This is a genomic window from Plantactinospora sp. DSM 117369 (genome assembly GCF_053764795.1).
The window spans coordinates 7834586-7949559 of record NZ_CM132446.1; the positions used below are offsets into that span (position 1 = coordinate 7834586).

Sequence of the window (114974 nt, forward strand, 5' to 3'; positions counted from 1 at the left end):
AGCGAATCAGCAAGTTCAGTGCGGATGAGCCTCATGGCGAGCCGGAGCGAAGCGGAGGGTCGGCATGAGCACGCGCACGGACGGACACGCCTCCGGCACCACCGGCAACGCGATCGACGTGAACGACCCGCAGGTCTCCCGCTTTGACATCGTCCGGGAGGGCGCCCGGCGCGACGACATCGAGATCGTCCACTACGAGGCGCAGTTCCCCGTCCCGGGCACCAAGGCCGAGCGCCGGATCACCCGGACGATCGCCGGGATGTTCCTGCTGGTCGGCCTCTTCGCCACGGCGTTCGTGGTGGCGTACATCTGGTGGCCCTGGCAGTACAAGCCCGGTACCGGTGCCGGCAAGCTCTACACCCCGGTCCTCGGCCTGACCCTGGGCCTGGCCCTGCTGCTGGTCGGTTTCGGCATCCTCGCCTGGGGCAAGAAGCTGATGCCGAAGGAGGTGTCGATCCAGGATCGGCACATCGAGCCGGCCAGCGACGAGGAGCGCAAGATCACCGGTAACACGCTGGTCTACATGGCCGACGAGCTGGGCGTACGCCGCCGCCCGCTGCTGGGCATCTCGCTGCTCGCCGGCCTGGCCCCGGTGGGCGCGGTCGCCGCGGCACCGTTGATCGGCGGCCTGATCGAGCAGCCGCACAAGAACAACCAGTACTTCACCACCGGCTGGAAGCCGCACGACGGCAAGCGGGTCCACCTGACCCACCAGGACGGCACGCCGGTACGCCCGGAGGACGTCAGCCCCGGCGGTCAGATCACCGTCTTCCCGGGCATCGAGGGCGGCGCCACCAACAAGCACGCCGACTCCCCGGTCCTGCTGATCCACCTCCGGGAGGGTGACGCGGCCGAGGCGAAGGCGGCGAACGACCGGGACGGCAAGCAGGACTTCATGTGGGGCAACTACATCGCCTACTCGAAGATCTGCACCCACGCCGGCTGCCCGGCCAGCCTCTACGAGCAGCAGACCAACCGGCTGCTCTGCCCCTGCCACCAGTCCCAGTTCCTGATCACCGACAACGCCCGCCCGATCTTCGGACCCGCGAGCCGGCGGCTTCCTCAGCTTCCCCTGGCCGTTGAGGAAGGCTTCTTCGTCGCGCAGTCCGACTTCACCGAGACGGTCGGGCCCGACTTCTGGGAGCGGCCATGAAGCGTCGTAGGTTCGATCTGGCGGCGGTGCCGGGCAAGGCGGCCCGGGAGGTCGACGACCGGCTCCAGGTGAACACCCCGCTGCGGGCCATGCTCAACAAGGTCTTCCCGGACCACTGGTCGTTCCTGCTGGGCGAGATCGCGCTCTTCTCGTTCATCGTGCTGCTGCTCACCGGCGTCTACCTGACGCTGTTCTTCGAGCCGTCGCTGCGCGAGGTGACCTACGACGGCAGCTACCGGCCGTATCAGGGCACCCACATGTCCGCCGCGTACGAGTCGTCGCTGACCATCTCGTTCGACGTACGCGGCGGCCTGATCATGCGGCAGATGCACCACTGGGCCGCGCTGCTGTTCATGGCGTCGATCATCGTGCACATGATGCGGATCTTCTTCACCGGAGCGTTCCGCAAGCCGCGCGAGCTGAACTGGATGATCGGCTACCTGCTCTTCTGGGTCGGCTTCCTGGCCGGCTTCACCGGCTACTCGCTGCCGGACGACGGGCTCTCCGGCACCGGCCTGCGGATCGCCTCCGCCATCATGCTGTCGATCCCGGTGATCGGTAGCTGGGTCACCACGGCGATCTTCGCCGGTGAGTTCCCGGGCGAGATCATCATCAGCCGGTTCTTCATCGCCCATGTGCTGCTGATCCCGGCCCTGCTGGTGGGCCTGATCACCGCGCACCTCGCACTGGTCTTCAAGCAGAAGCACACCCAGTGGCCCGGCCCCGGCCGGACCAACTCGAACGTGGTCGGCGAGCGGTTCTTCCCGCGCTACGCGCTCAAGCAGGGCGGCTTCTTCATGGTCGTCTTCGGGGTGATCGCGCTGCTCGGCGGGCTCGTCCAGATCAACCCGATCTGGCTCTTCGGCCCGTACGAGGCCGGCGTGGTCTCCGCGGCCAGCCAGCCCGACTGGTACGTGATGTTCCTGGACGGGTCGACCCGGCTGATGCCGCCATGGGAGATCAACATCCCGATCGGCGACGGGTACGTCATCCCACCACTGTTCTGGCCCACCGTGGTGCTGCCCGGCATCCTGACCGTGGTGCCGCTGCTCTATCCGTTCATCGAGGCACGGCTGAACAAGGACCGGGAGATCCACAACCTGCTCCAGCGCCCGCGTGACGTGCCCGGCCGGACCGCCCTCGGTGCGATGGCGGTGTCGTTCTGGCTGGTGCTGACGCTCTCCGGCGCCAACGACGTGATCGCGGAGAAGTTCTGGATCAGCCTGAACGCGATGACCTGGGCGGGCCGGATCGGGTTGATCGTCGTACCGCCGCTGGCGTACTACGTCACCTACCGGATCTGCCTCGGCCTCCAGCAGCACGACCGGGAGGTGCTGGCGCACGGCGTCGAGACCGGCATCATCCGCCGGCTCCCGAACGGGCAGTTCGTGGAGGTGCACCAGCCGCTCGGCCGGACCGACGAGGACGGACACGGCGAGCTGGAGTACGTCGGCTGGGTCGTACCGAAGAAGATGAACCGGCTGGGCGCGCTGGGCCCGGCGATCCGGGGCTTCTTCTACCCGATCGAGAAGCCGGCCGAGGCGCCGGTCTCGCCCGGACACCCGCCGGTCGAGCCGCGCCCCGAGCGGCAGGAGATCGGCAGCGGCAGCGGCGGCAGTAGCAGGCGCTGAGCGAAACGCACCAGGTGGCGCCCGCCGGAGTCCTCCGGCGGGCGCCACTGCGTTTCCGGGATGATCGCCACGCTCGTTGCCCGGACCCGAGGCGTCACGAGGGCCCGGTACGGTCCGGGACCTGCTCGGCGGCTGGCTGGGCCCGCCCATCCCCGCCGACGACGGCCAGCGGGCCGCGGTCACGGTCTTCACCGCCCACCACGGCCCTCGCGTTGACCGACCCGGCACTGGCCGCGCCCTCCATTACCGGCCGGCTAGCGGCCTGAAGCGGGCCGTCGCCCTACGGCCGCACCTCCGGCAGCCTGAGGCAGGCCGTCCCCCTACGGCCGCACCTCCGGCGGCCTGAAGCGGGCCGTCCCCCTACGGCCGCACCTCCGGCAGCCTGAAGCGGGCCGTCGCCGACCGGCTCGACCGGGCAGGCCCGGCACAGGCCGGGCCCGGCGAGCTGGCGCCGGGCCGGAACCCGGAGGCGCAGGCCGGCAACCTGCCGGAACCCGGAGGCGCACGCCGGCAAACCTGCTCGCCCTCGCCACCGGTCTCGCCGGCAGCGTCATGGCGGGCGTGCGCGGCGCGTCGGCCGCCCGGCCCCCCTCGGGTACCGCCTGGACCAGATCTTCGCCACACGGCCCGCTCAGCACGGCTGACGGGCACCAAACGACGGCGACCCGCAGCCCTGGAGGGGCCACGGGTCGCCGGAGAGGCCGACGGCGCCGGTCAGTGCTCCGCGGTGCGCCGGGTGCCGGAGTAGTACTCGAAGAGCAGCCCGCAGGCGCCGAAGATCACCGCGACCATGCCGGTGGCGATCAGCCACCACTGCCAGAACACCAGGCCCAGGCCGGCGATGGTGGCGGCGAGGGCCAGCCCGAACGGCCAGTAGCTGCCCGGGCTGAAGAAGCCGACCTCACCCGCGCCGTCCGAGATCTCGGCGTCCGGCCGGTCCTCGGGGCGCGGGTCGATCCGCCGCGACACGAACCAGAAGAAGCCGCCGCACATCGCGGTGAGCAGGAACGACAGCGCCAGCGCGACCGTGCCGATCCACTCCACCCGCCCGTCGACGCCGGACGTCCACAGCCCGTAGACGACCGCCGCGAGGGCGAGGAAGATCGAGACGATGCTGAACAGCTTCCACTCGGTCTTCATTTGGCGCTCCTCAGCTTCCCGCGCTCGCGTTACCGAAGTTGTTGACGTCCCGCCGGGTCTCGAACGGCCGGGTGGTCTGGGCGAGCGGCGCCTCACCGATGGCGACCAGGGCATCCTGGGTCGACTGGCCGGCCCGCTTCGCCTCGATGAACCGGTCGTACTCGTCCGGCGAGACCACCCGCAGCTCGAAGTTCATCATCGAGTGGTACGTGCCGCACAGCTCGGCGCAGCGGCCGACGTACGCCCCCTCGGTGTCGAGGCTGGTGACCTCGAAGACGTTGCGTACGTTGCCGGGGAAGACGTCCCGCTTGAACAGCAACTCCGGTACCCAGAACGAGTGGATGACGTCCCGGCTGGTCTCCTCGAACCGGATGCTCCGGCCGGTCGGCAGTACCAGGATCGGGATCACCTCGGTGGTGCCCAGGGTCGAGGCCACCGTGTTGGCGTCCTCGCCCGGCTTGTCCCGGTAGTTGAACTGCCAGTTCCACTTGAACGCGACCACCTCGACGGTCACGTCCGGGTTGCTGGTGACCTTGTTCACCCCGGTCTGCACGATCGCCGTGTAGTAGAAGAGCACGGCGACGACCAGGATCGGCGCGATGGTGTAGAGGAACTCCATCGGCATGTTGAACCGGGTCTGCACCGGCAGCGCCTCGCCCCGCTTGCGGTAGCGGATGACGCACCAGAAGATCAGGCCCCAGACGAAGATGCCGACGGCCAGGGCCGCGATCGTCGAGCCGATCCAGAGGTCGTACATGCGGTGGGACTCGGGGCTGATGCCGCCCTGCGGCCAGCCGAACCCGTCGAACGTCCGGCCGACGTCACAACCGGTCAGCAGGGCGAGCAGCGCGGCGCCACCGGCTCCGAGCCCGGCCAGCCGGCCCACCGACGGGCGCGGGCCGCGCCCTCGGGCGTCCCGGGGACTGTTCTGCCGTACGGCCGACGACCGTACCTCCGAACCCCTTGCGACCACCTGGTCCTGCCTCCCTAGCGCGCCGCGGCGTCGGCGTTTGTCGACACCGGCGGCAAAGGCGTCACCGACGGTCGCAGATTACTCGACCTGCGTAGGCTGGACGGCCTTGGGGTCCGCGTCCCCACTCTGCCGGGGGATCTTGCCCGATCCCCCGCCGCGCTACGGTTTCCTGGTGAGCGAGCCCCCGGCGTACTTCGACGCGGCCTCCGCGGCACCGCTACACCCGGTAGCCCGGCAGGCGATGCTCGCCGCGCTGGAGGACGGGTGGGCCGATCCGGCCCGGCTCTACGCGCCGGCCCGCCGGGCCCGCCAACTCCTCGACGCGGCGCGGGCGGCCACCGCCGAGGTGCTCGGGGTACGCCCCGACGAGCTCTCCTTCACCCCCAGCGGTACGGCGGCGGTGCACGCCGCGGTGCTCGGCGGGTTGGCCGGGCGCCGCCGGGCGGGCGGCACGCTGGTGCACTCGGCGATCGAGCACTCCGCGGTACTGCACGCGGCGGAACGGCACGTGGCCGCCGGCGGCACCGCCACCCCGGTACCGGTGGACCGGGCCGGGCGGCTCGATCTCGACGCCTGGTCGTCGGCGGTGGCCGGCCCCGGAGTGGCGCTGGCCACGTTGATCAGCGCCAGCCACGAGGTGGGTACGGTGCAGCCGGTGGCCGAGGCGGCGCGGGCCTGCGCGGCGGCCGGGGTACCGCTGCACGTCGACGCCGCCCAGTCGGTGGGCCGGCTGCCGGTGCCGGAGGGCTGGTCGATGCTCTCGGCCAGCGCGCACAAGTGGGGCGGCCCGCCCGGGGTGGGGCTGCTGGTGGTCCGCAAGGGCACCCGCTGGGAGTCGCCGTATCCGGCGGACGAGCGGGAAGCGGGTCGTACCCCGGGGGTGGGAAACCTGCCGGCGATCGTGGCGGCGGCGGCCGCGCTGCGGGCGGTGCACGCGGAGGCGGCGGCCGAGGCCGCCCGGCTCGGCCCGCTGGTGGACCGGATCCGCGCCACCGTGGCGGCGACGGTGCCCGACGTGGAGGTGGTCGGCGACCCGGTGCGCCGGCTGCCGCACCTGGTCACCTTCTCCTGCCTCTACCTGGACGGCGAGGCGCTGCTGCACGCCCTGGACCGGCGCGGCTTCGCGGTCTCGTCGGGATCGTCCTGCACCTCGTCCACGCTGCGCCCGTCGCACGTGCTGGAGGCGATGGGGGTGCTGTCGCACGGCAACGTGCGGATCTCGCTGCACCGCGAGAGCACCGAGGCGGAGGTCGACCGGTTCCTCGCCGAGCTGCCGGGGATCGTGGCCACCCTGCGCGCCGAGGCCGGCGTGGTCGGACTCTGAGCCCGCTCCGGCGGGCCGGTTGGCCCGGCTCGGCCCGCCGTCGGACAATCGCCGGAACGCCGACGCCGGCGGCGGCGGTCGCCGGGCCGTTCGGGCGAGGTCGCCGGGGAGGCCGAGGGGAACGGAAGGGACGTACTCAGGTGCCGGGAGGTCAGCGGTGAACGGGCCGGACGAGGTCGTCGACTGTCTCGGCCAGCGCTGCCCGCTGCCGGTCATCGCGGCGGCCCGGCGGCTGCCCCAGCTGCCGGTCGGCGGCGTGCTCCGGGTACTCGCCGACGACCCGGCCGCGGCGATCGACATTCCGGCCTGGTGCCGGATGCGCGGGCAGGAACTGGTCGACACCCCGACCGTCGACGGCTCCCCCGCCTACGACATCCGCCGCGCCCACTGACCGGAGGCCGGCGGCGCGGGTGACCGCCCCGCGCCGCCGCCCGGCCGGGGTGACCCGGCGACGTCTCAGCCCAGGTGCTGCCGGACCTCTTCAGCGGCCTGGTCGCCGTACGACTCGGCGAGGCGCTTGACGAAGAGGTCGCCCCGGACCTCGTACTCCTGGGTGCCGACGGTCTCCAGCACCAGCGTGGCGAGGAGGGAGCCGACCTGGGCGGACCGTTCCAGGCTCAGTCCCCAGGAGAGGCCGGCGAAGAATCCGGCCCGGAAGCCGTCGCCCACCCCGGTCGGGTCGGCGGCCTGCAACTCGCGGGCGATCGGCACGTGGATCCGGTCGATTTCCCGGCCGTCGATCTCCACGCCGTCCTTGCCCAGCGTGGTGACCCGGATCTTGACCCGGTCCAGCAACTGGTCGTCGGTCAGCCCGGCCTTGCTCTGTAGCAGCGACTTCTCGTAGTCGTTGGTCAGCAGGTAGTCGGCGCCGTCGATCAGGCCGAGCACGTCGGAGCCGTCCATCCGGGCGAGCTGCTGCGACGGGTCGGCGGCGAAGGCGTACCCCCGCTGGCGGCACTCCTCGGAGTGCCGCAGCATCGCGTCCGGGTCGTTGGCGCTGACCAGCACCAGGTCGAGCCCGCCGACCCGGTCGGCGACCGGGGCCAGCTCGATGTTGCGGGCCTCGCTCATCGCTCCGGCGTAGAAGGACGCGATCTGGCACATCTCGGTGTCGGTGGTGCAGACGAACCGCGCCGTGTGAGCCACCTCGCTGACGTGCACGGAGGAGCAGTCGACGCCGTGCCGCTCCAGCCAGGACCGGTAGTCGTCGAAGTCGGCGCCGACCGCGCCGAGCAACACCGGCCGCAGGCCGAGCTGCGCCATCCCGAAGGCGATGTTGGCGGCGACCCCGCCCCGCCGGAGCACCAGCTCGTCGACGAGGAAGGAGAGCGAGACCTTGTGCAACTGGTCGGCGATGAACTGATCGGCGAACCGGCCCGGGAAGTGCATCAGGTGGTCGGTGGCGATCGAGCCGGTGACGGCGATCTTCATGTCGGCCCTCGGAGTTGAGACGGTAATGCGGCCGGGTCAGCCTACCGGTCTGTCGTCCGCCACGTCCCCGATCGATCGGGTACCAGCAAACTGGGCGTCATCCGCAGCTCGCCGCCCGGCAACCTCGGGACGCCGGGACGCGGGCCGGACGCGAGGCCGTCTCGGACCTCACCCGCTGCCCCGGGTCCGCCGCCACGCCCGGGACGCCCCGGATGCCCCGGTACGCCGAACGGGCCGCTCCGGCGCGGCGGCATGACGGACTCTCCGGGTAACGTCACGCCGCCCGCGCGGGGCGACCCGCTCAGGCATTCAGTATCTAACGGCAAATCGGGTTGTACCGGCTAAACCGGGACAAAGCACCGATCAGTGGAACGAATCTCCGCAGGCGCACGAGTTCTGCGCGTTCGGGTTGTCGATGGTGAAGCCCTGGGCGTCGATCCGGTCGGCGAAGTCGATGGTGGCGCCGGTGAGGTACGGCGCGCTCATCCGGTCGACGACGACCTCGACCCCGCCGAAGTCGCTGACCACGTCACCGTCGAGCGAGCGCTCGTCGAAGAAGAGCTGATAGCGCAGGCCGGAGCAGCCACCCGGCTGCACCGCGACCCGCAGCCGCAGGTCGTCGCGGCCCTCCTGCTCGATCAGGGCCTTCACCTTCTGCGCCGCGACGTCGGTCAGGACGACGGTGCTCGGAGCGGTTGCCGCGGTCGACTCGGTCTGCGCTGGCGTTGTCACGATGAAAGTCTCCCCTGCGCCGGTGCGATGTTTATCCGTACTGGCCAACGCTAGCCGGCTGGCCGGTGATTCCCAATGCGGGTACAAAATCGATTCTAGGCGGATGCGACGCAGGTCACCCAGGCTCGGGTGGAACCCGCCCCGGTGTGCCGGATCGTCCCGGCCGCCCCGACGAATGTGACGAACGCCCCAATGCGGTCCCGCCGGGCCCGGTCTGCATTCACCGACCCGGCCCCGCCGGGGAGGACCAGCGACCGCCGGATCAGCGGCTCCACTGCCCGGCCAGGCGGGCCGCCAGCGCCCGCAGGCCCTCCGCCGGCCGGCTCATCGCCCGCTCGGCGCCACCGTGCGGCTCCCCGCCGAAGTGGTCGACCAGGCTGTGCGTCTCGGTCACCCCGGCCGCCGCCGACTCCCGCCGCCCGGCGCTGACCCGGCCAGCCAGCACCACGCAGGGCACCCCCCGGTCCCGGGCCGCCCCGGCCACCCCGGCGACCACCTTGCCGCCCAGCGACTGGTGGTCGAAGGAACCCTCCCCGGTGATCACCAGGTCGGCCTCGTCGTAGGCGGCGTCCAGCCCGGTCAGCCGGGTGACCAGGTTGATGCCGGACTCGCACCGGCCGCCCAGGGCGAGCAGCGCCGCACCGAGCCCGCCGGCCGCGCCGGCACCGGGCAGCCCGGCCAGCCCGGGTGGGCAGCCGGGCAGGTCACGCTCCAGCACCTCGGCGAACCGCCGCAGCGCGTCGTCGAGCAGGAGTACGTCCTCCCTGGTCGCACCCTTCTGCGGGCCGAAGACGTTCGACGCGCCGGTCAGCCCGGTCAGCGGGTTGTCGACGTCGGTCGCCGCGACCAGTTCCATCCCGCGCGTCTGGGGCCGTCCGGTCAGCCCGGCAACGGCGAGCAGCGCGGCTCCGCCGTACGGGAGGGCCATCCCTGCGGCATCCACCGGTACGGCGTTCAGCGCGGCCAGCAGCCCCGCGCCCGCGTCGTTCACTGCCGAGCCGCCCAGCCCGACGACGGCGCGCCGGGCCCCGGCCTCGGCGGCGGTGCCGAGCAGCGCGCCGAGGCCGTACGAGGTGGCCCGCCTCGGGTCACGCTCGTCGGGGGCGAGCAGGTGCAGCCCGCACGCCTGGGCGCTCTCCACGTACGCCGTACCGCCGTCGGCGGTGATCAGGATCTCGCCTTCGACCGGCCGGCCCAGCGGGTCGACGGTCGACACCGGCACCCGGCGACCGGGCAGGGCGGCGGCGAGCACTTCGACGAAGCCCGGCCCGCCGTCGGAGAGTGGCCGCAGCACCAGGTCGTCGCCGGGGGCCACTTCCCGCCACCCGTCCCGGACCGCCTCGGCCACCTCGGACGCGGAGAGGGTCCCGGCGAACTTGTCCGGACAGATCAGGATCCGCATGGATCACGAGTGTGGCAGGCCACATCGGTGCGGCTGGAAAGCGGCCCCCGCTGTGAAAACATGGGGTACGTGACTTCGACGTGGGTAGAGCCGTCCAGCACCGCAACCGCCCTGCTGCTGCTCGGCCGGGGCGCCGACCCGGCCAGCGAGCGCGGGGTGGACTGTCCCGGTGAGCTGCCGCCGCCGAGCGACCCGAACCTGGTCGCCCGGGCCAGGGCGGCGAAGGCGGCGCTCGGTGACCGGGTGTTCGTGCTCGGCCACCACTACCAGCGGGACGAGGTCATCCAGTTCGCCGACGTGACCGGCGACTCGTTCAAGCTCGCCCGCGAGGCGGCGGCCCGGCCGGACGCGGAGTACATCGTCTTCTGCGGCGTGCACTTCATGGCCGAGAGCGCGGACATCCTCACCACCGACGCCCAGCGGGTGGTGCTGCCCGACCTGGCCGCCGGCTGCTCGATGGCGGACATGGCGGCGCTGCCGCAGGTCGAGGCCGCCTGGGAGGCGCTGGACGAGCTGGGTGTCGCCGGCTCGACGGTGCCGGTGACCTACATGAACTCGTCCGCCGACATCAAGGGCTTCGTCGGGCGCAACGGCGGGGTGGTCTGCACCTCGTCCAACGCGGAGCGGGCGCTGCGCTGGGCGTTCGAGCGCGGCCAGCGGGTGCTCTTCCTCCCCGACCAGCACCTGGGCCGGAACACGGCGGTGCTGAAGATGGGCCTGGACGCCGACGACTGCGTGCTCTACGACCCGCACAAGCCGGGCGGCGGGCTGACCGCCAAGCAACTCCGGGAAGCCAAGATGATCCTGTGGCGGGGGCACTGCTCGGTGCACGGCCGGTTCACCCGCAGCAGCGTGGACGAGGTCCGGATGCGGGTGCCCGGGGTGAACGTGCTGGTCCACCCCGAGTGCCGGTACGACGTGGTGACCGCGGCCGATTACGTCGGCTCGACGGAGTACATCATCAACACCATCGAGGCGGCGCCGGCCGGTTCGGCCTGGGCGGTCGGCACCGAGCTGAACCTGGTCCGCCGGCTGGCCAACGCCCACCCGGACAAGCAGGTCATGTTCCTGGACCGGACCGTCTGCTACTGCTCCACGATGAACCGGATCGACCTGCCGCACCTGGTCTGGTCGCTGGAGGAGCTGGTCGCCGGCCGGGTGCCGAACCAGATCACCGTGGACCGGGACACGGCACACCACGCCCGGGTGGCGCTGGACCAGATGCTGGCCCTGCCGTAGCGGACGCAGGCGACTACCGAGGGTAATTGTCAGGGTACGGATTCCTGCCGCTGTCCCCGTTTCGTGCCATCCGTCGCGCTGTGACCGCTCCTTTTCCGTAACCGAGCGCTATGCTGCCCGGGGCCGTGACAGAGTCCGGGCCGGAGGGCGTGACCGCGCCGTGCCGGCCGGGCCACGGGGCGACGGCTGTGTGGACCGGATGGTTCACCCTCGCGGACAGCATCGACGTAGAGCAGCATCGACCCGCTGGAGGTTGCGTTGACCGACGACGTCCTGGTCGTACACGGAGGTACGCCCCTTTCCGGGCAGATCCGAGTGCGCGGCGCGAAGAATCTCGTCTCCAAGGCGATGGTCGCCGCCCTGCTCGGCGACGAGCCGAGCCGGCTCTTCGACGTGCCGCGGATCCGCGACGTCGAGGTGGTCCGTGGCCTGCTCGAACTGCACGGCGTGAAGGTCACCGACGGCGTCGACGACGGCGAACTGGTCTTCGACCCGGCCAACGTCGAGAGCGCCAGCACGGACGAGATCAACGTGCACGCCGGGTCAAGCCGGATCCCGATCCTGTTCTGCGGTCCGCTGCTGCACCGGCTCGGCCACGCGTTCATCCCCGACCTGGGCGGCTGCCACATCGGCCCCCGGCCGATCGACTTCCACATCCAGGCGCTGCGGCAGTTCGGCGCGGTGGTGGACAAGACACCCGAGGGCATGCACCTGACCGCCCCGTCCGGCCTGCACGGCACCAAGTTCGAGCTGCCGTACCCGAGCGTGGGCGCCACCGAGCAGGTGCTGCTGACCGCGGTACTCGCCGAGGGCGTCACCGAGCTGCGCAACGCGGCCGTCGAGCCGGAGATCATCGACCTGATCTGCGTACTCCAGAAGATGGGCGCGATCATCAAGGTGCACACCGACCGGGTGATCGAGGTGCAGGGCGTGGCCCGGCTGGGCGGATACACCCACCGGCCGATCCCGGACCGGATCGAGGCGGCGAGTTGGGCCGCCGCCGCGCTGGCCACCGGCGGCCGGGTTGAGGTGCTCGGCGCCGAGCAGGCCGACATGATGACCTTCCTCAACGTGTTCCGCTCGGTCGGCGGGGCGTACGAGGTCACCGACACCCGGCCGCCCCGGGCCGGTCAGCCGGGCCAGGAGGGCGGGATCCGGTTCTGGCACCCCGGCGGCGAGCTGCGGGCGGTGGCGCTGGAGACCGACGTGCACCCGGGGTTCATGACCGACTGGCAGCAGCCGCTGGTGGTGGCACTCACCCAGGCCCGGGGCCTGTCGATCGTGCACGAGACCGTGTACGAGCAGCGGCTCGGCTACACCGAGGCGCTGAACAAGATGGGCGCCACCATCCAGGTCTACCGGGACTGCCTCGGCGGTACGCCCTGCCGGTTCGGCCGCCGCAACTTCAAGCACTCCGCGGTGATCGCCGGGCCGTCGAAGCTGCACGCCGCCGACCTGGTGATCCCCGACCTGCGGGCCGGGTTCAGCCACCTGATCGCCGCGCTGGCGGCCGAGGGCACCTCGCGGGTCTACGGGGTGGATCTGATCAACCGGGGCTACGAGGACTTCGAGGCCAAACTCGCCGACCTCGGCGCGCACGTCGAGCGCCCGTAACCGGCGTACGGGGCCCCGACGCGGGCACCCGTGGCCAGCGGACCGGATGCCGGGTGAGACGCTGCTCACCCGGCTCCCGGTCGGTAGCGGGCGGCGGTAGACGTACCGCGAGGTGCGGGGCGGGTCGCGGGTTGGCTACCCTTGCCCCGTGCCGTCGCTGTTTCGCCGCAAGCCCACCGACCTCGTCGAGGACGCCACCGCTCAGGTGACCCCCGACGAGGAGTCCGCGCCCGCCCGTCCCCGGGGCTACACCCCGAGCAAGAAGGAGTTGGGCAAGGAGACTCCGAAGCGCCCGAGCGCCGGTCGGCGGGTGGCCGGCGACGCGAAGCCGCTCACCAAGCAGGAGGCCCGGGAGCGGCGCCGGCAGTTGCGGGCCGAGTCGGCGGCCGAGTTCCGCCGGGAGGGCGGTCCCCGGGACCGGGCTCCCGAGCGCGGGCTGGCCCGCGACGTGGTGGACTCCCGGCGTACGGTCGGGACCTGGTTCTTCGGCGGCGCCCTGGTGGTGCTGATCGGTTCGGCCAACACCATGCCTCCGGAGGTGCGGTTCGCCTCCAACCTGCTCTGGGGCCTGCTGGCCATCGCCCTGGTGATCGACTCGGTGTTGATCTCACGGAAGATCAAGAAGCTGGTCCGGCAGCGGTTCCCCAAGACCGACCAGCGGATGGGCTCGCTCTACGTTTACGCGATCATGCGCTCCATCACGTTCCGCCGGATGCGTGCCCCGGTCCCCCGGGTCAACCTCGGCGACGCGATCTGAGCCATCGGGTCCGCCCCGCCACGGGACGCCGAGCAGGCCGACTCACGGGATGCCGAGCAGGCGGAGCAGGGCCGCCGTACCGGCCGCCGCGACCACCACCGCGACGAACGGGGCACGGCGCCAGGCCAGCACGGCGCCGACGAGTACTCCGGCCGGGCGGGCGAAGCCGGCGAACGCGCCGGCCTCGGTCAGCGCCGCCGTCACCGCCAGCGCCGCGAGCAGGGTCGCGGCCGCGACCGGCAGCAGCCGGCTCACCCCGTCGGGCAGGGCCAGCCGGTCCCGCAGCACCACTCCGGAGAGCCGGAAGGCGTACGTGCCGACGGCCAGGGCCAGGATCACCGCGATCAGCATCCGCGCTCCCCGTGTCGACGGTCCGGCGACCCGTGCTCGGCGGGACCGGGCCGACGGTCCGGTGGCGGCGGCCCGTGCTCGGCGGGACCGGTCAGCACGGCCGCTCGGCGAGGTCGCCGGGGCAGCAGCAGTACGGCCAGGCCGGCCAGGGCCAGCAGCACCGGCAGGCCGGCGGGCAGCACGGGGGTGACCAGCAGCGCGATCGCCGCGCCGGCCAGGGCTACCCGACGGGTCTGCGGGTCGCGCAGCGCGGGCAGCAGCAGGGCGAGCAGCCCGGCCGGAAACGCGGCGTCCAGCCCCAGCCGGAGCGGGTCGCCGACCCGGCTGGCCAGTAGCACCCCGAGCAGGGTGCCGGCGTTCCAGGCCAGGAAGAGCAGGGTCCCGGCCAGCCAGAACGCCCGGCGCCGGCCGGCCCGGTCGGGTTGGGCCAGCGCGAACGCGGTGACCTCGTCGGTCATCAGGTGGCTGCCGACCAGCCGGTGCCGCCAGCGCCGCCCGAGGACGTCCCCGAGGGCCAGCCCGAACGGCAGGTGCCGGGCGTTGAGCAGCAGTCCGGCGAAGACGGCCGCGACCGGGCTGCCGGCCGCGATCAGCCCGACCGCGATGAACTGGGCACCGCCGGCGTACAGCAGCGTGGACATCGCGACGATCGCCGGGGCCGGGAGGCCGGCCGCGAGTGCCACGGCGCCGAAGGAGGCGCCGATCGCCACCATCGCGACGGCGATCGCGCCGATGTCGCGGAGCAGGGCCCGGGTCGGCACCGGTCCGGGTGTCGACGTTCGGTCTGCCGTACGCATAGTTCAGAATAATGAACACCCCACGACACGTTCGTCAAGCCGAACGGATGGACCGATGAACCGAACGCAACCCCGTCCCGACAGCTCCCCGGTGCCCGCCATCGCCGCCGCGCTACGCCGGGAACGGGAACGCGCCGGCATCTCGCTGGCGGAACTGGCCCGCCGGGCCGGGATCGCCAAGTCGACCCTGTCCCAACTCGAGGCCGGCAACGGAAACCCCAGCGTCGAGACGGTCTGGGCGCTCGGGGTCGCCCTCGGCGTACCGTTCAGCCGGCTCGTCGAGCAGCCCCCGCCAGCGGTACGGGTGATCCGGGCCGGGCACGGCCCCGGGCTGCGCTCGCAGCAGGCCGAGTTCACCGGCACCCTGCTGGCCGCCGGCGCACCGCAGGTACGCCGGGACATCTACCTGATCGAACTCGAACCGGGCCAGGTACGCGACGCCGAGCCGCACATCCCGGGCAGCGTGGAGCATCTGGTGGTGGCCGCCGGCCGGCTGCGTACCGGCCCGGCGGCCGAGCCGGTCGAACTCGGCCCGGGCGACTACGTCACGTTTCCGGGCGACGTCCCGCACCGCTACGAGGCGCTCGCCCCCGGCACCTTCGCCGTGCTCGTGATGGAGCACCCCTGAACCACGTCGGGCCGGTCGGTCAGTGCCCGCCGGTGTCGACCGGGGCGGGCGCCCGGTAGAGCCGGGCGACGACGTCCTCGATGTCCGGCTCCACGATGGCGATGTCCCGCAGCGCGGCGACCCGGGCCAGCCCGGCCACCACGTCGGAGGCGGTGGCCGACTCGCAGGCGAAGACCAGCCGCCGCCCGTCGGCCTCGGTACGCAGCAGCGGCGCACCGGGCAACACCGGCGGCTCGGCCAGCGGCTCGTCGAGGTCGGCGACCACCTGCCGGCGCGAGCCGTACCGCGAGTGCAGCGCCTCGATCGACCCGTCGTGCACCACCCGGCCATGGTCGATCACCACCAGCCGCCGGCAGAGCCGCTCGATGTCGGCCAGGTCGTGGGTGGTCAGCACCAGGGTGGTGTCGCCGGCCGCGCCGAGTTCGGCCAGGAAGGCCCGGACCGCCTGCCGGCTCACCACGTCGAGCCCGATCGTCGGCTCGTCCAGGAAGAGCACCTCCGGGCCGTGCAGCAGCGCGGCGGTCAACTCGCCCCGCATCCGCTGCCCGAGCGAGAGCTGCCGCACCGGTACGTCCAGGAACCCGTCCAGGTCGAGTTCCGCCCGGCAGCGCCGCAGCCGCGCGGCGTGCGCGGCCGCCGGGACCCGGTAGACGTGCCGGAGCAGGTCGAAGGAGTCCCGCAGCGGCAGGTCCCACCAGAGCTGCGAGCGCTGCCCGAAGACCACCCCGATGCGCAGCGCCAGCCGGGTGCGCTGGGCCACCGGCAGCAGGCCGCAGACGCGTACCTGGCCGGACGAGGGGCTCAGCACCCCGGTCAGCATCTTGAGCGTGGTCGACTTGCCGGCGCCGTTCGGCCCGATGTAGCCGACCATCTCGCCGCGCCGGACCGTAAGGTCGATCCCGTCGACCGCGCCCACCACCCGCTTCGCCCGGCGGAACCGGCCGGCCCGGACCCGTACCACGAACTCCTTGCGCAGTTCGCGGGCCTCGATGACCGGAGTGTCCGGCGGGGTCGCGGTCACGAGCCGGTGCTCCGGTAGTGGCGTACCCCGAGCCGCCAGGCCGCGGCGGCGAGCGCGGCGGCCGGCAGCGCGACACCCGGCGCGGCCCACCCCACCCAGGCCGGCAGGCCGAGCGGGTCGGCCCGGCCGAGCAGCGCCAGTGCCGGGTAGTAGGCCACGAAACCGAACCCCATGCCGTACGCGAAGACCGCTCGAAACCAACCACTGTAGACGGTCATCGGGTACGTGGTGAAGTCGCGGCCGCCGTAGGTGAACGCCGAGCCCACCTCGCCGGAGTCGATCCACCAGAACGACAGCGACGCGGTGGCCACGAAGATCGCGCCGAAGAACACCACCCCGGCCAGCGGGGCCAGCACGGCCAGCGCCACCCGCCCCGGTGTCCACGCCAGGTCGGCGGCGGCCAGCGCGACCACCAGTACGCCCGCCCCGAAGACGGCCCGGGACGCCTTGCGCAGCGGCAGGTCCATCAGCAGCAGTTGGGGCAGCGCGCCGAGCGGGCGGACCAGCACCGCGTCCAGCAGCCCGGTCCGGACGTACTGGCGCAGCGCCTCCACGTTGCCGACCGCGAGATCGGCGGTGGCGAAGGCGGCCGACGAGAGGCCCACCATCACCATCGCCTCGGTCCGGTCGAAGCCGCCCAGTTGCCGGGTGACCCGGAACAGCACCAGCACGGTGAGCACGTCGAGCGCGGTGGCGCCGACGTTGCTGACCAGGTCGACCACGAACGAGGTGCGGTACGACGCCTGCGACCGGGCCTGCCCGCGCAGCAGCGCCAGATAGGCCGGCGCCCGGCGCAGCCGGTACGTCCACTCAGCCACCCTGCACCACCAGCCGGTGCTCGGCCCGGCGCTGGACCGTACGGCAGATCAGCAGAACCAGAGCGGCCCAGAGCACTTGTACGGCCACCATCCCGGCCTGGATCGCCGCACCGTCCCGCTCGACGAGTACGTCCAGCGGGGTCTGCAACAGGCTCGGGAACGGGGTGGCCAGCCAGAGCGGCACGGCGATCCAGTCCGGCAGGAACCGCAGCGGGAAGTAGAGCCCAGCCAGGACGCCGGAGCCGAGGGTCCAGAGGATCATCGCGCCCCGGGCGTCGTGCAGCCAGTACGCGGTCGCGTTCACCAGGAACCGGCAGCCGAAGCAGATCACCACCGCCAGCCCGACGGAGCACAGGAAGAGCGGCACCGTTTGCCACCGGGTCGGCAATGCCAGGTCGAAGAAGAGCAGCCCGGTGACGACCGGCGGGAGGAAGCGGGTCAGCAGGGCGTACCCGGCCCGGCCGAGGTCGGTGGCGAGGTAGCTGACCACCGGGTGCACCGGGCGGAGCAGGTCGCTGGCGACCTCGCCGGTGCGGATCCGGTCGGCCAGTTCGGTCCATCGCCAGAGCAGCACCACGGCGAGCAGGCCCTGTCCGGCCCAGACGAAGGTGGCCAACTGGGCCTGGCTGTAGCCGCCCGCGACGCCACCGGCGCCGGTGGCGACGGCAAGCAGGACGTAGCAACGCAGGAAGCCGAAGACGGTGTTGGTGAAGGCGCCGGCAAGAGTAGCTTGCCGGTATGTAGAGTACCGACGAAACCCTGATCCGGTTATCGCAGCAAATGTCCGGAACCATGGGATGATGTTTCGGCTGATGGGTGGTGCCACAGTGGCGGTGACCGAGCCCACGCCGTTACCCTCCTTCCGCGACCACGCTGCACCGAGCCGGGTGACTTTACCCGGAACGCCCGGCTGCCCAGCGAGATTTTTCGACGAGGTGACACCCCGTGAGTGAGCGACGCGAGCCGGCTTCCCCGGCCGCGTCGCGCGCGGTTCGGCGTACCGCTCCCGGCATCGGGTCCCGAGGCGGTCGAGACGGCGGCGTACGGCTCGGAGCGCCGCTATGAGCGGCCGATACTCCGGCCGCTGGGGAGAGGCCGCCGAACCGTCCTGGGTGGTCGAACCGACGGCGGAGTGGGAGCCGCAGTTTCCCGGCCAGCGCTATCCCGGAGACATCGGCCACCAGCGGCGACGCCGGCCAGCCGGCCGGGCACCGGTGCCGACCGGCCGGGCCAAGGTACCGCCGCCGGGTAGCCGCCCCGGCGAGCCGGAGCCGTTCGGCCGTCCCGAGCCGGTCTCCAACGGCCGCCCCGACGCGCCGCCGAACGGCCGCCCAGAGGCGCTGCCGGGCAGCCGTCGCGAGGCGCTGCCGAGCGGGCGTACCGGGCAACCGGCCGGCGCCCATCCGTCGGCCCGGGCGGACGGGCCGCCACGCGAGACGCGTACCGGACGGCTCGACCGCTGGGACAGCCGATCCCCCGGCTGGAACCCGCCGCCCGGCTCCGGGGACGACGGCCCGGATTCCTGGGACCAACCGTCGAACGGACGCGGCCGGCCTCCGGTCGAGCACCGCACCGGCGGTTCGGTGCCGGTCGGCCGGGGTGACCGGCGGCCGCCCGGTGCCGGCGAGTCCGGGCCGCGCGGAGGTCGCGGCGAGAGCGGGTTTGCCGGTGGCCGGGCCGCGTCGCAGCACGATCCGCACCGCTCCGGCGACGACCGGCCGGGGCGCTCCGCCGGTGCACCGGAGCGGCGCGGACGGTGGCTCACCGGGCCGGCGTCCGAGGAGACCCAGCCGCTGCCGGACCGGCGCCCGACGCCCTCCGACGGCCGGCCCGGACCTCGGGACGGCCGGGGCCGGGTCGGGCCGGGTGGACGTCCGGTGATGCCGGCGGCGTTCGACGGCTCCCCCGGCCCTGAGCGGGGCGTTCCAGGACAGGATCGAACCGACGGTTGGGCGGCCCGATCCGGCGGCCAGCCGCATCCGGGGAGCCGCGAGGTACCCCCGGGCCGCACCCCGCCCCGGGCCCGGCCTGACCGCCCCGGCTCCGAGCCTCCGGTCCGGCGCCCCGCCGCAGGACCGTCCGGTGCACCCAGTTGGCCAGCCCAGCGCGGCCCGGGCCAGGAGCCGCGCGAGGGGCGGCGCTTCCCCGATCTGGGTTCCGGCCGTCCGCCGGTACGCGACCCGCGCGGCACCGATCCGGCCGCCCGGCCGGGCCCCGTGCCCCGGGGCGACCGGGTCGGGCCGACTCCGCCCGGCGTCGACCGGCCCGCCGCCGAGCTGGCACCGGGATACGGGCGACCGGACCGGACGCCGGCCTCGGGTGCCGAGCGGGTCCCACCGCGCACCGGCCGGCCGGACGACGCGCCGGTCCGCCCGGACCGGGTCGCCGAGTACCCCGTCGTCGCCGCCGGACCGGCGAGCCCGACCGACCGGGTCGGCCCGACCGCACCACCCAGGACCGGAGAGCCACCCAGGACCGGAGAACCACCCAGGACCGGAGAGCCGCCCAGGACCGGAGAACCGGCCCGGGCCGCCGAACAGCCTCGTCCGGTCGAGCCCGCCCGGCGGATCGAGCCGGCTCACCCGGTCGAGCCGGTACGCCGGGTCGAGCAGTCCCGGCCGATCGAGCCCCGCCCGGTCGACGCCGGCCGCCCGGTGGAACCACCCCGTCCCGTCGAACCACCGCGCCCCGTCGAGTCGACCCGGCCGGTGACGCCAACGCGCCCGGTCGAGGCGGCCCGGCACGTCGAGCCACCCCGTCCCGTCGAGGCGTCCCGCCCGGTCGAACCACCCCGCCCGGTCGAGCCGCAGCGCCCCGTCGAGCCACCCCGTCCGGTGGAGCCGGCCCGGGCCACCGAGGCACCCCGCCCGGTCGAGCCGCCCCGACCCGTGGAGCCAGCCCGGCCGGCCGAGCCGACCCGGGCCGCCGAGGCGGCCGGTACGGTCGAACCGACTCGGAGCGCCGAACCGGCCCGGCAGGTCGAGGCGGGGCCGTGGCTCACGCCGCCTCCGGCCGAGCCGGCGACTCCGGCGGAGCCGCCGCGCGATCGGGCGGCGGGCTGGCTGACTCCGGCCACACCCTCGGATCCGGCTTCCCGGCCGCCCCGGCCACCGTCCGCCGACGAGACCGGCCAGCGCCCGCCGGTCACGCCACCCCCGGCCACGGGCCTGCGGCTGGAGTTCCTGCCCGCGCCGACGCCCGCCGGCACCCCGTCCCCGACCACGCCCGTCGAGTCGACGCCGCCCGCCAGCCCGCCCCCGGGGCCAGCGGTCGGGACGGACGCCGACGGGCCGGTCGAACCAGCCGCCGCCACCCCGGTGGCGGGTACTGTCATCGAACCCGCCTCGCCCGTCCCCTCGTCCGGTCCTCCGATCGAACCGGCCGACGCCGGGCCCGTGCCGGAGTCCGGACGGGCCACCGATCCGAGTGAGACTTCCGTACCCTCCATGCCAAAAACCGGACCTGTCGCGGACCACACCACAGTCGGACCGCTCACCGATGCCGCCCCGGCGGCCCCCTCCCCCACCGAGCCGGGCACCGACGTGGCCTTGGCCGCCGACGACGGTGCCGGCACAGCGGACCAGCCGCGTGACGGCGACCCGGAGCTGACGGTCGACGCCGGGGCACCGGCGGACGATTCGGCACCCGACGGCGCACCGGCCCCGGACACCCCGGCGGAGACCGCACCGCCGGTCCCGACGGTCGCCGCCGGCCCGCCGGATCTGGCACCCAGCTCCGGACCGCCGGCTGCGGCACCCACCTCCGGACCCCCACTGGCCACCTCGCCGCCGGGCTCGCCGGTCGTCGAGGCCAGCCCCGACACCGTGCTGCCGACCGGGCCGGCCGCCGGGGCGGCGACCGCCCTGAGCGCGCCCACCATGCTCACCCCGATCATCCGACCGGGCGGAAAACGAGGGCCGGCCGAGCCGGAACCCACCGACGTCACGCCGGAGCCCGCGGCCACCGACCCGGAACAGGTGCTGGCGTCGTACGAGTGGCGGTTCCACCACGAGACCCTGCGGGAACTGGTCGAGGATCCGGAGTCGCTGCGGGCGATCCGGGACCGGTTGACGGAGAAGCTCGAACCGGCGAAGGACAACGGCACCCGGGCCCGGCTGCTGAGCCTGCGGGCGGTGGTCTCCCGCATCCTCGGCGACCTCGGCAAGGCGCTCTCCGACGGCAAGCTGGCGCTGGCCCACGCCGAGGCAACCGGCCAGTTGCGACGGATCGCTATCGCCCAGGCCCGGCTGGCGCACGTCCTCCAGTGGCGGGGGGACTTCGCCGAGGCGGACCGGCTCTTCGAGGAGGCGAACTCCTCCGAGCTGCCGGACCGGCTGCGGGCCACCATGCACGAGCACGCCGGACGGTCCTGCTACGACCAGGGCCGCTACATGGAAGCCTGCAACCACTTCGAGAAGGCGCTGGAGCTGCGCAAGGTCGAGGACCCGGACCTGATCGCCCGGACCGAACTCGCGCTCGACGCCGTCTTCAACAAGGTCGCGCAGAACGGCTGGGGCCCGTACCCGCGGGACCGGGACGAGATCCTCCAGGTGCACCGGCCACCGGTGCCGAAGTTCAGCGAGAAGGTGCAGCGCTGGGGGTACGCCGACCCCGACGGCCAGCTCGCGATCGCGCCGAGCTACGCCGACGTGCAGCCGTTCCGGGACGGGGTGGCCTGGGTACGCCGGCCCGAGACCCGCACCTGGGAGCTGATCGACGAAACCGGCGAACTGCTGATCGAGGCGTCGACCGGATATCTCGGCGTCGGATCCTTCTCCGACGGGCTGGCCTGGGTGTCCCGGGACGGCACCGGCGGCTGGATCGCGATCGACAAGTCCAACAAGGTGGTCATCCCGGCCGGCTTCGAGGACGTACGCCCGTTCCGGCGCGGTGTCGCCGCCGTCCGGCGGGGCGGCTGGGGCGCGGTCGACCGGAACGGCAAGGTGGTGCTGCCGACCCGCTACACCGGCTTCACCACCGCGCTCACCGACGGCCGGTACGTCGACGGGTTCACCGACGAGGGGCTGGCGATCGTCGACGCGGGCGGGCGCAAGGGTGTGGTGGACCGGTCCGGGCAGGTACTGGTCGCACCGGCCCACCCGGCGCTGGTGATCCACCCGGTCGCGTTCCTGATCGGCAACGGCACCGGGCAGTGGGGTGCGCTGGACCGCCGGGGCGAGCCGCTGATCGACGCGGTGCACCCCAGCCGGAACGACGTGATGGAGGAGATCGACCGGCTGCTCGCCGACACCAAGCCCGTGCTGTGATCTGTGCACCTCGCCCGGTCGCCCAACCTGATCCACTCCGGGTACGAGGACTAGGGTCAGAGGTATGGAATTCCGACACCTTGGCCGCTCGGGCCTGCTGATCAGCGAGATCTCGTACGGAAACTGGATCACCCACGGCTCCCAGATCGAGGAGGAGGCCGCACTCTCCTGCGTACGCGCGGCTCTGGACGTCGGCATCACCACCTTCGACACCGCTGACGTGTACGCCGGCACCAAGGCGGAGGCGGTGCTGGGCCGGGCCCTGAAGGGCGAGCGCCGGGAGGGTCTGGAGATCCTCACCAAGGTCTACTGGCCGACCGGCCCGGGCCGGAACGACCGGGGCCTGTCCCGCAAGCACATCATGGAGTCGATCAACGGCTCGCTGCGCCGCCTCCAGACCGACTACGTCGACCTCTACCAGGCGCACCGGTACGACTACTCCACGCCGCTGGAGGAGACGATGGAGGCGTTCGCCGACGTCGTGCACTCCGGCAAGGCGCACTACATCGGCGTCTCGGAGTGGAAGGCGTCCGAGATCCGGGCCGCGCACGAGCTGGCCCGGGAGCTGAAGATCCAGCTCGTCTCGAACCAGCCGCAGTACTCGATGCTGTGGCGGGTCATCGAGGGCGAGGTCGTGCCGACCAGCCAGGAGCTCGGCGTCAGCCAGATCGTCTTCTCGCCGATCGCCCAGGGTGTGCTGACCGGCAAGTACCTGCCCGGCCAGGAGCCGCCGGCCGGTTCCCGGGCCACCGACACCTCCGGCGGGGCGGGCTTCATCGCCCGGTTCATGTCCGACGAGGTGCTGACCCGGGTGCAGCGGCTCAAGCCGCTCGCCGAGCAGGCCGGCCTCAGCATGGCCCAGCTCGCGGTCGCCTGGGTGCTGCAGAACCCGAACGTCTCCTCGGCGATCATCGGCGCCTCCCGCCCCGAGCAGGTACAGGACAACGTCAAGGCGGCCGGGGTGAAGCTCGACGCCGAGCTGCTCAAGGCGATCGACGAGATCGTCGAGCCGATCACCGAGCGGGACCCGGCCAAGACGCAGAGCCCGGCCCAGCGGCCGTGACCGTGCGGCGGTCCTGACCCCGGCAGGTGTGCCGAAGGCCCCGCCCGACACGCGCCGACCTGGCGTGCGCCGGGCGGGGCCTTCCGGGTCCGGTCCGGGTCAGCCCTGCCAGAAGCGGATCAGGCGCAGGCCCTCGGCGTAGAGGTAGTCGGGCAGGCCGATCAGGTCGCCGACCGCGAAGACCCCGCCGAAGAACCAGCCGCCGACCCGCGGGTTCCAGAGCAGGGCGAAGAGCAGGATGAAGCCGTACGGGGCCATCAGGTCGTAGCCGCGCCGCCACTGCGGGTTCAACCACGGCTGGAGGACGTTGCCGCCGTCCAGACCCGGCACCGGCAGCAGGTTGAGGATGCTCGCGGTGAGCTGGAGGAAGGCGAGCAGCGCGACCCCGGACCAGAACTCCGGCGCGGCGTTGACGTCCACCCCGATCGCGAACGGTACGACCAGCAGCAGCGCGAACAGCACGTTGGTGGCCGGACCGGCCAGGCTGACCAGCGAGTGCCGGAGCCGGCCGGGGATCTCGTGCCGGTCCACCCAGACGGCCCCGCCCGGCAGGCCGATGCCGCCGAGCAGCACCACCACCACGGGCAGGATGATCGACAGCAGCGGGTGGCTGTATTTCAGCGGGTTCAGGGTCAGGTAGCCGCGGTGCGCCACTCCCCGGTCACCGGCCCGGTACGCCACCACGGCGTGCGCGTACTCGTGCAGGCAGAGCGAGACCAGCCAGCCCGAGACGACGAAGAGGAAGACGTCGAGCCGGACGTTGCCGAACCCGTTCCACGCCATCGCGCCGCTGGTCACGAAGAGCGCGACCAGGGCCAGGAAGATCGGGCTGGGCCGGAACGCCTCCGGGGGCACGCCGAGGACCAGCCGGTCCCGGCCGCGTTGGTCGAAGTTCATCCCGGTCACTCGGCCGCGGGCAGCAGGCTCATCCGGTACTCCACCCGGTCGTCCTCGACCAGCAGCACCGAGGCGACACCTGCGGCGGCGAGCTCACGCCAGGTCTGGCCGATCCAGGACTCGGCGTCGGCCTGGCTGCTGAACGCCTCGGCCGGTCCGTTCACCGGATCGCCGTCCGCGCCCTCGTACCGCCAGCTCCACGGCATGTCGCGTCTCCCCTCGCCGATCTTCCGCGCCGACAAACCCCCGCCAGCCTAGTCGGCCGGCCGGTGTCAGCCAGCCAGAGCGGTCCGGAGCGGTTCCGCACCGGCGTACCTCACCGCGAGCTGTCCAGCCAAGCGCTCTAAGGTACGGGCATGTCCGTAGACGGGTGGAGCAGGCTCCTGGTGCTGGGCGGGATCCGCTCCGGCAAGTCCGAGTTCGCCGAGTCGCTGCTTAGGGACGTACCGGTCGTCCGTTATGTCGCGACCGCCGTGACCGACCCGGACGACCCGGACTGGACGGCCCGGATCGACGCCCACCGGATCCGCCGGCCGGCGGGCTGGACGACGGAGGAGGCCAACGCCGACCCGTCCCGGCTGGCCGCACTGATCGCCGGCGCCGGTCCGAACGACACGCTGCTCGTCGACGACCTCGGCGGCTGGGTGACCGTGCTGCTCGACCCGGCGCACCAGCCCGCCGACGACGTCGCCACCATCGGCGAGCTCGGTGCCGCGATCCGGGACTGCCCGGCCCGGCTGGTGCTGGTCAGCCCCGAGGTGGGGCTGTCGACGGTGCCGGTCACCCCGCTCGGCCGGGCCTTCGCCGACGCGCTCGGCACCACCAACCAGGCGGTCGCGGACGCCTGCGACGCGGTGGTGCTGGTGATCGCCGGACAACCGGCCTGGCTGAAGGCCGGCGCGGTCCAGTCGCCGGCGGTCCCAGCCGGCGCCGGCCAGCCTGGCGTACCGGCACAGGTCGACCGGGCCGGCGCCGACCGGGCCGCCCCGGCCACCTCGGCCTGGACCGAGGTGCTGGGCGCGGTGCCGCAGGTACTCCGGCCGACCGTGATCCCGGCACCGGCGGCCGAACCCGCGCCGTCGACGGCGACCGGGACCGGGACGGGCTGGACGGCGCCGACCATGGCACTGCCGATGGTCGCCACCGGTCTGGTCATCCAGCCCGGGATGGACCTGCCGATGCCGGACGAGTACGCCGGCCCCGCCGCCGTCGACCGGCTCGGCACGCTCGACCTCCCCGGCAGCGGCCTCGGCCAGCTGGATCGGGTGGTCTCGTTCGCCGCCGCCACCCAGGGGACGGCGACCCCGGAGCCCTGGCGCTCGGTCCGGGTACTGCTGCTGCACGGCGACCACTCCGGTGGCGCCGCCGCCGGTGCGGTACCCGGCGAGTCCACCCGCCGCGCCGAGCAGGCCCGGCAGGGCACCGGGCCGATCGCCCGGCTTGCCGCCGAGGCCGGCGCCACCCTCCAGGTGGTCGAGGCACCGCTGTCCCGGCCGATCGAGGAGGGCCCGGCGCTGACCGCCGACGAGGTCGAGGCGGCCCTGCGCTACGGCTGGCGGCTCGCCGAGGAGGCGGTGGACGCGGGGGTGGACCTGCTGGTCCTCGCCGCCTGCGGTGCCGGTACCGAGGCCGCCGCGGCAGCCGTACTGGCCGCCACCGCCGGCGCCGAACCCGCGGCGGTACTCGGCCGGGTGGTGACGCTCGGCGGGCGGGTGGACGACGAGGCGTGGATGCAGCGCTGCGCGGCGGTCCGGGACGCGATGCACCGCACCCGGCGCAGCCCCCGGGACGCCAAGGACGTACTCGCCGAACTCGGTGGCGGCGACCTGGCGATCGCCACCGGCGTCCTGCTCGGCGCGACGGCCCGGCGTACCCCGGTGCTGCTGGACGGGCCGGTCGGGGTGGCGGCGGGCCTGGTCAGCCGGGACCTCGCCGGCCAGGCCCGGCACTGGTGCCTGCTGCCGGACCACGGCGACCACCCGGCGGTGAAGCTCGGCGCCGATGTGCTCGACCTGAGCCCGTTGCTGGACCTGCGACTCGGCCTCGGCGAGGGTGGCGCCGCGCTGGCCGCGCTGCCGCTGCTACGCGCCGCGCTGACCCTCGCCGGCGCCCTGCCGGTGCATCCGAGCCTGGCGAGCGGCGAGCCGGCCGATCCGGCAGGCACCGACCGGTCCGATCCGGCGCGCGACGGCTCGCTCCCGCCGGTGCCGGACCCGGCCGAACCCTGGACCCCGGAACCGGCGGCCGACCGCCCCGGACCGGGCGACGACTCGCTCCCGCCGACGCCCGACCCGGCCGAACCGTGGGCCCCGGGCCCGCCGGCCGACCGTCCCGGGCGGGCCGACGACAACCCGGACGACGACCAGGAGTTCATCGAGCCGCCGCCGGCCGGCCCCGGTCCGACCGCGGTGCCGGAGGACACCACCGGGCAGCCGGCGACGGACGCGCCACCGCCGGAACAGGAATCGACCGACGCACCGCTGCCGGGGCAGCCGGCCACCGGAACCGGGGCGGCCGACGACCGGGACGGTGGGCGCCGGGACGGCGCCACCGTGCCACCGGGTGTCTGAGGGCCGGTTCGCGGCCGGCGGCCGGCTGGCGCTGACCACCTTCACCGTCGCGCCGCTGCGGGCCGGTCGGGTCGACCGCGCCACCGCCGGTACGGCGATGACCCTGGCCCCGCCGGTCGGCGCGCTGCTCGGGGTACTCCTCGCCGGGGTGCTCGGCGGGCTGGGCGCGCTCGCCCCGCCGCTGGTCGCCGGTGTGGTGACCGTGGCGGTGGCGGCGCTGCTGACCCGAGGGCTGCACCTGGACGGGCTGGCCGACACCGTGGACGCGCTCGGCTCGTACCGCTCCGGGGAAGCCGCACTGCGGATCATGCGGCAGCCGGACGTCGGCCCGTTCGGGGTGACCGCGCTGCTGCTCGTACTCCTGCTCCAGGCCGCCTCGTTCGCGGCGCTGGCGGCCCGGCCGTGGACCGCGCTGCTCGCGGCGCTGGCCGCCGGTGCCGCGACCGGCCGGCTGGCGGTGAGCTGGGCCTGCCGGCGTGGTGTCCCGGCGGCCCGCCCGGACGGGCTCGGCGCGCTGGTCGCCGGCACCGTCGGCCCGGCCGCGCTGGTCGGGCTCTCGGCCGGGGTGGCGCTGCTCGCCGTGCCGGCGGTGCCGGACCGCCCCTGGCAGGGCCCGCTCGCGGTCGCCGGGGCGCTGGCCGGCACGCTGCTGCTGGTCCGGCACGTGGTACGCCGGCTCGGCGGCATCACCGGCGACGTGCTCGGCGCGGGCGTCGAACTCGGCAGCACGCTGTTCTACCTCGGTGTCGTGCTGACCGGCTGACCGGGCAGGCGTTCGCGGGTAGCGTTCGCGAAAAGGACACCAGCACGAGTACCAGGCCAACAGGCGGTCGAGCGGGGGACGTAATGCTCATCACGGACGATTTCCTGCCCGTGCCGGTCCCGGAGTCGTTGACCGCCACCTACCTGGTGCCCACCACCGGCCAGGTCGACCCGGCCCCGGCCGAGGCGGTGGCGGCGCTCGGCGGCCGGCTCTCCGGGCCGGTGCACGACCTCGCCCGGCAGATGCTGGACAGCCCGCTCATGACGGTCGACACCCGGCCGATCGCCGAGTTCCCGCACCTGCCGCCGGACCTGCTCACCGCGTTCGGGGCCACCGACACCCAGCTCGCCCGGCTGGACGCCGCCACCGACCTGGTGGTGGTGCAGGCCAGCTACCGGCCCGGCTGGCCACCCGCGCACGAGTGGGCCGCCCGTACGGTTGCCTGCGCCATCGCCGACTCCCTCGGCACCGACGTGGTCGACGTCTTCGCGTTGCAGTTCCTCGACCCAGCCACCGCACTGCGCTCGCTGCCGGACGCCGAGGGCCGGGTGCGCCTGATCGACTGGGTCCTGGTGCCGTACTCGTCGGACGACGGCGGGCTCTGGTTCACCACCAAGGGACTACGCCGGTTCGGCCTCCTGGAGTTGCAGGCGCAGGGGGTGCCGACGCACCTGACCCGGGCCTGGGGGGCGGTGATGACCGGGGTGGCCCGGCGACTGCTCCGGGCCTGGACCGACGGGCTCACCGACAGCGAGGTGCCGGCCTTCGTCCAGTTGCCGGTGGTCACCTCGGTCACCGGGCACGACATCGCGGTGGCGTACGGCAACCCGCAGCAGCACGACACCACCGGCCCGGCGGCGCTGCGGCTGGAACTCGACCCGGCCACCGACCCGGACGCCGACTCGTTCCTGACCCTGCTGCCCCCGTCCGGCCATCCCGGCCCGGCCGGGCGGTACTTCGCGGCGGTCTGCGCCGCCCTGTTCGGTGCCGCCGCCCAGTCCGACGTCCGGTACGCCCGGCCGGACGACGCGATGGCCCGGGCGATCGCCACCGCCCGGGACGGGCTGCCCGGCATCCGGGAGCGGTTCCTCGCCGGCACCCTGCCGGACGGGGTGCAGTTGCTGGTCAAGTACGCCCTGCCGAATGACGAGGGGCCGGAGTTCGTCTGGGCCGGGGTCACCTCGTGGGCGACCCCGGAACGGATCGTCGGGGCCAGCGCCAGCGACGCCACGGCCGATCCGGCGGTCCGGGTCGGCCAGCCCGTCGTGGTGGACGCCGTCGACGTGGTCGACTGGGCCCTGCTGGACGGCAGCGGGGTGATCGAGGGCGGCTGGACCCAGGCCGTGCTGGACGCCGGCGACCGGTCCCAACGCTGACCCCCGGTCACCCGTCCCCCGCCCCTTTCTCCGGACCGGGGAATCCCGGCGGGGTCTGCACCCCGCTGAGACTCCCCGATCGTCGACAGGCCGGGGGGCTACTTCACGGAGGGTTGGACGAAGGGAGGGCGGACGACCCGCATCGCCGCGCGGCGGCCCCGGACGTCGACCTCGACCTCGTCGTCCTGGCCCAGCCCGGCGGCGCTGTCCAGCAGGGCGAGGGCGATGCCCGCCTTCCGGGTCGGCGAGAAGGTGCCGCTGGTGACCGTGCCGACGGCCGTACCGCCGGCGGAGAGCACCGTCATGCCCGGCCGGGGGATACCCCGGTCCAGCGCCAGCAGTCCCCACAGGGTGCGGCGCGGCCCGGCCGCCTTCTCGGCGAGCAGCGCGTCCCGCCCCCAGAACGCCGGCTTGTCCCAGCCGACCGCCCAGCCCGCCCGGGCCTGCACCGGAGTGATCTCCGGGGAGAGGTCCTGGCCGTGCAGCGGGTAGCCCATCTCGGTCCGCAGGGTGTCCCGGGCGCCGAGCCCGCAGGCGCGGATCCCGTACGGCTCGCCGGCCGCCAGCAGTGCGTCCCAGACCGTGGTCGCCGCCCCGGCCGGCACCACCAGCTCGTACCCGTGCTCGCCGGTGTAACCGGTCCGGCAGACCACCAGCGACACCAGGTCGCCGTCCGGGGTGGCCGCCCCGGCGGTGGAGAAGCCGAGTTCGGCGGTGGAGAAGCTCATGTAGCCGTGTCCGGTCGGCAGTCCGAGGGTGCCGAGCAGCTCGGCCGAGCGCGGCCCCTGCACCGCCAGCACGGCGTACGCCTCGTGCTCGTTGGTCACGGTGATCCCGGCCGGGGCGGCGGCGCGGAGCCGGCGTACCACCTCGGCGGTGTTGGCGGCGTTCGGGATCAGGAAGACGTGCTCGGGACCGTGCAGATAGGCGATGATGTCGTCCACCACGCCGCCGGTCGCCTCGTCGCAGCAGAGCGTGTACTGCGCCCGTCCCGGCCCGATCCGGCCCAGGTCGTTGCTGAGGCAGGCGTTGACGAAGTCGGCCGCCCCCGGGCCGGTGATCCGGGCCTTGCCCAGGTGGGAGACGTCGAACACACCCACCCCGGTACGCACCGCGGTGTGCTCCCGGAGGACTCCGCCGCCGGCGTACTCCAGCGGCATGGACCAGCCGCCGAAGGCGGCGAACTTGGCGCCGAGCGCGGCGTGCCGCTCGTGCAGCGGCGACTGGCGGAGTGCGTCGGCGGGAGGTTCCGGGGTCTCGCCGGTCACCTGCGTCGGGTCGGTCATGGGTCGCAACCTACCTGCGATCCGGCTGATGGTTAGCATCGGCGGGACCCGTCCGGCGGACCGTCGGCGGGACAGCCCATTCATCCGGCGGGTAGGTTGCGCCGGAGACCACAACGCCCGGCCGCAACCAGGCGGCCGGCCACGCCCGTCCGGAGCCGCGCAGTGACATCGCCCAGCACCAGCCTCAGCCTGGTCGACACCGACCCCGCCGAACTCGCCGTCGACGCCATCGTCATCGGGTTGCACAGCCAGACGGTGGACGAACCGGGTCCCGCCGCGGGCTTCGCCGGGACCCTGCTCCTCGCGACCGGAGCGGAGAGCATCGCCGCGGCGTTCGACGGCCGGCTGACGGAGACCCTGGCGCTGCTGGGCGCCACCGGCAGCCCGGGTGAGGTGATCAAACTGGCCACCCTGGGCACCGTCACGGCGCCGCTGGTCGCCGCCGTCGGGCTGGGCCCCGAGCCGACCGGGGCGGCCCCGGCACCGGAGATCCTGCGCCGGGCGGCCGCTTCGGCGGTCCGGGCGCTGGCCGGCGCCGAGCGGGTCGCGCTGACCTTTCCGGTACCCGACGACGAGGACGGCCCGGCCGCGCTGCGCGCCACCGCCGAGGGTGCGCTGCTCGGCGCGTACCGGTTCGCCGGCTACAAGACCCGGCCGCAGCCGACCCGCCGCCCGCCGGTGGCCGCGATCGCGGTGCACGTGCCGGACGCCGGTGACGACCGGGCCCGGGCGGAGATCACCCGGGCCGGTGTGGTGGCCCGGGCGGTGACCCGGACCCGGGACTGGGTGAACACGGCGCCGAACGAGCTGCGCCCGCCGTCCTTCGCCGACTCGGTGGCCGCGGCCGCCCGGGAGGCGGGGCTCGGCGTGGAGGTCCTCGACGAGCAGGCGCTGGCCGCCGGCGGCTACGGCGGCATCCTGGCCGTCGGGCTGGGCTCGGCGGCGCCGCCCCGGCTGGTGAAGCTCAGCTACGACCCGGCCGGTGGTGCCGGCGGGTCGGCGAAGCGGCTGGCGCTGGTCGGCAAGGGCATCACCTTCGACACCGGCGGCGTCTCGATCAAGCCGGCCCAGGGCATGTGGGAGATGAAGTCCGACATGGCCGGGGCGGCGGCGGTCGCCGCCACCATGCTGGCGATCGCCGAGCTGAAGCCGGCGGTCGCGGTGACCGCCTACCTGCCGATGGCCGAGAACATGCCGTCGGCCACCGCGTACCGGCCGGGCGACGTGGTGACGATGTACAACGGCAAGCGGGTCGAGGTGCTGAACACCGACGCCGAGGGCCGGATGGTGCTCGGCGACGCGATGGCCCGGGCCTGCGAGGACGGCTGCGACTACCTGGTCGAGACCTCCACGCTGACCGGCGGCCAGGTGGTGGCGCTCGGCAAGCGGGTGGCCGGGGTGATGGGCAGCACCGAGCTCTGCCAGCGGGTCCAGCAGGCCGGTGACGCGGCCGGCGAGCCGACCTGGCCGATGCCGCTGCCGGACGACGTCCGGAAGGGAATGGACTCCGAGGTCGCGGACATCTCCCAGGTCAACGCGACGATGGACCGGGCCGGCCACATGCTCCAGGGCGGGGTCTTCCTGCGCGAGTTCGTCGCCGACGAGGTGCCGTGGGCGCACATCGACATCGCCGGGCCGAGCTACCACTCGGGCGAGCCGACCGGCCACTGGACCAAGGGTGGCACCGGGGTGCCGGTGCGTACCCTGCTGGAGCTGGTCGACGACATCGCCGCCAACGACTGACCCGGGCTGACCCCGGCCCCGCTGCACGGGGCCGGGGTCAGCCGGTCAGCCGGTGGTCCGTTTGCGGCGCTCGTTGAAGTCGCGCATCCGCTGCGGATAGCCGACCAGCCGGACGTCGTAGATCGGGATCGCCAGCTTGTGCGCGAACCGCCGGGCGCCGTCCGGGCCGTCGATCCGGCGTCGGGTCCATTCGCCGTCGTGGGCGATCAACATGACGGTGGTCTCGGTCACGGTCGTCCGGGGCTCGATGAACGCCTCGACACCGCGCCTCGACCGGACAAACTGTTCAAGGTGGTCAAGATCCGCACGGCTGGCGGGACGATCACCCGCCGCGACAACCGCCTTCTTCCGTCGGCGAAACCAGGCCAACCCGACCCTCTCCTCCCCGGCACGCCGCCCCGCGGCGAAAGTGGCGACTTCCGGCAAGCGTACGTCCCGACGACGTGTCCTTGGGCACCTCGGTACGCGGCCCGCTTCCACTAGTGACAAGATGACCGAGGTGGGCGCTCCCCGGTCCCAACTGGCAGTCCGGAGAAAGTCCACGCCCCGCCGGCCGGAAAACCCCGACCGGGGGTGGCGGTATGCCCGGTTGACCGGCATCACCCTCGTAGCAGCGACGCGACCTGGGAGTTAACTGTGAGCGAGCCGAACGGCGGAACGTTCGATGTCGTCATCCTCGGGGGTGGCAGCGGCGGGTACGCGGCGGCGCTGCGCGCCGCCCAACTGGACCTCTCGGTCGCGATGATCGAGAAGGGCAAGGTCGGCGGCACCTGCCTGCACAACGGCTGCATCCCCACGAAGGCGCTGCTGCACGCGGCCGAGATCGCCGACCAGACCCGCGAGTCCGAGCAGTTCGGCGTCAAGGCCGAGCTGGTCGGCATCGACATGCCCGGCGTCAACGCCTACAAGGACGGCGTGATCTCGCGGCTCTACAAGGGCCTGCAAGGGCTGATCAAGGGTGCCAAGATCACCCTGGTCGAGGGCGAGGGCAAGCTGGTCTCTGCCGACACCGTCGAGGCGAACGGGGCCCGCTACACCGGCCGCAACATCATCCTGGCCACCGGCTCGTACGCCCGGACCCTGCCCGGTCTGGAGATCGACGGCGAGCGGGTGATCACCAGCGACCACGCGCTGACCCTGGATCGGGTGCCGACCTCGGCGATCGTGCTCGGCGGCGGCGTCATCGGCGTCGAGTTCGCCAGCGTCTGGAAGTCATTCGGGGTCGACGTCACCATCATCGAGGCGCTGCCCCGGCTGGTGGCGGCCGAGGACGAGGAGTCATCCAAGGCGCTGGAGCGGGCTTTCCGCAAGCGCGGCATCGGGTTCAAGACCGGCAAGCGGTTCGAGAAGGTGGAGCACACCGAGAAGGGCGTCAAGGTCACCATCGAAGGCGGCGAGACCGTCGAGGCCGAACTGCTGCTGGTCGCGGTCGGCCGGGGCCCGAACACCGCCAACCTCGGTTACGAGGAGCAGGGCGTCAAGCTCGACCGGGGCTTCGTGCTGACCGACGAGCGGCTGCGCACCGGCGTGCCGAACGTCTACGCGGTCGGCGACATCGTGCCCGGCCTCCAGCTCGCGCACCGCGGCTTCCAGCAGGGCATCTTCGTGGCCGAGGAGATCGCCGGCCGCAACCCCGCCGTGATCGACGAGAACGGCATCCCCCGGGTCACCTACTCCGACCCGGAGCTGGCCTCCGTCGGGCTCACCGAGGCCCGGGCCAAGGAGCAGTACGGTGCCGACAAGGTGAAGACCTACAACTACAACCTCGGTGGCAACGGCAAGAGCCAGATCCTCAAGACCGCCGGCTTCGTCAAGCTGGTCCGGGTCGACGACGGACCCGTGGTCGGCCTGCACCTCGTCGGTGCCCGGGTCGGCGAGCTGATCGGCGAGGCGCAGCTCATCTTCAACTGGGAGGCGTACCCGGCCGAGGTGGCGCAGCTCATCCACGCCCACCCCACCCAGAGCGAGGCGCTCGGCGAGGCCCACCTGGCCCTGGCCGGCAAGCCGCTGCACGCACACGCCTGACCACAGAATCTCCGCGCCGCCCGGCGACCAACCGGGCCAGGATCGCACAGGCCACGAAGGAGTCTTGAAAGATGCCGGTATCGGTCACCATGCCCCGGCTGGGCGAGAGCGTCACTGAGGGCACCGTCACCCGGTGGCTGAAGCAGGAGGGCGACCGGGTCGAGGTCGACGAGCCCCTGCTCGAGGTTTCCACCGACAAGGTCGACACCGAGATCCCCTCCCCGGCGGCCGGCGTGCTGGCCCGGATCGTGGTGAGCGAGGACGAGACCGCCGAGGTCGGCAGCGAGCTGGCGGTGATCGACGGCGACGGCGAGGCGGGCGGCGAGGCCCGGCCGGCCCAGCCGGAGCCGGCCGAGGCCGAGCCGGCCCCGGCCGCCCCGTCGGCCGAGGCGGCGGAGCCGGCCGGCCAGCAGGAGCAGGCCGAGCCGGAGACGGTACCGGCGCAGACCGCACCGGCCGGCGACTCGGGCACCGTCCTCAAGATGCCGGCGCTGGGCGAGAGCGTCACCGAGGGCACCGTGACCCGCTGGCTGAAGGAGGTCGGCGACACCGTCGAGGCCGACGAGCCGCTGGTCGAGGTCTCCACCGACAAGGTGGACACCGAGATCCCCTCCCCGGTCGCCGGCACCCTGCTGGAGATCCGGGTCAGCCAGGACGAGACCGCGCCGGTCGGCGCCGACCTGGCGGTGATCGGTGCCGCCGGAGGCGCCGCCCCGGCCGCCGAGCCGGCGAAGCCCGCCCCGGAGGCCGCGAAGCCGGCTCCCGAGCCCGCCAAGCCGGCGGCGGAGCCGGCCCGGCCGTCGGCACCGGCGGCCGGTGCGTCGTACCAGACCCCGGCGCCGGAGACCGAGCGTTCCGAGCAGCCGGTCCAGACCGAGCAGGCGGCCCAGCCGGCGCCGGCCCGTACCCCGGCCCCGGCACCCGCACCGTCCGGCGAGAACGGTGCCGGGTACGTCACGCCGCTGGTCCGCAAGCTCGCCAGCGACCAGGGCGTCGACCTCTCCACGGTCAGCGGTACCGGGGTCGGTGGCCGGATCCGCAAGCAGGACGTACTCGATGCGGCCGAGCGGGCCCGTGCGGCCGCGCAGGCCCCGGCCGCCCAGCCGGCCGCGCAGGCCGCCGCTCCGGCCGCACCGGCGCCGAAGGCGGCACCGAGCCCGCTGCGGGGCAGCACCCAGAAGCTGCCCCGGATCCGCGCGGTGATCGCCAAGCGGATGCAGGAGTCGCTGCACGAGATGGCGCAGCTCACCACGGTCGTCGAGGTGGACGTCACCAAGGTGGCCCGGCTGCGGGCCAAGGCCAAGGACACGTTCCTCCAGCGGCACGGGGTCAAGCTGTCGTTCCTGCCGTTCTTCGCGCTGGCCGCCGTCGAGGCGTTGCAGACCTACCCGGTCGTCAACGCCCGGATGGACCTGGAGGCCGGCACGATCACCTATCCGGAGGCGGAGCACCTCGGCATCGCCGTGGACACCGAGCGCGGCCTGATGGTGCCGGTGATCCACAACGCCGGTGACCTGAACCTGGCCGGGATCGCCCGCCGGGTCGCCGACCTCGCCGAGCGGACCCGCACCAACAAGATCAGCCCGGACGAGATCGCCGGTGCGACCTTCACGCTGACCAACACCGGCAGCCGGGGCGCGCTCTTCGACACCCCGATCGTCCCGGCGCCGCAGTCGGCGATGCTCGGCACCGGCGCGGTGGTCAAGCGGCCGATGGTGATCACCGACCCGCAGCTCGGCGAGGTGATCGCGCCGCGCTCGATGGTCTACCTGGCGCTCTCCTACGACCACCGGCTGGTCGACGGTGCGGACGCCGCCCGGTTCCTGACCGCGATCAAGGAGCGGCTGGAGGCCGGCCAGTTCGAGGCCGAACTCGGGCTGGCCTGATCGCACCCACGCCCGTGCGGGGCGCCCGGCCGTCGGCCGGGCGCCCCGCGCCGTTTCGGCCGCACGCCGACACCGCCACCCGGCGGGTTGGCCCGGATCGGCGGTGCCGATCCGGGCCGCCTCGGGCGGAGTGGGCGAAGATACGGAGATGCGAATCCTCATGGCCGGCGCGTCCGGCTGGCTCGGCACCCGTCTGACCGATCGGCTCCGGGCGGCGGAGCACGACGTCGTCCGGCTGGTCCGGCGCCCCGCTCAGGGCCCGGACGAGGTGCGGTGGGATCCGGCCGCCGGCCAACTCGACCCGGCGACGCTCTCCGGCACCGACGCGGTGATCAACCTGGCCGGCGCCAACGTCGGCGACCGGCGCTGGACCAGCGGTTTCAAGGAGGTACTCCGGGCCAGCCGGGTGGACAGCACCGCGACGCTGGCCCGGGCGATCGCCGCACTGCCGGCCGAGCAGCGTCCCCGGGCGCTGCTGAACGGCTCGGCGATCGGCTGGTACGGCGACACCGGCGACCGTCCGGTCGAGGAGGACGAGCCGGCCGGCGACGGCTTCATGGCCGACCTGTGCCGGGTCTGGGAGGCGGCGACCGCACCGGCCGAGCAGGCCGGGGTACGGGTGGTACGGCTGCGCATCGGCCTGCCGCTGGAGCAGACCGGCGGGCTGCTGAAGCCGCAACTCCTGCCGTACCGGCTCGGTATCGGGGGCAAGTTCGGCAGCGGCCGGCAGTGGATTCCGTGGATCTCGATGGCCGACTGGCTGGCCGCGATGACCTTCCTGCTGGACCGCGAAGACCTCGCCGGGCCGGTCAACGTGGTCGGCCCGGCACCGGTGACCAACGCCGAGTTCACCAAGGCGCTCGGCCGGGCGCTGCACCGGCCGACCGTGATGCCGGTGCCGGCGATCGCGCTGCGGATCCTGCTCGGCGAGCTGTCGGTCGAGCCGCTGCGCAGCCTCCGGGTGCTGCCCGGGGTGCTGAACCGGGCCGGTTTCGAGTATCGGCATCCCGACCTGCCGAGCGCGCTGCAAGCCGCGCTGACCAGCCGCTGAGCTGGAGGGTTGAGCGGGTAGGGCAGTTGGCCCGGAAACAGCCAACAGAGGTGAACGGTGTGCGAAGGTGGATTCACCTTCCGTACCGGACACAACCTCCGGCCCCGGACGTCGTGGCGGCGGTGCGGTCGGGAAGGCGATCCGCGCCGCGAGCGGCGCCGCGATGCTGGAGGCTCGATGACCGCCCAGGACCGGACCCGCCGACCGGCCGTCCCCACCAGACCGCACCGGGCCGTCGCCGCCGCGCTCGCGCTCTCCGCCGGCCTGGCCATCGGCGGTACGACGGGCGTGGCGGTCAGTTGGCCGGACGGCCGGACCGGCTTCACCGTGGCCGCCGGGGAGCCACCGGGACCCGGCAGCGTCACCTTCCGGGTGGTACCCCTGCCGACGACCGCGCCGCCGACGCCCCAACCGACGGCGGCCACTCCCGGGCCGACGCCCTCGGGCCACCTGCCGGTCACCGGCGGCGGTGCCCCGCCCCCGGGCTGGCTGCCGGCCCTCGGCGCCCTGCTGGTGCTCACCGGCGCCCTGGTCGTGCTGGTCGCCCGCCGAACCCGCCGTCCCGGCGGCGCGGGACCCGCCGGGTAGCCGGACGGGCCCCGCGCCGACCCGGTCAGCAGTCGCGCAGCTCCGGGGACTGGTTGCGGACCTGGGCGAGCGGCGAGACGAACCGCTGGTACGTGGTGCCGCCCACCGCCGCCGGCCGGAACGCGGCCACCCGGTGGCAGTTCTGGAACGCGAGGCGTACCCCGAAGTGGCGTTCCAGCCCGCCCCGGATGGCGTCGCTGGCCAGTGCCCGGAGCAGTTGACCCCGCTCCGCCTCGCTCGGCGGCGGTACGGCGTGATCGGCGTAGTCGGCCGTGGTCGCGTGGACCCGGGCCGAGACCTCGGAAACCACCGCCCAGGCGTACGGCAGGGACCGCCGGACACAGTCGACGAACTCCTCGTCGTCGACCTGGCCGGCCTCGGCCCGCTCCAGCAGTGCGGCGGGTACGTCCAGGGACATCTCTCTCCTCCTGTCGTGGATTCGACCCGCACCGGGCCGGCTGGCCCGGAGCGGCGGCACATCTCGACCGGCACCGGTCGCGGCGCCGACCGGCGCGGCGGTCAGCGGACCGGCGCCTGCGGCCCGGGCACGAAGTCGGGGTCCACCTGGCCGGCCAGGTCCTCGCCGACCCGGTCGTTGGCCCAGGCGACCGCGTTGCGCAGGTGGAACTCCACCGCGTGCCGCTGGAAGGTCGCCCAGTCCTGCACCTGCTCGTCGACGGTGGCCCGGAGCAGGTCGAGCGCGGCCCGGTTGCCCGGCTCCAGGGTGTGCACCGGCGCCGGTACGCCCCGTTCGGCCCCCTTCACGTAGTCGGAGCGGGTCAGCCAGGTGAGCAGGTCGGCACCGACGTGCTGGCGCAGGAACTCCACGTCACCGTGGTCGTCGACCTTGTTGCCGACCACGTGCACCCGGACGCCGTACTCCCGGGCGTAGCCGAGGTACTGCCGGTAGACGCCGACGCTGCGCAGGGTCGGCTCGCAGACCAGGAAGGTCGCGTCGAACCGGGTGAACAGCCCGGAGGCGAACGAGTCGGCCCCGGCGGTCATGTCCACCACCACGTACTCCCCCGGACCGTCGACCAGGTGGTTGAGCAGCAGTTCCACCGCACCCACCTTGGCGTGGTAGCAGGACACCCCGAGGTCGTCGGCACCGAACGGGCCGGTCACGGCGAGCCGGACGCCGGCCACCTCACGGACCACCGCCGCGTACAGCGGGTTGTCGCCGTCGACCGGCAACAGCCGGGAGCCCCGGCCAGGCGGGGTGGTCTTGACCATCGCGGCGACCGAGGAGATCCGCGGGTTCTCGCCGCGCAGGTACTCCTTGATCTGCGGCAGGTGGTCGCCGAGCGTCGGCAGCCGGGCCGCCTCCGCCTCGGTGGCGCCGAGCGCGGTCCCGAGGTGCTGGTTGATGTCGGCGTCGATGGCGAGCAGCGGCGGCGGGCCGCCGTCGGCCGGGCCGGCAGCGGCGAGATGCCGGGCGAAGAGGGCGGCCAGCGTGGTCTTGCCACTGCCGCCCTTGCCGACGAACGAGATTTTCACGGTACGGGTCCTCCGGTGCGTTCTGCGACGTTAATCCAATTGGAAATCATTTCCATAAGATCCGTCAAGGTTGCCCGCATCCTCGGCGTGTCGGATCGGGGTTGGTAACCTCCGGCCCGTGCCGCTCTCCCCGCCCGCGCTCGCCGGGCCGATCTCACCCCCGCCGCCCGCGTCCCCGGGCGCCCGGCGGAGCCGCCGGACCGACCTGCTCGTCGCGCTGGTCGCGATCGTCGGAGCGGGCTGGATCACCAGCGGACTCTGGCCCGACCCGAGCGGGCGGGCGATCACCGTCAACTCCAGCGACCAGGCTCTCTTCGAGTGGCTGCTCGCATACGGCGCACACGCGCTCACCCACGGCCAGGACCCGTTCTTCACCGACCTGCTGAACGTGCCGGACGGGGTCAACCTGGCGGTCAACACCTCGGTCACGGTGTACGCCGTCGTCTTCGCCCCGCTCACCTACCTGGTCGGCGCCTCGGCCACTTTCCTGGTGATCCTCACCGGCAACCTCGCCGCCACGGCGTTCGGCTGGTACTGGCTGCTCTCCCGGACACTCGTCCGGAGCACCCCGGCCGCGATCCTCGGCGGGCTGTTCATCGGCTTCGCGCCCGGCATCGTCGCGCACGCCAACGCCCACCTGAACTGGAGCGCGGGCTGGGTGGTCCCGATGCTGCTCTGGGGGGTGCTCCGGCTGCGCCGGCCCGGCCGGTGGCTGTCCGGCGGGCTGCTCCTCGGGGTGCTGGTCACGGTCGCCTTCTCGATCGCCGCCGAAGGACTCTTCTTCACCGCGCTGGCCTGCGGCGTCTTCTTCGGCACCTGGGCACTGGACCGGGGCCGCCGGGCCGAGGTGCGGGCCGCGCTGCCGGACTTCCTGCGCGGGCTCGGGGTCACCGCGCTGGTGGCGTTCGCGCTGCTGGCGTACCCGCTCTGGCTGCACTTCCTCGGCCCGCAGCGGTTCCACGGCACCGGTTTCGACCCGGTGATCCACGCCGAGGACATCGCCGCGTACGCGGCGTACCCGCAGCGGACCCTGGCCGGGGCGGCCGGGCTGGACACCTCGCTGGCACCGAACCCGACCGAGGAGAACTCGTTCCTCGGGCTGCCGCTGCTGGTGCTGGCCGTCCTCTGCTTCGTCGTGCTGTGGCGGCGTACGGCACCGGAGCGCCGGACCACCGTACGGGCGATCGGGGTGACCGCGCTGGTCTTCGCCGTACTCTCCTGGGGCCCCCGGGTGAAGATCTTCGGTGCGCACACCGACGTCCCGCTGCCGTACGCCCTGCTCGGCCACCTGCCGGTGTTCAACGCCGCCCTGCCGTCCCGGTTGGCCCTGGTGGTGACGCCGCTGGTCGGGCTGCTGCTGGCACACACCGTCGACCTGCTGCGGGCCGGCCCGGTTTCCCGGCGGGCGAGAGCCGGCTGGGCGGCCGGGTTCGCCGTGGCACTCCTGCCGCTGGTGCCGGTGCCGCTGCTCAGCACCCCCCGGGAACCGATCCCGGAGTTCGTCACCGCCGGCACCTGGCGGCAGTACGTCTCGCCCGGCGGGGTACTCACCCCGCTGCCGCTCACCCTCGACCTGGCCCCCGACGGGCAACGCTGGCAGGCGTACGCGCTGAGCCACCGGCAGGGCGAATTCCGCATCCCGTCCGGCTTCTTCCTCGGCCCCGGCGGGCCGGACGGCCGGGGCCGGATCGGGCCGGTGCCCCGGGCCACCGACGCGCTGCTGATGCGGGTGGCCGAGACCGGCGAGCGGCCGGCGATCACCGACGCCGACCGGGCCGCCGCCCGGGCCGACCTGCGCTACTGGCGGGTCGAGGCGGTGGTGCTGGCCGACCGGGTGCACGGGGCGAAGTTCCCCATCCACACCGACGCGCTGCGCGACGTCACCACCGCGCTGCTGGGCCCTCCGGAACGGGTAGCCGACGTCTGGCTCTGGCGCCTCACCCCGTGACGCCGTTGTGCGCGGCGAGGATGCCGAGGGCGTAGGCGGTGGCGACCAGGGTGAGCATCAGCGCCGCGACCCGGCGGAACCGGCGGGCCAACCCCGGCAGCTCGGCCGGCAGGGCGAAGACCCGGCGCGGCCAGCCCCGCCAGGAGACCCACCAGAACAGGCCGGTCGCGGCGGCCAGCAGCACCGCCTGGCCGGCAACCGCCGCCCACCACCCGGCCGACCGCTCGGGAGCCAGCAGCACCAGGGCGAGCCCGGTCGCCCAGAGCACCCCGATCAGCCCCACCACCGGCCACCGGTTGCCGTGCGCCAGCACCCGCTGCGCGTCCTCCACCCGCTCGGGGTCGTCGAACATCCGGGACAGCTTCGGCTGCACCGCGAAGAGGCTGTAGGCCATCGAGCCCAGCCAGAGGGCCGCGACCCCGGCGTGCACCAGAACGACCCCGGTCAGCAGCGTATCCACCCGGGCATCATGCCCGAACCGGCCCGCCGGGGCTGAACCGTGGCTTCCGACAGGTGCCGGCAGCAGCGGTCGCCGCCGGCCGGTGACTCCGGCCACGAACCGGACTGACCCGCCGGTAGCCAACTAAGCTGGAGCGGTGACCAGCACTGTTGCCGCGTTGACCAGCGTCCGGCTCGGGACCCTGGACTATCTGGCGGCCTGGGACGAACAGCGTCGGGTGCACGAGGCGGTGGTCGCCGGGGAGCGCCCGGACACCGTACTCTTGCTCGAACACCCGAGCGTCTACACGGCCGGCAAGCGCACCGAGCCCTGGGACCGGCCGATGGACGGTACGCCGGTGATCGACGTGGACCGGGGCGGCAAGATCACCTGGCACGGCCCGGGTCAGCTCGTCGGCTATCCGATCCTCAAGCTTCCCGGGGCGGACACCGGGCTGCCGGTGGACGTCGTCGCCTTCGTCCGGCGTACCGAGCAGTTGCTGCTCGACGTCTGCACCGAGCTGGGACTCGGCACGGTCATGCTGGTGGAGGGGCGCAGCGGCGTCTGGGTACCGGCCGACGAGCGCGGGCCGGAACGCAAGGTCGCCGCGATCGGCATCCGGGTGGCCCGGGGCGTCACCCAACACGGCTTCTCGATCAACTGTGACTGCGACCTCGCCGCGTACGACCGGATCGTCGCCTGCGGGCTGCGCGACGTCGGGGTCACCTCGCTCACCGCCGAACTGGGCCGCCCGGTCACCGTCGCCGAGGTGCTGCCGGTGGTCGAACGCCACCTGCCGACCCTGCTCCCCTGAGCACTCGGCGGCGGACCCGATCCGGCCCGGCGCACGGCCGGTCACGGGGTCAGCCGGTGCAGGTCGCGGGGGAACGGGGTGACCTCGCGGACGTTCGCCACCCCGAGCAGCCGGGCCACCATCCGCTCCAACCCGATCGCGAAACCGCCGTGCGGCGGCATGCCGTGCCGGAACGCGTCCAGATATCCGGCGTACGGCTCGACCGGCTCGCCCCGCCGCGCGAGCGCGGCCAGGTAGTCGGCGTACCGGTACTCGGCTCCGTCAACGCTCTGCCCGGAGGCTAGCCGGACCGGCTGCCGTTCTGACACCGAATATCCGCGTCCGCCGCCGCACGCATGCCTGGCGGACGGCGTGAGTGGTATCACCTGGTCCGGCACGTGAGTCCGGTCGCCTCCGGTCGATCGGCCGACCTCTCGGCGCGTAGGCTCGGATTCGTGACCATCGAGCAAGCCGCGCCATCCACCGCCGCCGAAGCCGGAGGGGTGAGCGTCGTGACCGCACCGGAGATCCGTACCGGCAATCCCGTCGCGCCGGAGGGGCGCCGGCTGCTGCGGGTCGAGGCCCGCAACGCGGCGACGCCGATCGAGCGCAAGCCGCCGTGGATCAAGGTCAAGGCGAAGATGGGTCCCGAATACACCCAGCTCCGTGGGCTGGTTTCCCGGGAGGGTCTGCACACCGTCTGCCAGGAGGCCGGCTGCCCCAACATCTACGAGTGCTGGGAAGACCGGGAGGCGACCTTCCTGATCGGCGGTGACCAGTGCACCCGCCGGTGCGACTTCTGCCAGATCGACACCGGCAAGCCGGCCGACTTCGACGCGGACGAGCCACGCCGGGTCGCCGAGTCGGTGGTCGCGATGGGCCTGCGGTACGCCACCGTCACCGGGGTGGCCCGGGACGACCTGCCGGACGGCGGTGCCTGGCTCTACGCCGAGACGGTCCGGCAGATCCACGGGCTGACCCGGCGGGAGCGGCCGGCCGGTGCCGAGGGCGTCCTGGACGCGCTGCCGCACTGCGGCGTGGAGCTGCTGATCCCGGACTTCAACGGCAACCCGGAGCAGCTCGCCGAGGTCTTCGGCGCCCGCCCGGAGGTGCTCGCACACAACGTCGAGACGGTGCCCCGGATCTTCAAGCGGATCCGGCCGGCGTTCCGCTACGAGCGCTCGCTCGACGTACTCACCCAGGCCCGGGCGGCCGGGCTGGTGACCAAGTCCAACCTGATCCTCGGGCTGGGCGAGGAGCGCGCCGAGATCTCCCAGGCACTGCGTGACCTGCACGCGGCCGGCTGCGAGCTGGTCACCATCACGCAGTACCTGCGCCCGACCCCCCGGCACCACCCCGTCGAGCGGTGGGTCCGGCCGGAGGAGTTCGTGGAGCTGCGCGAGGAGGCCGAGGAGATCGGCTTCGCAGGGGTACTGAGCGGGCCGCTGGTGCGCTCGTCGTACCGCGCCGGCCGGCTCTACCAGCAGGCCGTCGAGGCCCGGACGCTGCCGGCCGCCACTACCGCCCGGTAGTCCGCCGCCAGCGGCCGGCAACTCCGGCAGGGGTCCCCGCCAGCTCTTTTCCACCTTCGACCCGGCTCGTCCACGCCAGTGGCGAACCGGGTCCGAGCCGTCGCACCGTGTTAGATTCCGGCCGTCAGCCGGGAGGTGCTTGCCGGCAACACGTCGAAGGTGATGAATAGAAGCATGACAGCACCCCACACCGTGATCATCGGCGCCGGCCCCGCCGGACTGACCGCGGCGTACGAGCTGACCAAGCGGAACGCCACCGTCGAGGTGTTCGAGGCCGACGACGTGGTGGGCGGGATCAGCCGTACCGTCGAGCGGGACGGCTGGCGGTTCGACATCGGCGGGCATCGTTTCTTCACCAAGGTCCCCCAGGTCGAGGCACTCTGGCACGAGATCCTGCCCGCCGAGGACTTCCTGCTCCGGCCCCGGATGAGCCGGATCTACTACCGGGGGAAGCTGTACGACTATCCACTCAAGGCCGGCAACGCGCTGCGCAACCTCGGCATCGTCGAGGCGCTGCGCTGCGTCGGCTCGTACCTCTGGGCCAAGGTCGTGCCGCCGAAGGACCAGTCACACCTCGCCGGCTGGGTCACCGCCCGGTTCGGCCGACGGCTCTTCACGCATTTCTTCAAGACGTACAACGAGAAGCTCTGGGGCGTACCGGCCACCGAACTCTCCGCCGACTGGGCGGCGCAGCGGATCAAGAACCTGTCGCTCTCCAACGCCGTGCTCAACGCCCTGCTGCCGAAACGCAACCAGAAGGACATCACCAGCCTGATCGAGGAATTCAACTACCCGAAGCACGGCCCCGGGATGATGTGGGAACGCTGCGCCGAGCAGGTCGAGAAGCGCGGCGGCCGGGTCACCCTGAACACCAGGGTCACCGCCGTGCACCGGGCCGGCGGCCGGGCGGTCGCGGTCACCGTCGACGGGCCGGCCGGGGCGCGTCGGGTCGAGGCCGACCACGTGGTGTCGTCGATGCCGATCTCGCACCTGGTGCTGGCGATGGACCCGCCGGCCCCACCGGCCGTACGCGCCGCCGCGAACGAGCTGTTCTACCGCGACTTCCTGACCGTCGCGCTGGTGGTGCCGGCCGAGTTCAGCTTTCCGGACAACTGGATCTACATTCACGCCCCGGAGGTGAAGGTCGGCCGGATCCAGAACTTCGGCTCCTGGTCGCCGTACCTGGTCAAGGACGGTCGGACCTGCCTCGGGCTGGAATACTTCCTCAGCATCGGCGACGAGCTGTGGAACAGCCCGGACGCCGACCTGGTCGCCCTGGGCACCGCCGAGTTGGAACGGCTCGGCCTGGTCCGCCCCGGCTCGGTCGAGGCCGGCTACGTCGTCCGGATGCCCCGCGCCTACCCGTTCTACGACTTCGCCTACAAGGAGAACGTCGCGACGATCCGCGGCTGGCTCGCCGCCGAGGTGCCGAACGTGCACCCGGTCGGCCGCAACGGGATGCACCGCTACAACAACGCGGACCACTCGATGATGACCGCGCTGCTCTCGGTGTCGAACATCTTGGACGGCACCGACCACGACGTGTGGACGGTCAACGTGGAAGAGGAATACCACGAGGAGAAGGGCCCGGGCGAGCACGGCACCGGCCGGGCCGCCCCGGTGCTGCCCCGCGACCCCGTCCCGAGCTGACGAGCTGACCCCGGCCGACCCGCCGGTCAGCCGGTGGGGACGCCGCCGTCCCGGGTCTGCGGGTCGAGCAGCCCCAGCCGGTGCGCGACCGCCGCCGCCTCGATCCGGTTCGCCACGTCCAGCTTGGCGATGATCCGGGAGACGTGCACGCTCGCCGTCTTCGGTGAGATGTAGAGCCGCTCGGCGATCCGGCTGTTGCTGTGCCCCTCCGCGACCAGCCGCAGCACCTCCCGCTCCCGGGCGGTGAGCAGGTCGGTGCCGGGCGCCGCGCCGGGCCCGGCCCGCAACCCGAGCCGCCGGGCCAGCGTCGCCGCCTGCTCCCCCAGCGGTACGGCCGCCAGCTCACCCGCGATCGCCGCCGCCTCTTCGAGCGCGCTCGCCGCCAGCGTCCGGTCCCCGGTCGCGGCTGCCGCCTCGGCCAGCCGGAGCAGTGCCCGGCCGAGCGGATACCGCTGGCCGTCCACCCGCCACGCCGCCACCGTCTCCTGCCAGCACGGCACCGCGCCGGCCGGGTCGGCGAGCGTCGCCGCCACCTCGGCCGCGTACGCCCGCTCGGCCGGATAGCGCACGGCGATCCCGTCGGCGACCGACCGTACCCGCTCGGCGAGTTCCCGGTTCCCGGCCGCGACGGCGGCCCGGGCGGCGGCGGCCAGCGCCGGCCAGGCGTACCGGGGGTCGGTGTCGAGCCGCCGGCCGAGCAGGGCCCGGGCGGCCTCCACCGCCACCGTGACGTCCCCGGCGGCCAGTGCCGCCTCGACCCGCAGCTCGTACAGCGGCAACTCCAGCGGCAGGAACGGCCGGCGGAGGAAGCCCAACGCCCGGGCGACCAACTCGTCGGCACCCGCCTGGCCACGGGCCAGCCGCAGCCCGGCCCGCAACTGCAACCAGTGGTAGCCGGTGATCCCGGGCAGGTCGAGCCGGGCCGCCTGCCCGCACAACTCGTCGGCCTCGTCCCAGCGACCGAGCGCGATCAGCGCCTCGGCCTGGTTGGAGAGCAGGAAGGCGCCGGTGGACCGGCTGATCCCGACCCGCCTCGCCTCGGCGTACCCGGCGGCGGCCGCCTCGGCCGACTCGGCGTACCGGCCGACCTCGCAGAGCGCGTCGGAGCTGACCACCAGCGCGGTCACCAGGGCGGACGGGTCACCCGCGGCCCGGGCCAGGTCGACCGCGCGGCGCAGGTCGGCCAGTCCGGCGTCGGCCGAGACCTGGCGGCCGCACACCCAGCCGGTGGCGAGCGTCGCGCTCAGCACGGCGTCCTCGTCGGCGAGTGCGGTCGCGGCGGCCACCGCCTCGGCGGCCATCCGGCCTCCCTCGTCGGGGTCCACCCGGGCGACCTGGAAGGCGATGTCGGCGAGCAGCCGCACCCGCTGCGGATCGCCGTTGACCTCGGCGACCAGCGCGTACGCCGCGCGCAGGTCCTCGGCGCCGTCGGACTTGCCGAGGATCCGGAGCAGCCGGCCGCGCAGCAGCCGCACCCTGGCGGTCCGGACCGGCTCGGCCGCACCGTCCAGTTCGGTCAGCATGGCGCGGGTCAGCGCGAGCGCCCGGCTGTAGTCACCGGCGGTCGAGGTCGCCGAGAGGGTCGCCTCCAGCACCGCCAGGTGGTTGCGGCCGAGCCGCTGCTCCGCGTCCGGCACCTGCTCCCAGAGTTCGAGTACCCGCTCCAGCAGCCGCCCCTGCTCGGCGTACGCGTACCGGGAGCCGGCCGCCTCGGCGGCGGCCCAGGCCGCGGTCAGCGCCCGGGGATAGTCGTGTGCCGCGTACCAGTGATGGGCCAGCTCGGCCGGGACCCGGCCGTCGGCGACGAGCTGCGGCTGCGCCTCGATCGCGGCCGCGTACCGGGCGTGCAGCCGGGCGTGCTCTCCGGGCAGCAGGTCCTCGTGTACGGCCTCCCGGACCAGTGCGTGCCGGAACTCGTAGCCGCCGTCCGGGTCGGCGACCACGAGCTGGGCGGCGACGGCGGCCCGGAGCGCCTCCTCCAGCTCGGTCTCCGGCACCCCGGCCACCTCGGCGAGCAGTTCGTGGGCGATCCGGGTGCCGCCGGCCCCGGCGATCCGGAGCACCCGCTGGGCCGGCTCGGGCAGCCGGTCGACCCGGGCCAGCAGCAGGTCGCGCAGGGTGTCCGGCAGGTCGGCACAGCCGCTCGGGTCGCTGGCCGCCGCGAGTTCCTCGACGAAGAACGGGTTGCCCTGGGTCCGGTCGTGGATGGTGTCGATGGCCCGGTCGCTGGGCTCGAAGCCGAACAGGTCCGCCAGCACCTGGCCGGTACCCTCCCGGTCCAGCCGGTCCAGTTCCAGCCGCTCGACGCCCCGGGCCCGGTCCAGTTCGGCCAGGAACGGGCGGAGCGGATGCCCCCGGTGCAGCTCGTCGGAGCGGTAGGTGCAGATCAGCAGCACCCGGGCCGGCCGGACCGCGCGGGCCAGGAAGGCGATCAGGTCCCGGGTCGACCGGTCGGCCCAGTGCAGGTCCTCGACCACCAGCACCAGCGGGCGTTCGGCGGCGAGCCGGGTGAAGAGCCCGGCGACCAGCTCGAAGAGGTACCCCCGGTGCGGGTCCAGGGAGAGCCCCGGCCCGTCCGAGGCGGTCCGGGTGTCGGCGCCGGCTGGCGCCGGCGCCAGCCGGTCCAGCTCCGGCAGCAGCCGGGCGAACTCCCGCTCGTACCCCTCGAACGCCGCCGCCCCGTCGCGGCGCAGCACCTGGCGGAGCGCGGCGGCGAACGGCGCGAACGGCAGGCCCTGCTCGCCGAGTTCCAGGCACTGGCCGACGAGGAGCTGGTTGCCGCCGGCGACGGCGCCCCGGCCGAACTCCTCGATCAGCCGGCTCTTGCCGACGCCGGCCTCACCGCCCACCAGCAGCGCGGCCGGCTCGTCGGCCCGGACCCGCTTGAGCGCGTCGCGCAGGACGGCGAGTTCGGACTGACGGCCGACGAGAACGCTGCTGGCGGCACGAGTGGTCACGGAATCGAGAATGCCACGGCGGGCGGGATCCCCGAAGATCCGAGGTCCCACCCCGGCGCCGCCCGGCGGACCGGGACGCCGGACGGCGAGCGTCGGGTCCCGGCCCACTGAACCTTTTCCAACCTCCGCTCGCGGTCCGGCGGACCGCAAGGCCGGACGCGGTACGTGAGCGCCGCGCGGTCCAGGTGGAAAACGGTTCACTCGGCGGCCGGAGCCTGGGACGAGGCGGTGTCGAGCCGGCGTCTCCGCGCGGCCCGGGTCGGGTCCCGCCGGAAACCGCGGGCCACCGAGCGGGCCAGCCGGGCCGCGTCGGCCTCGGCCCGCAGCTCGTCGGCGTGGGTACGGTGCAGGGTGAGCAGGAAGTGCGCGTCGGTGCTGAACATCGCTGAGCTCCATTTCGGTCCGGTTCTCGTCGCTGATGTCCACTCTTCGCCGGAAGGCACCCCGGGCACATTGGTGTGCCGCCTCATGTCTGCCGTGCCGGCCTCCTTAGTTCCGCCCCTTTACGACGCCGCACCCCCGTAAGGTCCTTACCCGGCCGGTCCGGCGCCCGCCCGGTCGAAGGCGATGCCGCCCGACGGTGGGCTCGGGGGCCGCGGGCCCGGCCGGGGATCGGGCGGGCGGCCCCGGCCCACTAGACTCCGTTGCATGGCAAAGGCGCAGGAGAAGGTGTCGTTCGGCCAGCGGCTGAAGCAGATCGGGATGGTGTTCTCGTTCACCGCCAAACGCGACAAGTGGTTCGTGCCGCTCGCCGCCGTCGCGGTGCTGGTCCCGCTCGCGCTCACCGTGGTCGCGGTCCTGGCCTGGGGCTGGCTGTGGCTGCCGATCGGCATCCTGCTCGCGCTGCTCGCCCTGCTGATCGTGCTCAACCTGCGCTCCAACCAGGCGATGATGAACGCGGCCGAGGGGCAGCCGGGGGCGGCGGCCTCGATCCTGGAGAGCATGCGGGGTGACTGGCGGGTCACCCCGGCGGTCAGCTCCACCACCCAGATGGACATGGTGCACCTGGTCGTCGGCAAGCCCGGGGTGATCCTGCTCGGCGAGGGCAACCCGCAGCGGACCCGCAGCCTGCTCGGCCAGGAGAAGCGGCGGCTCGCCAAGGTAATCGGCACCGCCCCGCTCTACGACTACCTGATCGGCCAGGGCGACGACGAACTGTCGATCCGCAAGCTGCGTACGACCCTGTTGCGGCTGCCGCCGAACCTCAAGGGCAAGGACGTGAACGCCCTCGACAAGCGGCTCAAGGCGCTCTCCGCGGCCCGGCCGCAGCTGCCGAAGGGCGCGATCCCGAAGAACATGCGCCCGCCCAAGGGGGCATTCCGGCAGATGCGCGGCCGGTAGTCCGGATCACGACGTGCAGGCCCGGGTGGTCGAGGACGGCACCACCGGCTGAGCCGGGGCGAGTCGGTCGGCGACCTGCCGCAGCATCGCCGCCGCGCTCCGCCGGAACCGGCCCGGGCCGCCGCCCGGGATCGACTCCCGGTCCGGCCGGACCGGTGCGTCCGGCCGGGCGGACATGACGTGCCGCTCGGTCGCACCGAGCGCGAGGTGGTAGCCGACGGGATCCATGGTCACTTCCTTTCGACGGGACCGGTCGAGGCGCGGACGACCAGGTCGGTGGGGAGTAGCACCTGACGGGCGGCGGGGTCCTCGGGCGGGTCCAGCAGCAGCCGGCCGGCGATCGCGCCCTTCTCCACCGCCGGTTGCCGGATCGTGGTGAGCCCGGCGGCGGCAGCCTCCGGGATGTCGTCGAAGCCGGTGACCGAGACGTCCCGGCCGGGTCGGAGGCCCCGGGCGGCGAGCGCGTCGAGCACCCCGAGTGCCAGCAGGTCGGTCACGGCCAGCACCGCCGTGGGCCGGTCCGCGCGATCCAGCGCGTACGCCGCCGCGCCCGCCCCCTCGGCCCGGCTGTTCGCGCCGGCGTTGCAGAGCAGCAGGTCACCCCAGCCGACACCGCCCTCGGCCAGCCCCTCGGCGAAGCCCCGCAGCCGCTCGCGGGTGACGTCGTAGCGGATCTCGGCCGGGTCGGCGACGCTGACCGGACCGGTCCGGCGCTGCGCGACCAGGAAGTCGGAGACCACCGCGACCCGGCGGTGACCCAGCCGGGCGAGGTGACTGCCGACGGTACGGGCGGCGGCGACCTCGTCGATCCCCACGTACATGGTGTCCGGTCCCGCCCCAACCGGGAGTTCGGCGGCGACGGTCGGCAGGCCACGGGACCGGGTCACGTCCAGCGCTCCGTGCCAGGCCGGTACGCAGTAGACGCAGAAGCCGTCGACCGCCGCGTTCCGGACCGCCTGGATGCCGGCCTCCTCCTCCGACTCGGAGAGCGGGACCAGCAGCAGGCCGCTGCCGTGCCGCTCGGCGGCCTCGGCGATGCCCCGGAGGAACTGCACCGCGTACGGGTCGGTGAAGGCGTACGAGAGTGCCGAGGTGAAGAGCACGCCGATCGCCCCGACCCGGCCCCGGCGCAGCGACCGTGCCGTCGGGTCCGGCCCCGGGTAGCCCAACCGGCGGGCCGCCTCGTGGATCTTCTCCCGCAGCGCTGGTGACAACTGGTCCGGCCGGCTGTACGCGTTGGAGACCGTACTGCGGGACACGCCCACGGCGTCGGCCACGGTTTGCAGTGTCGGCTTCACCGGCCCGCCTTCTGTATCGATCCAGTACCCTTCTGGATCGATACAGTACGCCCGTCCAGCGCGACGCGCCAGGGGAGTTCCCGGATGGTTGCCCGACGTACCCGACGAACCCGCGATGCGCCGGAACGAACTCAGCCCGCCGGTTCGGAGCCCGGCTCAACGCCCTCAGCGGGCCGGCTCAACGCCCTCAGCGGGCCGGTTCGGAGCCGGTGGGACGCGTCGGCGGCACCGGCAGCACGATCGAGCCGGCCGCCCGGTCGTGCAGGCCACGCTTGCGGTCGTCCATCATCAGCGCCGGGATGACCAGCCCGAGCAGGGCACCCCGGAGCAGCGCGCGGAGGATGCCGATCCGGCCGCCGTCGGCGTACCCGACACATCTGAGCCGGCACACCCACATGCCCGGGGTCTGCGCGAAGAGGCCGATGAAGAAGCCGTAGACGACGATCAGCGTGAGGACCGGAGCCCAGCCGTCGGCGATCGGGTCGGCGTAGAGGTTGGTGGCGAGCAGGCAGAGGATCCAGTCGATGCTCAGCGCGCCGAACCGGCGCGCCAGGCTCGGCGGCGGGCTGGTCGGGTCGGCCGCCGGGGCGAGCGGAGCGCCGCTGTTCTGCTGTGCTGCCACGGTCAACCAGGGTATCGGCCGGCGGCGACCACGCCCCGCCAGGCTCCGCCGACCGGGACGCCCGTCACTCCGGACGCCGGCCCGCCGACACCTCCGGCGACCGGTACGCCGGCTCGCACAGCCCCACACTGAACCTTTTTCAATCGGAGTTCAAAACGCGGCAAACTCGGCCAACCGGCCAAACCGGAGTATCATCCCGGAGTAGACCCGAGGCGTCCACCTGCGGGGATCACGCTCCGCAGACGACGTAACACGGCAGAAACATCAGAGACATGCTCGGGCAATCGCATGGCCATAGCGTCGCCACCAGCCTAGCCATCAGTGGACGTGCCAGGAGGACGTGTGTTCGCCAACCCCGAGGAACTCCTGCGATACCTCAAAAACGAGGACGTACGGTTCGTCGATGTTCGTTTTTGTGACCTGCCCGGCGTGATGCAGCACTTCAACCTGCCGGTCGAGTCGTTCGACGAATCGGTCTTCACCGACGGTCTCGCCTTCGACGGATCGTCGATCCGCGGCTTCCAGGCGATCCACGAGTCGGACATGCTGCTGCTCCCCGACGTCGCCACCGCCTTCATCGACCCCTTCCGGACGAACAAGACGCTGGCGCTGAACTTCTTCATCCACGACCCGTTCACCCGCGAGGCATACTCCCGGGACCCGCGCAACGTGGCGAAGAAGGCGGAGGCCTACCTGGCGGCCAGCGGTATCGCCGACACCGCGTACTTCGGCCCGGAGGCCGAGTTCTACATCTTCGACTCCGTCCGGCACGAGACCTCGGCACACCAGGCCTTCTACTACATCGACTCGATCGAGGGCGCCTGGAACACCGGTCGCGAGGAGGAGGGCGGCAACCGGGGCTACAAGACGCCGTACAAGGGGGGCTACTTCCCGGTCCCGCCGGTCGACCACTACGCCGACCTGCGCGACCAGATCGTCCAGCGGCTGCTCGGCGCCGGCTTCACCGTCGAGCGCTCGCACCACGAGGTGGGCACCGCCGGCCAGGCTGAGATCAACTACAAGTTCTCCACCCTGCTGCACGCGGGCGACCAGCTCCAGCTCTTCAAGTACATCGTGAAGAACACCGCCTGGGCGAACGGCAAGACCGCGACCTTCATGCCGAAGCCGCTCTTCGGCGACAACGGCTCCGGCATGCACACCCACCAGAGCCTCTGGCTGAACGGTGAGCCGCTGTTCTACGACGAGACCGGCTACGCCGGCCTCTCCGACACCGCCCGCTGGTACATCGGCGGCCTGCTGCACCACGCACCGTCGCTGCTGGCCTTCACCAACCCGACGGTCAACTCGTACCGCCGGCTGGTCCCGGGTTTCGAGGCCCCGGTCAACCTGGTCTACTCGCAGCGGAACCGGTCCGCCTGCACCCGCATCCCGGTCACCGGCAGCAACGCCAAGGCGAAGCGGGTCGAGTTCCGGGTGCCGGACCCGTCGGCCAACGTCTACCTGGCGTTCTCGGCGATGATGATGGCCGGTCTGGACGGCATCAAGAGCAAGATCGAGCCGCCGGAGCCGATCGACAAGGACCTCTACGACCTCCCGCCGGAGGAGTGGGGCTCGGTCAAGCAGGTGCCCGGCTCGCTGCCCGAGGTGCTCGACTCGCTGGAGGCCGACCACGACTTCCTGCTGGAGGGTGGCGTCTTCACCCCCGACCTGATCTCCACCTGGGTCGAGTGGAAGCGCGCGAACGAGGTCGACCCGGTCCGTCTGCGGCCGACCCCGCACGAGTTCGCCATGTACTTCGACGTCTAGGACCAACCGCCACCCCGGGGTCGTGCGACCCGCACGGCCCCGGGCACAGGCGACACCGGCACGTTGGGCGCGCCGTCGACCAACCCCGCCAGGGGCTCGGTCGGCGGCGCGCCGCATTGTCTCCAGGGCCGGGCTCAGATCACCTTGATCGACGCGATCGCCAGCAGCGGCACGGTGGTGTTGCCGTCGATGTGCCATCCTTCAATAGCTTCGTCACCGCTATAGCTCGGTAGCCGATATACTCCCCCGCATGATCACACCTGTTCCGCTGCGGGAGCCGACGTTCCTGATCCTCACCGCCCTCGCCCGGGAGCCGATGCACGGCTACGGCATCGTCACCGAGGTCGCCGCGCTCTCCGACGGTCGGCTTACGCTGCGACCTGGCACTCTCTACGGCGCCCTCGACCGGCTCACCGACGAGGGCCTGGTCGAGCCGGAGCGAGAGGAGATCGTGGGCGGCCGGCTCCGCCGCTACTACCGGCTCACGGACACCGGCGGCACGGTGCTTGCCGCCGAGACCGAACGGTTGCGCCGCAACGTTGAGGCCGCCAGCCAACGCCTGCTAGCCCGTGCCGCCCGGGCGTCGGAGGGCTCAGCCGCCCGTCCGGCGCCGGCGGTCCGCCCCGCCATCCGGCTCGCGGGAGGCCCGGCATGACCGAGCAGCCCGGCACGACCGAGCAGCCCGACGGGACCGGGCAGGGCGGTCCGACCGCCGAGGTGAGTCGGCTGGAGCGGCGCTACCGGCGACTGCTGCACGCGTACCCGAGCCGCTACCGGTCCAGCCGGGGCGACGAACTGGTCGGGACGTACCTCGATCTGGTGGATCAGGATCGGCGCTGGCCCTCCCGGCACGACGCCGTCGACGTGCTGCGTGGCGGGCTGCGGCAACGGCTGCGCGAGCAGGGCGCCCTCGGGCTCGCCGCCAGCGTGCCGATCGCCGCGACGATCGCTGTGGGCACGCTGGCGGCGCTCGCGGCGTTCCTGCTCATCCAGGTCGAGTTCACGAACCTGCCGGCCCACGTGCTGCCTGCGCAGGTCGGCCCGGCACAGACCCTCGGGGTGTTCCTCTGGATCGGCTGGCTGCTGGCCGCGCTCGCCACGACAGTGCTGCCGGGCCGCTGGGCACGCCGGGGCGTTGCCGCTGCCATCCTGCTGACGCTGACCGTGATCCCGGCTTCACCGCTGTCCGGGCTGCCCCGGCCCCCGCTCTACGTGCTCGTCCCGGTGTTGGCGTTCGGCCTGACGGCGCTGGCGCTGCCCGCCCGTCCTGGCTGGGCGGGCCGGATCCCGCCGTTGCTCGGGGCACTGACCGGTACGGCCGCGGCCGCGCTGTTCGAGGTCGTCGAAGGCAGCGGGAACTGGTTCACCAGTTACAACTCCACGGTCGAGGTCCTGGGAACGGCGGGTGTGGGGTTGGTCGGGCTGGCTCTGGCCTTCGGTCTCGTTCGGGCGGTCACCGGTGACAGCACTGCACTGTGGTCGGTCGTACTGCTGGTGACCCCGGCCGGTCTGCTCGGGATCCGACCGATCGCCGACTGGTACTGGGGCGGCGCCTCGACCTGGCGCGAACTTGCCGCCACCACCGCCGTGCTCCCGCTGCTCGGCGCGGGCCTGCTCCTGGCCGTGGTCGCCTGGCACGGCGCACGGTACCGCGCGATCCGGGCACGCGCGGCCGGCAACCCGTGCCCGACCTGCGGGCAGGTATCCGACGCCGCGCGGCGGGCCCGGGCAACGCCCTGATCAGCCCGGCGCGGGAGCGAGTTGGCGAGGGATTCGCCACCACCTCGACCAGCAGGCGTTGAGCTGACACGGACGCGGCGACCCTCGCCTGTACCCGACCGGTTCGCCAGGCCGATCGGGGACTTCAGCGCCCCGGCCTTGCGTGCCGCCGTCGCGGCGACGGCGGCACGCAAGGCCGGGGGCCAGCATGGCGAGGTAGCCCCTCGCCACTGCTGACCCGCCTCATCGCCCGACAGATCGGGGTGCCGGAGCAAGCTGGGCAAGGAGTTCGCGTACCGCCTCGACCAGCAGGTCGACCTCCGCCTCGGTGGTCCGCCAGTTCACGATCGCCGGGCGGAGCGCGACCCGGCCGTCGTAGACGGTGGTGCCGGCGAAGACCCGGCCGTCGTCGAGCAGGGCCGCACCGAGCCGCCGGTTGAGGTCGTCCAGTTCCTCCGGCGGCACGTGCCCGGGGGCGGCCCGGAAGCAGACGATGCAGAGCGGCACCTCGGCCAGCCGCTCCAGGTCGGGCGCCTCGTCCACCAGCCGGGCGAGGCGCTGGGCCAGGTCGAGCTGCCGCTCCACCATGGCCCGGTGGCCCTCCCTCCCGTACGCGGCCAGGGTCGCCCAGACCGGCATCGACCGCGCCCGCCGGGACGACTCCGGCCCGTGCACGGCATAGTCCACCGGCCCGGGCTGCCCGGACCACAGTGGGCTGCCCGGCCCCGGCAGGTACGTCGTGCCGGGCATCCCGAAGGCGACCGGTAACCGGGCCGGCTCGCGGAGGAACGCGAACCCGCTCTCGTACGGCACGTTGAGCCACTTGTGCCCGTCACAGGCGATCGAGTCGGCCCGCTCGATCCCGCGCAGCAGCCCGACGGTCCGGGGCGAGAGCGCGGCGAAGATCCCGAAGGCGGCGTCCACGTGCAACCAGGCGCCGTACCGCTCGGCGAGGTCGGCGAGTACGTCGACCGGGTCGAAGTCGCCCGCGTTCACCTCACCGGCGTTGGCGATCAGCACCGCCGGCCCGTCCAGCTCGGCGAGGCGCCGCTCGATCGCCGGCAGGTCGACCCGGCCCACCCGGTCCCGGGCGTACACCTCGACGGTGTCCCGGCCGTGGCCGAGCATCTGCAACGCCTTGCGGGCGCTGGCGTGCAGGTAGCCGCCGGAGAGCACCGGCATCCGGGGCAGCGTGACCAGCCCGTCCGCCGCCACGTCGACGCCGTGCTGCTCGGCCCACCAGTGCGTGGCGACGGCCAGCGAGGTGAAGTTCGCGAAGGTGGCGCTGGCGACCAGCGCTCCGCCGTACCGGTCGGGCAGCCCGAACAGCTCGCGCAGCCAGCGCAGCGCGACCGCCTCCAGTTCGGCGGCGAGCGGGGAGGAGGCCCGGAAGGCGGCGTTCTGGTCCAGCAGTGCGGCGGTCCAGTCACCGGCGAGCGCGGCCGGGGTGGCACCGCCGACGACGAAGTGGAAGAACCGTGGCCCGGTGGAGTGGATCGCGGCGGCGGTGCCGATCCGGAGCAACCGGTCCAGGGCGGCGGCCGAACCGACGCCCCGCTCCGGCAGCCCGCCGTCGACACCTCCCACCTCGACGAGCTGCCGCAACAGGGTCTCGGTGGCCGGGTCACGGACCGGGCGGTCGGCCAGCGAGTCCAGGTACGGGGCAGCGGCGGCCCAGACCTGTTCCAGCGCCGCCATCGGATCCCGCTCGTGCAGTGGATCAGCCATGCCAACCTCCGGAACCGATCTTGCCAGCAGTGCCACGGGCCAGCCTGCCATCGCCGTACCTGCGGCCGGCACAGCCAATCAGCACCCGGTGGTCGTCCGGAACGCGGTGGAACGGCGTTGTGCGAAACAGCACAGTACAGACCCGGCCCGGTGCCCGGTGCCGGCGAGATCGGGTCGGCTCGGCGAGTCGCGTAACCGACTCAGCTTCGCCGTCCGACCGGTCGTACGATTTCCGTCGCTGTTGGTGCCGCTGTCCCGGAGCTGGACCTCGGGCCGTTCGCCGGAAACGGCCGGCTCACCGTGTGGGCGAACCCCGGTCAGACGTTCCACAACGCCGAGGGCGTGCGGATCAGGCGGGACTGACCCGGCGCGCCGCTCAGGCGGGGCAGCGCGGTCCCATCCCGGTAAGACTGCCGGTGATCCGGTACCGGCCGGGCCCCGTCGCCCGCAGCACGGTCCAGTCGCCGTGCGGGGCGAGGCAGGCGCCAGCGCCGCCCTCGACCCGGAGCCATCTCGACCAGCGCAGCCGGACCAGCGTCTCCCCGGCGGCCGGTACGTCGACCGCCAGCTCCGCCGACGTCGCCCGCACCAGTTCCGCACCCGGGGTGCCCGGCCCCGGCCCGTCGGCACCGTCCGGCAGATCACTCCCGTCCACCGCCGCGCCCGACCCGATCGCCTCCACAATGGACGGCGAGTCGGTGACGGCATACAGCGTCCAGTCCGGGTGCTGCCAGACCGGGGTCAGGTACGACAGCCCGCCCCGGATCAGTTCCGCCTCCCGGCGGCCTACCCAGGACGGCTCCGCCCCGGCCAGCGCGACGTACCGGACGCCGTTGTCCCGCAGCCATGACCCGTACGACTGCGCGTCGACGCTGCCGTCCAGGAAGAGCCGGTTGTGTGCCTGGTCGGCCTGGCGCAGCCAGCCCCGGGCCAGCGGCGCGGCCTCCGGCACGTACGCCGCCTCCCAGTAGTTCGCCGTCGGCACCACCTCGATCCGGCCGGGCGGCCGGCGGGTCAGCTCGGCCAGCAGCGGCTGGAAGTAGCTCCGGGACGCCGTCGGGTCGCCGGCCGCCCGCAGGTCGGCCACGGACACCGGCGGCTCCACCACCGCGACCAGCGCCACGCTCGCGACCAGCGCGAATCCGGCCGCCCGCCGGGACCAGCCCCGGACGAGTCCGGCCGGCAGCGTCCCGTAGCCCACCAGCACCGGCAGCGCGAACATCGCGGCCAGCCGGGTGGCGTTCAACCCGACCGGTGTCCGGATGGCGAACGCCGCCAGCACTCCGAGGGTGGCCAGCACGGCACCGGTCCGCAGTGCACGGCGGCTCGGCACCAGCAGCGCGACCAGCGCACTCGCCAGTGCCGCCGTAAGGGTGTCGGTGAGGCTGATGTTCATCCAGCCGCCCGCCCCGAAGGCCAGCCCCAGCCCGGCCACCGGCACCCCGGACCCGACCGCCAGCACCGCCCCGTCGGCCACTCCCGACGGCCAGCGACGCCGGCCCCGATCCGTGCCCTCCTCGCTCCGCACGCCACCGGCCGACCGCCCGGGGAGCACGGCCGACAGCGCCGGAGGTAGGGCCGATCGCGCCGGGAGAGAGGCAGCCAGGGCCAGCGCGACCCCGGCGAGCCCGACGAAGAGTCCGGCCACCGGGCTCGCCGCGCCGGCCAGCGCTGCCGCGCTCCCGGCCGCCAGCCACCGCAGTCCCGGCCGGACCGGACTGGTCAGGGCCAGCAGGGCGAGCAGCCCGAAGGCCACTCCGATCGCGTAGGTGATCCGGCCGGAGACCAGGTTGCCGGCGACGCAGGCGGCGCCGACCAGCCCGCCGAGCAGCGGCCGGCGGGCACCGGTCCGCACCATCAACAGCGCCAGCGCCGCCGCCGAGCCGAGCAGCGCGAGCGCACCGGCCAGCCGGGGGCCGAGCGCGTCGGCGCCGAGCCAGTGCATCAGCGGCGGCGTGAACAGGCTGTAGCCGTACGGGGAGATGCCCGCGTACCAGCCGAGGTCGAGCGGGGCGGATCCGTGCCGGCCGAAGAAGTTGGCCCGGGCGACCTGCGCGGACAGGTCGGTGCCGAGCGGCGGGGCGAGCAGGAAGGCGACTGCCAGCACGCCGGCCAGGCCGACCGCGCCGCACAGCACCCGGGTGAGCCGGCGCCGGTCAGGCATTGAGCACGCGTTCCGCCGCCGCCCGGGACCGGCGCGCCGTCCGCAGGTACTGGTCCAGGAACTCGCCCGGGTCGTGGCCGCCGAGCAGGCGTACCACGCCGGCCAGCTCCACTCCGTGCCGGGGTAACTGGTCGCCGGCCCGGCCGCGTACCAGCATCAGCGCGTTGCGGACCTGGGCGGCCATGCTCCACCCGGTGGCCATCGCGGCGGCATCGGCACCGTCGATCAGCCCGGCCTCCCGGGCGGCGGCCAGCGCGTCGAGGGTACGCGTGCAGCGCAGTTCGGGGAGCCGGCCGGCGTGCCGGAGCTGGCTGAGCTGCACCGCCCACTCCACGTCGGCCAGCCCGCCCCGGCCCAGTTTGGTGTGCGTGGCCGGATCGGCGTTCCGGGGCAGCCGTTCGGTCTCCACCCGGGCCTTGATCCGGCGGATCTCCACCACCTGTTCCCGGCTCAGTCCCTGCTCCGGATAGCGCACCGGATCGGCGACCGCCTCGAACTCGCGGCCGAGGTCGGCGTCGCCGCAGACGTACCGGGCCCGCAGCAGCGCCTGCGCCTCCCAGACCTTCGACCAGCGGGCGTAGTACTGCGCGTACGCGCCGAGGCTGCGGACCAGCGGTCCCTGCCGCCCCTCCGGGCGCAGGTCGGCGTCGACCCCGAGCGGCGGGTCGGCGGCCGGCATGCCGAGCAGCCGGCGCAGCTCCTCGGCGATCGCCCGGGCCGCCGCACTGGCCGCGTCCTCGGCCACCCCGGGCGGCGGGTCGTAGACGAAGAGCACGTCGGCGTCGGAGAGGTAGTTCATCTCGTACCCGCCGAGCCGGCCCACGCCGATCACCGCGAACCGCAGTCCGGGCATCGCCGGCTGGGTCGCCTGGGCCACCCGCAGCGCCGCCCCCAGGGTGGCGTCGGTGACGGCGGAGAGCGCCGCTCCGACGGTGAGCACGTCGGAGTCGCCGACGACCCCGGCCGGGGCCGGTTCCGGGCCGACGGTCCCGGCCACCCCGGTCGGACCGACCGGGGCCAGCGACCCCGCCCGGTACAGCACGTCGGCGCAGGCGATCCGGATCAGTTCCCGGCCGCGCAGCGCCCGGACGGACCGGATGGCCTCGGTCGGGTCGGCCGGTCGCGGTCCCCGGACGACGAGGTAACGGTCGGCGGCGGCGGCGAAACCGTCCCGGAGCACCTCGGTGTCCCGGGGGGTCAGCTCGGCGTCGTCGGCAAGCAGCCGGAGCGCCTCCGGATCCCGGGCCAGCAGGTCGGCGACGTAGCGGGAGACCGCCAGGGTACGGGCCAGCCGGCGGGCCACCGGCCCCTCGTCGCGGAGCAGCCGCAGATACCACGGGGTGCCGCCGAGCTTGTCGGAGACCTGCCGGTAGTTGAGCAACCCCCGGTCCGGCTCGGGCGCGTCGGCGAACTCCTGGAGCAGCACCGGCAGCAGGGTGCGCTGGATCGCCGACGTCCGGGTCACCCCGCCGGTCAGCGCCTCCAGGTGCCGCAGCGCCCGGGTCGGGTCGGCGAAGCCGAGGATCTCCAGCCGGTTCCGGGCCGCCTCCGGGGTGAGCCGCAGCCCGTCGGCGGGCACCCGGGCGACCGCCTCCAGCAGCGGCCGGTAGAGCAGTTTGGCGTGCAGCCGACGTACCTCGGTGGCGTGGCCGACCCAGTCGGCCCGGAACGCCTCGACGGCGTCCCGGCCGGGCAGCGCGGTGTAGCCGAGCGCGTGGGCCAGCCAGCGCAGCGCCGGACGGTCCGCCGGCACCGTGTGGGTACGCCGCAGTCCCTGCAACTGGAGCCGGTGCTCGACCCCCCGGAGGAACCGGTACCCGCGCAGCAGCGCCTCGCCGTCGGCCCGCCCGACGTAGCCGCCGGCGACCAGGGCCCGCAGCGCCGGGATGGTGCCCGGGGCCCGCAGCGACTCGTCGATCCGGCCGTGCACGAGCTGGAGGAGCTGTACCGCGAACTCGATGTCCCGCAGCCCGCCCGGCCCGCGCTTGATCTCCCGCTCCAGCTCGCGCGGCGGGATGTTGTCAATGATCTTGCGACGCATCGCCCGGACGTCCTCGACCGCCTCCGGCCGTTCGGCCGCCCGCCAGACCAGCGGGGCGAGCGCGTCGATCCACTCCTGGGCCAGCGCGGCGTCCCCGGCGGCCGGGCGGGCCTTGAGTAGCGCCTGGAACTCCCAGGTCCGGGCCCAGCGTCGGTAGTAGGCGAGGTGGCTGGCGAGGGTACGCACCAGCGGCCCCCGATTGCCCTCCGGCCGCAGCGCCGCGTCCACCGGCCAGGCCACCAGTCCGCAGATCTGGATCAGGCGGGTCGCCACCCGGGTGGCGGCCGGCAGATCCTCGTCGGCGGCGGCCACGAAGATGACGTCGACGTCGGAGACGTAGTTCAGCTCGTTGCCGCCGCACTTGCCCATCGCCACCACCGCCAGCCGGGGCACCGGAGTCCCCTCCGGCAGTTCACCGACCGCGATACCGTACGCGTCGGCCAGGGTGGCGTCGGCCAGCGCCGACAGCGCCGCCATGGTCTGCTCCAGGCCGCGCCCGCCGGTCAGGTCGGCCGCCGCGATCCGCAGCAGGGCCAGCCGGTACGCCTGGCGCAGCGCCGCCACCACCGGCAGCGCCCCGGATCCGCCGTCCGGTCCGGATCCGTCACCCGCCCCGGTGGAGTCCGGGTGCAGCAGCCCCTCGGCGTTCGGCGGCAGCCCGTCGGCTCCGGTACGCAGTGCCCGCCACTGCTCGGGGTTGGCCACCAGGTGGTCGCCGAGCGCGGACGAGGCACCCAGGATGGCAACCACCCGCCGGCACAGCCCCGGGTCGGCGTGCAGGGCGGCGAGCAGGGTCTCGCCGCCGTCCTCCGTCGCCGGGGCGACACCCGCCGCTGCCGTCGAGCCGGCCGGGGCGGCTGACGAGCCGGCCGGGGCGGCACCCGCCGCCGAGCCGGCCGGGGCGGCAGAACGGCGTTCCGCCTCGACGATCCGGTGCAGCTGGCGCAGCGCGAGGTCCGGGTCGGCGGCCCGGGAGAGCGCGGTGAGCAGTTCGCCGGCGGGCTCGTCGACCGGCTCCTGGGTGTCGGTGTCCCACAGCCCGAGCCCGTCCGGCCCGAGCAGGTCGGCGGCCCGGCCGACCCCGACGCCGCCGGCCCGTTCCCCGTCGCCCACGCCAAAGCCGTACCGGGCGAGCCGGCCGGCCGCGCTGGTCGGTCTGCTCATCGACAGCGGCCCCCGGTCTCCCTCATCGGCGGCAGCTCCCGGTCCCTGTCATCGGCGGCAGCCCCCGGTCTCCGTCATCGGCGGCGGCTCCTACTGCCCGAGCAGCGGCAGCGTCGGCCGGGGCGGGACGCCGTCGAGCCGCCCCTGGGCCAGGGCCGCGAACCGGGCCGCGAACGGCTGCCACACCTCTTCCACGTCGGCCAGCACCTCGGCGCAGGCGGCCACCACCAGCTCGGGGTCGTAGTCCAGCGCGGCCAGCGTCGCCGAGTCGGTCGCCCAGTCGGCGATCATCGCGGCGTCGCACTCGATGTGGAACTGGAGCCCCCAGGCCCGGTCACCGAGCCGGAACGCCTGGTGCGGATAGCGGGTCGAGGCGGCCAGCAGGGTCGCGCCCTGCGGCAGCTCGGTGATCTCGTCGACGTGCCACTGGAGCACGTCCGGGATCATCGGCACGTACCGGAACAGCGGGTCGCGCTCGGCGGCGTCCCGCTTGCCGACGACGCTCGGCCCGACCTCCGGCCCGGCGGCGCTCCGCTGCACCGTCCCGGCGTGCGCGGTGGCCAGCAGTTGGGCGCCGAGGCAGATCGCCAGGGTCGGCACCCGGTGCCGGACCGCCTTGCGGAGCAGCCCCTCCAGGGCCGCGAACCAGGGCGCCCCGGGCGTGCCATCGGGTGCCGGGTACGGATGCTGGGGGCCGCCGAGCACGACGAGCGCGGCGTACCCGGTCAGGTCGTCGGGCAGCGCGTCCCCGGCGTACGGCCGCAGCACCGCCAGGTCGAGGCCGGCCTCGGTGAGCCACTCCCCCAGCCGGCGGGCGTCGTCCGTCGGGTCGTTCTCGATCACCAGTGCGGTCGCGGCGCCGCCCGCGCTGCCGGTGTCGCTCTCGGTTCCGGTCTCGGTTGCCACGGTGTCGAGGCTATCCGGTGCGCCGGACGCCCACCGATAGGCTCGGGGCCGAACGGAGTGAGGAGGCGGGGTGCCCGACGATCAGACGGTACGACCACCGGCGCTGCGGCCCGGCGACACGGTGCTGCTGGTGTCGCCGTCCGGCCCGACCCGGCCGGAACGGGTCGCCCGTGGGGTGGAACTGCTCACCAGTTGGGGCCTTCGTCCCGTCCTCGCCCCGAACGCGTACGCCCGGCGCGGTTACCTGGCCGGCGACGACACGCTGCGCGCCGCCGACCTCAACGCGGCCTTCGCCGACCCGGCGGTGCGCGGCGTGCTCTGCACCCGGGGCGGCTACGGCGCGCAGCGGGTGGTCGACGCGATCGACATGTCGGTGGTACGCCGCGACCCGAAGGTGGTGGCCGGGTTCTCCGACATCACCGCGCTGCAACTCGCGCTCTGGCGGGGCGCCCGGCTGGCCACCGTGCACGGCCCGGGAGCGGCCTGGCTCGACGAGCGCACCCCGCCGGTCTCGGCCGAGTCGCTACGGGCCGCGCTGATGTGCCGCGAGCCGGTGGTGGTGCACCGGCTGCCGACCGAGGAGACCGCGAGTGTGCTGGTCCCCGGGGTGGCCACCGGTCCGCTGCTGGGCGGCAACCTCTGCCTGCTCACGCACTCCCTGGGTACCCCGGACATGCCGGATCTGACCGGCGCGATCCTGCTGGTGGAGGATGTCGGGGAACCGCCGTACAAGGTCGACCGGATGCTCACCCACCTGCGCCGGTCCGGGGTGTTGGCCGGGGTGGCCGGGGTGGCGGTCGGCCAGTTCACCGACTGCGCGGACGGCTGGGCGGTCGGGGTGGCGGAGGTGCTGGCCGAGCGGCTCGGCGACCTGGGCGTGCCGGTGCTCGGCGGGCTGCCGATCGGGCACGGAGTCGGGCAGCTCACCGTGCCGGTCGGCGTACCGGCGACGCTGGACGCGGACGCCGGCACCCTGACCGTGACGCCGGCCGTACGCTGATCCACGCCTCCGACCGCTCCCGACTCCACCGCTGACGCCCGCCCGCCCGGACTCCGCTGCTTACCCGCGCGGCTCGTCGTCCTCCGGCCACGTCGGGCCGCCGGGCTACTCCACCGGCTCGGGCTCGGGCGCCTCGTCGGCTGACGCCAGCGCCCGTTCGAACCTGACGCGTAGCGCCGGCCAGCCGGCGAGGAGCCCGTCGGTCTCCAGCGGAGTCAGCGCGGTCCTCATCTCGCGCGTCATCCCCGCCTCGACAAGTCGCACGAGCACCTCGGCCCCGAGTTTCTCGTCGCCGGTGCCGTACGTCCGCAATGCCTTCGCGAGCAGCCCACCGAGTCGCCGGTCGACTCCCCTGGATCCGGCCAGCAGCGTAAGCCCGCACCGCAGCAGCCGATCGCGGTGTTCGCGATGCACGCCCCTGCCCACCATCTCCTCCAGCACGTCCACGGCCAGGTGCAGTGGTAGTTCGACCTCGCCGGCCAGCCGGTCGAGCAGAAGCCCGAAGACCCAGCCCCGATGCTGCCCGTCGATCGCGTCCAACAGTCTGGCGAGCCGGAGGTAGGAGTCCCGGCGCTCCGTCGCCTCGCCGACCGCGACCGGTGCGGCGAGGAAGGTCAGCAGCTCGTACACCAGCGAGGTGGCCGTCGAGGCGGATCCCACCAGGAAGCCGTTGATCCCGTGGCCCAGCGACGACGACGGCTCGAGCGCGTGCACCAACACGTCGTCGTCGATCCCGCACCGGAAGTACGCCCGCCGCGCCACCAGCTCCCAGGACTGTCCGCCCCGGTTGAACATCGCCAAGGCCACGTCCCCGGGCAGCACCATGTCGTACGTCCAGAGTGGATCGATCGGCGGTACGCCCGCCTCGGCCGGATCGGCCACCAGGTGCAGCGAGATGTCCCGGCTGCCGTCCTCGGCCCGGACCCGGTCGAGCGCCAACGCGTCCACCAGACTGCTCCAGTCCTCGGAGCCGAGCTGGGACTGCCACAGCAGGGTCTCCCGATGCCAGACCGGCACCACGTTCCGGTCCGGGTACAGGCGGCTGACCCGCAGCGTGCCGGCAGCGCAGACCGTCAGCAGCAACAGGTTGGCGCTGTACGCGGCATGCCGCGCCGGCACCGGCAACCCGCGCGGCTGGTACGAGTCGAACCGTCTGGCCAGCCGGGTGTGGTGTGCGGCCCGGAACAGCCCGACCAGCAGCTCCGCCAGGGCCTTCCGGCGCGCGACGGGGGCGGTCGACATGAGGCCACGCAGGAAGCCGAGAATCGGCGCCCGCCCGCTCAGCGCCGCGTAGGAGAGCAGCGCGTGCAGCAGGTCGTCGTCGGCCGGACCGCCCCGCAGCGACATCATCGTGACGGCCTCCCGGGCCACGATGTCGTTCAACACCTGCCAGGTGAACCGGGCGACCAGGAATTCGCCGAAGGTGGCGTGCAGGAACTCGTACGTCTCCAGTTGCTCGTCGTCGCGGAGCGCACGTGACCGGTGCACGAAGAAGAACCGGCCGAGTACGATCTCGGCGTGCCGCAGCGGGGCCCGCAGCCCGGCGTCGATGCGGGGCGCGGGGACCGGCCCGAAGAGCGCCAGCAGGTCGTTCTCCAGTTCGGCTTCGCTGATCCACTGCGCGTTCCGGTTGAACATCGCGAAGGCGACCACCGACAGCCGGCGCAACTCCGCTTCGACGGCATGCTCCACCTCGTGCTCGGGCAGCCCCGGACGGTGCTTCACCACCTCACGGCGGGCGAACCGGTGCAACAGCCGCCCGTAGAGGTCGTCCTGCCGCAACACGCCCGCCGAGCGCAGGGCGTTGTCGTCCGCGTCGTAGAGCGCGAGCATCAGCAGCAGCAACGGTTGCTCGGCCAGTTCACGGTGGGCGAGCACGGTCGACAGGTCCAACGGGGCGACGCCCCGGACGGCGAACTCCTGCGCGTTGACCTCGTTCCAGTTGGCCAGCCAGACGGCCACCCGCGACTCGTCGAACGGCTCCAGCCGGAGCGCGATGGTCCCCTCTGGCGCGCGGGCCCGATCGGCGACGCTGGTCCGGCTCGTCACCAGGACCACCAGCGGCCGATCCTGGTCGGCCTCCCGCCGCTGGAATGCCGCGACCTTGACCAGGTAGTCGGTCTGGCTGACCCCGGTCGCCTGGAGCAACTCGTCGAAGCCGTCGAGCAGGACCACCGGCAGGGCGTCGCCGGCCGACCGGACCAGCGCCGGCCAGTCCAGCCGCTCGCCGGTGGCCTTGCGGACCGCGTACTCGATCTGGTCCTGTAGGTCGGCGGTGGCCGGCATGTCACGGACCACCAGCCGGACCGGCAGGAAGTCGGCGGCCGGCAGCCGGGCGGCGAGTACCCGGGTGAGGACGGACTTCCCGGAGCCGGGCTGGCCGAGCACCAGCAACGGCGCCTCGACCGCCCGGGGATTGGTGAGATAACCGGTGAGGAACTCGGACAGGTCGTCCCGCACGGGCTGCTCGGCCCACCAGGACTCCTCGCTGGGCCGGGCCGCCGGACCGAGTTCGGCGATCCGGTACAGCGGGGGCACGTAACCCGCGCCGAGGGTCGGTACCCGGATTCCGGCCGGCACGTCGCCGGACTCGACGACCGGGCGGGCCAGCTCGGCCGTGTACGCCCGGGTCAGCCCAGAGCGCCGCTCGGACGGCAGCCGCCCGGCGGTGGCCTCCGCGAGCAGCCGTTCCAGGTCGGCCAACGCGGCAGCCACCTCCCGCACCTCGGCCCGGGTGCCGTCGTGCTCGCGCAGTACGGCCCAGAACGCCACCTCCGGAAACTCGGCGGCGAGCCGGCCGAACAGTTCCTGGTGCCGTTCCTGCGCCCGACCGGGCAGCGCGCGCAGGACCTCCTCGAACGCCGCCTGCTTGGACCAGGTGAGCCGATCCCACACGGCAACCCCGGCGACGAACCTCCGCATCCCGTCCGCGGTCGTGGCGTAGTACTCCCCGAGCGCCGCCTGGAACAGCTCGTACGGCTGGTGTGGCCCGGGCACCGGCACCCCCTCCGCGAAGAGGCTGCCCAGCAGGGACTCGTCCGTCCGGCCCGCCCCGACGATCGCCTTCTCCTCCCACTCCGTCAGTTCGAGGTCGTGGAACCGGAACGGCAGTTCCGACTCCGCGAACGCCTCGAAGAAGGCGGTGACCACGAGTACCCGGTGCGCTGCCGCGAGCCGCTCGGTCCGGCCGTACCGGGACAACCCGGACCGCGCCTCGGAGAGCTTGCCGACGAGTTCGTGGCTGAGCCGGATGAACTCGGCCTTGGCGTCGAAGAGCGCGAGCACGGCCGGCGCCGCCACCGCCGCGCCGAGCAGCGCTCCCCCGGTGACCTTGTCCAGCGCGGTCACCACCGGGCTACGTGCTCCGCCGAGCAGCCGGGCGGCGTCGGCGTAACTCAGCATCCGGGGCATGCGGCGACTCCTGTCCGTCGGGACGTGCGGTACAAGCTTGGCGGTACCGGACAACCGGCGGTAGTGGGCAGTGACCGTCGGAAGCGGGCGCGAAGCGGCACGTGCCGGGGCGTGGCTCTCAGTCGACTGTCAGCCAGGCCGGCGTTTCCCAGCCGGCTGACAGCCGCCTCCGAACTACCGCCCAGCGTGGTGCCGCATGGTGGGTCGGACTGACAGCAGCACTCGCCGTAACGGCGTACGCGCCCAGGGAGGGGATTTCAGCATGAGCAACCTGCTTTCCCGGAAGAAGGTCCTCGGCGGTCTGATGGCCGCCGGAGTACTCACGGTGGGTCTCGCGGCCCCGGCCGTGGCCTTCGCGGAGGACGGGACCACGCCGGCACCGACCCCGTCGGCCTCGGCGGAGAGCGGCACGACCGCTCCGGAGCACGGCAAGCGCTGGGCGGAGCAGCGCGGCAAGCTGGCCGAGCAGCTCGCCGCGGAGTTGGGGGTGCCGCAGGACAAGGTCGAGGCGGCGTTGGCGAAGATCAAGGAGCAGCACCGGGCCGAGTGGAAGGACCGGGTCGAGCAGCGCGGCAAGGGTACGCCCGACGCGCGGTCGAAGGCCGATCGGGAGGCCATGCTGAAGGAGCGGCTCGACAAGGCGGTCTCGGACGGCAAGCTGACCCAGGAGCAGGCCGACGCCATCCTCGCGGCGGTCAAGGCCGGCGTCTTCCCCGCCTTCGGCGGCGGACACTGGGGTGGCCTGAAGCACGGCGGCCCGGCCGGTGCCCCGGCGGACGGCGGCGAGTCGGGCACCCCGGCCACGAAGTAGTACTCCCGGCCACCGGGTCGCGCGTCCCGTCCGGCGCGCGACCCGGAACCGCCGGTCGAGTCGGGCGCAGATCGGGTGGCATCGGGTCATGGCGCCCGCCGAGTCAGGCGTCGTGGGCCGGACCGGTCGGGTCAGGCGATGCAGGCGCAGACGATGAGCGCGGCCCCGAAGTGGGTGGCGGCGCTGACCCGGGCGGCGGGATGCGGCTCGTCGGCGCAGATCACCTCGCCGAGCTTGCCGGGCGTGAGCCAGTCGAGCACCAGGAAGCCGAACGCCATGACGCCGAGCCCGATCAGTCCGAACAGGACAGTGGAGGCGAGACCCTCGGTGAAGTCGGTGTAGCTGGTCAGGATCGCGGTGAAGACGATGGCCGCGATGCCGAGTTGGTTGGCCAGCAGCAGCAACGCGGCATTGGCGTTGCGGCGTACCCAGATCAGCTCGCGCAGCCGGCCCGGGGTGAGCAGGTCGACCAGCCCGAAACCCGCGGCCATCAGGGCGATGCCGACCACGCCGAACACGATGCTCTGCCAGGCTCCCACGAGCAGGTCCTCGACCACCGACTGTCTCCCATCGCGTGTGGGCGGCCAAACGAGGGGGCCGCGTCGTCACGGACGATAACGCGGCCCGACAACCGTGGCTGACCCGTGCCCCGGGAGCACCTCCCGGCTAGAGCAGACCCAGGTAGCGCTGCCGCTCGTACGGGGTGACCTCGCGGCGGTACTGCTCCCACTCGGCGCGCTTGTTGCGCAGGAAGAAGTCGAAGACGTGCTCGCCGAGCACCTCGGCGACCAGTTCGGAGCCGGCCATCACGTCGATCGCCTCGGCGAGATTCTCCGGCAGGGACTCGTACCCCATCGCCTTGCGCTCGGCGTTGGAGAGCGACCAGACGTCGTCCTCGGCGCCCGGCGGCAGCTCGTAGCCCTCCTCGATGCCCTTGAGCCCGGCGCCGAGCAGCACCGCGAAGGCGAGGTAGGGGTTGGTCGCCGAGTCCGGCGAGCGGACCTCGACCCGGGCCGAGTTCGGCTTGCCGTACGCCGGCACCCGGACCAGCGCGGAGCGGTTCAGGTGACCCCAGCAGACGTACGCCGGGGACTCGGTGATCCGGTCCGGCAGCGCCTGCGGGAAGAGCCGCTTGTAGGAGTTGACCCACTGGTTGGTGACGGCCGTGTATTCCCGGGCGTGCACCAGCAGCCCGGCGATGAAGGCGCGGCCGACCTTGGAGAGCTTCATCGGGTCGCTGGCGTCGTGGAACGCGTTGCGCTCCCCCTCGAACAGCGACAGGTGGGTGTGCATGCCGCTGCCCGGCTGGTCGGTGAAGGGCTTGGGCATGAAGCTGGCCCGTACCCCGGTGGAGAGCGCGACCTCCTTGACCATGTGCCGGAAGGTCATGATGTTGTCGGCCGTGGTGAGCGCGTCCGCGTAACGCAGGTCGATCTCCTGCTGGCCGGGCGCGACCTCGTGGTGGCTGAACTCCACCGAGATGCCGATCCGCTCCAGCGCCAGCACCGCCTGCCGGCGGAAGTCCCGGGCCACCGCGTGGGTGGTGTGCTCGAAGTAGCCGCCGTCGTCGACCGGGACCGGCAGCGAGCCGTCGTTGGGGCCATTCTCCAGCAGGAAGAACTCGATCTCGGGGTGGGTGTAGAAGGTGAAGCCCTTCTCGGCGGCCCGGGACAGCGCCCGGCGCAGCACGTGCCGCGGATCGGCCCAGGACGGGCTGCCGTCGGGCAGCAGGATGTCGCAGAACATCCGGGCGCTCTCGCCGGAGACCCCGCCCTCGAACGGGAAGACCTGGAAGGTGGTGGGGTCGGGCATCGCCACCATGTCCGACTCGAAGACCCGGGCGAAGCCCTCGATGGCGGAGCCGTCGAAGCCGATGCCCTCGTCGAAGGCCGCCTCCAGCTCGGCGGGGGCCACCGAGACGCTCTTCAGCGTGCCGAGCACGTCGGTGAACCACAACCGGACGAACCGGATGTCACGCTCTTCCAGGGTGCGGAGCACGAACTCCTGCTGACGGTCCACCTCAACCCCTCGCACACTCTGTTCGGACCGGCCCAGCCGGCGCACGGCCTAGCGGTCCAGTCTTCACCGGTTCCGTTACGCAGACGTTACGTGAACTAGACCGGAACCGATGCGCGGGGTGGCCCGGCCTGCGTACTTACTGGGCGTTCGTCCCAAAGATAGCCCCGGGACCGACTCCGGCGCTCACCGGTACGGCGGACCGGCCACCGCCGAGCACCGGTTGGTACCGGCATCGCCCGGATCCGCGACCGGTCGGCAGCGGGTCGGCGCCCACGCGGCACGGGGTGAGCGCCACCACGGCGGGCGCCACCCGGTGCACCGAGCCGGACCGGACCGGCTGCGGCAAGATGGAGTCATGCCGACCTTGCGCATCGCCCTGGCCCAGGTCAACCCCACCGTCGGCGACCTTGCCGGTAACGCGGCCCTGATCCGGGAACGGTCCCGGCAGGCCGCCGGAGCCGGCGCGCACCTGGCGGTCTTCCCGGAGATGATGCTGACCGGATACCCGGTCGAGGACCTGGTCTTCCGGGACTCCTTCGTCGCCGCCTCCCGGGCCACCCTGGACCGGCTCGCCGCCGACCTCGCCGCCGACGGGCTCGGCGGGCTGCCGGTAATGGTCGGCTACCTCGACGCCGACGGCCCGGCCAGCGCCAACGCCGAGGCCACCCCGACCCGGGGTCCACGCAACGCGCTCGCGGTCCTGCACGGCGGGCGGGTGGTGGCCCGCTACTTCAAGCACCACCTGCCCAACTACGGAGTCTTCGACGAGGACCGCTACTTCGTCCCGGGCGACGCCCTGACGGTGGTCCGGATCGGCGGAGTCGACGTCGCGCTGACCATCTGCGAGGACCTGTGGCAGGCTGGCGGCCCGTTCGCCGTCGCCCGCCGCGCCGGGGTCGGGCTGGTCGTCAACATCAACGGCTCGCCGTACGAGCTGAACAAGGACGACGTACGCCTGCCGCTGGTCCGCCGCCGGGCCGCCGAGGCCGAGGCGACGATCGCGTACGTCAACATGGTCGGCGGCCAGGACGAGTTGGTCTTCGACGGCGACTCGATGATCGTCGCCGCCGACGGCACCCTGCTGGCCCGCGCCCCGCAGTTCGTCGAGCACCTGCTGCTGCACGACCTCGACCTGCCCGACGGCCGCGCCGACGCCTCCACCGGCACCGAGCCGGCGCAGCCGGTGCCGGCCGGCGCCCCGGAGGACATGGCCATCACCCGGGTCCGGGTCAGCGACGGCCTGCCCGCCCCGGCCGGCCCCCGGGTCACCGGCGGCGTCACCGAGCCGGTGGTCGACGAGGGCGAGGTGTGGCAGGCCCTGGTGCTGGGGCTGCGCGACTACGTCGACAAGAACGGCTTCCGCTCGGTGGTGCTCGGCCTCTCCGGCGGCATCGACTCCTCCCTGGTCGCCGCGATCGCGGTGGACGCGCTCGGCCCGGAGCGGGTGGCCGGGGTCTCGATGCCCAGCCAGCACTCGTCGGAGCACTCCCGGGACGACGCCGCCGAGCTGGCCAAGCGGACCGGCCTGGACTACCGGGTCGAGCCGATCCAGCCGATGGTCGACGGCTTCCTGGCCAACCTGTCGCTCTCCGGGATGTCGGTGGAAAACCTCCAGGCCCGGGTACGCGGGGTGCTGCTGATGGCGCTGTCGAACCAGGAGGGCCACCTCGTGCTCACCACCGGCAACAAGAGTGAACTCGCGGTCGGCTACTCCACCCTCTACGGCGACTCGGTCGGCGGCTTCAACCCGCTCAAGGACGTCTGGAAGAGCCTGGTCTGGAAGCTGGCGAACTGGCGCAACGCGGAGGCGGTCCGGCGCGGCGAGACGCCGCCGATCCCGGAGAACTCGATCCGCAAGCCGCCGAGCGCCGAGCTGAGCCCCGGCCAGCTCGACAGCGACACCCTGCCGGACTATTCGGTCCTCGACGCGATCCTGGTCGGCTACGTCGACGGCGACCAGGGCCGGGACGACCTGGTCGCGGCCGGGCACGACCCGGAGGTGGTGGACAAGGTGCTGCGGATGGTCGACATTGCCGAATACAAGCGCCGGCAGTCCGCACCCGGTCCGAAGATCTCGATCAAGGCGTTCGGTCGGGACCGCCGGCTGCCGATCACCAACCGGTGGCGGGAACGGAGTTGACCCGTCCCCGGGTGTGAAAACCCGCACTCTTCCCTGCCGCAGCCGCACCGAGCGGTGGGACGATCGGCAGTGACCCGGGGACCGCGAACGCGGCCTCGAGGCGAGAGGAGACAGCGATGTCCGAGCACCAGATGGCGTCCGCCCCGGCCGAGGTGGCGACGCTGTACGGCGGTCCGGCGACCCGGCGGGTACGCGCCCGCGACCTGGTCGCCGCCAAGGAGCGCGGTGAGCGGTGGCCGATGCTCACCTCGTACGACCAGTACACCGCCGCGATCTTCGACCAGGCCGGAATACCGGTGCTGCTGGTCGGCGACTCGGCGGCGAACAACGTCTTCGGCTACGAGACGACCGTGCCGGTCACCGTCGACGACCTGCTCCCCCTGGTCCGTGCGGTGGTACGCGCCACCAACTACCCGCTGGTCGTCGGCGACCTGCCGTTCGGCTCGTACGAGGAGGGGCCGGCCCAGGCGCTGCGCACCGCCGTACGGTTCATGAAGGAGGGCGGCTGCCACGCGGTGAAGCTGGAGGGCGGCCGGCAGGTGGCGGAGCAGATCCGGACGATCACCGGGGCCGGCATCCCGGTGATGGCGCACATCGGGTTCACCCCGCAGCGGGAGCACGCCATCGGCGGCTACCGGGTGCAGGGCCGGGGCGACGCCGCCGACGAGGTGGTGGCCGACGCGCTCGCGGTCGCCGAGGCCGGAGCCTTCTCGGTCGTCCTGGAGATGGTGCCGGGCGAGGTGGCCAAGCGGATCACGCACGAGCTGGCGATACCCACCATCGGGATCGGGGCCGGCCCGGACACCGACGCCCAGGTGCTGGTCTGGCAGGACATGGCCGGGCTGCGGTCCGGCCGGATGCCCCGGTTCGTGAAGCGCTACGCCGACCTGCACGGCACCCTCACCGAGGCGACCCGGCGGTTCGCCGCCGAGGTCCGGGACGGCGAGTTCCCCACCCCCGAACACACCTTCTGATCCCGGCCGCTCGGGAGGGCTGCCCGCCCCCGGTGGTCCTCCCGAGCGGGCCGGACCGGCCGCCGCCGCGCTCAGATGTCGGTGACCCGGATTCCGGCGTGCGCCTTGTAGCGCTTGTTGATCGCGATCAGGTTGGCGGTGAACGCCTCGATCTGGTGCGCGTTGCGCAGCCGCCCGGCGTAGACACCGCGCATTCCGGGGATCCGCGCGGCGAGCGCGCCGACCAGCCCGACCAGCTCGCGCTCCTCGGTGCAGATCAGCACGTCCAGCTCGATCCGGTCGACCTCCGGGTCGGCCAGCAGGGGGGCGCTGACGTGGTTGAAGGCCGCGCAGACCCGGGAGTCCGGCAACAGCGCCGCGGCCTGCTGCACGGCGCTGCCCTCCTCGACCCGCAACGGGTACGGTCCCTGCTTGTCGAAGCCGAGCGGGTTGACGCAGTCCACGACCACCTTGCCGGCCAGCGGCTCGCGCAGTCCGGCGACGGTGTCCCGGTGCCCGTCCCACGGCACCGCGATGACGACGATGTCGGACCGGCTGGCCACCTCGGCGTTGTCGCCGCCGGAGATCGTCGCGTCGGCCGGCATCCCGGGCAGGGTACGGAGTTCCGCCGCCGCCTGCTCGGCCCGGGCCGCCGAGCGGGAGCCGATGAGTACCGGCTGACCCGCCCGGGCCAGCCGGTAGGCCAGGCCCCGTCCCTGGTCGCCCGTGCCGCCGATGATGCCGACGGTGAGTCCGGTGACGTCCGGCAGCACACTCGCGTCATATGCCATGCCGGAATCCTCGCAGACCGTCGGGCGCATCGGCGGCGCCGGGCCGGACGGGGTGGTGTACCCCGGGGGGTTGTCACCGCACCGGAACGCCCCGTGGGGCGTTCCGGTGGGAACTCAACCCATCATCTTCCGCGCGGTCGCCCTGGTGGCCTTCCGCGCCGGCGCCTTGGCCGGAGCCTTCCGCGCCGCGGCCTGCTTGCCGGGTGCCTTCCGGGCGGTGACCTTCTTCGCCGCCGTGCCGGTCCGCTTCGTCGCCACGGTCGCCCGCTTCGCCGGAGCCTTCTTGGCCGTCGCCCGCTTCGCCGGGGCCTTGGTCGCGGTTGCCCGCTTGGCCGGCGCCTTCTTCGCGGTCACCCGCTTGGCGGGGGCCTTCTTCGCCGCCGTGGTGGTCCGCTTCGCCGCCGCAGTCGTCTTCCGCGCCGCCGCAGTCGTCTTCCGCGCCGCGGCGGTGGTCTTCTTGCCGGCCGTGGTCCGCTTCGCCGCGGTGGCGGTCTTCCTGCCCGCCGCGGTCGTGCGCTTCGCCGCGCCGGCGCGGCCTGCCGCCGCCCGCGTGGTGGTCTTCGCGGTGGCCTTCTTCGCCGGTGCCCGCTTTGCCGGTGCCTTCTTCGCCGCCGTCGCGCGCTTGGCCGGGGCCTTCTTCGCGGGTGCCTTCTTGGCCACCGACGAACTGGCGGCCTTGCGGGCCGGGGTGCCCTTGCTGGCACCCACGGTCCGGCTGCGCGCCGCGGTCTTCTTGCCGGCAGCGCTTCTCGCTACCGAGCGGGTGGCCCTGGTTGCTTCGGCCATCTGTGTTCCTCCTTGCGGGACATGCTCTCGGGGGTCTCCTCGCGGAGCACCACGGAGTTTTCGACGCGGGCTGTCGCCGCGCCGGTCTAGCGCTCCTCCCCGGCCCAGCGGGCATCCTCGGCGTCCCACGCTTCGTTGCGCTGCTGCACCCGCTGCAGCGCCTGCTCCGCGTCGGCTCCCGAGGCGTACGGACCGAGCACGTACCTCGCCGGGCAGACGTCGGCACCGGTCTCGACCCGGTGATGACGGATGCACCAGAAGTACTGCACATCACTCCCGCTGTCGCTCATGGGGTAACTGTGCACGGCAAACCGCCCAAGCGCTACCGTTTCACGCAAAATGACAGAGCGACTTCCACAGTAGACCGCATCGGATTACCGTCGCCCGGGAAACGGCAAAGTGCCGCCGTACGGGGGAAAGGCATTCTGCGGCAAGGGATTCACCGCTGTCAGCGGCCCGGGAAGGCGGCGCGGACGGGCTGCCCGAGCGCGGGAAAAATTTCCCCCGCCGGTGGGACCGAACTCCCGCTTCATCGCCCTGACCTGCCACTTCGCGGCGCGGAATGGAGCACAATTCGCGGTGTGGACGGCATGCGGCCCTCGGGTGGGACAGGACGGCTCGGCCGGGTCCTGTCAATCGTCGCGTTGACCATTCTGCTGCTGCTCGTCGGCAGCGCCGCGCACACCATTATGGGTATCGCGACCGAGCCCTCGATCGAGGAACGGGCCCGACAGGAAGCGGTACGGCAGGCTGCCCTGATCGGTGACGCACTCGTGCACGGCGTTGGCGACAGCGCCGCCGAACTCGGACAGACCGCCGCGCGGAGCGGACGGGTCGACGTACTCAGCGTCGACGGCACCGACCGGCGCCACTCCCCCGGCGTACGGATGGTGTTCCGGGTGCATGTGGCGATGTCCCGGCCCGCGATGGCCGGACGGAAGCAGACCGAGGTGCGGATCTGTTTCCGTCAGGTCGTCGACCAGGAGCGGGCGGACTTCTCCCGGACCGAGGTGCCCTGCCCGGACAGCCTGCTGCCCGGGATGACGCCGACAGCGGCACCGACCCACCCTGCCGGCCACCCCGCGCCGACACCCGGCACCGACCCGGCCGGCGCCGCCGACCCGACCGGCGCGCCCAACTCTGCCGACGCGCCCAGCCCGGCCGCCGGACCGGGCGGCTGATACCGGCCCGTCGGAAGCCGGAACGGCGGGGACCGGGGCTCTGGTGGACCGCGTCGCGGCGCCCGGGGCGGTCGGTCCAGCCCGTTGGCCGCTGGTTATCGTCCTCGGCATGGCCGTCCCGGAGTACGTCGCACGGATCCGCAAACTCGTCGGGCACGACCTGCTCTGGCTGCCCAGCGTGAGCGCCGTGGTCTGCAACGACGTCGGAGAGCTGCTCCTCGGTCAGCGGTCCGACGACGGGCGCTGGTCGGTCGTCAGCGGCCTTGTCGAGCCCGACGAGCAACCCGCCGAGGCGCTGGTCCGGGAGGTCTTCGAGGAGACCGGCGTACGGGTGCTGCCGGAGCGGGTGACGAGCGTACTGGCACACCCGCACACCTATCCCAACGGCGACCGGTGCCAGTTCCTCAACATCGGCTTCCGTTGCCGGCTGCTCGACGGCGTCGCCCGGGTCAACGACGACGAGTCGGTCGCGGTCGGCTGGTTCGCCCCCGACCGGTTCCCGCCGCTCGACGAGCACGCCAGGACCACGATCGCGCACGCGCTCACCCCGGCTACCGCCGCGAGCTGGTTCGCCCCGGACTCGTCCGCCTTCTCCTGGGGCGCCCGGCCGTGACCCGACCGGCCCCCGTTCCGGCTCCGCCCGGGCGCAACCCGTCGCCCGGTGTCGAGACCGGTGCGCGGCGTTCGGCCAACGCCTGGATCTCGATGTGCGACCTGTGCGCGGCCGGGTTGTAGATTTCGTCGAGCGGACCCATCACCGCCCGGCCGACGCCGCGGCGACGCGCCCGGGCGACCAGCCAGCCGAGCCCACACAAGACCACGGCGAGCGCGCCGGCCAGCATCACGAACGGAACGATCTGCTCCACGGCACGGAGTCTAGGGGTACCACCGACACCGGGAACCACCTCGTTCCCGGAGCGACCGGAGTCGGCGGGATCGATCGGCCGGGAAATTCGGTGGCGGATGGTGGGGCGGAGTCGTAGTCTCGCGGCGCCCCGACTCTTCGAGGAGGTCGACGACATGGTGTGCACCGTTATTGGCGCGATAGCCATCACCGCGACGACGCGCGGTCGCGCCGCGAGCTGACCTCCGGGCACTCGCCCCAGCGGCTCCCGCCGGCCTCTTGCGCCGGCTGAGCCGCCGACTCCTCGCGTCGTAGCGGTCCGCTGGCCGCGGAAACCCTCCGCGCCGCCAGCCGTTGGCGCCGGTGATCCGGCGCCGTCTCGCACCGCTCATTGCGCTGAACCGAGGAGTATCCGTGGATTCCGCGACATCCTTCGAGCCGTTGACGGCGGCCGAGGGCGGACCGAGTCAGGTCATCCGTACCGGCCAGATCGTGCGGCGCGCCGCCAAGCCCTGGACCGGAACCGTGCACACCCTGCTGCACCACCTGGAAGAGGTCGGGTTTCCCGGCTCCCCCTGGGTGGTCGGTACCGGCATCGACGGCAACGGCAACGAGATGCTGACGTACGTCGAGGGCGACATCATGCACCCCCGGGCCTGGACGGACGAGGGGATCTGGCAGGTCGGCAGGCTACTGCGCGAGCTGCACACCGCCACCGCGAGCTTCCGGCCACCGCCGGACGCGTGCTGGCAGCCGTGGTGGATGCACCGGGAGGGGCCCGACTCGGTGATCGGGCACTGCGACGCCGGGCCGTGGCACATCGTCGCCCGGGCCGGCCGGCCGGTGGCGTTCATCGACTGGACCCTGGCCGGGCCGGTCGACCGGCTCGACGAGGTGGTCGGCACCGGGTGGTGGAACGCCCAGTTGCATGACGACGACATCGCCGAACGCCACCACCTGCCGGACCCGGCGGGCCGGGCCCGGCAGCTACGGCTGTTCCTGGACGGCTACGAGCTGCCGGCCGCAGACCGGGCCGGCCTGGTCGACCGGATGATCGAGTTTGCCATCCGGGACTGTGCCGCCGAGGCGACCCGGGCCGGGGTCACGCCGGAGTCGACCGACCCGACACCGCTGTGGGCGCTCGCCTGGCGGGCGCGGGCCGCCGGCTGGATGATCCGGCACCGTACCCTGCTCGAACGCGCCGTCTCCGGCGGCTGACGGACCCGGAGGCCGTCGCCGCGTTCCCGCGCGTCGGCGGCCTCCGGCCGCCCGGTCGTCAGCATGCCGGGACGGCGATCGGCTTGCGCATCCGGACCAGTCGCACGGGTACGCCGCCGGCCGGGTCCTCGACCTGCTCGACCGGTACGAACCCCGCCGCCTCGTAGAGTGGCCGGCCGGCGAGCGTCGACATCAGTTCGAGCGACCGGAAGCCCTCGGCAGCGGCGGCCGCCTCGCAGCGGGCGAGGATCAACCGGCCGACGCCCCGGCGGGTGAAGTCGGGGTGGGTGTACATCGCGCGGACCTTGGCCGGGTTTCGGGTCGGGTCGAGCATCGCCGGGTCCCGGCCCTGCGAGTGGTCACCGCCGTAGAGGGTGGCCCGGCGACTCCACCCGCCGCAGCCGGCGAGCCTGCCGGCCGACTCGACCACGAAGTAGGTGCCGTCGTCGATCAACTGGGTGTCGATGCCCATGATCGAGCGGCTGGACTCGATCTGCGCCTCGTCGAGGAAGCCCTTCTGTAGCTCGGCGATCGCGGCGTCGATCAGCGGCAGCAGCTCTGGTACGTCCGCATGCCGGGCGAGACGGCTGGTCAGCGTCATGGCCCTCCTCGCAGGTAGCCTCCGTCAGGCCGTCATTCAACCAGCCCGCGCGCTGCACGGTCCGCCCGTGGCGTCGGTGGCGGGGTTGGTCGTCGGGTCCGACGCGGGGTCGTACGGGCAGGCATCCCCTCGTACGCGGCCTGTCGAGCTGCCCCGCTTGCGCGCCCAGGCGCGTTCGTCAGCGTCGGTGGACGATCGTCCGCTCGGCATCGGTAGAACCGCCGAATCGAGGCGGGCCAGTGGATGATGGGGTGTCGTTGACATCGACGAGGACGCATCTGAAGGATGAGTATGGACACCACCCACCCGGTCCACCCGCCGTCAGAGAGAGGACTCTCTGCACCGCCACGGTCAGCCGCGTCCGGCACGCCCGCCCGCACATCGCGGTTGGGCTGGTTGGACGCGTTGCGCGGCATCGCGGCACTCGTCGTCGTGTTCGACCACTCGTCGTACGCCTTCATGGCGGAGCTGCGACCGGAGTTGACGGCTCAGTTCAACACCAGCAGGTACGGCATCATGGTGTTCTTCCTCGTCAGCGGCTACATCATCCCCGCGTCGCTGGAACGCAAGGGCTGCGTCAGGACGTTCTGGATCGGACGGATGTTCCGCATCTACCCGCTGTGGGTGGCTGTCGTCGCCGCGCTCCTCGTGGCGAGTCTGCTGGGCGTCGCGAACATCCGTGACTTCGGTGAGCAGAGCCTGGCCACGGTGGCCCTCGCCCACCTCACGATGCTCCAAGAGCTGCTGAGTACGCCCAATCTCCTCCTCGTGCTGTGGACGCTGTCGTACGAGATGGCCTTCTACCTGCTGGTCGTGGCTCTCTTCACCGTCCGCCTGCACCAGCGCTCGACGGCGGTCGCCGGCATCTTGGCCGTGCTTGCCGCCGCGAGCGTGGCGGCCGGCCTCACGCTGCCGGCCTCGGCCCTCTCCGACAGGGTCGGCACCGGCCCGCTGATCGCGGTTGCCCTGATCGCCATGGTGATCGCCGTCTGCTGTGCAAGCGCCGGATCACCCGCGTTCCGGCTGTTCGGTGGCCTGGTGGGCGGGGTGCTGGCACTCGTCCTGGTCCCCTTCAACGGCACGGTTCCAATGTGGGAGGGCCTGGTGATCCTCGCCGTCATGTTCCTCGGCACCGCCATCTACCGGGCCGAGAGCGGTCAGCGCACCTGGCGGGTCGCGGCCTGGACGGCCGCCGTGGTGCTCACCTGCGCCGTGGGGAGTGCGTACGCGTCCGGCGACGGGGGACATTTCACGCGGCGCGGCTGGATCGCGGCGTTTCTGCTGGCCGTGCTCACCTTCGGCGTCGGGCTGACGTTGCGGCACCGACGGGTACCGGGCTGGTTGATCGGATTGGGCACGATCAGCTATTCGGTCTATCTGGTGCATCCGGTGCTGCTGGCGGTGACGGACGGCACGATCGGCCGGTGGCAGCAGAACAATCTCGCGCTCGAAGTGGCGTTCTATGCGGTCCTGATCCCGCTGTGCGTACTGACCTTCCGCTTCGTCGAAGCGCCGAGCCAGACCTGGGGCCGTAAGTTGGCACGCCGCGTCCAGCCGCCATGATCACGACTTTTACCGGGTTACGACGGACGAGTCGACCTGTACGCCGATGAACCTCGGCCCGCAGGGCCCTGCCCGTCTCCGTCAACCGCTGGTCCAGGCCGCAGCGGGCGTGACCCCTCCGGGGTACCAGGCCGGCGACACCTCGTCGTGCGGCACCCGGCGACGGACCGGTGGCAGGAGGCTGTGCCGAGCCCGCCACCGGCCGACGTCGCGACGACCTACCTGCTGACCAGCCGGACGAGGTCCACCAGGCGGTTGGAGTAGCCCCACTCGTTGTCGTACCAGCCGATGACCTTGACCTGAGCCTTGTTGACCGCGGTGAGCTTGCCGTCGATCGTGCAGCTCGGCCCCGAGTTGACGATGTCGCTGGAGACGATCTCGTCCTCGGTGTAGGTGAGGATGCCCTTCATCGGCCCGTCGGCGGCCGCCTTGAAGGCGGCGTTGACCTCTTCCGCCGTGGTCTCCCGCTCCACCTGCACGATGAAGTCGGTGACGGAGCCGGTCGGCACCGGGACCCGGAAGGCCATGCCGCGCAGCTTGCCCTCCACCTCCGGCAGGACCAGGCTCGTCGCCTGGGCCGCACCGGTCGAGGTCGGCGCGATGTTCACCGCCGCGGCGCGGGCGCGCCGCAGGTCGACCGTGCCCTTACGGGTCACCGCGATCTGGTCGAGAAGCTGCTGCTCGGTGGTGTACGCGTGGATCGTCGTCATCATGCCGCTGACGATGCCGAAGTTCTCCAGCAGCACCTTGGCCATCGGCGCCACACAGTTCGTGGTGCAGGAGGCGTTCGAGATGATGTGGTGGTTGGCCGGGTCGTAGCGGTCCTCGTTGACGCCCATCACGATCGTGATGTCCTCGCCCTTGGCCGGCGCGGAAATGATGACCTTGCGGGCGCCGGCGGCCAGGTGCTGCTTGGCATCGGCCGCGTTGGTGAACCGTCCGGTCGACTCGACCACGACGTCCACGCCAAGCTCGCCCCAGGGAAGCTGTGCCGGGTTCGTCTCGGCGGTGGCCCGGAAGGACCGGCCGTCGACCGACAGCGAGTCCGCGGTGTGCGAGACCTCGGCCTTCAGCGGCCCGAGCACCGAGTCGTACTTCAGCATGTGTGCCAGGACGTCGGTCCCGGCAAGGTCGTTCACCCCCATGATCTCGATGTCCGTGCCGCTCTCGAGTGCGGCGCGGAAGAAATTGCGACCGATTCGACCGAACCCGTTGATGCCGACCTTAATGGTCATCGGAAGGCTCTCCCCATGTCGACTACTGTGAACCTGACACTGTCGAGCGTCGTTGCTGAGCAGCGCCTACCGCCGCCGATCCGGTCACATCCGGCCCGGGCAGCTCTCTCAATCTATCGTCTGCGATTTTCGGCCGGAGAACGCACTCGGCACGGCCGCCGCAGGGCCCGGGATCAACGCACGGGCGCCGGTCCGACCATGACGTCCCGGACCCCGGTCAGAATCGCCGCGACGAGATCCCGGGAGGTTCCCCGGCCACGCAGCCGGAGCGTGCCGTCGTCGAAAGCCCGCAGGTAGAAGCGGTGGCCGAAGCGGTGGAATCCGCTCTCCCACCGCACCTCGCCGTCGCTCGGGTCGTCGCTGCCGGAGACGTAGAGCGAGCGGTCGGCGGTGATGTGGTTGAACGCCCAGGCCGATTCGGCCTGCCGGGACAGCTCCGGACGGTCGGCACGGAGCCGGGCCAGGGCCTCCGGGTCGTACATGCCGAGCCGGTACGCCCGAACGGCGACATGGTGCAGCCGCCGTGCAAGCGCGGGAAGGTCGTCCTCGACGGGCATGTCGAACTGCAACGGTGCCCACTGGTTCATCGAGGTGACGTAACGCCCCCACCGGGCGCTGAACCGGTTGGACGACATCAGCCGCAACGGGACGGACGTGAGGCCGGTCGCCCGCCGGATCGCCATGGCGTACGCGGCGAGGAAGACGCTCGCCGGGGAGATGTCGGCCCGCCGTGCCAGGTCGTACGCGGTGGTGGCCAGGCCGGGGCAGCAGAGGCTGGCCTGGAGGGTCTCCGCGTCGGGTGGCGCCGGATCGCCCATGGCGCTGGAGCACGCCGGTGGCAGGCAGGCCCGCCAGTTCCGCAGCGCGGCCTCGTTCTTCGCCGCGAACGTCGGCGAGCGTTGCTCCTCGGCCATCGTGACCAGGCTGTACGTGTCCTCCTCGACGGCATTGCCGGCCGGCGTACGCAGCTGGGCGGAGAGGTCGGCCTGCAGGACCGCTTGGCCACCCCCGTCGGCGACGATGTGGTGGTTGACGAAGACCAGGTACGCCGCGTGCCCCCGGGCGGTGAGCACCCGCGCGCGCCAACCGGTGCCGCGTTCGAGGTCGAAGGGGCCGCTGCCGAGCTCGGCCAACGCCGCCGGTACGTCCTGGGTCGCCAAGTCCACGACATCGAGCTCCAGGTCGCCGTCGGGCTGGACCAGTTGCTCGGGCCGGTCGGGATCGGTGAGTTGGTACGTGGTACGCAGCGACGGGTGCCGGCGGACCAGTCGCTGCATTGCCCGCCGGACGCCCGCCACGGCGGTGCCGTCGGGCAGCGGCCAGACGGCGGAGACGTTCGCCTCCGCCCAGCGCGCCGGAGGCAGGGTGCGTACGTCGCGCCAGATCGAGAGCTGCCCGAAGGAGAGCGGTCCGTTGCGTTGCATCTATGCCTCCACGCCGGTGAGCTGCTGCCGGCTCCGCAGCACGGTGACCGTCAGCACGGCGACGACGAGGACCGACAGGCCCGCCGCGACGAGGTTGGCGCCCTGCCACCCGACCGAGGCGAACACCGCGGCGGCGGAGAGCGACGCCAACGCGCCCATCGACCCGACGGACGCCTCCACCGCGCCCTGGACCCGGCCACCCGCGCCCTGCGGGTAGCACCGCACGACGTAGGTGCTGCCGGCGACGTAAAGGAAGTTCCAGCCGACGCCGATCAGGGCGAGCGAGATCGTGAACTCGACCACGCCGGTGCCGAGCGAGCCGACGACGCCGCCGACCGCCAGGATCCCGGCGCCGAGCAGGCCGGTCCAGTGTGCTCCCCATCTGGTGGTGATGGCGCCACTGAACAGCGACGGGCCGAACATCCCGACCATGTGCCACTGGATCATCAATGCGCCCGCCGAGAGCGCGTGTCCGGCGTGGCTACTGCCGATCGGCCCCATCGCCATGAGCATCGTCATCACCACCGAAGCCGTACCGAGCAGCAGGAAGGCCATCCGAAAGTCCCGGGTCGAGGCCGCGACCCGGATCGGCACCGCCGGCACGGCGGGCTTGCCGGCCGCCGTGCCGGCCGGGGCTCCGCTCGGCCGGACCCACAGCACGAGCAGCACGACGGCCGCCGCGAGGAGACTCACCAGCAGGTACGAGCCGGCGAACTCGGCCGCGAGGAGCCCGCTGCTGGCCGTCGCCCCCCACGGGCCGAGGAACGCGGCGGCGAGGCCCCCGCACAGCACGATGCTCAACGCCCGGGCCCGGCCGCCGGTGGGTGCCCGGTCCGCCGCCAGGTAGCGGAAGTAGCCGCCGGTCGCCTTGTAGAGACCGACCACCGCGGTGCCGAGGCAGAGCGCGAGGAACGACTCGGTGATGGTCGCCCACATGCAGATCAGGCCGCCGACGACGGCGGTCGCGGCCCCGCACAGCAGCACCGTACGGTGTCCGAGCCGGACGCTGAGCGTGCCGGCCAGGTACGACGCGACCGTGGCGACGACCGTCATCACCGTGAGCGGCACCGTGGCGAGTGCGGTGCTCGGGGCGAGATGGAGGCCGACCACAGCGGTGAGGGTCAGGTCGACCGCCAGGCCGCCATAGTAGAGGAACTGACAGGTCGTCAGGATCCACAGCTCGGTCGTGAAGACCGAGGTCCGCTCGGGGGCGTCCGTCAGGGCCGTCCTGCTCTTCGTTTCCACGGTTCAACCTTCGGAGTCGGTGCCAGCCTTCATGGCGCCGGCACGGGCGGCGGACTGTGCTTCCTGGAAGCGGTTGCGCTGGGCGGCCGCCCACGCGTTGCTGGAGAGCAGACCGGTGGTCGAGTTCCGGAACCGTGGCGCGACGAACCTGGCGAACAGGTCGAGGCTCTGCCTGGTCCGTTCCGGACTCGCCCAGTCCATGATAGAGATGAGAAGGCAGCCGAAACCGCCGCTGAGTTCACGCAGCTTCTCGATCCGGGAAACACAGTCGTCGACGTCTCCGGTGATGATTCCGCCGGCCTCCACGGTGGCGTCGAATGCCTTGCGCGCGCCGATGCCACTCGTGGCCATCGGCATCCCCATAGTTCCCACCCACAGTTCGGCGCGCTGCCGGAGCCATCCGTCGTAGATGTCGTCGAGAGCCTGCTGCCGGGTCTGCGCCACGTGCACCGGCACCAGCAGGCGCCACGATTGGCGGGAAGCCGGATGACCTGCCTCGCTCGCGGCCGACTCGTAGTAGCCCCATTGCTCGGCGAGCCGCTCGATCATCAAACCCTGACCGGGCCTCACGATACCCCACGGAGGGGCCACGTACGAGAGCGCGCCGACCCCGGTACGGCCCGCCAACCGCATGCCGAAGGGCGAGAGCGCACTCGCCACCGCCACCGGAAAACCGGCCGGATCGAATGGTCGTAGCTGGATGCGTCCGTCCCGGAGTTGGAACCAGTCGGAGCTGCGGCTGACCACCTCGCCCCGCAACAGCGGCAGCACCGTCTCCAACGATTCCTCGGTACGCCGTCGGGTGTCTCCGGGATCGATCCCCAGCATGTGCATGTCGGAGGTGACCGAGCCGGCCCCGACACCGAGGATGAACCGCCCCCGGGTGAGGTTGTCGAGCTGCATCGCCCGCTCGGCGGCCATGAACGGATGGTGGTACGGCAGCGTCATCACACCGGTCGCCAGCTTGATCCGCCGGGTACGTTCGGCGGCGGCGGCGATGAACAGCTCCGGCGAGGTGATGGTGCCCCAGCCCGCCGAATGGTGTTCGCCCACCCAGAACTCGTCGAAGTTGAGGTCGTCGGCGAGCTGCGCCAGGCCCAGGTCGCGCTGCAACAGCAGGTGCGGGTCCTCCCCTGGCGGATGCAGCGGAGAGATGAAGCAACCGAATCGCAGGGTGTCCACCGCGGTACGTCCTTTCGATGACTGTTGCAGGTCCGGTACGAGGGTCAGAGGCCGCCGGCTATCGCCACCCGCTGGATCTGGTTCGTGCCCTCGATGATCTGGAGCAGCTTGGCCTCGCGCATCCACCGCTCGACGGGATAGTCGCGGGTGTATCCGGATCCGCCGAGCACCTGCACCGCGTCCGTGGTGACCCGCATCGCGGTGTCGGTGGCGAACAGCTTGCATTTCGCCACCTCGGTGGAGATGACCCGTCCACCGTCCTTCATCCTGGCCACCGAGAGCAGCAGCGCGCGGGCCGCCGCGATCTGGGTGGCCATGTCTGCCAGCAGGAAGGAGACGCCTTGGAAGGAGATGACCGGACTGCCGAACTGCACCCGCTGCTTGGCGTAGCCGCACGCGTGGTCCAGCGCGGCCTGGGCGATGCCGAGCGCACACGCGGAGATCCCGAGCCGGCCGTGGTCGAAGACCGAGGCGGCCACCAGCATGCCCCGGTTGCGCCGGCCCAGCATCCGGTCGGCGGACACCCGTACCTGGTCGAATCCGACCTGTGCGGTCGGCAGTGCCCGGACGCCCATCTTCCGCTCCGGCGCGGCCGGCAGCACGCCCGGGGTGGACGCGTCGACCAGCAGGCAGGAGAGGCCACCCGGCCCGGCCGGTCCGGTCCGGCAGAAGACGCTGTACCGGTCCGCCACTCCGCCGTGGGTGACCCAGGCCTTCGTACCGGTGATCACGTAGTCGTCGCTGTCGCGCTCGGCCCGGGTCCGGATCGCGGCCAGGTCGGAACCGGCCTCCGCCTCGGACATGCAGGTGGCCCCGAGCCGGTCACCCGCGAGCATCGCCGGCAGGACCGACTCGCGCAGCTCGTCGGAGCCGAAGGCCGCGATACCGTGGCAGGCCAGCACATGTACGTGGGCCGACTCGGCCACGGCCAGCCAGCCGTACGCCAGCCGCTCCAGCACCTGCACGTAGAACTCGTACGAGAGGCCGGCGCCGCCGTACCGTTCCGGAAACGGCAGACCCAGCACGCCGACCTTGCCGAGCAGCTTGACCAGGTCCAGGGGGTAGGTTCCGGACTCCTCGCCGGCGGCCGCCCGTGGGGCCAGTTCCTCCTCGGCGATCTGCTCGACCAGCGCGAAGAGTTCCGCCTCCGTGTCCGAGGCGAACGTCCGGGCAACCTTCATCGCCGGTTCACCGCCCGCCCCGCGACCACGGCGCGCTCTCCGGCCAGCGCCGGGCGACCTGGCTGACGCAGTAGTCCCAGTACGAGCGGATGGCCAGGTCGCCGTAGATGAAGTCCCGCTTCCCGGCGATGTCCTCGACGGTCGAGCTGTGGTAGCCGGCGGACACCTGTTCGGCCAGCAACTGGAGCCGGCAGGCCCGTTCGAGCAGGTGCGCGGCGACCGTGGCGTGTTTGATCGACTTCCCGACGATCAGCCCACCGTGGTTGCGCAGCAGCAGTGCGGGGTCATCGGAGAGCGACTTCGCGACCGCCTGGCCGGTGGGCGCGTCCAGGATGGTGTTGCTGGTCATCGTGAACCGGCCGAGCCGGTCCTCGAAATATGCGCCGTCGTGCGACACCGCCCGCAGGTCCAGGTCGGTGGCGCCGAAGACCAGCGTGTACGGGGCGTGGCTGTGCACCACGGCGTTCACGTCCGGGCGGGCCTGATAGACGGCCTGGTGCAGGGCAAGTTCGGGTGGGGCCAGCGGCGGCGGCGCGACGGCGAAGTCGATCGGCGCGAGGATCACGTCCTCCGGCCGGCACTCGTCGAAGCCGGTGAGCGCACCCTTGATCAGCATGACGTCGGAGCCGGGCATCCGGGCGGACACCTGCCCCTGGTTGAAGTCGTCGTGCCCACCGATCGACAGCGACCGGGCGGCGATCGCGACATGGCCGCGCAGCCGCACCGCGGCCGGAAGGAGCGCTCCGGTTCCCGGCGTGGTCATCGGATTGCCCGCGTGCTCATTGAACCCCCTGCTGGTTGTCGAACCCCTGGAGAAACGCGCGATCGAACAGTTCCCCGATCTCCACCAGCCCGGCCGGCGCGTCGTGCGCCCATCGCGCGGCCACCATGGCGCCGTACACCGCGGCGCCGAGTCCGCGTACGTCGTGGTGCAGCGCGAGCGCCTCATGTTCGAAGGTCAGGTCGATCCGGTGTTCGCTGACCCGGTGCCCGGCCCGGTACGAGGCGACGTCGTCGACCGGGACGCCGGCGCTGGCGGTCCACCGCGCCGCGAGCGCCGAGGCGGATGCCGACGGCCGGTCCGCCTTCGCCGGGGTGTGCCGTTCCAGGACGCTGGCCCGGGGCCGTTCCGGCAACCGCCGGGCGACCCGGCCGGCGATTCCGACGAGGTGGGCCTGCAACCAGTGCCCGACGGAGAGGTTGACCGCCCGGACGACGGGCACCTCCCGGGCGAGGTTCGCCATGATCGCGCCGGCGTCGGCGGTCAGGTCCGAGGCGCAGACGACGAGGGCGGCACCGGCCCGGCGGCAGAGCTGCGCCGACCGGGGCAGCACATGACCCCGGCTCGCGTCGACCACCACCGTGACGTCAGCCCCGTCCGGCCAGTGGTCCCGGGTCGCGGCGAAGCCCACCGGGACGTCCCGCCGTCCGCACTCGGCCACGATCCGCGAGCCCAGCCGTCCGGTCGCGCCGACGACGCCGAGCCGTAGCGGATCACCGCGCATACACGCCGCCCTGTTCGGCGACGTAGTCCGCGATCTCGCGTACGGTGCCCAGCTTTCCGGCCGCCTCCTCGAGATCGATGTAGACTCCGAACTCGTTCTCGATCGCGTCGATGAGCCGCAGGTACGACAGCGAGGTGAGCCCGATCTCGGTCAGCACCGTCGCGTCCTGGGACAGTTGCGCGCCGGACACCGTGCCATCGCTGGCCTCGACGACCAGTTCGGCGATCCGAGTGGCCATCGGGTTCTCGCCCATCGTTGTCTCCTTTCCTCCGTGCCGGCGGGACCGCCGGTCATGTTGCTGGGCCACGGCCCCGGGCCAGCTCTCGCAGGGCGCTCATCCGCGGCTTTCCCAGGCTGGTGACCGGCATCTCCGGCACGACGAGGAAACGCTCCGGCACCTTGTACGGCGCGAGCCGACCGAGGCAGTGCGCCCGCAACTGCGCCGGGTCGGCCATCACCGCTCCGCTGAGCGCGGCGACCAGCATCGGGTCGCCGTTGCCCTTCTCGACGGTGAAGACCGCGACCGCGACCGTGCCGGGCACGGACAACAGCGCGGTGCGCACCTCGGCGGCGTCGATCTTCCGGCCGCCGATATTGATCGCCTTGCCGGTCCGGCCAGCCAGGAAGAGCCGGCCGTCGCGGAGGAACCCCTCGTCGCCCGTGTGGAACCAGCCGTCCGCGTCGCGCCTGCGCTCGAAGTGTCCGGGGACGTTGAGGTAGCGGGTGCCCATGGAGCGGCTCCGGACCCGCAGCTCGGTGACCGTGGTCTCGGCGCCCGGGAGGTCCCCGGCCGGCCCGAAGTCGAACTCGGCACCGGGCAGCGGGAAGCCGAGCCCCGCGTCGGGGGCGGGATCGGGATCGAAGGTGAGCGGGCCGGTCTCCGCTACGCCGTAGTAGTTGCAGACCGCGAGATCGTGTCGGGCGAGCAGCGCGGCACGGGTCTCGGTCGACAGGGGCGCGGCGGAGGAGAGCGCCACGGTGAGCGCGGCGAGTTCGGGGATGGCGATGTCGCGCCGGAGCAGCGAGTCGTACAGTGCCGGAAACCCGGTCAGCCGGCTGGGCCGGATCTCGCGCAGGAACCGGGCCACATGACCGGCGCTGGGCATCCCCGACGGCAGCCAGAGCGCGGCGCCGGCCAGGAACGCCGGCAGCAGCGAGGTGTTGAACGCCAGGCCGTTGAACAGCCCGGCGAAGCAGAGGATCCGGTCGTCCGGACCGGTGCCGGAGGCCTCGTTCCAGGCGGTCGCGGCATTGAGTACCGCGGTGCCGGAGAACTCGATGCAGCTCGGCATGCCGGTGGAGCCGGAGGTGAATCGGCACACCTCGGTGTCCGGGTGCAAGTCCGGCCGGACGGACCCGGCCGGACGGTACGCCAGCGCGGAGGTGACCGAGAGGCCACCCAGCTCTCCGGCGTCGCGCAGTCCGGACAGCGGCAACTCCCGGTCGTGGACCAGCAGGTCGATGCCGCAGCTCCCGATGACCGCGTCGATCTCCTGGGGGCCGAGCACTGGATCGAGCAACAGCGGCACGGCGCCTGCGCGCAGGCAGCCGAGGTAGGCAGCGACGTACCGGGGTGAGTTCGCGGCCGAGATGACGACCCGGGGACGATCGGCGGGATCCGGCCACCCGGCCGGCGCCAGGGTGGCCCAGGTCTGTCGCAGTCCCCGGGCGAACTCCGCCGCGGCCTCCGCAAGTTGCCCGTACGTCAAAACCTCGCGCGGACCGCCGACGGCCATTCGGTCCCGATGCGTCGCGGCCTGCCGCTCGAAGACGTCGTGCAGGATCCCCATCGGCCAGCTCCCCTCCGCTGTCCGCTACTCGCCGTGCGCGTGGGCCAGTTCGGCCCGGTCGTGCTTGCTCATGCCAGCCTGGTCCAGGCCGAGCGCCAGCAGATACAGCAGTTCGTCGTCCTCGGGCAGGTCGACCAACTGGCGCCAGGCGGCGACGTCCTGACCGCCGATGGCGGTTACGGCAACGCTGCTGCGGGTCGCGCCGAGGTAGAGCAGTTGCACGGCCGTGGCTGCCCGGTAGACCGCGTCGCGCACGGTCTGGCCGTCCGCCCCGGCGAGCAGCAGGTGCCGTTTGACGTGGCAGATGACGAAGGCCGGGGCCCGGCTCAGGTGCTGCTGGCCCATGCAGGCGTAGCGGACCGCCTCCCGGTCGGTCAACCGGTCCGAGACGACGACGTTGACCCCCGCCCGCAGCGCCGGCGCGCGACAGGCGTCCGCCAGCGGGCCCGGTACGGCGGCCAGGGTGATCTGCAGGCCGCCGTTGCGGGCATCGTCGGTCGGCCGGGTCACGTCGGTGGGCAGCGGCGTCGCGAGCGCGCCCATCGCCTCGGCGACGGCCTGCCCGGGCGGCGGCAGCTCGGAGAACTGTTTGCAGGACCGGCGTAGTTGGGAGAGCGCGCCCCACTCCCCGCGCCGGATCGGTACGGCGCCACCGGCACCGGCGACCGGCGGCTGGATCAACGGCTCGTCCACCACCGGCCCCGGCGCGCCGCTGCCCTCGACGAGCTGCCGGGGGATGCCCGACCAGCAGTACCGCTCCAGGTCACACCGGTTGTCGGAGCCGGGCGTGAGGTACTGGCGGAAGGACGACCAAGCCGGTTGCCCGGTGGCCTGCGGGGCGGGCCCGATCGAGACCACCGAGTGGACTTCCCGGTAGGGCAGCAGACCCCAGAGCTGATCCATGATCTGGCGGCGGGGTATCCGCAGCCGCAACGTGGCGGATCCGGTGTCCAGCGCGGTCCCCAGCAGGTTCGTCGAGACGTGTCCGGCGTCGAGCTGGGCGTAGAGGTAGCCGCGATGACCGTACTTGCGCATCGACAGCCACGGCCGGGTCAGCACGATGAGGTCCGCCGTGACCGCACCGGACGGCGGTCCCGGCGAGGCCAGCAGGTGCTCCACCAGATCGCCGGGGACCGGTAGCAGCACTGCGGCCCGCCGGGCGAAGTCGAGACGGAAGAGCTTCGCCTCCTCGCCGTCGGTCCGACGGACCAGGACCACGACGTCGTACGGGAAGATGGCGCCGGCCGAGGGCACGCAGCGGGCGGGACCCGCGCCGCGGAAGATTCCCCGCCCCACCAGATCGAGGGCCTGGCGGAGCCCGGCGCTGCGCTGCACCGTGGCCTCCACCCGGAACTCATGCTGCAGGTCGGTCATCCATCGCCAGGCCTCCGCGATGGACGTCGCGTCCGCCTGCGGCGTCTGCCCCGGCAGGGTACTGAGAGCCTCCGCACGCATTCCACCCGCCAATCTGTTGCGTTCCCCATGTGGCGGGAATGGCCAGGTCGATCTGCTCTCGACACCGGCGCAGCTTCCCGGGATTGCGAAGATCAGCGTATCTTCAGCCTCCGGCAGGCGGATAGGAACTTTTCCGGCACGTTTGCGGCAGTTAGGGCCCAACATTGTGCCGATAGCACCGTGACCTGCGGCACGCACCGGCACAACCGGCTTTGACGGGCAGTCGAATCCCGATCTCGGTGCGACCGGTATCTTCCCCGAGCAGAGTTGACTGGCGCTATTCGACACCTGGAAAATTGCTCCCGTCCGGTCGATAGAATCGTTAGTCGATGTCGGCTGGGTGAATTGTTTCGTCGAGCGGAAGGCGTGCCGCGATTTGGTCCGCGACCGGCGGAGAGAAATGGATCCGCGAACCGCGACGACGGACGACATTTCCGCATAGAGGAGGTGAACAACATGAAGAAGTACGCCAAGCGTGCCGCTGTGGCCGGTGCCCTCCGGGACACCAGCATCGTCGCCGACACCAGCGTGATCGCTGACACCAGCATCGCCGACACGAGTGTCATCGCCGACACCAGCCTGCTGAAGGACACCAGCGTCGTAAAGGACACCAGCGTCCTGGGTGACACCAGCGTCATCTGAGACGCCGCCGTCCGGCCAGCACGGTCGGGTGTGCCGTACCCGTCCTGGGTCCGGCGCACCCGGCCCACGGCCGTCGTTGCCGCACGACTGGCGGACCGGTACGACGCACCGCCGGACGCCCAGCGAGAAGGGCCGTACGTGACAGCGGAACCACCCGCACCGCTGCCTGTGGAGGACGTGCTGCGCGCCTGGCAGGACCCCGTCTTCCGGGCCCGGCTCGACGAGGGCGAACTGGCGCGGCTGCCGGACAGCCCGGTGGGCATCCTCGACCTGGCCGACCTGCCGGCGGACTAGGACCGGCGTCAACGCCACTGGCCGGCGACTTGACACCGGCAACAGCACACACTCGGCCGATTTGCCTGCCGGAGCAGCGGAATGAACCTTTTTCAACCTGGACCGCGCGGCGCTCACGCACCGCGTCCGACCTTGCGGTCCGCCGGACCGCAAGGGGAGGTTGAAAAAGGTTCAATGGTGCATCACGAAGAAGCAGGCGTGCGGGCGGATCTGGCCGGGGATGCCCGGTGGTGGCTCGGTATTCCGTTGTCCGGCCGGCTGGGCCAGCCGACCCGGTGCACCGGACCGGACCGGGAGCGCGGCGAGCTGCGGCTGCGACTCTGGCGTACGGGGAGGATTGTCCGGGGGCACACCGGCCCGCCGGCGCACTGGCTCGGCCCCGGCACCGACCTGCCCGCGCTCGCCGGGGAGTCCGCCGCGTCGCTCCGGGCCCGGCTGCCCGACCCACCCGACTGGACCCGGGTGATCGCGCGGGCGTGGCGGGACTTCCCACCACACCGGCCGGACGGCCGCACCCGCCAGCCCGGTCCGCCAGCCGACCACACCCGCCACCCCCCGGCCGATCGCACGGGCCGGTCGGAAGAGGAGTTGCTCGGCTGGCTCGGGCCGCTGCTCGACTGGGCTGGGCGGGAACTGCGTACCGGGCTGGAGCAGCTGGTCAGCCCGCCGCACCGACTCGACGCGCGGCACCCGCTGCTCGCGCCGGACACCGACCGGCTCCTCGCGATGGTGCAGCGGGTCCTGCTGCTCGACCTGCACGCCGCGCGGCTACGTGGACGGCTGCCCGGCGCCACGCCCGAGCAGCGGTTCCAGGCGTTCGCCACGGAGCTGGTCGAGCCGGGACGCGCCCTCGATCTGCTGGCGCGGTATCCGGTGCTCGCCCGGGAACTGGTCGCGCACCTGCGGACCTGGATCCGCGTCCGGCTGGAACTGGCGCACCGGCTGGTCGAGGACGCGGACCGGCTGCGGGAGGCGTTCGGCGCTCCGGCAGCGGGTCTCAGCGCTGTCCGGGAGATCCGGTTCGGCGCCGGCGACACCCACCGGGGTGGCCGGTCGGTTGCCGTGATCACGTACGACAACCGGATCAGCGTCGTCTACAAGCCGCGCAGTCTCGCGATCGAACGGCACTTCAACGCCCTGCTGAGCTGGCTGAACGAGCGCGGGCTGACCCACCCGTTGCACCCACCGCCGGTGCTCGACCGCGGCGGGTACGGCTGGTGCCGGTACGTCGCACCGAGCCCGTGCCGGGACGCTGCGGAACTGGCCAGGTTCTACTGGCGGCAGGGCAGTTACCTGGCACTGTTCTACGCCCTGCGGGCGTACGACATGCACGCCTGGAATCTGATCGCGGACGGCGAGCATCCCGCGTACATCGACCTGGAGGCGCTGTTCCACACCGAGCCCGCGCTCACGGTGGCGGAGTCGGAGCACCACGAGGTGACCACCCGGGTGCTGCGGAACTCCGTACTCACCGTGCAACTGCTGCCCCGCCGGCTCGCCGAGCCGGGCGGCGGCGGTGACCCCAACTTCGGCATCTGCGGGCTGCTCGGCGGGGTGGACGAGGGCGACCAGGCGACGTACCCGGGCCAGTCCTATGCGGACGCCGGCACCGACCTGATGCGGATTACCCGCCGTCCCCGGCCTGCGGACGTCTCGCACAACCGGCCCCGGCTGACGGGCGCGCCGACCCCGCCGCCGATCCGGGCGGACGCGGTACTCGCCGGCTTCGAGGCGACCTACCGGCTGCTGCTGCGCGAGCGCCCGGCGCTGCTGGATTCCGCCGGGCCGCTCGCGGCGTTCCACGACGCCGAGGTACGGGTGGTGCTGCGCAACACGCGCTTCTACGCGGCCATGGTGGACAGTTCCTGGCATCCGGACCTGCTCCGCGATTCGTTCGACCGGGAGCTGTTCCTGCAGCGGCTGGCGACCGGCCACGAGCACTACCCGGCGCGGGCGTCGGTGATCAGCAGCGAGGTCCGCCAGCTCGACCGGCACGACGTGCCGGTCTTCCACGCCTACCCGGGCGAAACAGCGCTGTACGACCCGTCCGGCAAGGTCGCCGACGACTTTCTGGCGGTGAGTGGGCTGGCCGCGGTCCGGCGACGCCTGGCCGGATTCTCCGAAGCCGACCTGCGGGAGCAGCTCTGGCTCGTCCGCGCCTCGCTCTGCACCGTGCTTCCAGTGCCCCGACCCGAGCCCGTGCCGTCGGGTGCCCGATCCGGCGACGTCGATCCGGAACTCGCGATCGCGGCCGCCCGGGGCATCGGCGACCGCCTGCTGGAGACGGCGCTGCGGGATCCGGCGGACGGCACCGTCGAGTGGATCTCGCTGCACCGCCTCGCCCCGCTGTACTGGACGGTCGGCGCGACGAGTCTGGGTCTGGGCTCCGGCGTCAGCGGGATCGCCCTGTTCCTCGCCGAGCTGTCCGGATTGACCGGGGTGGGCCGCTACCGCGACGTGGCCGAGGAGATCGTCCGGGGACTGGTCGGACCTGGCCAAATCCCGCCGGTCGAACAGTTGCGGGGGATGTCGGTAGGCGCGTACGAGGACCTCGGCGGCCTGCTGAACCTCCTGCTGCGCCTGGCCCAGCTCTGGCACGAACCGGCCCTGCTGGCCGAGGCCGAACGCCTCGTCCCGGCCGTAGCGCAGAACCTCGGACACGACCGGCGGATCGACGTACGTGACGGCATCGCCGGTGCGGCGCTCACCCTGGCCCGGATGTCGCGGCTGCGGCCCGACGCCGGCACCGCCGCCACGATCCGGGATGCCGCCGGTGCCGTCGACGCCGCCGTACGGCGGTACGCCGCCGCCGGCAAGCCCGCTCCGGCCGGGCTGGGCCGGGGCAGCGCCGGCTGGGCGTATGCCTCCGCCCGGCTGGCCGACATCATCGGGGCCGACATCGCGGTATCCCGGGCGACCCGGGCGCTCGACCTGCGCCCCCGGCCCGGCAGCGGCGGACCGGCGGGCGGCGGTGCGCGGCCGCACTGGTGTGACGGGGTCGTCGGTACCGGACTGGCCGTGGCCGCGATGCTCGGGATGCCCGGGATGGAGCCGTGCCGGACCAGGTTGCTGGCGGAACTCGGGCGGTCGATCGAACTCGTCCGCTCGACGTGGTTCCGGGACGACTCCTATCTGGGCACCGGCAACGACTCGCTGTGCCACGGCGATCTCGGGATAGTGGAGCTGCTACGCGCGGCCGCCGAGGCGTACGACGACCGATGGTTGCGCGATCAGGCCGGTCTGCTGGCGCATTCGGTGGCCGAGCGGGTCCTGGCCGGCCGACCGGTGACAGCGGCGCCGGCCGGGGTGTGGACGCCCGGTCTGCTGGCGGGAGCGGCCGGAATCGGTCACGGTCTACTGCGTACGGCGTGCCCGGAGGCCGTACCCAGCGTGCTGGTGCTGTGATCATCTGCGGTACGCGACCGGCTGACGACCGACCGACGGGTTCCTGACATCTGGGACACGCACCTGTTGAATTAGGGTGATTTATCAGGGCTCCTTGTTGATCCAGGCCCGCCCCGGAGCGCCATACACAGAATCTTGATCGATGTAGATATGACCATTAGCATCGCGCTCGATGGTTGCCGGGGAGGTGACCACGATGGCGTGTCGCCTGCGAGGGCTCCGGCATGAGGGTGACCGCCACGACCTCATTGGTCGTTTTCCTGTCACGGTGCCCGATAGGTCAGATCGAGAGAGCATAACGCACCAGCGCCATGCGAAACGGGGGACGATGATCAACAGAGCTGACCTGACCTTCAGTCGGATCCTGAAGGCGTCCAGGATTCGACGAGGCCTCACGCAGGCGGAATTGGCCACCCGCTCGATGATCAGCATTCGAAGTATCCGGAATCTGGAGTTGGGCCAGGCCAAACATCCCCGGAAACAGACCATCGACCTGCTCGCCGACGCACTCCAGTTGGACAACCTGGCGCGTACCGAATTCCTCCTGGCGGCACGTCCGCACGAGGTCGCCGCGCTTCCGGACCTGGCCCTCACCCATACGACCTCGGAGATGCCACATGCCGCCGACCCGCTCATGGGTCGAGGCCACACCGTCGAACTGGCGGTGAACCTGCTGGCCGCCCAGGGCTCCCGGTGGGTCGCACTCAGCGGTCTGGCAGGCGTCGGGAAGACCCGGGTGGCCCAGGCGGTGGCGCAGGAGGTCAACCGGACCGCCGGGCAACCGGTGCTCTGGATGAGCGCGGACCGGTGGACCCCACCGATCCGGCCCGAGACCCGCCGCAGACGGAGAACCCCGAGGACCGACCTGCCCACCACGCTCTTCGAACTACTACAGCGCGGTGAGCAGGCCACCGAGGAACTGACCGCGCTCGTCAGCGAGTTCTCCGCGCTCATCGTGATCGACAACTTCGTCGAGCCCGTGATCAGCGAGTCCGCCCTGACACACCTGCTGCGCAACTGCCCGAACATCAGCCTGCTGACCTGCAGCCGCGACCCTTCCCGGTACCGGGCCGGCAATCAACTCACCCTCGCGCCACTGGCCGTGCCCGAGAGTCCCGACGAGGCGGCCCCCGGCCAACTCGCCCGGTATCCCGCGGTGCACCTCCTGCTCACCCACCTCCAGCGGATCCGGCCGGACGCGCCGATCACGGACGCCCAGATCGGGGCGATCGCCCGGATCAGCATGGCGGTCGACGGCATTCCGCTGGCCCTGAAGGCGGCGGCGTCCTGGCTCCCGCTCTACAAGTCGGACGAACTGGTGGAACTGGCGCTGCGCGCTCCGGCGCTGCTGACCGAACCGGTCACGGAGGGCCGCGACGACGCGGGTTCCGGACTCGTCGCGGCGCTCTCGGAGACGGTCGCCGCGCTGCCGACGGAGCACGCCCGGACCCTGCGTACCCTGGCCTGCCTCGCCGAGCCCTGGTCGATGAGCACCGCAGCCCGGGAGGTGCAGGGCGGGATCCCGGAGGCGGCCAAGGCCGTAAACAGCCTGCTGCAACGAGGTCTCATCCGCCCGACCGAACACGACGACGGCGAGTTCGGCCGGTTTCGCGTACTCAACCTGGTCCGGCACCTGCTCGGGCACCCGATGGGGCTCAACCGGATTGCCGCGTAGCGGTATTGACTTCCGACTGGCGGGACCACAGTTGACGGCGGTCAGATGATCGAGGCCAGCTCGTCAGTTATGGCGAACTGGCCTTCGACCTGCGATTTCCTGTGGGTGAGGGCTCTCGAACCCCATCCACCCATGGCCGCAGAATCAGCTCACCGGTCTCGACCGACCTGCGCCTGAACGTGGCCCGCCGACAGCAGTGACAATCGGGCTGACGTGCGGGACGTGCAGTCGCTGGCGTTCTTCGGCCTGGACAACGCGCTCGTGGCTCGCGGCCGGGCGTTTCAGGCGTGGGCGGAGGAGTCCGTCGTTACCCAGCACTCTCCGGCATGACGTTGTGGCGGTGGGCGTTTTGTTGCCACTCACGGGCGGCCCGTTCGCCGACGAAGCCGCGACGTCGCATCTGCCGCCGCCTACCGTCCGGCCTGCCAGTAGATGGATCTCCGTGACCACAGCTGCGGACACAAGATCAATAGTAAAGAGATTCCGCAGCTCAGCGGTACGACGACGGACGAGTCGACCTGTACGCCGGATTTTGTGCCCGGCACGCACCGTTGCCGGTGGTGCCGGCGGCGGTCATCCATCTCGGCCTACCGTTGCCGGCAGGCTCCAGCGGCCTACCCGCAGGCATCGGGCGGGCAGCCCTCGAACGCCTGCGCGGGCCGTTGCCTTTCGGCGATGGCCCTCTCTTGGCCTTGCTCCGGGTGGGGTTTACCGAGCCATCCCGGTCACCCGGGATGCTGGTGGGCTCTTACCCCACCGTTTCACCCTTACCGAACCGGTCGATCCACGCGTTTCCGTGTAAACCACCCCGGTTGGCGGTCTGTTTTCTGTGGCACTTTCCCGCGGGTCACCCCGGGTTGCCGTTAGCAACCACCCTGCCCTGTGGAGTCCGGACGTTCCTCGGCGGCGGGCTCGCGCTCCGCCGACGCGACCGCCCGGTCGACTCGTCCGTCGCGTACCCAATGGTAGCGATGATCCCGAAGAGCGATCCACCGGGCCGCCGCCACTCAGCCCGCCAGGCGATCAACCAGATCGAACCAGCCCGCCTCGATCCGCTCCGGGGGGACACGCCGGTGGCTGTGCAGCCGATTGAGGAACGGCGTGCCGAGATAGCTGCTGAGCACCTCGGCGATCACGTCGAGGTCGCCCGGGACGCCCGCCGCCCGTAGCAGGCTCGCCAGGTGAAGGGTTCGCACCTCGTACGGCGGATGCGGGCTGTACTGGCGGGCCGGTTTCGGTTCGGCCTGGAGATAGAGGTCGAGATAGCGAATCTGGTGCCGGATCGTGGCGACCCCGAAGGCCGCCAGACGTTCCCGGGGCGGCGCCCCCGGACCCAGTGGCGGCGGACCGGACAGGAAGTCCTCTTGGAAGGTGCGTTCGGCGTGGTCGAGCAGCGCGAACATGAGGCCGACGCGGTCACCGAACCGGCGATAGACGGTGCCCTTGCCCACGCCGGCCGCGTTCGCCACCGCCTCCATGGTGACGTGCTCGGCCCCTCGCTCCCGCACCAGCCTGGCGGCGGCGTCCAGCAGGCGCACCCGGTTGCGGGCCGCGTCGACGCGTTCAGCCGCAGGCTGGCCGGCGAGCGGGAGTCCGGAGTCAGGGTCGGTTGCGGGTGACGTCACAGTCGCAGCCTAGCCAGCCCGGGAACAGAACCGGACCACAGTCCGTTTCGAAGGATGAAAAGCGGACCGCAGTCCGCTTCTATCGGAAAGGACATGTCATGGGCACACTCTCCGGGCAGGTGGCTGTCGTCACGGGAGCGGCGCAAGGCATCGGGGCCGGCATAGCGAAGGACCTCGCGGCTGCCGGCGCGACGGTGGTGGTCAACTACTACCCCGGTGACACCGAGCGGGCTGATCGGGTCGTGGCAGAAATCGCCGCCCTGGGCGGTAAGGCGGTCGCGGTGGCCGCGGACGTACGGAAGCCGGACGATCTGACGGCGATGTTCGATCGGGCCGTCAACCAGTTCGGCAGGCTCGACATCCTGGTGAACAACGCGGGCGTGTACGAGTTCGGCCCGCTCGAAGCGGTGACCGAGCACGACTTCCACCACCAGTTCGACACCAACGTGCTCGGCGTGATCCTGGCGACCCGGGAAGCGGTCAAACGATTCGGCCCGGACGGTGGAAGCGTGGTCAACATCAGCTCGACCGCCGTCCAGTTGTCCCAGCCCAACCAGATGATCTACACGGCCACCAAGAGCGCGGTGGAGGCGATCACCCGGGTACTGGCGAAGGAGCTCGGCCCCCGCCACATCAGGGTCAACGCCGTCGGCCCGGGCGGCACGGAGACCGAGGGAGGTCACTCGCACGGCCTGATCGGCAGTTCGTACCTCGACGAACTGGTCGCGGCGACCCCGCTCGGTCGGCTGGGGCAGGTCGGGGACGTGCCCCGGTAGTGACCTTCCTGGCCTCGCCCGCCGCCGGATGGGTGACCGGAGAGGTACTACTGGCCTCGGGCGGCCTGCGCCCATAGGTGGTCCCGCCGTGGCGGGGGACGGAGCAGGACATCCGGGCCCTGCTCCCCCTTGCCTGTGGTGGGTGGCCTGGCGGCCTTTCCGGTGATTGGCTGGCGGCGAGACGGACCGGCAGGCCACCGAGAGGTCGGCAACGCCGCCGATTAGCCTCGACAGGCTATGGATTTTCCCGAGGCGCTGCTACTGCTCGCTGCCGGGCTCGCCGCGGGCATTGTCAACGCGGTGGCCGGCGGCGGCTCGCTCATCACCTTTCCGGCCATGATCGCGATCGGGCTGCCGGCGATCCCGGCCAACGTGAGCAACTCGGTGTCGGTCTGCCCCGGCTACCTGGCCAGCGTGTGGGGCAGCCGGGACGATCTGCCGGACCGCCGGTGGCTGCTCCGGCTGGTCCCGGGCACCGTGCTGGGCACCGCCGCCGGCTGCGCGCTGCTGCTCTCCACTCCGGCCCGGGCGTTCGAACTGGCCGTACCGTTCCTGGTGCTGGGCGCGACCGCCGTGCTGGCGTTCCAGGACCGGCTTCGCCGTCTCATCGGACAGGGCGGCGGCCAACCCGCCCCGACCGGGTCCGGCTTCGCCGCCTCGGGCCGGACGGCGGTGCGGAGCCCCTCCCGGCAGAGCCTCGCGCTGCACACCATGGTCGTGGTCGGCGCGGTCTACGGCGGATATTTCGGCGCCGCGCTCGGGGTCATGCTGGTGGCCGGGCTGGCGCTGGTGCTGGACGAGACGCTGACCCGGGTCAGCGCGATCAAGAACGTGCTCTCCGCGGTGGTCGGGCTGACCACGACCGTCGCCTTCGCCGCGTTCGGCCCGGTGAACTGGACCGCCGTCGCGGTGGTCGCCCCCGCGACCATCATCGGAGGGTACGCGGGCGCGCGGCTCGTCCGCCGGCTGCCGCCCGAGGTACTCAAGACCGTGATCGTGCTCTTCGGTACGGCAATCGGCCTGCTGCTGCTCTACCGCTCCTGGATCTGACCCCGGCCGTCCGGCAGGACGGCGGCTCAGTGCCCGCGCCGGGCGGGACAGCGCCAACGGACCTCGGTCAGCATCCAGCCGAAGAACGCCACCTCCAGCAGACCGAAAGCACCGACCAGCAGCATCTCGATCATCTGCCGCACCTCCGGTCCGGATCGGCTCGTCGTCGCTCCTCCACGCTATCAACACCCGCCGATCGGCGCTGGACAAGAGATCCCCGTGACCAGGTCGGCGTACCCGAATCTCGGGTTGCCTGCCCTGGCCACGGGGATCCCCCCGGGGGCGGGGTGGTTGGTGTCGGTGTGTGTCGGGTCGGTCAGACCTTCGGTGCGGGTTCGACGGGCTCGCCGGCCACCTCGGCCGACTCCCTCGGGCTGGGTACGACCCGCGGGTCGCCCTCGTCGGCGAAGTAGTCGTCCTGCTCGGTCCCGTCCACCCCGTCGGCGACCTTGGCGGCCCGGAGGATCAGCGTGACGATCGCCGCGACCAGCAGGTTGACCACGACCGCGACCAGGCCGACGTAGATGGTCTTGGTTGAGCCGTCGAAGCCGAGCTTCTCCAGCGGGAACGCGGACCCGCCGAAGTGCGCCCGCTTGGTCGCCGGGTTGGGAATCTGGTAGAGCATCCACATTCCCAGGCCCATTCCGGCGACCCAGCCGGCGACCAGCGCGCCCCGGTGGAACCACCGGGTGTAGAGGCCGAGGGCGACGGCCGGCAGCGTCTGCAGGATGATGACCCCGCCGATGAGCTGGAGGTCGATCGAGAACTGCGGGTCGAGGAAGACGATGCAGGCAACCGCACCGATCTTCACCACCAATGACGTGATCTTGGAGACGTTCGCCTCCTGGGCCGCGGTGGCGTCCTTGCGCAGGTACTCCTTGTAGATGTTCCGGGTGAAGAGGTTGGCCGCCGCGATCGACATGATGGCGGCCGGCACCAGCGCGCCGATCCCGATCGCGGCGAACGCGATCCCGGCGAACCAGCTCGGGAACTGCTGCTCGAAGAGCAGCGGCACCACCGTGTTGTTGTCCACGGTGCCCTCGGTCGCGCCCGGCAACGGGGTCACCCCGGCGGCGATGGCGGCGTACCCGAGCAGGGCGATCAGACCCAGCAGCAGGCTGTACGCCGGCAGCGCCGACATGTTCCGCTTGATCACGTCCCGGCTCCGGCTGGCCAGTACGCCGGTGAGGCTGTGCGGGTAGAGGAAGAGCGCGAGCGCCGAGCCGAGGGCCAGGGTGATGTACTGCAACTGGTTGTTGGCGTTGAGCGTGATGCCGTCGTTCGGGGACGGGCTCGCGTCGAACTTCGCGTCCGCCGCGTCGAAGATGCTCCCCCAGCCACCGAGCTTGTACGGCAGGTAGACGATCGCCACCAGGATCACGATGTAGATCAACGAGTCCTTGACGAACGCGATCAGCGCCGGTGCCCGCAGCCCGGACTGGTAGGTGTAGGCGGCCAGGATGGCGAAGGCGATGATGATCGGCAGGTGCCGGGCGATGGCGCTCTCCCCGCTGACCCCCATCGTCTTGAGCACCGCCTCGATGCCCACCAACTGGAGCGCGATGTAGGGCATGGTCGCGACGATGCCGGTGATCGCGATGATCAGGGCCAGGGTCGGCGAGTCAAACCGCTTCCGGACGAAGTCGGCCGGGGTGACGAAGCCGTGCCGGTGCGAGACCGACCAGAGCCGGACCAGCACCAGGAAGACCAGCGGATAGATGATGATCGTGTACGGCACCGCGAAGAACCCGGCTGCCCCGGCCCCGAACAGCAGCGCCGGTACGGCCACGAAGGTGTACGCCGTGTAGAGGTCGCCGCCGACCAGGAACCAGGTGATCCAGCCGCCGAAGCTGCGCCCACCGAGACCCCACTCGTCGAGGTGCGCCATGTCGCTCGGCGCCCGCCATCGGGCCGCGACGAAGCCCATCCCGCTGACCAGCAGGAACAGCAGCGTGAAGATGATGATCTCAGTGAGATGGTCCTGCCACACCGTCGGTCACCCCCGCTTCTTCGTCATCTGGTACACCACGGTCGTGGTGCCGACCCCGAGCAGGATGAAGGCCAACTGGAGCCAGTAGAAGACCGGAAAGCCGAACAACCGGGGTGAGTCGGCGTTGAACAGCGGCGTGATCAACGGCACCACGATCGGCAGGAAGAGCAGCCAGTTCCACGGGCTGTGGTCCTTCGCCCGGGCTCTCGCCACCACCCCACCGGCCGGCGCCGTCGGCGTCTCAGATTCGCTCATGCCGGCACTCCGCTTCGCTCCGTACCGACATGAGGCACATTGGCACTGAGTCCGATGATTCGCTCGCTGCGCTCGCTCATGCCGGCACTCCGCTTCGCTCCGTACCGACATGAGGCACATTGGCACTGAGTCCGATGATTCGCTCGCTGCGCTCGCTCATGCCGGCACTCCGCTTCGCTCCGTACCGACATGAGGCACATTGGCACTGAGTCCGATGATTCGCTCGCTGCGCTCGCTCATGCCGTCTCCTCTGCTGCGCTCGGCCTGGTGACCCGCCTGGTTGCGCTCGGCCGTGATTGAACTTCGTGTGACGTCGTCGTTGACCTATGTGTGACGCCGGAGGTTAGGACAGAGTGACGGCGGTCACCTCGACGACACCGGACCGGTGCGCCCAACGGCCAGCACGGTGCGCCGAATGGTGATCAACGACCAAAATAAGGTCGCGCCAAACGGATCTATCAGGCCAAATGATACATCGAAGTACGACGATTGCTCTTGATCGGGGGTCGGCCGGTTGCCATGCTGGCCGGGTGCCGCGATTTCCCTCGTACGACTGCACCGCACTCGGGTACCACGTGCTGGGATCCGGGCCGCCGATCGTCTGCCTGCCCGGCGGCCCTGCCCGGGCGTCGAGCTATCTCGGCGACCTCGGTGGACTGAGCCGGGACCGCACCCTGCTCAAACTCGACCTCCGGGGCAGCGGCGAGTCGGCCGTCCCCGAGGACCCGGCGAGCTACCGGTGCGATCGGCTGGTCGACGACGTCGAGGCGTTCCGGGTCCACCTCGGACTGGACCGGATGGACCTGCTCGCCCACTCGGCCGCCGGCAACCTCGCGGAACTCTACGCGGCCCGGCACCCGCACCGGCTGTCCCGGTTGGTACTCGTCACCCCGGGCCTGCGCTCGGTCGGGGTGGAGACGGTCGGCTTCGCGGAGGCGGTCGCCGCCCGCGCCACCCAGTGGTGGTACCCGGAGGCGAAAGCGGCGATGGACGCCTGGCAGGAGGCGGCGGGCCGGGGCGCCGGGCCGGACGAGGTGAACCCGTTGCGCAGCGGCGCCGCGCCGTTCGCGTACGGCCGGTGGGACGAGCGGGCCCGGGCACACGCTGAGGCCGAGCCGGAGGAACGGCCGGACGCGCCATCCGCCGGGTTCTACGACGGCTTCGCCCCGGACACCGCCGCGGTCCGCGCCGCACTGGCCGGGCTCGACGCCCCGGTGCTGGTCCTGGCCGGCGAACTGGACCCGGCACCCACCCCGGAGGCGGCCCGGGCGCTCGCCGCGCTCTTCCCGAACGCCGAGACCGTGGTGCAGGACGGTGCCAGCCACTTCCCCTGGCTCGACGACCCGGCCCGGTTCGTCAAGACCGTGCTCACCTTCCTCACCGACGAGCCCCGGACCCTCGCCGACCGGCCCTGACGGGCTTCGGCCCGGCACGACGCGGTTTCCCGGCCCGACGCGGTTTCCCGGCCCGGCCCAGCCGACCGGCCCGACCCAGCCAACCCGGCCCGATCCGATCCGATCAGCCTGCGGTCGGACCGGGTCGGCTCACGGTCAGATGCCGGTCAGGTGGGCGGTGTCGTTGACGGTCCGTACCGCCATGCCGCCGTCCGGCCAGATGTCCAACAGGGACAGGCCGGCCGGGTCGAGATAGAGCCGGTGCAGGAAGGCGTCGGTCGCGGCGAGCGCGTCGCGGAGCGCGATCTTCACCGGTGAGACGTGCGAGACCACCACCACGGTCTCCCCCGGGTACCCGGCCAACAACTTGGCCATCGCCCGGCTGACCCGGGTACCGACCTCGACGAAGGACTCCCCGCCGGGCGGGGCCACGGCCGGCGAGGCCAGCCAGGCGTCCAGCTCGGCGGGCCAGCGTTCGCGTACCTCGGCGAAGGTGCGGCCCTCCCACTCGCCGAAGTCGCACTCGATCAGATCCGGCTCGACCACCACCGGCACGCCGCCGAGCCCACCGGCGAGGATGCCGGCCATCGACGTACACCGGGACAGGGGCGAGCTGACCACGGCCGCGACCGAGTCGACCAGCCCGGCCACCCGCCGGGCCGTCGCACCGGCCTGGGCCAGGCCCCGGTCGGAGAGCGGCACGTCGCCCCGGCCCGAGTAGCGGCCCCGCGCGGTGTACTCCGTCTCGCCGTGCCGGAGCAGCAACAGCCGGGTGGCGGTCTCCGCCGGGCGCGGCTCCCAGGAACTCTTCGCGGTCGACCCCTGCGCGGCGACCTCGTGTGCCTCGGCCCGCCCGGTCGCGCCGGACGGCGGCGCGGCCGCCGGCTCGGCCGCGCTGTCCCGGGCTGCCTCCGGCACCTTGCCAGCGGCCAGGTCCATCGCCGCGTTCGCCAGCGCGTCCGCGTGCCGGTTGCGCTCCCGGGGAATCCAGGTGTACGCCACCGAGTCGAACTTCCGGACCAGCCCGGCCGCCTGGGCGGCGAGCGGACGCAGCCCCGGGTTCTTGATCTGCCAGCGGCCCGCCATCTGCTCGACCACCAGCTTGGAGTCCATCCGCACCTCGACCCCGGACGCGCCCACCTCGCGGGCGGCCTCCAGCCCGGCGATCAGGCCACGGTATTCCGCGACGTTGTTGGTGGCGACGCCGATCGACTCGGAACGCTCGGCCAGCACCTCGCCGCTGCCGGCATCCCGGACCACCGCGCCGTAACCGGCCGGGCCGGGATTGCCCCGGGCGCCGCCGTCCGCCTCCACCACGACCTTACGACCCGGCACGGGTCCACCCCCCGATCCCGCCACCGACGCCGGTCACAGCCCGGACTCGGCGGTACGCACCATGATGCGGCGACACTCCTCGCAGCGCACCACCTCGTCCGGGGCGGCGGCCTTGATCCGGGCCCGGTCCGCGCCGTAGAGCTCCAGCCGGCAGCCGCCGCAGCGCCCGCCCGCGACCAGAGCCGCGCCAAGCCCGCCCGACGTCTCCCGGATCTTGTCGTAGAGCGTCACCAGGTCGGCCGGGAGGTCGGCCGCGAGCGGCTGCCGCGAGCCGGCCTTGAACTCCTCCTCCTTGCCGATCTCGGCAAGGGCCTGGTCCCGCCGCTCCTCGGTCTGCGCACGCCGCTCCCGGGCCGCCGTCAGCCGCTGCTCGATCCCGTCGAGTACGCCCTGTGCGGTCTCCCGCTGCTCCATCAGCTCCAGCTCGGCGTCCTCCAGCTCGGTCTGCCGCCGGTTGAGCGAGGCCAGCTCGTGCTGCAACGCCTCCAGCTCGCGAGCCGGCCCCGAGCCGACGGTCAACCGGGCCTGGTCCCGGTCCTTGCGGATCCGCACCTGCTCGACATCCCGCTCCAGCCGGGCGATGTCCCGGTCCAGGTCGTCCACCGCCACCTGGGCCCGGACCCGCTCGTCCTCCAGCGCGGACAGCTCCCGAGCCAGCGCCTCCAGCTCGGCGTGCTCCGGCAGCGTACGGCGCCGGTGGGCGAGCTGGGCGAGCCCGGTGTCGATCGCCTGCAGGTCGAGCAGGCGACGCTGGTCTTTCGGGTCGGCCTTCATCGGAGGGACTCCTTGTCCACGGAGGATGCGGGGGTTAGCACGGGTGGTACCGGAGACGCCGCCTGCACCGTCCACGGATCGGTGTCGAGATCGGACACCAGGGTCTCGACGCCCAGCCGCTCGCGCAGGCGTGCGGCGAGGTCGTCGAGCCAGGGCCGCTCGGTCGCCCAGTGCGCGGCGTCCAGCAGCGCCGGCCCGTCCTCGGCGAGATATTCGCTGACCGGATGGTGCCGCAGGTCGGCGGTGAGGAAGGCGTCGACACCGGCCCGGAGGGCGTCGCCGAGGAAGGAGTCGCCGGCACCGCCGCTGACCGCCACGGTCGAGATCGTCCGTCCGGGGTCGCCGGCGGCGCGTACGCCCCAGGCGGTCGGCGGGAGCGCCCGGGCCGCGTACCTGGTGAACTCGGCCAGCGTCGTCGGCTCCGGCAGCCGGCCGATCCGCCCGATGCCCCGCCCCTGGCCGGCGGCCGGACCGGAGGGGTCGGCCGGGCGCAGCGGGCGCAGGTCGGTCAGGCCGAGCCGGACGGCGAGCGCGTCGGAGACCCCCGGACTGGCCACGTCGGCATTGGTGTGCGCCACGTACAGGGCCACGTCGTTCTTGATCAACTGGTGCACGATCCGGCCCTTGTACGTCGTCGCGGCCACCGACGAGACCCCGCGCAGCAGCAGCGGATGGTGCGCGACGATCAGGTCGGCACCGTACCCGAGCGCCTCGGCGACGGTCTCCGGTACCACGTCCACGACGCAGCAGACCCGGCGTACCGGTGCGGACGGCTCACCGACCACCAGTCCCACCCGGTCCCACCCTTCGGCCCACGCTGGCGGATAACGCTGGTCCAGCGCTGCCACGACGTCGGCCACGCTGACGGCCGGAGATCCGGATGCACCCACGGCGGCCCAGCTTACCGGCGTCCGGCCGGCCGCGGCGCCGACCGTCGCTACCGGCACCGCCGGACGTGCCACGGCACCGCTCCCACCCCCACCCGGTCGCCGGTGGAGGCCGGGCCGCACCCCGCAGGGCTCAGCCGAGCTGGCCGCTGACCGAGAGCCGGGCCCGCAGTGCGGTCACCGCCATCTCCCAGGGGAACCTCTCCAGGTAGCGCTCCCCGGTGCCCGGCGGGTGCAGTGGCATGACGTGGTCGCCGAAGAGCACCGTGACGTCCCAGTCCCGCAGCCGGGCGAGGCTGGTCAGGAAGGCCGGGTGGGCCGCCATCGCGGCGTTGGTGAACGGCATCGCCACGATCGGCAGCCCCTTGCCGAGTCCCTCGACCAGCAGTCCGAGGGCGAGGGTGTCGGCTATCCCGGCGGCCCACTTGTTGATCGTGTTCACCGTCGCCGGAGAGACGATCATGGCGTCCGCGTCGGGCAGCACGTCCGGATCACCGGGATTCTTGTACGTCGACCGCACCGGATGCCCGGTCTGCCGGCTCAGCGCCGGTACGTCGACGAACTTCGTCCCGTCCGGGGTCAGTACCACGCACACGTCCCAGCCGTCGCGCTGCGCGCAGGTCACCAGCCGACCGACGTGCCGGGCCAGCGGCGAACCGCAGGCGAGCACGTACAGCACCCGTGACCCGGTCGACTCCGTCACCGGACGCTCCCCTGTACCGCGGTCATACGGCCACTCCCATCTGCTCAGCCAACTCCGCAATCGGCGTGGGCGGCGCACCCCGTGTGCGACGCAACACGTTCGACATCACCTCGTGCGCGATCGGCCGGCAGCGGATCTCGGACGGGGCCAGCCGGTCGCCGTCGACCAGCGCCTCGCCCGCCCGGTCCAGGTCGCCGATCTGGGCGAACCCGCGGGCCAGGTCCAGCATGTGGTGCGCCCGCCGCTCCGGCAGCAACGCGTTGAACCCCTCCCGTCGCATGATCCGCCGCTCGTGGGTGTGCACCGCGTTCCCACCCTCGCCCAACTCCACCGCCGCCGCCGCGCGGTGCAGCTCGAGGTTGGTCGGGCCGAAGCTGGTCCAGTAGTGGTTCTGGTCGCCGCCGAGCCGGTCGGCCGCCCCCTCGGCCTCGTTGACCAGGTCCTTGACCGTGTTGTTGTCGCCCATCCGGGCAGCCGCCATCGCCCCCTGCAACAGCAGCATCCCGTAGACGGAGAGCCGGTGCGGCCCGGCGTCGTTGCTGCCGCCCGGCGCGAGGCGGTTGGCGACGCTCACGTTCACCTCCAGCGCCGGCCGGGCCCGGCCGAGCGCCAGCAGGGCGTTGCCGACCCGGTAGGTGGCCACCCCGGCCAGCAGCGGATCGTCGGCCCGCTGGGAGACCGCCATCGACCGGTCGGCGGCGAGCCAGGCCAGCTCGTACTCGCCGAGTTTGCGCAGCGCCGACGAGGCGATCTGGTAGACCTGCCCGAGCAGGTGGGCCGCCTTGCCGGCGTCGTCGCCGCCGGCCACGCTGTCCAGCGCCTGGGCGTCCCGGAGCAGCTTCGGCAGCGCCCGGGTCAGCACGCCGTACCGGGCGTACTGGTACGTCAGCCAGGCATGGTTCACCGACTTGGTCATCTCGGCCGGTGAGGGCGGCTGCGGCGTGGTGGTGAAGAACGAACTCATCGAGTCGTACCGCTCCAGGGCGGAGCGGATCTCCTCGACCTCCACCTCGTCGATGCAGGTGAGCCCGTCGGCCCGGCGTTCCGGCGCCTTGCCGAGCAGGAGTTGGGCGTCGAGCTGGAGTACGTCGGCGATCTCGTACAGCACCGAGAACTTGTCCAGTCGGCGTACGCCCCGCTCGACCTTGTCCACCCAGCTCTTCGACTTTCCGAGCCGATCGGCGAAGACCTGCTGCGACATTTTGCGGCGACCGCGCCAGTAGGCGACGCGACGCCCGATCGGCAGTTCGTCCACGTCCGGCCCTCCTTTCTGCGTCGGCGGTCCGGTCAGGGGGCCCGCGCCGGTGCGAAAACGGGGTGCGACTCACGTCTGTGCTGGTCGCACAGCATGTACGTCACTCCGGAGACGGCCGCTCGTAGCTTTCGATGCAACTTGCGGCTGTCTGCCCGGACAAACGACCGCGTCAGACGCCAGTGACGGGCTTCGACCTGCGTAACTGGCCGAGATCAATAAATGTAGGGGGTTCGCAGAAATGTGGGAGAAAGTCCGTCCACGTTCGGTCCGTTTCGCCCAGCTCGACCGGGTCCGGCTGCGCCGGATCGCGCTCCGCTACGCCGCGCACGGCTGGCAGGTCACCCCCGGCGCCTGTCTGGCCCGGCACCGGTTCGTCTGTGGCCGGGCCGGCTGCCCGACCACCGGCTGCCATCCGGCGCTGGAGCAGTGGGAGCAGAGCGCCACCGCCGACCCGGCCCGGGTCGCCACCTGGTGGCGGCTCCGCCCGCACTCGATCCTGCTGGCCACCGGCCGCGCCTTCGACGTGCTGGAGGTCCCGGCCTACCTCGGGCGGTTCGCGCTGGAACAGGCCCGGCCCCGGCTGTTCGGCAGCATCTCCGGCCTGGTCCGCGGGCCGGTCGCGGCCACACCGGGCGGCCGGTGGATGTTCCTGGTACGCCCGGGCGAGCCGCTCCGGCCCGAGCTGGAGCACAGCCTCTACGTGGTCCGGCACGGCCCCGGCTCGTGGATTCCGGCCCCGCCGACCCGGCTGCCCGAGGGAACGGTGCGCTGGGTGGTGTCCCCGGAGGAGACCCGCTGGCGCCTGGCCGACCCGTACGGCGTCCAGGAGCTGATCGTCGATGCGCTGGAGGCCGTCGCACCGGCCCTGCCCGAGCCGCTCTTCCCGGCACACCTGCCCGCCCCGCGCCGGGGTTCCTGACGCCCGGGTCGTCGGGTTCCCGGCTGCGCCCGAACCGGGAACATCGTCCCGCCCCGGCTGGAGCCCGGAAACGTCGGATCCGTCCCCGTCGAACCCGGAGTGCCCGGCCAGACGCGTGAACCCGGAGTGCCGGGCCGACCGAACCCAGAGTGCTCGGCCAGGCCGCGTGAACCCGGAATGCCCGGCCAGGGCCGACTGAGGCCAAGGAGGCATCCGCCGGGGCGGATCCGGCCGCGAGGGACGACCCGTGGCGACCAGGTCGAAAGCCCGCGACCGGCTCAGCACGGGACCGAGCGGACGGCAACCGCGCGGGCGGGGGCCGGGGCGAGGCGCGGTCCCGGCGGCAGGGCCGGTAGCAGGGCACGAGCAGCGTGAGAGCGGCCCCGGACCGGGTAATCCGGCGCCGGACTGGTTGACGCCTGAGGAAAGGGCCCACGCCATGCTCAGCAAAGAGGATCAGCGCCGGTTTGACGAGATCACGCACCAGCTCCGGATAACCGATCCCGAGTTCGTCGCCCGGCTGGGCGACCGGGGCAAACTGCGGCGCGCTCGGCTGATACTCGTGTTGACCTTCGTACTCTGGGCCACCGTGCCGGCCCTGGTCGTACTCGGCGGCTGGCTGGCCGTCGCGATCGCCCCGGCGGTCCTGGTCGCGGCCACGCTGTTGATGTGGCAGGCCCGGCGGACCCGGTGACCCGGCGACGGCGGAGCACCGTCTCCGGCGGCGGCCGACCGAGATGAGGTCCGGTCGGGCAGTACGGGCCCGGTCCGGTGTGGTCGGCCCGGTGCGGTGTGCGGCTCGCTCAGTCCGGGTCGACGTCGCCGAACCGGATGTAGGCGCGGCGGAGCCGCTCGGTCAGGCCGGGGCCGCCGATCGCCGCACCCGGCGGACCGAGCTGGCGCAGCACCAGTTCCGGTTCGGTCGCCAGGGTGGGCGCGCGGGCCGGCAGCGGCACCGGGGCGACCCAGAACCGGTCGAGCATCCCGGTCAGCGGCTCGGCGGGCAGGTCGGCGAGGGCCAGTCCGGCGCCGACCGGCGGCGGGTCGACCGGGCCGGGGCCGACTGGCACCGGCAGCTCGGCATCGTCGGCGTCGGACGCACCGGTACGCGCCCGTCGCCGGCTGGCCGGCCGGCGGCCGCGCCCCGGGCCGGTGTCCCGCTCGGCCACCCCGGCGCCGGGGTCGGCACCGCGCAGCGCCCGCAGCCGGGCGAGTAGCCGTTCGCGGTCCCGCCCCCGCCAGTGCAGCAGTTGGAACGGATCCGCGTCGAACGCCTCGGCGAGCAGATAGAAGGTCGCGGCCAGGTGCTTGCACGGCACGGCGAAGTCGGGGCAGTCGCAGCGCTGCGTCAGCTCGTCGACGCCGGCCGGGAAGAGCGGCGCACCCGCCTCGGCGAAGACCGCCTCCAGCTCCGGCGGTACGTCGCCGGCCAGCAGCCGCGCGCTGAACAGCGCCTGCGCGGCGAGCAGCGTCTCGAGCCGGGTCCAGACCCGCTCGGCCAACGGCCGGAACCGGATCGACACCTGGTACGGCTCCGGCCGGGAGCCCTGCACCACGGCGGTCACCTTGCCCGGTGCCACGTCGAGCGAGACCACCTGCCCGGCGCGGGCGTACGAGCGGCCCCGGGTGAGCCGGGTGCCCAGCGCGAAGGACTCGAGTACGTCGAGGAAGCGGCGGGACCACCACGACCGCCCGATCGCCCCCCGGGCGGTACGCGCCCGCAGTCCGCCGTCGACCTTGCGCGGGCGGCCGTACTCGCGGAAGTCGGTCATGCCGGGATTCCAGACCTGTGCGCACCGAGCGTGGCGGTTCGCTCGCTCATTCCACCACCGCCCCGCTCTCCAGGGCGAAGAGCTGGCGCAGTTCCGAGGTGGACAGCTCGGTGAGCCACTGCTCGCCGCTGCCGACGATCCGCGCGGCCAGCCCCCGCTTCTCGGCGATCATCGCGGCCACCTTCTCCTCCACGGTGCCGGCGCAGACGAACTTCCGTACCTGCACGGCGCGGCGTTGACCGATCCGGAACGCCCGGTCGGTGGCCTGGTCCTCGACCGCCGGGTTCCACCACCGGTCGACGTGGATGACGTGGTTGGCGGCGGTCAGGGTCAGCCCGGTCCCGCCGGCCTTGAGGGAGAGGACGAAGAGGGCCGGGCCGACCGACCCGTCCCCGGCGGCGTCCTGGAACCGGGCCACCATCGCATCCCGGTCCGCCTTGTCGACGCCGCCGTGCAGGTAGAGCACCTCCCGGCCGAACCGGGCGGCGAGGTGGGCCCGGAGCATCCCGCCGAACTCGGCGTACTGGCTGAAGATCAGTGCCTTCTCGCCGGCTGCGAGTACCTCGTCCAGGATCTCCTCCAGCCGGGCCAGCTTGCCGGAGCGGCCGGGCAGCGCCGAGCCGTCCCGGAGCACCTGGGCGGGGTGGTTGCAGACCTGCTTGAGCCGGGTCATGGTGGCCAGCACCAGCCCGCGCCGCTCGATGCCGTCGCTCGACTCGATCTTGGCCATCATGTCGTCGACCACCGCCTGGTAGAGGGACGCCTGCTCCCGGGTGAGGTTGCAGAGCACCTCCATCTCCAGCTTCTCCGGCAGGTCGGTGATGATCGACCGGTCGGTCTTCACCCGGCGCAGCACGAACGGGCCGGTGATCCGGCGCAGCCGGGCCGCCGCGTCGTCGTCGCCGTGCCGCTCGATCGGTTCGGCGTACCGCTTCTTGAAGGCGGTCGCGGCGCCGAGCAGGCCGGGGTTGGCGAACTCCATGATCGACCAGAGGTCGGCGAGGCGGTTCTCCACCGGGGTACCGGTGACCGCAACCCGGTGCCGGGCGGGCAGTGACCGGACCGCGGCGGCCTGCCGGGTCGCGGCATTCTTGATCGACTGTGCCTCGTCCACCACGATCCGGTGCCAGTCGACCTCGGCCAGCGCGGCGGCGTCCCGGGCCGCCAACGAGTAGGTGGTGAGCACCAGGTCCGCCTCCCGCACCGCCGCGGCGAACTTCGCCCCGCGCGGCCGTTCCGCGCCATGGTGTACGTGCACCCGCAGCTCCGGGGTGAACCGGGCCGCCTCGCGCTGCCAGTTGCCCACCAGCGACATCGGGCAGACCAGCAGGGTCGGACCGGCGTCCGGCGGGTCACCGGCGAGCAGCGCGAGCATCATGATGGTCTTGCCCAGCCCCATGTCGTCGGCGAGGATGCCGCCGAGGCCGAGCGACTGGAGGAAGGCCAACCAGGCCAGCCCGCGCTGCTGGTACGGCCGCAGCGTCCCCCGGAACGACTCGGGCGCGTCCCGGAGTGTGAGGTGCCGCTCGGCCTGGCCGGCGAGCAGGTCTCCGAGCGGGCCGTCGGCGCTGACCCCGAGCACCGGCAGCGCCGCCGGATCGTCCTGCGTGGCCAGCCCCAGCCGGAGCAGGTCGCCCACGGTCAGCTCGCCACCCGCGCGGAGCAGCTTGAGCCCGGCGGCGAGCCGCTTCGCGTCCAGCTCCACCCACTGGCCGCGCAGCCGGACCAGCGGTGTCTTCAGTTTGGCCAGCGCCCGCAGCTCGGCGGCGGAGAGCGGCTGGTCGCCGAGCGCCAGCTCCCACCGGTAGTCGACCAGCGCCTCCATGCCCAGCGCGCTACGCGAGGCGACCGTCCCCGGCGCGGTACGGGTCTTGGCCTGCAACCGGGCCCCGAGCCGGGCACCCGGCCGCTGCCACCAGGAGGGGAGCAGCACCCCGAACCCGGCGGCGTGCAGCACCGGCGCCCCGTCCCGGAGGAACCGGTGCGCCCCCTCGGTGTCCAGCTCCAACGCCTCCGGCGCGGCTGTCCGCAGGGCGTCGTCCAGCTCCGGCCAGAGCCGGCTCGCCCGGCCCAGCTCGGTCAGCAGGGTCTCCTGTGGGGCGGCCAGGTGCCGGGCCAGCGCCCGCAGGTCGCCCCGGGCCGCCCAGATCCGGTCCGCCCCGACCACCAGGCTCGGCTCGTCCGCCGCCTGGAGCGCGAACTCCACCCGCCAGCGCTGCGCCGCCCCGCCCGCCCCGGCCAGCCCCTCGGCCTCGGTCAGCTCGTCCGCCTCGGTCAGCCCCTCGGCCTCGGTCGGCTCGTCCGCCTCGGTCGACTCGTCCGCCTCGGTCGGTGCCACGTCGATGTCGACCGGCGCGGGTGGCTCGACGAGCCGGAAGCAGGCCCGCACCGAGCTACCGGCGGCATCCCGCTGCCAGGCGCGCAGTTCGCCGTCCAGCCCGGCCAGTGCCTCCGGTGCCGCGGTGAAGTCCCGCTGCCGCCCGGTCAGCGCCCGGAGCCAGGCCCGTACGGCAACGTCGGCGGCGCCGGCCCGACCGGCCCCGATCAGCCGTACCCCCTCCAGGGCCGTCCGGGCGGCGGCGTCGGTGAGCGCGTCCAGGGCGTCCACGACGGTGGCCGCCGCCGAGCCGCTCGCGCCGGGAGCGTCGCCGGGCTGGACCGCTCCCGACCCGGTGCCGTCGTCCGGTCGGGTGGGTGCCGGCCCGCTGGTGTCGTCCGGTGCGGTGGCCCCGGCCGCGGGCGGGTCGAGCGCGGCGCGGGCCGCCGGGGGCAGCGCCATGGTCAACGCGCGGGCCC

At 72.7% G+C, this 114974-nt stretch carries 95 protein-coding genes, 1 other RNA gene and 2 pseudogenes (1 of these 98 cut by a window edge); 43 read left to right on the forward strand and 55 right to left on the reverse strand.

What is annotated here, in order from left to right; translation table 11 throughout:
* Positions 1 to 64: 64 nt before the first annotated feature.
* On the forward strand, positions 65 to 1153 hold the full coding sequence (gene qcrA / locus ACSMXO_RS33325; RefSeq protein ID WP_346257927.1) for a cytochrome bc1 complex Rieske iron-sulfur subunit: 1089 nt from the start codon (positions 65 to 67) through the stop codon (positions 1151 to 1153).
* The gene (qcrB, locus tag ACSMXO_RS33330) at positions 1150 to 2784 is read left to right on the forward strand and encodes a cytochrome bc1 complex cytochrome b subunit (protein WP_455415129.1); all 1635 of its coding nucleotides are present in this window, start codon (positions 1150 to 1152) and stop codon (positions 2782 to 2784) included. The genes qcrA and qcrB overlap by 4 nt, the downstream gene beginning before the upstream one ends.
* A 714-nt stretch (positions 2785 to 3498) precedes the next feature.
* Here the strand turns inward: qcrB and ACSMXO_RS33335 are convergent.
* Positions 3499 to 3924: a cytochrome c oxidase subunit 4 gene (locus ACSMXO_RS33335; protein ID WP_346257929.1), complete on the reverse strand. Its 426-nt coding sequence runs from the start codon at positions 3922 to 3924 to the stop codon at positions 3499 to 3501.
* Between the two features lie 10 nt (positions 3925 to 3934).
* Positions 3935 to 4897 (reverse strand): aa3-type cytochrome oxidase subunit II, encoded by a 963-nt coding sequence (ctaC, locus tag ACSMXO_RS33340; protein ID WP_346257930.1) that lies wholly within the window; start codon positions 4895 to 4897, stop codon positions 3935 to 3937.
* Between the two features lie 172 nt (positions 4898 to 5069).
* Here ctaC and ACSMXO_RS33345 point away from each other — a divergent pair, with 172 nt between their 5' ends.
* Complete coding sequence (locus tag ACSMXO_RS33345; protein ID WP_455415130.1) at positions 5070 to 6221, forward strand: cysteine desulfurase family protein; 1152 nt, start codon at positions 5070 to 5072, stop codon at positions 6219 to 6221.
* A gap of 157 nt (positions 6222 to 6378) precedes the next feature.
* Positions 6379 to 6612 carry a sulfurtransferase TusA family protein gene (locus tag ACSMXO_RS33350; RefSeq protein WP_318394326.1) on the forward strand — a complete coding sequence of 78 codons (234 nt, stop codon included), beginning with the start codon at positions 6379 to 6381 and terminating at the stop codon, positions 6610 to 6612.
* Positions 6613 to 6677: 65 nt separating this feature from the next.
* On the opposite strand, the gene ACSMXO_RS33355 is transcribed toward ACSMXO_RS33350, so the two are convergent.
* The 3 genes from ACSMXO_RS33355 to ACSMXO_RS33365 form a co-directional block, all read right to left on the reverse strand.
* Positions 6678 to 7652, reverse strand: coding sequence for a carbohydrate kinase family protein (locus ACSMXO_RS33355; protein ID WP_346257932.1), 975 nt, complete (start codon positions 7650 to 7652; stop codon positions 6678 to 6680).
* Between the two features lie 363 nt (positions 7653 to 8015).
* Entirely contained in the window at positions 8016 to 8384 is a 369-nt protein-coding gene (gene erpA, locus ACSMXO_RS33360; protein WP_346257933.1) for an iron-sulfur cluster insertion protein ErpA, read from the reverse strand.
* A 262-nt stretch (positions 8385 to 8646) separates the two neighbouring features.
* A complete protein-coding gene (locus tag ACSMXO_RS33365; protein WP_346257934.1) occupies positions 8647 to 9786 on the reverse strand; it encodes a glycerate kinase family protein in 1140 nt (379 codons plus the stop codon).
* Between the two features lie 69 nt (positions 9787 to 9855).
* On the opposite strand from ACSMXO_RS33365, the gene nadA reads away from it, so the two are divergent.
* From nadA to ACSMXO_RS33380, 3 genes are all read left to right on the forward strand, one after another.
* Positions 9856 to 11025, forward strand: a complete 1170-nt coding sequence (nadA, locus tag ACSMXO_RS33370) for a quinolinate synthase NadA (protein WP_346257935.1) — start codon at positions 9856 to 9858, stop codon at positions 11023 to 11025.
* Positions 11026 to 11283: 258 nt separating this feature from the next.
* Entirely contained in the window at positions 11284 to 12639 is a 1356-nt protein-coding gene (murA, locus tag ACSMXO_RS33375) for a UDP-N-acetylglucosamine 1-carboxyvinyltransferase (protein ID WP_346257936.1), read from the forward strand.
* 148 nt (positions 12640 to 12787) lie between these two features.
* Positions 12788 to 13396: a DUF3043 domain-containing protein gene (locus ACSMXO_RS33380; protein WP_455415131.1), complete on the forward strand. Its 609-nt coding sequence runs from the start codon at positions 12788 to 12790 to the stop codon at positions 13394 to 13396.
* Between the two features lie 42 nt (positions 13397 to 13438).
* Here ACSMXO_RS33380 and ACSMXO_RS33385 read toward each other — a convergent pair whose 3' ends face one another.
* Together ACSMXO_RS33385 and ACSMXO_RS33390 are read right to left on the reverse strand one after the other, a co-directional pair.
* Entirely contained in the window at positions 13439 to 13747 is a 309-nt protein-coding gene (locus ACSMXO_RS33385; protein WP_346257938.1) for an AzlD domain-containing protein, read from the reverse strand.
* Positions 13741 to 14544 (reverse strand): AzlC family ABC transporter permease, encoded by an 804-nt coding sequence (locus ACSMXO_RS33390; RefSeq protein ID WP_455415132.1) that lies wholly within the window; start codon positions 14542 to 14544, stop codon positions 13741 to 13743. The genes ACSMXO_RS33385 and ACSMXO_RS33390 overlap by 7 nt, the downstream gene beginning before the upstream one ends.
* A gap of 55 nt (positions 14545 to 14599) precedes the next feature.
* On the opposite strand from ACSMXO_RS33390, the gene ACSMXO_RS33395 reads away from it, so the two are divergent.
* Complete coding sequence (locus ACSMXO_RS33395; protein WP_455415133.1) at positions 14600 to 15172, forward strand: helix-turn-helix domain-containing protein; 573 nt, start codon at positions 14600 to 14602, stop codon at positions 15170 to 15172.
* Positions 15173 to 15191: 19 nt separating this feature from the next.
* Here ACSMXO_RS33395 and ACSMXO_RS33400 read toward each other — a convergent pair whose 3' ends face one another.
* Genes ACSMXO_RS33400 through ACSMXO_RS33410 form a run of 3 tightly spaced genes read right to left on the reverse strand, consistent with a single transcriptional unit; the run spans position 15192 to position 17858 of the window.
* On the reverse strand, positions 15192 to 16193 hold the full coding sequence (locus ACSMXO_RS33400; RefSeq protein ID WP_455415134.1) for an ABC transporter ATP-binding protein: 1002 nt from the start codon (positions 16191 to 16193) through the stop codon (positions 15192 to 15194).
* On the reverse strand, positions 16190 to 17011 hold the full coding sequence (locus ACSMXO_RS33405) for an ABC transporter permease (RefSeq protein ID WP_455415135.1): 822 nt from the start codon (positions 17009 to 17011) through the stop codon (positions 16190 to 16192). The genes ACSMXO_RS33400 and ACSMXO_RS33405 overlap by 4 nt, the downstream gene beginning before the upstream one ends.
* Positions 17004 to 17858 carry an ABC transporter permease gene (locus tag ACSMXO_RS33410; RefSeq protein ID WP_346257943.1) on the reverse strand — a complete coding sequence of 285 codons (855 nt, stop codon included), beginning with the start codon at positions 17856 to 17858 and terminating at the stop codon, positions 17004 to 17006. Before ACSMXO_RS33410 ends, ACSMXO_RS33405 begins: the two co-directional genes overlap by 8 nt.
* Before the next feature lie 214 nt (positions 17859 to 18072).
* On the opposite strand from ACSMXO_RS33410, the gene ACSMXO_RS33415 reads away from it, so the two are divergent.
* On the forward strand, positions 18073 to 22278 hold the full coding sequence (locus ACSMXO_RS33415) for a WG repeat-containing protein (RefSeq protein WP_455415136.1): 4206 nt from the start codon (positions 18073 to 18075) through the stop codon (positions 22276 to 22278).
* 64 nt (positions 22279 to 22342) lie between these two features.
* Entirely contained in the window at positions 22343 to 23341 is a 999-nt protein-coding gene (locus tag ACSMXO_RS33420; protein ID WP_346257945.1) for an aldo/keto reductase family protein, read from the forward strand.
* Between the two features lie 99 nt (positions 23342 to 23440).
* On the opposite strand, the gene ACSMXO_RS33425 is transcribed toward ACSMXO_RS33420, so the two are convergent.
* Both ACSMXO_RS33425 and ACSMXO_RS33430 read right to left on the reverse strand, forming a co-directional pair.
* A complete protein-coding gene (locus ACSMXO_RS33425; RefSeq protein WP_432879253.1) occupies positions 23441 to 24238 on the reverse strand; it encodes a site-2 protease family protein in 798 nt (265 codons plus the stop codon).
* 5 nt (positions 24239 to 24243) lie between these two features.
* The gene (locus ACSMXO_RS33430; RefSeq protein ID WP_318394310.1) at positions 24244 to 24444 is read right to left on the reverse strand and encodes a hypothetical protein; all 201 of its coding nucleotides are present in this window, start codon (positions 24442 to 24444) and stop codon (positions 24244 to 24246) included.
* A 150-nt stretch (positions 24445 to 24594) separates the two neighbouring features.
* Between ACSMXO_RS33430 and ACSMXO_RS33435 the strand changes: the two are divergent.
* From ACSMXO_RS33435 to ACSMXO_RS33445, 3 genes and pseudogenes are all read left to right on the forward strand, one after another.
* Positions 24595 to 26664: pseudogene (locus ACSMXO_RS33435) on the forward strand (bifunctional adenosylcobinamide kinase/adenosylcobinamide-phosphate guanylyltransferase); the annotation flags it as partial.
* 136 nt (positions 26665 to 26800) lie between these two features.
* Complete coding sequence (locus ACSMXO_RS33440) at positions 26801 to 27571, forward strand: adenosylcobinamide-GDP ribazoletransferase (RefSeq protein WP_346257947.1); 771 nt, start codon at positions 26801 to 26803, stop codon at positions 27569 to 27571.
* Between the two features lie 83 nt (positions 27572 to 27654).
* A complete protein-coding gene (locus ACSMXO_RS33445; RefSeq protein ID WP_346257948.1) occupies positions 27655 to 28947 on the forward strand; it encodes a DUF2314 domain-containing protein in 1293 nt (430 codons plus the stop codon).
* Between the two features lie 98 nt (positions 28948 to 29045).
* On the opposite strand, the gene gcvT is transcribed toward ACSMXO_RS33445, so the two are convergent.
* Positions 29046 to 30233: a glycine cleavage system aminomethyltransferase GcvT gene (gcvT, locus tag ACSMXO_RS33450; protein WP_346257949.1), complete on the reverse strand. Its 1188-nt coding sequence runs from the start codon at positions 30231 to 30233 to the stop codon at positions 29046 to 29048.
* Between the two features lie 162 nt (positions 30234 to 30395).
* On the opposite strand from gcvT, the gene ACSMXO_RS33455 reads away from it, so the two are divergent.
* Positions 30396 to 31976, forward strand: coding sequence for a leucyl aminopeptidase (locus ACSMXO_RS33455; RefSeq protein ID WP_346257950.1), 1581 nt, complete (start codon positions 30396 to 30398; stop codon positions 31974 to 31976).
* Positions 31977 to 32021: 45 nt separating this feature from the next.
* Here the strand turns inward: ACSMXO_RS33455 and ACSMXO_RS33460 are convergent, their stop codons facing one another.
* Complete coding sequence (locus ACSMXO_RS33460) at positions 32022 to 32345, reverse strand: hypothetical protein (protein ID WP_346257951.1); 324 nt, start codon at positions 32343 to 32345, stop codon at positions 32022 to 32024.
* Between the two features lie 267 nt (positions 32346 to 32612).
* Here ACSMXO_RS33460 and lpdA point away from each other — a divergent pair, with 267 nt between their 5' ends.
* From lpdA to ACSMXO_RS33480, 4 genes are all read left to right on the forward strand, one after another.
* Positions 32613 to 34001 carry a dihydrolipoyl dehydrogenase gene (lpdA, locus tag ACSMXO_RS33465; RefSeq protein ID WP_346257952.1) on the forward strand — a complete coding sequence of 463 codons (1389 nt, stop codon included), beginning with the start codon at positions 32613 to 32615 and terminating at the stop codon, positions 33999 to 34001.
* 71 nt (positions 34002 to 34072) lie between these two features.
* Positions 34073 to 35887, forward strand: a complete 1815-nt coding sequence (gene sucB / locus ACSMXO_RS33470; RefSeq protein ID WP_455415137.1) for a 2-oxoglutarate dehydrogenase, E2 component, dihydrolipoamide succinyltransferase — start codon at positions 34073 to 34075, stop codon at positions 35885 to 35887.
* 148 nt (positions 35888 to 36035) lie between these two features.
* Positions 36036 to 36938, forward strand: coding sequence for a TIGR01777 family oxidoreductase (locus ACSMXO_RS33475; protein WP_455415138.1), 903 nt, complete (start codon positions 36036 to 36038; stop codon positions 36936 to 36938).
* Between the two features lie 177 nt (positions 36939 to 37115).
* Complete coding sequence (locus ACSMXO_RS33480) at positions 37116 to 37526, forward strand: hypothetical protein (RefSeq protein ID WP_455415139.1); 411 nt, start codon at positions 37116 to 37118, stop codon at positions 37524 to 37526.
* Positions 37527 to 37551: 25 nt separating this feature from the next.
* Here ACSMXO_RS33480 and ACSMXO_RS33485 read toward each other — a convergent pair whose 3' ends face one another.
* Together ACSMXO_RS33485 and ACSMXO_RS33490 are read right to left on the reverse strand one after the other, a co-directional pair.
* Positions 37552 to 37944, reverse strand: a complete 393-nt coding sequence (locus ACSMXO_RS33485; RefSeq protein ID WP_346257956.1) for an SCO5389 family protein — start codon at positions 37942 to 37944, stop codon at positions 37552 to 37554.
* Between the two features lie 101 nt (positions 37945 to 38045).
* Entirely contained in the window at positions 38046 to 39023 is a 978-nt protein-coding gene (locus ACSMXO_RS33490) for an ATP-binding protein (protein ID WP_346257957.1), read from the reverse strand.
* Positions 39024 to 39141: 118 nt separating this feature from the next.
* Between ACSMXO_RS33490 and ACSMXO_RS33495 the strand changes: the two genes are divergently transcribed.
* Positions 39142 to 40971, forward strand: coding sequence for a DUF2079 domain-containing protein (locus ACSMXO_RS33495; RefSeq protein WP_455415140.1), 1830 nt, complete (start codon positions 39142 to 39144; stop codon positions 40969 to 40971).
* Here ACSMXO_RS33495 and ACSMXO_RS33500 read toward each other — a convergent pair.
* Positions 40961 to 41431, reverse strand: a complete 471-nt coding sequence (locus ACSMXO_RS33500; RefSeq protein ID WP_455415141.1) for a hypothetical protein — start codon at positions 41429 to 41431, stop codon at positions 40961 to 40963. The two genes, ACSMXO_RS33495 and ACSMXO_RS33500, sit on opposite strands and share 11 nt — an antisense overlap.
* Before the next feature lie 136 nt (positions 41432 to 41567).
* Between ACSMXO_RS33500 and lipB the strand changes: the two genes are divergently transcribed.
* Positions 41568 to 42224: a lipoyl(octanoyl) transferase LipB gene (lipB, locus tag ACSMXO_RS33505; protein ID WP_346257960.1), complete on the forward strand. Its 657-nt coding sequence runs from the start codon at positions 41568 to 41570 to the stop codon at positions 42222 to 42224.
* 41 nt (positions 42225 to 42265) lie between these two features.
* On the opposite strand, the pseudogene ACSMXO_RS33510 reads toward lipB, so the two are convergent.
* Positions 42266 to 42475 (reverse strand): annotated as a pseudogene (locus ACSMXO_RS33510) (amino acid--tRNA ligase-related protein); the annotation flags it as partial.
* Positions 42476 to 42658: 183 nt separating this feature from the next.
* Here ACSMXO_RS33510 and lipA point away from each other — a divergent pair.
* A complete protein-coding gene (gene lipA, locus ACSMXO_RS33515) occupies positions 42659 to 43735 on the forward strand; it encodes a lipoyl synthase (protein ID WP_455415142.1) in 1077 nt (358 codons plus the stop codon).
* Positions 43736 to 43909: 174 nt separating this feature from the next.
* A complete protein-coding gene (locus ACSMXO_RS33520; protein ID WP_455415143.1) occupies positions 43910 to 45385 on the forward strand; it encodes an NAD(P)/FAD-dependent oxidoreductase in 1476 nt (491 codons plus the stop codon).
* 26 nt (positions 45386 to 45411) lie between these two features.
* Here ACSMXO_RS33520 and ACSMXO_RS33525 read toward each other — a convergent pair whose 3' ends face one another.
* Both ACSMXO_RS33525 and ACSMXO_RS33530 read right to left on the reverse strand, forming a co-directional pair.
* On the reverse strand, positions 45412 to 48342 hold the full coding sequence (locus ACSMXO_RS33525) for a helix-turn-helix transcriptional regulator (RefSeq protein ID WP_455415144.1): 2931 nt from the start codon (positions 48340 to 48342) through the stop codon (positions 45412 to 45414).
* 197 nt (positions 48343 to 48539) lie between these two features.
* Positions 48540 to 48725, reverse strand: a complete 186-nt coding sequence (locus tag ACSMXO_RS33530) for a hypothetical protein (RefSeq protein WP_455415145.1) — start codon at positions 48723 to 48725, stop codon at positions 48540 to 48542.
* Between the two features lie 265 nt (positions 48726 to 48990).
* Between ACSMXO_RS33530 and ACSMXO_RS33535 the strand changes: the two genes are divergently transcribed.
* The gene (locus ACSMXO_RS33535) at positions 48991 to 49683 is read left to right on the forward strand and encodes a DUF4191 domain-containing protein (RefSeq protein ID WP_346257966.1); all 693 of its coding nucleotides are present in this window, start codon (positions 48991 to 48993) and stop codon (positions 49681 to 49683) included.
* Between the two features lie 6 nt (positions 49684 to 49689).
* On the opposite strand, the gene ACSMXO_RS33540 is transcribed toward ACSMXO_RS33535, so the two are convergent.
* The 3 genes from ACSMXO_RS33540 to ACSMXO_RS33550 all read right to left on the reverse strand — a co-directional run bounded on the left by ACSMXO_RS33540 (position 49690) and on the right by ACSMXO_RS33550 (position 51609).
* On the reverse strand, positions 49690 to 49911 hold the full coding sequence (locus ACSMXO_RS33540) for a hypothetical protein (protein WP_455415146.1): 222 nt from the start codon (positions 49909 to 49911) through the stop codon (positions 49690 to 49692).
* 2 nt (positions 49912 to 49913) lie between these two features.
* On the reverse strand, positions 49914 to 50960 hold the full coding sequence (locus ACSMXO_RS33545) for a LacI family DNA-binding transcriptional regulator (RefSeq protein WP_455415147.1): 1047 nt from the start codon (positions 50958 to 50960) through the stop codon (positions 49914 to 49916).
* Positions 50961 to 51168: 208 nt separating this feature from the next.
* On the reverse strand, positions 51169 to 51609 hold the full coding sequence (locus ACSMXO_RS33550; RefSeq protein ID WP_455415148.1) for an RDD family protein: 441 nt from the start codon (positions 51607 to 51609) through the stop codon (positions 51169 to 51171).
* A 336-nt stretch (positions 51610 to 51945) separates the two neighbouring features.
* Between ACSMXO_RS33550 and glnA (ACSMXO_RS33555) the strand changes: the two genes are divergently transcribed.
* The 3 genes from glnA (ACSMXO_RS33555) to ACSMXO_RS33565 all read left to right on the forward strand — a co-directional run bounded on the left by glnA (ACSMXO_RS33555) (position 51946) and on the right by ACSMXO_RS33565 (position 55110).
* Positions 51946 to 53370, forward strand: a complete 1425-nt coding sequence (gene glnA, locus ACSMXO_RS33555) for a type I glutamate--ammonia ligase (RefSeq protein WP_346257969.1) — start codon at positions 51946 to 51948, stop codon at positions 53368 to 53370.
* Positions 53371 to 53620: 250 nt separating this feature from the next.
* A complete protein-coding gene (locus ACSMXO_RS33560) occupies positions 53621 to 54025 on the forward strand; it encodes a PadR family transcriptional regulator (RefSeq protein ID WP_455415149.1) in 405 nt (134 codons plus the stop codon).
* Positions 54022 to 55110 (forward strand): GlsB/YeaQ/YmgE family stress response membrane protein, encoded by a 1089-nt coding sequence (locus ACSMXO_RS33565; RefSeq protein WP_346257971.1) that lies wholly within the window; start codon positions 54022 to 54024, stop codon positions 55108 to 55110. Before ACSMXO_RS33560 ends, ACSMXO_RS33565 begins: the two co-directional genes overlap by 4 nt.
* A 222-nt stretch (positions 55111 to 55332) precedes the next feature.
* On the opposite strand, the gene ACSMXO_RS33570 is transcribed toward ACSMXO_RS33565, so the two are convergent.
* From ACSMXO_RS33570 to ACSMXO_RS33585, 4 genes are all read right to left on the reverse strand, one after another.
* Positions 55333 to 56817, reverse strand: coding sequence for a pyridoxal phosphate-dependent decarboxylase family protein (locus tag ACSMXO_RS33570; protein WP_455415150.1), 1485 nt, complete (start codon positions 56815 to 56817; stop codon positions 55333 to 55335).
* Between the two features lie 376 nt (positions 56818 to 57193).
* Positions 57194 to 58981, reverse strand: a complete 1788-nt coding sequence (locus ACSMXO_RS33575; protein ID WP_455415151.1) for a hypothetical protein — start codon at positions 58979 to 58981, stop codon at positions 57194 to 57196.
* Positions 58974 to 62186, reverse strand: coding sequence for a bifunctional [glutamine synthetase] adenylyltransferase/[glutamine synthetase]-adenylyl-L-tyrosine phosphorylase (locus ACSMXO_RS33580; protein ID WP_455415152.1), 3213 nt, complete (start codon positions 62184 to 62186; stop codon positions 58974 to 58976). The genes ACSMXO_RS33575 and ACSMXO_RS33580 overlap by 8 nt, the downstream gene beginning before the upstream one ends.
* A 90-nt stretch (positions 62187 to 62276) precedes the next feature.
* Complete coding sequence (locus tag ACSMXO_RS33585; RefSeq protein WP_455415153.1) at positions 62277 to 63092, reverse strand: type 1 glutamine amidotransferase; 816 nt, start codon at positions 63090 to 63092, stop codon at positions 62277 to 62279.
* A gap of 70 nt (positions 63093 to 63162) precedes the next feature.
* Here ACSMXO_RS33585 and ACSMXO_RS33590 point away from each other — a divergent pair, with 70 nt between their 5' ends.
* The gene (locus tag ACSMXO_RS33590; protein ID WP_455415154.1) at positions 63163 to 64092 is read left to right on the forward strand and encodes a S66 peptidase family protein; all 930 of its coding nucleotides are present in this window, start codon (positions 63163 to 63165) and stop codon (positions 64090 to 64092) included.
* A 105-nt stretch (positions 64093 to 64197) separates the two neighbouring features.
* Here ACSMXO_RS33590 and ACSMXO_RS33595 read toward each other — a convergent pair whose 3' ends face one another.
* Positions 64198 to 67503 (reverse strand): NACHT domain-containing protein, encoded by a 3306-nt coding sequence (locus tag ACSMXO_RS33595; RefSeq protein WP_455415155.1) that lies wholly within the window; start codon positions 67501 to 67503, stop codon positions 64198 to 64200.
* 262 nt (positions 67504 to 67765) lie between these two features.
* On the opposite strand from ACSMXO_RS33595, the gene ACSMXO_RS33600 reads away from it, so the two are divergent.
* On the forward strand, positions 67766 to 68314 hold the full coding sequence (locus ACSMXO_RS33600) for a hypothetical protein (RefSeq protein WP_346257977.1): 549 nt from the start codon (positions 67766 to 67768) through the stop codon (positions 68312 to 68314).
* A 131-nt stretch (positions 68315 to 68445) separates the two neighbouring features.
* On the opposite strand, the gene ACSMXO_RS33605 is transcribed toward ACSMXO_RS33600, so the two are convergent.
* Both ACSMXO_RS33605 and glnA (ACSMXO_RS33610) read right to left on the reverse strand, forming a co-directional pair.
* Entirely contained in the window at positions 68446 to 68871 is a 426-nt protein-coding gene (locus tag ACSMXO_RS33605) for a DUF350 domain-containing protein (protein WP_455415156.1), read from the reverse strand.
* A 109-nt stretch (positions 68872 to 68980) separates the two neighbouring features.
* Entirely contained in the window at positions 68981 to 70333 is a 1353-nt protein-coding gene (gene glnA, locus ACSMXO_RS33610; protein ID WP_278063361.1) for a type I glutamate--ammonia ligase, read from the reverse strand.
* 355 nt (positions 70334 to 70688) lie between these two features.
* Between glnA (ACSMXO_RS33610) and ACSMXO_RS33615 the strand changes: the two genes are divergently transcribed.
* Complete coding sequence (locus tag ACSMXO_RS33615) at positions 70689 to 72473, forward strand: NAD+ synthase (RefSeq protein ID WP_455415157.1); 1785 nt, start codon at positions 70689 to 70691, stop codon at positions 72471 to 72473.
* A gap of 116 nt (positions 72474 to 72589) precedes the next feature.
* Positions 72590 to 73447: a 3-methyl-2-oxobutanoate hydroxymethyltransferase gene (gene panB, locus ACSMXO_RS33620; RefSeq protein ID WP_455415158.1), complete on the forward strand. Its 858-nt coding sequence runs from the start codon at positions 72590 to 72592 to the stop codon at positions 73445 to 73447.
* Between the two features lie 71 nt (positions 73448 to 73518).
* On the opposite strand, the gene npdG is transcribed toward panB, so the two are convergent.
* The 3 genes from npdG to ACSMXO_RS33635 form a co-directional block, all read right to left on the reverse strand.
* Positions 73519 to 74217 (reverse strand): NADPH-dependent F420 reductase, encoded by a 699-nt coding sequence (gene npdG, locus ACSMXO_RS33625; protein WP_346257980.1) that lies wholly within the window; start codon positions 74215 to 74217, stop codon positions 73519 to 73521.
* Positions 74218 to 74331: 114 nt separating this feature from the next.
* The gene (locus tag ACSMXO_RS33630; protein WP_455415159.1) at positions 74332 to 75003 is read right to left on the reverse strand and encodes a hypothetical protein; all 672 of its coding nucleotides are present in this window, start codon (positions 75001 to 75003) and stop codon (positions 74332 to 74334) included.
* An 86-nt stretch (positions 75004 to 75089) separates the two neighbouring features.
* Positions 75090 to 75293 (reverse strand): hypothetical protein, encoded by a 204-nt coding sequence (locus ACSMXO_RS33635; protein ID WP_107261704.1) that lies wholly within the window; start codon positions 75291 to 75293, stop codon positions 75090 to 75092.
* Positions 75294 to 75647: 354 nt separating this feature from the next.
* Between ACSMXO_RS33635 and ACSMXO_RS33640 the strand changes: the two genes are divergently transcribed.
* The 3 genes from ACSMXO_RS33640 (at position 75648) to ACSMXO_RS33650 (ending at position 78246) form a co-directional block, all read left to right on the forward strand.
* On the forward strand, positions 75648 to 76184 hold the full coding sequence (locus ACSMXO_RS33640) for a hypothetical protein (protein WP_455415160.1): 537 nt from the start codon (positions 75648 to 75650) through the stop codon (positions 76182 to 76184).
* A gap of 109 nt (positions 76185 to 76293) precedes the next feature.
* Complete coding sequence (locus tag ACSMXO_RS33645) at positions 76294 to 76797, forward strand: NUDIX hydrolase (protein ID WP_346257983.1); 504 nt, start codon at positions 76294 to 76296, stop codon at positions 76795 to 76797.
* 645 nt (positions 76798 to 77442) lie between these two features.
* On the forward strand, positions 77443 to 78246 hold the full coding sequence (locus ACSMXO_RS33650) for an aminoglycoside phosphotransferase/kinase family protein (protein WP_346257985.1): 804 nt from the start codon (positions 77443 to 77445) through the stop codon (positions 78244 to 78246).
* 58 nt (positions 78247 to 78304) lie between these two features.
* Here the strand turns inward: ACSMXO_RS33650 and ACSMXO_RS33655 are convergent, their stop codons facing one another.
* Entirely contained in the window at positions 78305 to 78847 is a 543-nt protein-coding gene (locus ACSMXO_RS33655) for a GNAT family N-acetyltransferase (protein ID WP_346257986.1), read from the reverse strand.
* A 396-nt stretch (positions 78848 to 79243) separates the two neighbouring features.
* On the opposite strand from ACSMXO_RS33655, the gene ACSMXO_RS33660 reads away from it, so the two are divergent.
* Positions 79244 to 80410, forward strand: a complete 1167-nt coding sequence (locus tag ACSMXO_RS33660; protein WP_455415161.1) for an acyltransferase family protein — start codon at positions 79244 to 79246, stop codon at positions 80408 to 80410.
* Positions 80411 to 80628: 218 nt separating this feature from the next.
* On the opposite strand, the gene gap is transcribed toward ACSMXO_RS33660, so the two are convergent.
* The 10 genes from gap to ACSMXO_RS33710 form a co-directional block, all read right to left on the reverse strand.
* Positions 80629 to 81645, reverse strand: a complete 1017-nt coding sequence (gene gap, locus ACSMXO_RS33665; RefSeq protein ID WP_346257988.1) for a type I glyceraldehyde-3-phosphate dehydrogenase — start codon at positions 81643 to 81645, stop codon at positions 80629 to 80631.
* Between the two features lie 173 nt (positions 81646 to 81818).
* Positions 81819 to 83069, reverse strand: coding sequence for a condensation domain-containing protein (locus ACSMXO_RS33670; protein WP_455415162.1), 1251 nt, complete (start codon positions 83067 to 83069; stop codon positions 81819 to 81821).
* Positions 83070 to 84314: an MFS transporter gene (locus tag ACSMXO_RS33675; RefSeq protein WP_346257990.1), complete on the reverse strand. Its 1245-nt coding sequence runs from the start codon at positions 84312 to 84314 to the stop codon at positions 83070 to 83072.
* Positions 84315 to 84317: 3 nt separating this feature from the next.
* The gene (locus ACSMXO_RS33680; protein WP_455415163.1) at positions 84318 to 85496 is read right to left on the reverse strand and encodes an LLM class flavin-dependent oxidoreductase; all 1179 of its coding nucleotides are present in this window, start codon (positions 85494 to 85496) and stop codon (positions 84318 to 84320) included.
* Between the two features lie 44 nt (positions 85497 to 85540).
* Entirely contained in the window at positions 85541 to 86677 is a 1137-nt protein-coding gene (locus ACSMXO_RS33685) for an acyl-CoA dehydrogenase family protein (protein ID WP_455415164.1), read from the reverse strand.
* Between the two features lie 7 nt (positions 86678 to 86684).
* A complete protein-coding gene (locus ACSMXO_RS33690) occupies positions 86685 to 87440 on the reverse strand; it encodes a class II aldolase/adducin family protein (RefSeq protein WP_346257993.1) in 756 nt (251 codons plus the stop codon).
* 16 nt (positions 87441 to 87456) lie between these two features.
* Positions 87457 to 88182, reverse strand: a complete 726-nt coding sequence (locus ACSMXO_RS33695; RefSeq protein ID WP_346257994.1) for a dihydrodipicolinate reductase C-terminal domain-containing protein — start codon at positions 88180 to 88182, stop codon at positions 87457 to 87459.
* Positions 88172 to 88435 (reverse strand): acyl carrier protein, encoded by a 264-nt coding sequence (locus ACSMXO_RS33700; RefSeq protein ID WP_346257995.1) that lies wholly within the window; start codon positions 88433 to 88435, stop codon positions 88172 to 88174. The genes ACSMXO_RS33695 and ACSMXO_RS33700 overlap by 11 nt, the downstream gene beginning before the upstream one ends.
* Before the next feature lie 37 nt (positions 88436 to 88472).
* On the reverse strand, positions 88473 to 89972 hold the full coding sequence (locus ACSMXO_RS33705) for a class I adenylate-forming enzyme family protein (protein WP_455415165.1): 1500 nt from the start codon (positions 89970 to 89972) through the stop codon (positions 88473 to 88475).
* A gap of 24 nt (positions 89973 to 89996) precedes the next feature.
* Complete coding sequence (locus ACSMXO_RS33710) at positions 89997 to 91346, reverse strand: hypothetical protein (RefSeq protein WP_455415166.1); 1350 nt, start codon at positions 91344 to 91346, stop codon at positions 89997 to 89999.
* A 537-nt stretch (positions 91347 to 91883) separates the two neighbouring features.
* Here ACSMXO_RS33710 and ACSMXO_RS33715 point away from each other — a divergent pair.
* From ACSMXO_RS33715 to ACSMXO_RS33730, 4 genes are all read left to right on the forward strand, one after another.
* On the forward strand, positions 91884 to 92069 hold the full coding sequence (locus ACSMXO_RS33715) for a hypothetical protein (protein ID WP_346257998.1): 186 nt from the start codon (positions 91884 to 91886) through the stop codon (positions 92067 to 92069).
* A gap of 138 nt (positions 92070 to 92207) precedes the next feature.
* Positions 92208 to 92363, forward strand: coding sequence for a mersacidin/lichenicidin family type 2 lantibiotic (locus tag ACSMXO_RS33720; protein WP_346257999.1), 156 nt, complete (start codon positions 92208 to 92210; stop codon positions 92361 to 92363).
* Between the two features lie 198 nt (positions 92364 to 92561).
* Entirely contained in the window at positions 92562 to 95768 is a 3207-nt protein-coding gene (lanM, locus tag ACSMXO_RS33725) for a type 2 lanthipeptide synthetase LanM (RefSeq protein ID WP_455415167.1), read from the forward strand.
* 328 nt (positions 95769 to 96096) lie between these two features.
* Positions 96097 to 97443, forward strand: coding sequence for a helix-turn-helix domain-containing protein (locus ACSMXO_RS33730; RefSeq protein ID WP_346258001.1), 1347 nt, complete (start codon positions 96097 to 96099; stop codon positions 97441 to 97443).
* 505 nt (positions 97444 to 97948) lie between these two features.
* Here ACSMXO_RS33730 and rnpB read toward each other — a convergent pair.
* Both rnpB and ACSMXO_RS33740 read right to left on the reverse strand, forming a co-directional pair.
* An RNA gene (rnpB, locus tag ACSMXO_RS33735) (RNase P RNA component class A) lies at positions 97949 to 98390 on the reverse strand.
* Positions 98391 to 98450: 60 nt separating this feature from the next.
* Positions 98451 to 99068 carry a TetR/AcrR family transcriptional regulator gene (locus tag ACSMXO_RS33740; RefSeq protein WP_346261121.1) on the reverse strand — a complete coding sequence of 206 codons (618 nt, stop codon included), beginning with the start codon at positions 99066 to 99068 and terminating at the stop codon, positions 98451 to 98453.
* A gap of 98 nt (positions 99069 to 99166) precedes the next feature.
* Between ACSMXO_RS33740 and ACSMXO_RS33745 the strand changes: the two genes are divergently transcribed.
* Together ACSMXO_RS33745 and ACSMXO_RS33750 are read left to right on the forward strand one after the other, a co-directional pair.
* Positions 99167 to 99844, forward strand: coding sequence for an SDR family NAD(P)-dependent oxidoreductase (locus ACSMXO_RS33745; protein WP_455415168.1), 678 nt, complete (start codon positions 99167 to 99169; stop codon positions 99842 to 99844).
* A gap of 237 nt (positions 99845 to 100081) precedes the next feature.
* Positions 100082 to 100894: a sulfite exporter TauE/SafE family protein gene (locus ACSMXO_RS33750; RefSeq protein WP_455415169.1), complete on the forward strand. Its 813-nt coding sequence runs from the start codon at positions 100082 to 100084 to the stop codon at positions 100892 to 100894.
* Positions 100895 to 101210: 316 nt separating this feature from the next.
* Here the strand turns inward: ACSMXO_RS33750 and mctP are convergent, their stop codons facing one another.
* Positions 101211 to 102884, reverse strand: a complete 1674-nt coding sequence (mctP, locus tag ACSMXO_RS33755; RefSeq protein ID WP_455415170.1) for a monocarboxylate uptake permease MctP — start codon at positions 102882 to 102884, stop codon at positions 101211 to 101213.
* Between the two features lie 6 nt (positions 102885 to 102890).
* The gene (locus ACSMXO_RS33760) at positions 102891 to 103139 is read right to left on the reverse strand and encodes a DUF3311 domain-containing protein (RefSeq protein ID WP_346261125.1); all 249 of its coding nucleotides are present in this window, start codon (positions 103137 to 103139) and stop codon (positions 102891 to 102893) included.
* A 530-nt stretch (positions 103140 to 103669) separates the two neighbouring features.
* On the opposite strand from ACSMXO_RS33760, the gene ACSMXO_RS33765 reads away from it, so the two are divergent.
* Positions 103670 to 104554, forward strand: coding sequence for an alpha/beta fold hydrolase (locus ACSMXO_RS33765; protein WP_455415171.1), 885 nt, complete (start codon positions 103670 to 103672; stop codon positions 104552 to 104554).
* Between the two features lie 135 nt (positions 104555 to 104689).
* Here the strand turns inward: ACSMXO_RS33765 and ACSMXO_RS33770 are convergent, their stop codons facing one another.
* From ACSMXO_RS33770 to ACSMXO_RS33790, 5 genes are all read right to left on the reverse strand, one after another.
* On the reverse strand, positions 104690 to 105868 hold the full coding sequence (locus ACSMXO_RS33770; protein ID WP_346261127.1) for a bifunctional RNase H/acid phosphatase: 1179 nt from the start codon (positions 105866 to 105868) through the stop codon (positions 104690 to 104692).
* Positions 105869 to 105901: 33 nt separating this feature from the next.
* Positions 105902 to 106642: a zinc ribbon domain-containing protein gene (locus tag ACSMXO_RS33775; protein WP_346261128.1), complete on the reverse strand. Its 741-nt coding sequence runs from the start codon at positions 106640 to 106642 to the stop codon at positions 105902 to 105904.
* Positions 106639 to 107532 carry a Nif3-like dinuclear metal center hexameric protein gene (locus ACSMXO_RS33780; RefSeq protein WP_455415172.1) on the reverse strand — a complete coding sequence of 298 codons (894 nt, stop codon included), beginning with the start codon at positions 107530 to 107532 and terminating at the stop codon, positions 106639 to 106641. Before ACSMXO_RS33780 ends, ACSMXO_RS33775 begins: the two co-directional genes overlap by 4 nt.
* Before the next feature lie 130 nt (positions 107533 to 107662).
* Positions 107663 to 108232, reverse strand: a complete 570-nt coding sequence (locus tag ACSMXO_RS33785) for a flavoprotein (protein WP_346261130.1) — start codon at positions 108230 to 108232, stop codon at positions 107663 to 107665.
* A gap of 22 nt (positions 108233 to 108254) precedes the next feature.
* A complete protein-coding gene (locus tag ACSMXO_RS33790) occupies positions 108255 to 109487 on the reverse strand; it encodes a helix-turn-helix domain-containing protein (protein WP_455415173.1) in 1233 nt (410 codons plus the stop codon).
* A 238-nt stretch (positions 109488 to 109725) separates the two neighbouring features.
* On the opposite strand from ACSMXO_RS33790, the gene ACSMXO_RS33795 reads away from it, so the two are divergent.
* A complete protein-coding gene (locus ACSMXO_RS33795; RefSeq protein ID WP_455415174.1) occupies positions 109726 to 110406 on the forward strand; it encodes a bifunctional DNA primase/polymerase in 681 nt (226 codons plus the stop codon).
* Between the two features lie 439 nt (positions 110407 to 110845).
* Positions 110846 to 111100: a DUF3040 domain-containing protein gene (locus tag ACSMXO_RS33800; RefSeq protein WP_346261133.1), complete on the forward strand. Its 255-nt coding sequence runs from the start codon at positions 110846 to 110848 to the stop codon at positions 111098 to 111100.
* 109 nt (positions 111101 to 111209) lie between these two features.
* On the opposite strand, the gene ACSMXO_RS33805 is transcribed toward ACSMXO_RS33800, so the two are convergent.
* Together ACSMXO_RS33805 and ACSMXO_RS33810 are read right to left on the reverse strand one after the other, a co-directional pair.
* Positions 111210 to 112178, reverse strand: a complete 969-nt coding sequence (locus ACSMXO_RS33805) for an SWIM zinc finger family protein (protein WP_455415175.1) — start codon at positions 112176 to 112178, stop codon at positions 111210 to 111212.
* A 46-nt stretch (positions 112179 to 112224) separates the two neighbouring features.
* A protein-coding gene (locus tag ACSMXO_RS33810; RefSeq protein ID WP_455415176.1) for an SNF2-related protein crosses the window boundary here: on the reverse strand, positions 112225 to 114974 show its 3' portion. It continues 757 nt past the right edge of the window; only the last 2750 of its 3507 coding nucleotides appear in the window; its start codon lies beyond the right edge, outside the window; it ends in the stop codon at positions 112225 to 112227.

What these genes read in the sequence shown, in the direction of transcription:
- ACSMXO_RS33475 (WP_455415138.1), top strand. Translation starts at nt 36,036, where the DNA reads ATGCGAATCCTCATGGCCGGCGCGTCCGGCTGGCTCGGCACCCGTCTG.
- ACSMXO_RS33530 (WP_455415145.1), bottom strand. Translation starts at nt 48,725, where the DNA reads ATGTTCAGCACCGACGCGCACTTCCTGCTCACCCTGCACCGTACCCAC.
- ACSMXO_RS33445 (WP_346257948.1), top strand. Translation starts at nt 27,655, where the DNA reads ATGCTCATCACGGACGATTTCCTGCCCGTGCCGGTCCCGGAGTCGTTG.
- ACSMXO_RS33535 (WP_346257966.1), top strand. Translation starts at nt 48,991, where the DNA reads ATGGCAAAGGCGCAGGAGAAGGTGTCGTTCGGCCAGCGGCTGAAGCAG.
- ACSMXO_RS33750 (WP_455415169.1), top strand. Translation starts at nt 100,082, where the DNA reads ATGGATTTTCCCGAGGCGCTGCTACTGCTCGCTGCCGGGCTCGCCGCG.
- ACSMXO_RS33430 (WP_318394310.1), bottom strand. Translation starts at nt 24,444, where the DNA reads ATGCCGTGGAGCTGGCGGTACGAGGGCGCGGACGGCGATCCGGTGAAC.
- ACSMXO_RS33335 (WP_346257929.1), bottom strand. Translation starts at nt 3,924, where the DNA reads ATGAAGACCGAGTGGAAGCTGTTCAGCATCGTCTCGATCTTCCTCGCC.
- ACSMXO_RS33695 (WP_346257994.1), bottom strand. Translation starts at nt 88,182, where the DNA reads ATGCGCGGTGATCCGCTACGGCTCGGCGTCGTCGGCGCGACCGGACGG.
- ACSMXO_RS33730 (WP_346258001.1), top strand. Translation starts at nt 96,097, where the DNA reads ATGATCAACAGAGCTGACCTGACCTTCAGTCGGATCCTGAAGGCGTCC.
- ACSMXO_RS33425 (WP_432879253.1), bottom strand. Translation starts at nt 24,238, where the DNA reads ATGAACTTCGACCAACGCGGCCGGGACCGGCTGGTCCTCGGCGTGCCC.
- ACSMXO_RS33485 (WP_346257956.1), bottom strand. Translation starts at nt 37,944, where the DNA reads ATGTCCCTGGACGTACCCGCCGCACTGCTGGAGCGGGCCGAGGCCGGC.
- ACSMXO_RS33630 (WP_455415159.1), bottom strand. Translation starts at nt 75,003, where the DNA reads ATGGCCGAAGCAACCAGGGCCACCCGCTCGGTAGCGAGAAGCGCTGCC.
- ACSMXO_RS33745 (WP_455415168.1), top strand. Translation starts at nt 99,167, where the DNA reads ATGGGCACACTCTCCGGGCAGGTGGCTGTCGTCACGGGAGCGGCGCAA.
- ACSMXO_RS33760 (WP_346261125.1), bottom strand. Translation starts at nt 103,139, where the DNA reads ATGAGCGAATCTGAGACGCCGACGGCGCCGGCCGGTGGGGTGGTGGCG.
- ACSMXO_RS33690 (WP_346257993.1), bottom strand. Translation starts at nt 87,440, where the DNA reads ATGACCACGCCGGGAACCGGAGCGCTCCTTCCGGCCGCGGTGCGGCTG.
- gap (WP_346257988.1), bottom strand. Translation starts at nt 81,645, where the DNA reads ATGACCATTAAGGTCGGCATCAACGGGTTCGGTCGAATCGGTCGCAAT.
- ACSMXO_RS33595 (WP_455415155.1), bottom strand. Translation starts at nt 67,503, where the DNA reads ATGCCCCGGATGCTGAGTTACGCCGACGCCGCCCGGCTGCTCGGCGGA.
- ACSMXO_RS33565 (WP_346257971.1), top strand. Translation starts at nt 54,022, where the DNA reads ATGACCGAGCAGCCCGGCACGACCGAGCAGCCCGACGGGACCGGGCAG.
- ACSMXO_RS33395 (WP_455415133.1), top strand. Translation starts at nt 14,600, where the DNA reads ATGAACCGAACGCAACCCCGTCCCGACAGCTCCCCGGTGCCCGCCATC.
- qcrA (WP_346257927.1), top strand. Translation starts at nt 65, where the DNA reads ATGAGCACGCGCACGGACGGACACGCCTCCGGCACCACCGGCAACGCG.
- ACSMXO_RS33685 (WP_455415164.1), bottom strand. Translation starts at nt 86,677, where the DNA reads ATGAAGGTTGCCCGGACGTTCGCCTCGGACACGGAGGCGGAACTCTTC.
- ACSMXO_RS33615 (WP_455415157.1), top strand. Translation starts at nt 70,689, where the DNA reads ATGCCGACCTTGCGCATCGCCCTGGCCCAGGTCAACCCCACCGTCGGC.
- ACSMXO_RS33705 (WP_455415165.1), bottom strand. Translation starts at nt 89,972, where the DNA reads ATGGGGATCCTGCACGACGTCTTCGAGCGGCAGGCCGCGACGCATCGG.
- ACSMXO_RS33795 (WP_455415174.1), top strand. Translation starts at nt 109,726, where the DNA reads ATGTGGGAGAAAGTCCGTCCACGTTCGGTCCGTTTCGCCCAGCTCGAC.
- ACSMXO_RS33655 (WP_346257986.1), bottom strand. Translation starts at nt 78,847, where the DNA reads ATGACGCTGACCAGCCGTCTCGCCCGGCATGCGGACGTACCAGAGCTG.
- ACSMXO_RS33365 (WP_346257934.1), bottom strand. Translation starts at nt 9,786, where the DNA reads ATGCGGATCCTGATCTGTCCGGACAAGTTCGCCGGGACCCTCTCCGCG.
- ACSMXO_RS33635 (WP_107261704.1), bottom strand. Translation starts at nt 75,293, where the DNA reads ATGAGCGACAGCGGGAGTGATGTGCAGTACTTCTGGTGCATCCGTCAT.
- gcvT (WP_346257949.1), bottom strand. Translation starts at nt 30,233, where the DNA reads ATGACCGACCCGACGCAGGTGACCGGCGAGACCCCGGAACCTCCCGCC.
- ACSMXO_RS33715 (WP_346257998.1), top strand. Translation starts at nt 91,884, where the DNA reads ATGAAGAAGTACGCCAAGCGTGCCGCTGTGGCCGGTGCCCTCCGGGAC.
- ACSMXO_RS33710 (WP_455415166.1), bottom strand. Translation starts at nt 91,346, where the DNA reads ATGACCGACCTGCAGCATGAGTTCCGGGTGGAGGCCACGGTGCAGCGC.
- ACSMXO_RS33805 (WP_455415175.1), bottom strand. Translation starts at nt 112,178, where the DNA reads ATGACCGACTTCCGCGAGTACGGCCGCCCGCGCAAGGTCGACGGCGGA.
- ACSMXO_RS33480 (WP_455415139.1), top strand. Translation starts at nt 37,116, where the DNA reads ATGACCGCCCAGGACCGGACCCGCCGACCGGCCGTCCCCACCAGACCG.
- ACSMXO_RS33390 (WP_455415132.1), bottom strand. Translation starts at nt 14,544, where the DNA reads ATGCGTACGGCAGACCGAACGTCGACACCCGGACCGGTGCCGACCCGG.
- ACSMXO_RS33800 (WP_346261133.1), top strand. Translation starts at nt 110,846, where the DNA reads ATGCTCAGCAAAGAGGATCAGCGCCGGTTTGACGAGATCACGCACCAG.
- ACSMXO_RS33420 (WP_346257945.1), top strand. Translation starts at nt 22,343, where the DNA reads ATGGAATTCCGACACCTTGGCCGCTCGGGCCTGCTGATCAGCGAGATC.
- ACSMXO_RS33580 (WP_455415152.1), bottom strand. Translation starts at nt 62,186, where the DNA reads ATGAGCAGACCGACCAGCGCGGCCGGCCGGCTCGCCCGGTACGGCTTT.
- ACSMXO_RS33670 (WP_455415162.1), bottom strand. Translation starts at nt 83,069, where the DNA reads ATGCAACGCAACGGACCGCTCTCCTTCGGGCAGCTCTCGATCTGGCGC.
- ACSMXO_RS33600 (WP_346257977.1), top strand. Translation starts at nt 67,766, where the DNA reads ATGAGCAACCTGCTTTCCCGGAAGAAGGTCCTCGGCGGTCTGATGGCC.
- qcrB (WP_455415129.1), top strand. Translation starts at nt 1,150, where the DNA reads ATGAAGCGTCGTAGGTTCGATCTGGCGGCGGTGCCGGGCAAGGCGGCC.
- ACSMXO_RS33645 (WP_346257983.1), top strand. Translation starts at nt 76,294, where the DNA reads ATGGCCGTCCCGGAGTACGTCGCACGGATCCGCAAACTCGTCGGGCAC.
- ACSMXO_RS33540 (WP_455415146.1), bottom strand. Translation starts at nt 49,911, where the DNA reads ATGGATCCCGTCGGCTACCACCTCGCGCTCGGTGCGACCGAGCGGCAC.
- npdG (WP_346257980.1), bottom strand. Translation starts at nt 74,217, where the DNA reads ATGGCATATGACGCGAGTGTGCTGCCGGACGTCACCGGACTCACCGTC.
- ACSMXO_RS33575 (WP_455415151.1), bottom strand. Translation starts at nt 58,981, where the DNA reads ATGCCTGACCGGCGCCGGCTCACCCGGGTGCTGTGCGGCGCGGTCGGC.
- sucB (WP_455415137.1), top strand. Translation starts at nt 34,073, where the DNA reads ATGCCGGTATCGGTCACCATGCCCCGGCTGGGCGAGAGCGTCACTGAG.
- ACSMXO_RS33775 (WP_346261128.1), bottom strand. Translation starts at nt 106,642, where the DNA reads ATGAAGGCCGACCCGAAAGACCAGCGTCGCCTGCTCGACCTGCAGGCG.
- ACSMXO_RS33560 (WP_455415149.1), top strand. Translation starts at nt 53,621, where the DNA reads ATGATCACACCTGTTCCGCTGCGGGAGCCGACGTTCCTGATCCTCACC.
- ACSMXO_RS33415 (WP_455415136.1), top strand. Translation starts at nt 18,073, where the DNA reads ATGAGCGGCCGATACTCCGGCCGCTGGGGAGAGGCCGCCGAACCGTCC.
- ACSMXO_RS33700 (WP_346257995.1), bottom strand. Translation starts at nt 88,435, where the DNA reads ATGGGCGAGAACCCGATGGCCACTCGGATCGCCGAACTGGTCGTCGAG.
- ACSMXO_RS33570 (WP_455415150.1), bottom strand. Translation starts at nt 56,817, where the DNA reads ATGGCTGATCCACTGCACGAGCGGGATCCGATGGCGGCGCTGGAACAG.
- panB (WP_455415158.1), top strand. Translation starts at nt 72,590, where the DNA reads ATGTCCGAGCACCAGATGGCGTCCGCCCCGGCCGAGGTGGCGACGCTG.
- ACSMXO_RS33385 (WP_346257938.1), bottom strand. Translation starts at nt 13,747, where the DNA reads ATGCTGATCGCGGTGATCCTGGCCCTGGCCGTCGGCACGTACGCCTTC.
- ACSMXO_RS33520 (WP_455415143.1), top strand. Translation starts at nt 43,910, where the DNA reads ATGACAGCACCCCACACCGTGATCATCGGCGCCGGCCCCGCCGGACTG.
- ACSMXO_RS33355 (WP_346257932.1), bottom strand. Translation starts at nt 7,652, where the DNA reads ATGAAGATCGCCGTCACCGGCTCGATCGCCACCGACCACCTGATGCAC.